The 115,343-nt window shown below is 39.6% G+C and carries 95 protein-coding genes and 1 pseudogene (2 of these 96 cut by a window edge); 32 read left to right on the top strand and 64 right to left on the bottom strand.

Going from position 1 to position 115,343, the window contains the following annotated elements; genetic code table 11:
- The 8 genes from BMY50_RS19235 to BMY50_RS19270 all read left to right on the top strand — a co-directional run.
- On the top strand, positions 1 to 682 hold the end of the coding sequence (locus tag BMY50_RS19235) for a TonB-dependent receptor (protein ID WP_093327707.1). 1,763 nt of this gene lie to the left of the window's left edge; 682 of the gene's 2,445 nt are visible here — the last part of the coding sequence; the start codon falls outside the window, past its left edge; its stop codon occupies positions 680 to 682.
- Between the two features lie 155 nt (positions 683 to 837).
- Entirely contained in the window at positions 838 to 1,995 is a 1,158-nt protein-coding gene (locus BMY50_RS19240) for a PepSY-associated TM helix domain-containing protein (RefSeq protein WP_093327710.1), read from the top strand.
- A 321-nt stretch (positions 1,996 to 2,316) separates the two neighbouring features.
- Positions 2,317 to 2,901, top strand: coding sequence for an RNA polymerase sigma factor (locus BMY50_RS19245; protein ID WP_093327714.1), 585 nt, complete (start codon positions 2,317 to 2,319; stop codon positions 2,899 to 2,901).
- 65 nt (positions 2,902 to 2,966) lie between these two features.
- Positions 2,967 to 4,154 carry a FecR domain-containing protein gene (locus BMY50_RS19250; RefSeq protein ID WP_093327717.1) on the top strand — a complete coding sequence of 396 codons (1,188 nt, stop codon included), beginning with the start codon at positions 2,967 to 2,969 and terminating at the stop codon, positions 4,152 to 4,154.
- A gap of 114 nt (positions 4,155 to 4,268) precedes the next feature.
- Positions 4,269 to 7,706, top strand: a complete 3,438-nt coding sequence (locus tag BMY50_RS19255) for a TonB-dependent receptor (protein ID WP_093327719.1) — start codon at positions 4,269 to 4,271, stop codon at positions 7,704 to 7,706.
- A gap of 10 nt (positions 7,707 to 7,716) precedes the next feature.
- Positions 7,717 to 9,153, top strand: a complete 1,437-nt coding sequence (locus BMY50_RS19260; RefSeq protein WP_093328199.1) for a RagB/SusD family nutrient uptake outer membrane protein — start codon at positions 7,717 to 7,719, stop codon at positions 9,151 to 9,153.
- On the top strand, positions 9,153 to 10,604 hold the full coding sequence (locus BMY50_RS19265; RefSeq protein ID WP_093327722.1) for a BNR-4 repeat-containing protein: 1,452 nt from the start codon (positions 9,153 to 9,155) through the stop codon (positions 10,602 to 10,604). Before BMY50_RS19260 ends, BMY50_RS19265 begins: the two co-directional genes overlap by 1 nt.
- A complete protein-coding gene (locus tag BMY50_RS19270; protein WP_093327725.1) occupies positions 10,601 to 12,220 on the top strand; it encodes an L-lactate permease in 1,620 nt (539 codons plus the stop codon). Before BMY50_RS19265 ends, BMY50_RS19270 begins: the two co-directional genes overlap by 4 nt.
- A 45-nt stretch (positions 12,221 to 12,265) precedes the next feature.
- Here BMY50_RS19270 and BMY50_RS19275 read toward each other — a convergent pair whose 3' ends face one another.
- On the bottom strand, positions 12,266 to 13,090 hold the full coding sequence (locus BMY50_RS19275; RefSeq protein ID WP_093327728.1) for an MOSC domain-containing protein: 825 nt from the start codon (positions 13,088 to 13,090) through the stop codon (positions 12,266 to 12,268).
- A 515-nt stretch (positions 13,091 to 13,605) separates the two neighbouring features.
- Between BMY50_RS19275 and BMY50_RS19280 the strand changes: the two genes are divergently transcribed.
- From BMY50_RS19280 to BMY50_RS19305, 6 genes are all read left to right on the top strand, one after another.
- Positions 13,606 to 16,722, top strand: coding sequence for a SusC/RagA family TonB-linked outer membrane protein (locus BMY50_RS19280; RefSeq protein WP_093327730.1), 3,117 nt, complete (start codon positions 13,606 to 13,608; stop codon positions 16,720 to 16,722).
- Positions 16,723 to 16,727: 5 nt separating this feature from the next.
- Positions 16,728 to 18,404, top strand: a complete 1,677-nt coding sequence (locus BMY50_RS19285; RefSeq protein WP_093327733.1) for a RagB/SusD family nutrient uptake outer membrane protein — start codon at positions 16,728 to 16,730, stop codon at positions 18,402 to 18,404.
- Positions 18,405 to 18,634: 230 nt separating this feature from the next.
- Complete coding sequence (locus BMY50_RS19290; protein ID WP_093327736.1) at positions 18,635 to 19,009, top strand: hypothetical protein; 375 nt, start codon at positions 18,635 to 18,637, stop codon at positions 19,007 to 19,009.
- Positions 18,993 to 19,646: a hypothetical protein gene (locus tag BMY50_RS19295; protein ID WP_093327738.1), complete on the top strand. Its 654-nt coding sequence runs from the start codon at positions 18,993 to 18,995 to the stop codon at positions 19,644 to 19,646. The genes BMY50_RS19290 and BMY50_RS19295 overlap by 17 nt, the downstream gene beginning before the upstream one ends.
- Positions 19,625 to 20,422 carry a sensor histidine kinase gene (locus BMY50_RS19300; RefSeq protein ID WP_093327741.1) on the top strand — a complete coding sequence of 266 codons (798 nt, stop codon included), beginning with the start codon at positions 19,625 to 19,627 and terminating at the stop codon, positions 20,420 to 20,422. Before BMY50_RS19295 ends, BMY50_RS19300 begins: the two co-directional genes overlap by 22 nt.
- Positions 20,423 to 20,426: 4 nt before the next feature.
- Entirely contained in the window at positions 20,427 to 21,101 is a 675-nt protein-coding gene (locus tag BMY50_RS19305) for a response regulator transcription factor (RefSeq protein ID WP_093327744.1), read from the top strand.
- A 242-nt stretch (positions 21,102 to 21,343) separates the two neighbouring features.
- On the opposite strand, the gene BMY50_RS19310 is transcribed toward BMY50_RS19305, so the two are convergent.
- Both BMY50_RS19310 and BMY50_RS19315 read right to left on the bottom strand, forming a co-directional pair.
- Complete coding sequence (locus BMY50_RS19310; protein ID WP_093328203.1) at positions 21,344 to 23,089, bottom strand: RagB/SusD family nutrient uptake outer membrane protein; 1,746 nt, start codon at positions 23,087 to 23,089, stop codon at positions 21,344 to 21,346.
- 86 nt (positions 23,090 to 23,175) lie between these two features.
- The gene (locus BMY50_RS19315; protein WP_093327747.1) at positions 23,176 to 26,460 is read right to left on the bottom strand and encodes a SusC/RagA family TonB-linked outer membrane protein; all 3,285 of its coding nucleotides are present in this window, start codon (positions 26,458 to 26,460) and stop codon (positions 23,176 to 23,178) included.
- Positions 26,461 to 27,303: 843 nt separating this feature from the next.
- Between BMY50_RS19315 and BMY50_RS19320 the strand changes: the two genes are divergently transcribed.
- The 6 genes from BMY50_RS19320 to BMY50_RS19345 all read left to right on the top strand — a co-directional run bounded on the left by BMY50_RS19320 (position 27,304) and on the right by BMY50_RS19345 (position 31,838).
- Entirely contained in the window at positions 27,304 to 27,489 is a 186-nt protein-coding gene (locus BMY50_RS19320) for a hypothetical protein (RefSeq protein WP_093327750.1), read from the top strand.
- Between the two features lie 110 nt (positions 27,490 to 27,599).
- A complete protein-coding gene (locus tag BMY50_RS19325; protein WP_093327753.1) occupies positions 27,600 to 28,784 on the top strand; it encodes an HlyD family secretion protein in 1,185 nt (394 codons plus the stop codon).
- Positions 28,785 to 28,802: 18 nt separating this feature from the next.
- The gene (locus tag BMY50_RS19330; RefSeq protein WP_093327755.1) at positions 28,803 to 30,971 is read left to right on the top strand and encodes a peptidase domain-containing ABC transporter; all 2,169 of its coding nucleotides are present in this window, start codon (positions 28,803 to 28,805) and stop codon (positions 30,969 to 30,971) included.
- A 31-nt stretch (positions 30,972 to 31,002) separates the two neighbouring features.
- A complete protein-coding gene (locus BMY50_RS19335) occupies positions 31,003 to 31,320 on the top strand; it encodes a leucine-rich domain-containing protein (protein WP_093327758.1) in 318 nt (105 codons plus the stop codon).
- 83 nt (positions 31,321 to 31,403) lie between these two features.
- The gene (locus BMY50_RS19340) at positions 31,404 to 31,607 is read left to right on the top strand and encodes a hypothetical protein (protein ID WP_093327761.1); all 204 of its coding nucleotides are present in this window, start codon (positions 31,404 to 31,406) and stop codon (positions 31,605 to 31,607) included.
- A 42-nt stretch (positions 31,608 to 31,649) separates the two neighbouring features.
- Positions 31,650 to 31,838: a hypothetical protein gene (locus BMY50_RS19345; RefSeq protein ID WP_093327764.1), complete on the top strand. Its 189-nt coding sequence runs from the start codon at positions 31,650 to 31,652 to the stop codon at positions 31,836 to 31,838.
- 243 nt (positions 31,839 to 32,081) lie between these two features.
- Here BMY50_RS19345 and BMY50_RS19350 read toward each other — a convergent pair whose 3' ends face one another.
- Complete coding sequence (locus BMY50_RS19350; protein WP_093327767.1) at positions 32,082 to 33,032, bottom strand: Fic family protein; 951 nt, start codon at positions 33,030 to 33,032, stop codon at positions 32,082 to 32,084.
- Between the two features lie 369 nt (positions 33,033 to 33,401).
- Here BMY50_RS19350 and BMY50_RS19355 point away from each other — a divergent pair, with 369 nt between their 5' ends.
- From BMY50_RS19355 to BMY50_RS19365, 3 genes are all read left to right on the top strand, one after another.
- Positions 33,402 to 36,404 carry a SusC/RagA family TonB-linked outer membrane protein gene (locus BMY50_RS19355; RefSeq protein ID WP_093327770.1) on the top strand — a complete coding sequence of 1,001 codons (3,003 nt, stop codon included), beginning with the start codon at positions 33,402 to 33,404 and terminating at the stop codon, positions 36,402 to 36,404.
- Positions 36,405 to 36,422: 18 nt separating this feature from the next.
- The gene (locus tag BMY50_RS19360) at positions 36,423 to 38,105 is read left to right on the top strand and encodes a RagB/SusD family nutrient uptake outer membrane protein (RefSeq protein WP_093327773.1); all 1,683 of its coding nucleotides are present in this window, start codon (positions 36,423 to 36,425) and stop codon (positions 38,103 to 38,105) included.
- A gap of 130 nt (positions 38,106 to 38,235) precedes the next feature.
- Positions 38,236 to 38,529, top strand: a complete 294-nt coding sequence (locus tag BMY50_RS19365) for a hypothetical protein (protein ID WP_093327776.1) — start codon at positions 38,236 to 38,238, stop codon at positions 38,527 to 38,529.
- A 534-nt stretch (positions 38,530 to 39,063) separates the two neighbouring features.
- On the opposite strand, the gene BMY50_RS28185 is transcribed toward BMY50_RS19365, so the two are convergent.
- From BMY50_RS28185 to BMY50_RS19385, 5 genes and pseudogenes are all read right to left on the bottom strand, one after another.
- Positions 39,064 to 39,201 carry a hypothetical protein gene (locus tag BMY50_RS28185; protein ID WP_162276639.1) on the bottom strand — a complete coding sequence of 46 codons (138 nt, stop codon included), beginning with the start codon at positions 39,199 to 39,201 and terminating at the stop codon, positions 39,064 to 39,066.
- 435 nt (positions 39,202 to 39,636) lie between these two features.
- Positions 39,637 to 39,918, bottom strand: coding sequence for a helix-turn-helix domain-containing protein (locus BMY50_RS19370; RefSeq protein ID WP_238383826.1), 282 nt, complete (start codon positions 39,916 to 39,918; stop codon positions 39,637 to 39,639).
- A 4-nt stretch (positions 39,919 to 39,922) separates the two neighbouring features.
- Positions 39,923 to 40,132, bottom strand: a pseudogene (locus tag BMY50_RS19375) (type II toxin-antitoxin system RelE/ParE family toxin); the annotation flags it as partial.
- A 61-nt stretch (positions 40,133 to 40,193) separates the two neighbouring features.
- The gene (locus tag BMY50_RS19380) at positions 40,194 to 41,078 is read right to left on the bottom strand and encodes a DUF4886 domain-containing protein (RefSeq protein WP_093328205.1); all 885 of its coding nucleotides are present in this window, start codon (positions 41,076 to 41,078) and stop codon (positions 40,194 to 40,196) included.
- Between the two features lie 28 nt (positions 41,079 to 41,106).
- The gene (locus BMY50_RS19385) at positions 41,107 to 41,535 is read right to left on the bottom strand and encodes a lipocalin family protein (RefSeq protein WP_139202299.1); all 429 of its coding nucleotides are present in this window, start codon (positions 41,533 to 41,535) and stop codon (positions 41,107 to 41,109) included.
- Positions 41,536 to 41,842: 307 nt separating this feature from the next.
- On the opposite strand from BMY50_RS19385, the gene BMY50_RS19390 reads away from it, so the two are divergent.
- The 3 genes from BMY50_RS19390 (at position 41,843) to BMY50_RS19400 (ending at position 42,949) form a co-directional block, all read left to right on the top strand.
- On the top strand, positions 41,843 to 42,295 hold the full coding sequence (locus BMY50_RS19390; RefSeq protein ID WP_093327785.1) for a nuclear transport factor 2 family protein: 453 nt from the start codon (positions 41,843 to 41,845) through the stop codon (positions 42,293 to 42,295).
- Between the two features lie 175 nt (positions 42,296 to 42,470).
- Positions 42,471 to 42,686 (top strand): DUF2683 family protein, encoded by a 216-nt coding sequence (locus BMY50_RS19395; protein WP_093327787.1) that lies wholly within the window; start codon positions 42,471 to 42,473, stop codon positions 42,684 to 42,686.
- Positions 42,668 to 42,949, top strand: coding sequence for a Txe/YoeB family addiction module toxin (locus BMY50_RS19400; protein ID WP_093327790.1), 282 nt, complete (start codon positions 42,668 to 42,670; stop codon positions 42,947 to 42,949). The genes BMY50_RS19395 and BMY50_RS19400 overlap by 19 nt, the downstream gene beginning before the upstream one ends.
- 66 nt (positions 42,950 to 43,015) lie before the next feature.
- Here BMY50_RS19400 and BMY50_RS19405 read toward each other — a convergent pair whose 3' ends face one another.
- The 6 genes from BMY50_RS19405 to BMY50_RS19430 all read right to left on the bottom strand — a co-directional run bounded on the left by BMY50_RS19405 (position 43,016) and on the right by BMY50_RS19430 (position 51,218).
- The gene (locus BMY50_RS19405; protein ID WP_093327793.1) at positions 43,016 to 43,849 is read right to left on the bottom strand and encodes an endonuclease/exonuclease/phosphatase family protein; all 834 of its coding nucleotides are present in this window, start codon (positions 43,847 to 43,849) and stop codon (positions 43,016 to 43,018) included.
- Positions 43,850 to 43,889: 40 nt separating this feature from the next.
- Complete coding sequence (locus BMY50_RS19410; RefSeq protein WP_093327796.1) at positions 43,890 to 45,407, bottom strand: RagB/SusD family nutrient uptake outer membrane protein; 1,518 nt, start codon at positions 45,405 to 45,407, stop codon at positions 43,890 to 43,892.
- A 17-nt stretch (positions 45,408 to 45,424) separates the two neighbouring features.
- The gene (locus BMY50_RS19415) at positions 45,425 to 48,847 is read right to left on the bottom strand and encodes a SusC/RagA family TonB-linked outer membrane protein (RefSeq protein ID WP_093327799.1); all 3,423 of its coding nucleotides are present in this window, start codon (positions 48,845 to 48,847) and stop codon (positions 45,425 to 45,427) included.
- 115 nt (positions 48,848 to 48,962) lie between these two features.
- Complete coding sequence (locus BMY50_RS19420) at positions 48,963 to 49,940, bottom strand: FecR family protein (RefSeq protein ID WP_093327802.1); 978 nt, start codon at positions 49,938 to 49,940, stop codon at positions 48,963 to 48,965.
- 57 nt (positions 49,941 to 49,997) lie between these two features.
- Positions 49,998 to 50,570, bottom strand: a complete 573-nt coding sequence (locus BMY50_RS19425; RefSeq protein ID WP_093327806.1) for an RNA polymerase sigma factor — start codon at positions 50,568 to 50,570, stop codon at positions 49,998 to 50,000.
- 252 nt (positions 50,571 to 50,822) lie between these two features.
- A complete protein-coding gene (locus BMY50_RS19430; RefSeq protein WP_093327809.1) occupies positions 50,823 to 51,218 on the bottom strand; it encodes a response regulator transcription factor in 396 nt (131 codons plus the stop codon).
- Positions 51,219 to 51,644: 426 nt separating this feature from the next.
- Between BMY50_RS19430 and BMY50_RS19435 the strand changes: the two genes are divergently transcribed.
- Entirely contained in the window at positions 51,645 to 52,097 is a 453-nt protein-coding gene (locus BMY50_RS19435; protein ID WP_093327812.1) for a nuclear transport factor 2 family protein, read from the top strand.
- A gap of 112 nt (positions 52,098 to 52,209) precedes the next feature.
- On the opposite strand, the gene BMY50_RS19440 is transcribed toward BMY50_RS19435, so the two are convergent.
- From BMY50_RS19440 to BMY50_RS19490, 11 genes are all read right to left on the bottom strand, one after another.
- Complete coding sequence (locus BMY50_RS19440) at positions 52,210 to 54,258, bottom strand: IPT/TIG domain-containing protein (RefSeq protein WP_093327815.1); 2,049 nt, start codon at positions 54,256 to 54,258, stop codon at positions 52,210 to 52,212.
- A 9-nt stretch (positions 54,259 to 54,267) separates the two neighbouring features.
- On the bottom strand, positions 54,268 to 56,049 hold the full coding sequence (locus BMY50_RS19445; protein WP_093327819.1) for an IPT/TIG domain-containing protein: 1,782 nt from the start codon (positions 56,047 to 56,049) through the stop codon (positions 54,268 to 54,270).
- A gap of 17 nt (positions 56,050 to 56,066) precedes the next feature.
- Positions 56,067 to 57,446, bottom strand: a complete 1,380-nt coding sequence (locus BMY50_RS19450) for a WD40/YVTN/BNR-like repeat-containing protein (protein ID WP_139202300.1) — start codon at positions 57,444 to 57,446, stop codon at positions 56,067 to 56,069.
- Positions 57,443 to 58,819, bottom strand: coding sequence for a WD40/YVTN/BNR-like repeat-containing protein (locus tag BMY50_RS19455; protein WP_162276640.1), 1,377 nt, complete (start codon positions 58,817 to 58,819; stop codon positions 57,443 to 57,445). The genes BMY50_RS19450 and BMY50_RS19455 overlap by 4 nt, the downstream gene beginning before the upstream one ends.
- Before the next feature lie 418 nt (positions 58,820 to 59,237).
- Complete coding sequence (locus BMY50_RS19460; protein WP_093327828.1) at positions 59,238 to 60,236, bottom strand: hypothetical protein; 999 nt, start codon at positions 60,234 to 60,236, stop codon at positions 59,238 to 59,240.
- Positions 60,226 to 60,516, bottom strand: a complete 291-nt coding sequence (locus tag BMY50_RS19465; protein ID WP_093327830.1) for a hypothetical protein — start codon at positions 60,514 to 60,516, stop codon at positions 60,226 to 60,228. Before BMY50_RS19465 ends, BMY50_RS19460 begins: the two co-directional genes overlap by 11 nt.
- A gap of 570 nt (positions 60,517 to 61,086) precedes the next feature.
- Positions 61,087 to 62,685: a RagB/SusD family nutrient uptake outer membrane protein gene (locus BMY50_RS19470; protein WP_238383828.1), complete on the bottom strand. Its 1,599-nt coding sequence runs from the start codon at positions 62,683 to 62,685 to the stop codon at positions 61,087 to 61,089.
- A gap of 211 nt (positions 62,686 to 62,896) precedes the next feature.
- The gene (locus BMY50_RS19475) at positions 62,897 to 66,160 is read right to left on the bottom strand and encodes a SusC/RagA family TonB-linked outer membrane protein (protein ID WP_093327832.1); all 3,264 of its coding nucleotides are present in this window, start codon (positions 66,158 to 66,160) and stop codon (positions 62,897 to 62,899) included.
- A gap of 130 nt (positions 66,161 to 66,290) precedes the next feature.
- The gene (locus BMY50_RS19480; protein ID WP_093327833.1) at positions 66,291 to 67,475 is read right to left on the bottom strand and encodes a FecR family protein; all 1,185 of its coding nucleotides are present in this window, start codon (positions 67,473 to 67,475) and stop codon (positions 66,291 to 66,293) included.
- 88 nt (positions 67,476 to 67,563) lie between these two features.
- On the bottom strand, positions 67,564 to 68,157 hold the full coding sequence (locus BMY50_RS19485) for an RNA polymerase sigma factor (protein ID WP_093327835.1): 594 nt from the start codon (positions 68,155 to 68,157) through the stop codon (positions 67,564 to 67,566).
- 112 nt (positions 68,158 to 68,269) lie between these two features.
- Complete coding sequence (locus BMY50_RS19490) at positions 68,270 to 68,647, bottom strand: hypothetical protein (protein WP_093327837.1); 378 nt, start codon at positions 68,645 to 68,647, stop codon at positions 68,270 to 68,272.
- A 457-nt stretch (positions 68,648 to 69,104) separates the two neighbouring features.
- Between BMY50_RS19490 and BMY50_RS19495 the strand changes: the two genes are divergently transcribed.
- Both BMY50_RS19495 and BMY50_RS19500 read left to right on the top strand, forming a co-directional pair.
- Positions 69,105 to 69,533 carry a nuclear transport factor 2 family protein gene (locus BMY50_RS19495; protein ID WP_093327839.1) on the top strand — a complete coding sequence of 143 codons (429 nt, stop codon included), beginning with the start codon at positions 69,105 to 69,107 and terminating at the stop codon, positions 69,531 to 69,533.
- A gap of 767 nt (positions 69,534 to 70,300) precedes the next feature.
- Entirely contained in the window at positions 70,301 to 70,765 is a 465-nt protein-coding gene (locus BMY50_RS19500; RefSeq protein ID WP_093327842.1) for a nuclear transport factor 2 family protein, read from the top strand.
- Here BMY50_RS19500 and BMY50_RS19505 read toward each other — a convergent pair.
- Both BMY50_RS19505 and BMY50_RS19510 read right to left on the bottom strand, forming a co-directional pair.
- Positions 70,762 to 71,577, bottom strand: coding sequence for an anti-sigma factor (locus BMY50_RS19505; RefSeq protein WP_093327844.1), 816 nt, complete (start codon positions 71,575 to 71,577; stop codon positions 70,762 to 70,764). The two genes, BMY50_RS19500 and BMY50_RS19505, sit on opposite strands and share 4 nt — an antisense overlap.
- Before the next feature lies 1 nt (position 71,578).
- Positions 71,579 to 72,127, bottom strand: a complete 549-nt coding sequence (locus BMY50_RS19510; RefSeq protein ID WP_093327845.1) for an RNA polymerase sigma factor — start codon at positions 72,125 to 72,127, stop codon at positions 71,579 to 71,581.
- 128 nt (positions 72,128 to 72,255) lie between these two features.
- Between BMY50_RS19510 and BMY50_RS19515 the strand changes: the two genes are divergently transcribed.
- Together BMY50_RS19515 and BMY50_RS19520 are read left to right on the top strand one after the other, a co-directional pair.
- Complete coding sequence (locus tag BMY50_RS19515; RefSeq protein WP_238383829.1) at positions 72,256 to 73,068, top strand: ferritin-like domain-containing protein; 813 nt, start codon at positions 72,256 to 72,258, stop codon at positions 73,066 to 73,068.
- A 10-nt stretch (positions 73,069 to 73,078) separates the two neighbouring features.
- Positions 73,079 to 73,909: a ferritin-like domain-containing protein gene (locus BMY50_RS19520; RefSeq protein WP_093327847.1), complete on the top strand. Its 831-nt coding sequence runs from the start codon at positions 73,079 to 73,081 to the stop codon at positions 73,907 to 73,909.
- Positions 73,910 to 74,015: 106 nt separating this feature from the next.
- On the opposite strand, the gene BMY50_RS19525 is transcribed toward BMY50_RS19520, so the two are convergent.
- From BMY50_RS19525 to BMY50_RS19655, 27 genes are all read right to left on the bottom strand, one after another.
- On the bottom strand, positions 74,016 to 74,201 hold the full coding sequence (locus tag BMY50_RS19525) for a hypothetical protein (RefSeq protein ID WP_093327849.1): 186 nt from the start codon (positions 74,199 to 74,201) through the stop codon (positions 74,016 to 74,018).
- Between the two features lie 93 nt (positions 74,202 to 74,294).
- Complete coding sequence (locus tag BMY50_RS19530) at positions 74,295 to 75,047, bottom strand: tyrosine-protein phosphatase (RefSeq protein WP_093327851.1); 753 nt, start codon at positions 75,045 to 75,047, stop codon at positions 74,295 to 74,297.
- 154 nt (positions 75,048 to 75,201) lie between these two features.
- Positions 75,202 to 77,112, bottom strand: coding sequence for a polysaccharide biosynthesis protein (locus BMY50_RS19535; protein ID WP_093327853.1), 1,911 nt, complete (start codon positions 77,110 to 77,112; stop codon positions 75,202 to 75,204).
- Positions 77,113 to 77,733: 621 nt separating this feature from the next.
- Positions 77,734 to 78,252: a PglD-related sugar-binding protein gene (locus tag BMY50_RS19540; protein ID WP_093327854.1), complete on the bottom strand. Its 519-nt coding sequence runs from the start codon at positions 78,250 to 78,252 to the stop codon at positions 77,734 to 77,736.
- Positions 78,252 to 79,208 carry an MraY family glycosyltransferase gene (locus BMY50_RS19545; RefSeq protein WP_093327856.1) on the bottom strand — a complete coding sequence of 319 codons (957 nt, stop codon included), beginning with the start codon at positions 79,206 to 79,208 and terminating at the stop codon, positions 78,252 to 78,254. The genes BMY50_RS19540 and BMY50_RS19545 overlap by 1 nt, the downstream gene beginning before the upstream one ends.
- Positions 79,205 to 80,119, bottom strand: a complete 915-nt coding sequence (locus BMY50_RS19550; protein ID WP_093327859.1) for an NAD-dependent epimerase/dehydratase family protein — start codon at positions 80,117 to 80,119, stop codon at positions 79,205 to 79,207. Before BMY50_RS19550 ends, BMY50_RS19545 begins: the two co-directional genes overlap by 4 nt.
- On the bottom strand, positions 80,106 to 81,305 hold the full coding sequence (locus tag BMY50_RS19555) for a glycosyltransferase family 4 protein (protein ID WP_093327861.1): 1,200 nt from the start codon (positions 81,303 to 81,305) through the stop codon (positions 80,106 to 80,108). The genes BMY50_RS19550 and BMY50_RS19555 overlap by 14 nt, the downstream gene beginning before the upstream one ends.
- A gap of 47 nt (positions 81,306 to 81,352) precedes the next feature.
- Complete coding sequence (gene wecB / locus BMY50_RS19560) at positions 81,353 to 82,438, bottom strand: non-hydrolyzing UDP-N-acetylglucosamine 2-epimerase (protein WP_093327864.1); 1,086 nt, start codon at positions 82,436 to 82,438, stop codon at positions 81,353 to 81,355.
- 28 nt (positions 82,439 to 82,466) lie between these two features.
- On the bottom strand, positions 82,467 to 83,558 hold the full coding sequence (locus BMY50_RS19565; protein ID WP_093327866.1) for a glycosyltransferase family 4 protein: 1,092 nt from the start codon (positions 83,556 to 83,558) through the stop codon (positions 82,467 to 82,469).
- 39 nt (positions 83,559 to 83,597) lie between these two features.
- On the bottom strand, positions 83,598 to 84,782 hold the full coding sequence (locus BMY50_RS19570; protein ID WP_093327869.1) for a hypothetical protein: 1,185 nt from the start codon (positions 84,780 to 84,782) through the stop codon (positions 83,598 to 83,600).
- A 33-nt stretch (positions 84,783 to 84,815) separates the two neighbouring features.
- Positions 84,816 to 86,039: a glycosyltransferase gene (locus BMY50_RS19575; protein WP_093327871.1), complete on the bottom strand. Its 1,224-nt coding sequence runs from the start codon at positions 86,037 to 86,039 to the stop codon at positions 84,816 to 84,818.
- Positions 86,023 to 87,357, bottom strand: a complete 1,335-nt coding sequence (locus BMY50_RS28340) for a hypothetical protein (RefSeq protein ID WP_093327874.1) — start codon at positions 87,355 to 87,357, stop codon at positions 86,023 to 86,025. Before BMY50_RS28340 ends, BMY50_RS19575 begins: the two co-directional genes overlap by 17 nt.
- Positions 87,358 to 87,379: 22 nt before the next feature.
- A complete protein-coding gene (locus BMY50_RS19585; RefSeq protein WP_093327877.1) occupies positions 87,380 to 88,435 on the bottom strand; it encodes a glycosyltransferase family 2 protein in 1,056 nt (351 codons plus the stop codon).
- A gap of 23 nt (positions 88,436 to 88,458) precedes the next feature.
- Positions 88,459 to 89,130 (bottom strand): xenobiotic acyltransferase family protein, encoded by a 672-nt coding sequence (locus BMY50_RS19590; protein WP_238383830.1) that lies wholly within the window; start codon positions 89,128 to 89,130, stop codon positions 88,459 to 88,461.
- A gap of 30 nt (positions 89,131 to 89,160) precedes the next feature.
- Positions 89,161 to 90,519 (bottom strand): hypothetical protein, encoded by a 1,359-nt coding sequence (locus BMY50_RS19595; RefSeq protein ID WP_093327879.1) that lies wholly within the window; start codon positions 90,517 to 90,519, stop codon positions 89,161 to 89,163.
- Positions 90,516 to 91,913, bottom strand: a complete 1,398-nt coding sequence (locus BMY50_RS19600) for a lipopolysaccharide biosynthesis protein (RefSeq protein ID WP_093327881.1) — start codon at positions 91,911 to 91,913, stop codon at positions 90,516 to 90,518. The genes BMY50_RS19595 and BMY50_RS19600 overlap by 4 nt, the downstream gene beginning before the upstream one ends.
- Complete coding sequence (locus BMY50_RS28495; protein WP_093327884.1) at positions 91,906 to 92,406, bottom strand: acyltransferase; 501 nt, start codon at positions 92,404 to 92,406, stop codon at positions 91,906 to 91,908. The genes BMY50_RS19600 and BMY50_RS28495 overlap by 8 nt, the downstream gene beginning before the upstream one ends.
- Positions 92,387 to 93,094: an acylneuraminate cytidylyltransferase family protein gene (locus tag BMY50_RS19610; RefSeq protein WP_093327886.1), complete on the bottom strand. Its 708-nt coding sequence runs from the start codon at positions 93,092 to 93,094 to the stop codon at positions 92,387 to 92,389. The genes BMY50_RS28495 and BMY50_RS19610 overlap by 20 nt, the downstream gene beginning before the upstream one ends.
- A gap of 5 nt (positions 93,095 to 93,099) precedes the next feature.
- A complete protein-coding gene (locus tag BMY50_RS19615) occupies positions 93,100 to 94,146 on the bottom strand; it encodes a nucleotidyltransferase family protein (protein WP_093327888.1) in 1,047 nt (348 codons plus the stop codon).
- A gap of 1 nt (position 94,147) precedes the next feature.
- Complete coding sequence (gene neuC / locus BMY50_RS19620) at positions 94,148 to 95,245, bottom strand: UDP-N-acetylglucosamine 2-epimerase (RefSeq protein WP_093327890.1); 1,098 nt, start codon at positions 95,243 to 95,245, stop codon at positions 94,148 to 94,150.
- On the bottom strand, positions 95,242 to 96,270 hold the full coding sequence (gene neuB / locus BMY50_RS19625) for an N-acetylneuraminate synthase (protein WP_093327891.1): 1,029 nt from the start codon (positions 96,268 to 96,270) through the stop codon (positions 95,242 to 95,244). Before neuB ends, neuC begins: the two co-directional genes overlap by 4 nt.
- The gene (locus BMY50_RS19630; RefSeq protein ID WP_238383831.1) at positions 96,267 to 96,887 is read right to left on the bottom strand and encodes an acetyltransferase; all 621 of its coding nucleotides are present in this window, start codon (positions 96,885 to 96,887) and stop codon (positions 96,267 to 96,269) included. The genes neuB and BMY50_RS19630 overlap by 4 nt, the downstream gene beginning before the upstream one ends.
- Positions 96,877 to 98,019 (bottom strand): LegC family aminotransferase, encoded by a 1,143-nt coding sequence (locus tag BMY50_RS19635; RefSeq protein WP_093327895.1) that lies wholly within the window; start codon positions 98,017 to 98,019, stop codon positions 96,877 to 96,879. The genes BMY50_RS19630 and BMY50_RS19635 overlap by 11 nt, the downstream gene beginning before the upstream one ends.
- Positions 98,020 to 98,021: 2 nt before the next feature.
- Positions 98,022 to 99,209, bottom strand: coding sequence for a UDP-N-acetylglucosamine 4,6-dehydratase (locus BMY50_RS19640; protein WP_093327897.1), 1,188 nt, complete (start codon positions 99,207 to 99,209; stop codon positions 98,022 to 98,024).
- A gap of 22 nt (positions 99,210 to 99,231) precedes the next feature.
- Positions 99,232 to 100,551 carry a nucleotide sugar dehydrogenase gene (locus BMY50_RS19645; protein WP_093327899.1) on the bottom strand — a complete coding sequence of 440 codons (1,320 nt, stop codon included), beginning with the start codon at positions 100,549 to 100,551 and terminating at the stop codon, positions 99,232 to 99,234.
- A 73-nt stretch (positions 100,552 to 100,624) separates the two neighbouring features.
- Positions 100,625 to 102,994 carry a GumC family protein gene (locus BMY50_RS19650; protein ID WP_093327902.1) on the bottom strand — a complete coding sequence of 790 codons (2,370 nt, stop codon included), beginning with the start codon at positions 102,992 to 102,994 and terminating at the stop codon, positions 100,625 to 100,627.
- 10 nt (positions 102,995 to 103,004) lie between these two features.
- Positions 103,005 to 103,787 (bottom strand): polysaccharide biosynthesis/export family protein, encoded by a 783-nt coding sequence (locus BMY50_RS19655; protein WP_093327904.1) that lies wholly within the window; start codon positions 103,785 to 103,787, stop codon positions 103,005 to 103,007.
- 377 nt (positions 103,788 to 104,164) lie between these two features.
- On the opposite strand from BMY50_RS19655, the gene BMY50_RS19660 reads away from it, so the two are divergent.
- Positions 104,165 to 104,506, top strand: coding sequence for a hypothetical protein (locus BMY50_RS19660; protein WP_093327906.1), 342 nt, complete (start codon positions 104,165 to 104,167; stop codon positions 104,504 to 104,506).
- Between the two features lie 292 nt (positions 104,507 to 104,798).
- Here BMY50_RS19660 and BMY50_RS19665 read toward each other — a convergent pair whose 3' ends face one another.
- The 9 genes from BMY50_RS19665 to BMY50_RS19705 all read right to left on the bottom strand — a co-directional run.
- Positions 104,799 to 105,086 (bottom strand): hypothetical protein, encoded by a 288-nt coding sequence (locus BMY50_RS19665; RefSeq protein WP_093327908.1) that lies wholly within the window; start codon positions 105,084 to 105,086, stop codon positions 104,799 to 104,801.
- Positions 105,087 to 105,318: 232 nt separating this feature from the next.
- Entirely contained in the window at positions 105,319 to 107,010 is a 1,692-nt protein-coding gene (locus BMY50_RS19670; RefSeq protein ID WP_093327912.1) for a capsule assembly Wzi family protein, read from the bottom strand.
- A 370-nt stretch (positions 107,011 to 107,380) separates the two neighbouring features.
- Positions 107,381 to 109,117 carry a capsule assembly Wzi family protein gene (locus tag BMY50_RS19675; RefSeq protein WP_093327914.1) on the bottom strand — a complete coding sequence of 579 codons (1,737 nt, stop codon included), beginning with the start codon at positions 109,115 to 109,117 and terminating at the stop codon, positions 107,381 to 107,383.
- A 123-nt stretch (positions 109,118 to 109,240) separates the two neighbouring features.
- Positions 109,241 to 110,413, bottom strand: coding sequence for a DUF1972 domain-containing protein (locus tag BMY50_RS19680; protein ID WP_093327916.1), 1,173 nt, complete (start codon positions 110,411 to 110,413; stop codon positions 109,241 to 109,243).
- 265 nt (positions 110,414 to 110,678) lie between these two features.
- Positions 110,679 to 111,749 (bottom strand): glycoside hydrolase family 99-like domain-containing protein, encoded by a 1,071-nt coding sequence (locus tag BMY50_RS19685; protein WP_093327918.1) that lies wholly within the window; start codon positions 111,747 to 111,749, stop codon positions 110,679 to 110,681.
- Positions 111,750 to 111,816: 67 nt separating this feature from the next.
- Positions 111,817 to 112,485: an acyltransferase gene (locus BMY50_RS19690; protein ID WP_093327919.1), complete on the bottom strand. Its 669-nt coding sequence runs from the start codon at positions 112,483 to 112,485 to the stop codon at positions 111,817 to 111,819.
- 15 nt (positions 112,486 to 112,500) lie between these two features.
- Positions 112,501 to 113,175 carry an SGNH/GDSL hydrolase family protein gene (locus BMY50_RS19695; protein WP_093327922.1) on the bottom strand — a complete coding sequence of 225 codons (675 nt, stop codon included), beginning with the start codon at positions 113,173 to 113,175 and terminating at the stop codon, positions 112,501 to 112,503.
- A gap of 72 nt (positions 113,176 to 113,247) precedes the next feature.
- Positions 113,248 to 114,384, bottom strand: coding sequence for a hypothetical protein (locus tag BMY50_RS19700; protein ID WP_139202302.1), 1,137 nt, complete (start codon positions 114,382 to 114,384; stop codon positions 113,248 to 113,250).
- Positions 114,385 to 114,414: 30 nt separating this feature from the next.
- Positions 114,415 to 115,343, bottom strand: the 3' portion of a protein-coding gene (locus BMY50_RS19705; RefSeq protein WP_093327927.1) for a glycosyltransferase family 4 protein. It continues 211 nt past the right edge of the window; the window shows 929 of its 1,140 coding nt (coding positions 212–1,140); its start codon lies beyond the right edge, outside the window; its stop codon occupies positions 114,415 to 114,417.

Below are 115,343 nucleotides of genomic sequence, written 5' to 3' on the forward strand. Positions count from 1 at the left end.
TTTTTATGCCACCTATACCGAAGGGTATCAACCACAAAGTGCCGGTACCATTGGTGATCCAGAGACCTACGGTGGACCCTTTGACCCGTTAATAAGTAATATGATTGAAGCCGGTGCAAAAATGGAATTCTTTCATAAAAACCTGGCGATAAATACCGCCTTTTATCGTATTGAACAAAACAACATCCTCGTGAATGCAAACGCCGAGGGCAACCCGGATCTACTTCGACAAATAGGTCAGCAGCAAGCAAAAGGGATAGAGCTAGATATTTACGGTAATGTACATCCCAACTTTAGTGTTACCGCCAACTTCTCTTATAATGTGGCAAAAATCACTAAAAGCGATGATGCGGAAGAGGTAGGTACCATCATGCCCAACGCGCCTAAAAGCCAGGGTAATCTTTGGATGAAGTATGCCTTTACAGGTCAAACACTCGAAGGTTTCGCCCTTGCCTTAGGCGCTAACTATGCGACCCGTCGAAACACAGATACAGATATCCTAAAGCTTCCTGCTTACTGGGTGGCCAATGCTGCTTTATTTTACCGCATTGACAAATTTAAACTTTCCGTAAATATGAACAACCTATTAAACAAGGTTTATTGGGTAGGAGGATTTGATTATGTACGCCTTTTTCCCGGCGCCCCCCGTAATTATATGCTGTCACTTGGTTATACATTTTAGATGGATAAAAACCGCTTTGCGATTCATGAGTTCCTTAAAAAGTAAAAGATGAACGAACTAATTATTTACGGATGAAACCTGCATAAATTGCCATATACAGAAGGCGATGAATAATTTGTGCAAGCTTCATTGCCATTAAAAGAACAATTATTCGAATGAAAAATGCAAAAAAAATAATCAGCTGGCTACATCTATGGTTGGGGTTAGCGGTAGGCCTAATCTTTAGCATCGCCGCGCTTACCGGCGCTATATTAGTGTTCGAAGAAGAGTTAGATCCGGTATTGTATCATTCGTTTTACTATATGGATAAGCCTGTTCCTGATCAGACGCCTCTGCCACTTGATAGATTAGCCCAACAGGCAACCCTATATGCTAAAGAAGACACCCTTCATTCCATGCTGATACCCGCCAATCAAATCAGCCAACGTAATATACTTTTCCAGACGACAGGAACACGGTTAGAACGAACACTTTTAGCCATTAATCCCTATACAGGGCAGCTCGAAAAAAAGATTGCCGGTAATAGGCATCTTTTTACAATGGCTGAAGACCTTCACCGACAATTATTCTTAGGCAAAATAGGAAAAGCAATTACCGGTGTTTGCTGCCTCTCATACCTCACCATCCTCCTTACCGGCTTAATCCTGTGGTGGCCCAAGAACAAAAAGATCCTACAACAGCGATTGAAGATCAAATGGGATGCGAAATTTAAAAGGCTAAACTGGGATTTACATGCCGTGGGAGGCTTTTATACCTTACCTATCTTATTGATCATTGCCTTTACAGGCCTTACCTGGAGTTACAAGTGGTTCAATGATGGTATCTTTTATTTATTTGATGGCAAAGGACCTCAAAAACTGGCAATACCTTATTATGCTGGCGCAAGCTCATCATCGCAGGGAGTATTACAGAAGACCTACATGCAGGCGCAAAAACTACTCCCCTATAACAGTGACATTACGATATCGCTTCCCGAAAAGGCATCTCCCATCATCCAGATCAGTAAGGAGCAAACAAATGCATCCGTACCGAATGTGGTTGATCGACTGTTATTTGATCAATACACCGGTAAACTAATCAAAAAAGAACTTTACGAAAGCCAGTCACAAGGTATGAAAGTACGGCGGCTTATTTTTCCTATCCATACCGGTAGTATATACGGCCTTCCCACTAAGATATTAGCTTTTTTATCCTGTCTTATTGGCGCCAGCCTGCCTATTACCGGTTTTATCATTTGGTTAAAAAGAAAAAAGAAAACAAAGAAGGCCGGCAAAAAAATGGTCGTTTATGCAAAACAACCAATATTACAATAACTTTTGCCTACAGCTGTCATTTCGCGGCCTTTTAGACATCCTCTACGGCAGCATATCCCATTTAAAACTACCTCTCGGTTTTAATTTTATTTAATAGGGTTACCCTTAAATTGGCAGCCTTTTTTGGCAGCGAAAGTTAACTTCACATCATCATTCGCGTTAGTTTTTAATAGTTGCCTACATGCTCACCATTCATCACATAAAAGATATTATAGAAGAAAGAAAACATTAATTATCTCCAATTTATTTAATTTTTATATAGCTTTGTTTATTCAGGATGTAAAATAAACCTTCATTACCAACCAATTAATTATCCTAACGATGGCATCACATGAGCCTATAGATCCCTATTTAATCGCGCAGCTCAAATTGGGCAGTGAGGCAGCATTCAGGAAAATTTATCAGCAATTACATCTTAAGGTTTACCGGTTTATTTTTGCTTTACTAAAAGATTCCTGTCAAAGTGAAGAAATATTACAGGAAACGTTCGTTAGTTTATGGGTAAACAGGCAGCACCTCAAGGGAGAGCTCCCCCTTTATCCTTATCTATACCTAACTGCGCGCCGGCTCACTATTGATGCCTTCCGCAAAGCAAGCAGCGAGCAGCACTTCAAAGAAAGGCTGCAGTTCTTACAGCTAGACAGCACGAACGAAACGGAAGAACAGATTCTGATGTCCGACTTGCAAAACCTCACCAAAGAGGCCATCAATATTTTACCACCACAACAGCGCATCATCTTTCAGTTAAGCAGAATAGAAAATTTATCTTACGATGAAATTGCTCTCCAACTAAATATCTCAAGAAATACCGTTCGTAACCACTTAGTAAGTGCGTTAAAAACATTAAGAGCACATTTTGTCAAACATGATATTATCTTATTTTTTATTTTTTTTCTGCTCCACTAGTTCGCTAAAGCCTTTCATCCGTTTTAATAATATACACCAGTTATAAACAATCTTTTCACGCACCAATGGAGGAGAACCCTATTGATCGTTTACGTCCCCTGCTTCGCGCCTACATGGATAACGCAATCAGCGAAGCTGAATTTGACGAGCTGGTACAACTTATTCAAGAAACAGCGGAAGAAGAAACACTTGCTTTGGCGATTGACGAGATCTGGCATGCCTCCGCGCAAAAAACACCCCTTAGCATTAATAGTGAACGGATTTATGATCAAATCTTGGCTGATCCACGCATTGCGCCCCCTAAATATGCTTCCAAAAGAAAGCTTATTCAATCCTTATGGCCTTTCATTGCCGGTGCCGCCGCATTTGTTTGCCTGGGCATTTTCTTATATGTGCAACAAAAGCCAACCGATCGCCGTGTTACGCACACCGATATCACCAGCAATTTATCAAAATCCATCGTTCCCGGGAGAAAAAAAGCCATATTAACCTTGGGCAATGGGAAACAGATCGCGCTCGATACAACATCTGAAAAAGCTCTTTCACAGCAATTAGGCACGACGATAAAAAAAGAACAAGGGAAACTATCATACATAAACGAAGTTACTTCCATCCAGCATACGAGCGTTGCTCAAAACACCATCAGCACACCTTACGGAAGTGAGTTTGAGCTTACACTGCCGGATGGCACGAACGTATGGCTCAACGCCGGCTCCTCACTTACTTATCCAACTCGCTTCAGCAAACACCAGCGGAGCGTTCAATTACTAGGTGAAGCCTATTTCGATGTTGCCAAGAGCAAAAACCAGCCTTTTATGGTGGACGCTAATGGAACGCATATAAAAGTATTAGGCACCCAATTTAATGTGCGCGCTTATCAAGATGAAGCAAATATAAAGACCACTCTGGTAAGCGGTTCACTCCTGGTAAAATCAAAAAAAATAAAACCCGGCCAACAAGCTATCACATTTTCACAATCCGAAAATATCAATGTACATGATATTGACATAGAAGAGGCCACCGCCTGGCGGAAAGGTTATTTCTTTTTTGCAGATGAAGAATTAACAACCGTAATGAATACGCTTGCAAGATGGTATAACATTGAGGTAAAGTACAGTGGCAATCTGCGCGGTAAAACGTTTGGCGGTACCATTTCCCGTTACGAAGATTTCCATCAATTGCTAAAAGCCATTGAGCTTACCGGATCTGTTCATTTTCAAGTAAAAGAAAGGAGGGTTATGGTATCACCCTGATGAATAGCCTTATTTAAGCAAAAGACCAGGAACGGCTTCAACGTCCCTGGCCAAAACTTAAATAAGACTCGGATTAATAAACGTATATCGCCCATTTAATAAACCGAAAATCAAATGTATAAAAAAAATACTGCACTTTTCCGTCGGTGGAAGAGTAGCATGCTCTTTAAACCTTTACTTCTTATGAAATTAGCGTTAATTGTTTTATTGATAAGCTTATTGGAAGTAAACGCCACTACCTATGCTCAACACATTAACTTAGAGAGAAAAGAAGCACCTTTAACAAGTATCTTTAAAGAGATCCAGAAGCAAAGTGGTTACAACATCTTTTACGATGTTAATATGATAAGAAATGCATTTCGGGTAAGCCTCCACCTACAAAAAGCTACATTAAAAGAAGCGATGGATCAAGCATTAAGGAATCAAGACTTAAGTTATGAGATTGTCGACAAAAATATTATCATCAAGAACATCGCAGGGAATAACATAACACAAGAGAGAACAATTACCGGCAGGGTAACCGATCAACAGCAGCAGCCTTTACCTGGAGTCACTGTGCGCTTGAAAGATGCCCGCACGGCAGGAAGTACCAATGCAACCGGTTATTACGCCATTAAGGTATCCAATCCACAGGCAGTGCTCGTTTTCAGTTTGATTGGTTATGGCACTGTAGAACGTGCCATAAGTGCAGACAATACACTAAATATTATATTGCAAGAACAGGCCGCCGATCTTAATGAAGTCGTGGTCGTGGGTTATGGCACTCAAAAACGCGTTGATCTCACAGGCGCCGTTTCTTCTGTAAATGCAAAGCAAATACAAAATTTACCTAGCCCTAGTTTAGATGGCGCTATCACAGGTAAAATGCCGGGCGTACAAGTTTCGCAAACAACCGGAGCACCGGGGGGCGGCATCGCTGTAAAGATAAGAGGGATGGGTTCTATCGGCGCGGGCAATGAACCACTATATGTGATTGATGGCTTTCCCATCACTGCAAATTATAATCAAGGCGACAATCCCTTGAATTCCTTAAATCCAAACGATATACAATCTATTGAAGTATTAAAAGATGCATCATCCACAGCCATTTATGGATCAAGGGGAAGCAATGGTGTGATTATCGTAAGCACCAAAAGCGGGCAATCAGGAAAAATGAAGATTGATCTGGATGCCTATACCGGGTTCCAGCGCGTCACTAAATATATGGACCTGATGAATGCGCAAGAGTATGCCGAATACATCATCGATTCCCGTAATAATGCCTGGATAGATGCTGGTGGCGATCCCAGCGCACCCAATGAAGAACGAGGCGCTATTTACCAGATTTTGCCGGCACTGCAAAATCCAGCGGCGCTGGGTGAAGGCACCGATTGGCAAAAAGAAGTGCTACGCACAGCTCCCACACACAACTTGCAGCTCACCTTTTCGGGTGGTAACGAACGCGTAAATTACATGACCAGCGCGGGTTATTACAAACAAGATGGGATTATCCTAAATTCCGATTTTGAGCGTTATTCTTTCCGCGTAAACCTAGATGCCAATGCCTCTAAGAAATTCCGAATAGGGCTCAATTTAACACCCGCCTATACCGTTAGCAATCCGGTAACAGCAGAAGGGCATTTTAGCGATGGTGCAATTGTACTGAGCTCATTGATGATGGCTCCCCACCTTCCGGTTTATAACGAGGATGGCAGCTACACCACGGGGCTTACCCTGGGTAATGGATTTAGCAGCTTGGAAAATCCTGTAAAAGTAGCAAACGAACGCGTTAGGCACCGCAATCAGTTTAGACTGCTGGGCACATTATTTGGGGAATATTCCTTTTCCGATCATTTACGTTATAAATTATTGGTAGGTACCGATCTACAAAACTATAAACAGAATACATTCAACCCATCCACTGTTGGCTTTGATGGAAACCCTGCGCCCGTGATTCCCACTGCCGACTATAATTCACAGGAATCCTATAATTGGTTGGTAGAACACACCTTAAATTACACAAAAGACTTTAATCGGCACCACATAGATGCCCTCGCAGGTTTTACGGCGCAAAAGGTTCGTGCCGATATCGCTGCCATTTCCGCTACCAATTTCCCGAATGATCTCGTGCAGACCATCAATGCCGGCATTGTATCGGCTGCCTCCACATCGGCACTCGAATGGTCGTTACTCTCCTACCTGGCACGGGTAAATTATAATTACGACGGCAAATATTTATTTACCGCAACCGTCAGGCGAGATGGATCCTCACGCTTTGGCTCCAATAATCGTTGGGGAGTATTCCCTTCTTTCTCGGGAGGTTGGCGGCTATCGGAAGAAAGTTTTATGGACAACCTCAGCTTTATCCAAGAACTTAAGTTGCGTGCCAGCTATGGTTTCACCGGAAATAATTTTATTAACAACTATGATCATCTGGGGCTATTATCGATGCGAAATTATGTTTTCGGCGGAGAAGGAGGTACCATTGCAAACGGTATTGGGCCAAACACCCTTAGCAATGCCAATCTCAGTTGGGAAAAGAACCGTCAGCTCGATGTAGGCCTGGAATTAGGGCTCTTCGATGGTCGTCTGTTTTTCGTTGCCGATTACTATCGAAAAATCACCTCCGATCTTTTATTGAATGTTCCTGTGCCTTCCCTAACCGGATACACCCTTGCCCGACAAAATATCGGGAAAGTAAAAAATCAAGGCTGGGAATTTGGCCTTACCTCTCAAAACCTCACTAATAACCTGAAATGGACTACCGATCTCAATTTCTCCCTCAATCGAAACACGGTATTAGCACTCGGGCCAAGTGGCGAACCGCTCTTCGGCAATTACGAACAGATCACGAACAGCCATATTACAGAAATAGGGAAGCCCATGGGTAATTTTTACGGCTACCAGCTAATCGGCATCTTCCAGACACAAGAAGAGATCGATAATAATCCAAGTTTTGCCGATTCAAAACCAGGCCAGTTTCGCTTTGCAGATGTAAACGGAGATGGGCGTTTGAGTATAGACGATCGCACCATCTTAGGGAACCCACAGCCCGATTATATTTTCGGTATCACGAATACCTTTTCTTATAAAGGTGTGGAGTTAAGCTTTTTGATACAAGGTGTACAAGGCAATGAAATTATGCATCTTGGGAGGAGGTTCTACGCTAATTTTGCAGGAACTGCCAACGGTCTAAAGGAGATGAACAACCGCTGGCGTTCCGTTGAAGATCCGGGAGATGGTTTTACCCCTCGCGCCAATCGCGATCTCTCTCGCTATAGCAGCAGTAATGCCAGTGCCAATATATCCTCCACCCATATAGAAGATGGTTCTTTCATCCGCTTACGAAACATATCCTTAGCCTATAATCTCCCCGGCCGCCTTATAGAAAAGTTTTCACTTCGAGCAGTACGGGTATATGCTAACGCACAGAATCTATTTACCATTAGCAATTATACCGGGTATAACCCAGAAGTAAGCGTGAGCGGAATCAGTGCACTTACGCCAGGAGTAGATTATGGCGGATACCCTATTTCCAAGGTAATTACAGTTGGTTTTAATGTTGGCTTTTAGAAAAGATATTATGAAGAACATACTATTATACTGTTTATTTATATGCATATTAAACAGCGGATGTAAGAAAGACTTTTTAGGCCGCGCGCCCATTTCCGATACCGATACAGAAAACTTTTATCGCAGCCCAGAAGATATGCTGCAAGCCGTAAATGCGGCCTATTCCTACCTTAGGGAAAATGGTCAGTACGGACAAACACTTTATGCGGTGGGGGAAGTAGCCTCAGACAATACTGAGATATTAGATGCACAGGCTGGTATCGATATCAGTCAGATTGATGATTTCACCACCTTGACCAATAATGGCCTATTGGACGATATGTGGAATCACCATTATAAGGGCATACTATCATGTAATGCGGTGATAGATCGTATCGGAAACGTAGCCATGGACGAAGCGCTCAAAAATCGTTATATTGCCGAAGCGCGCTTCCTCAGAGCACTCATGTATTTCAATATGGTGAGAACATTTGGTGATATCCCATTGGTAACCAAGGAAATTTTAAAGCCCGAGGAAGGGTATGCTTACACCCGAAACCTTAGTACCGAGGTATATGAGCAGATTATAACAGATCTCGAGTTTGCCGCGCAGACCTTACCTATTCGTTATGCTGCCGCTGATCTCGGCAGAGCAACGGCCGGTGCAGCCAGGGGATTATTAGCGAAGGTTTACCTTACTAGGCAAAACTGGGAGCAAGCCGCTACCCAAGCAAAATTGGTGATCGATTTAGGAATTTATATGCTCATGCCTGAATATGCAGACGTATTTGCTATCTCCAATAAAAATGGCCCCGAATCCTTATTTGAAGTACAGTACAAAAAAGGCGGTTACGGACTGGGCAGCCCCTTTAACAACCGTTTCGCCCCCCGTCAATCAGGCCAATTGGTTTCCACCATTGGCGCGGGCACCGGACATAATCATCCAACGGCCGAAATGGCCAGTGTATATGAGGTGGGCGATAAGCGGAAAGAAGCGGCCATGGCAGAAGGTTATCAGAATGGCAATCAATTTGTGGCTGTAAGATATGTGAAGAAATATTTAGACCCCGCATTGTTTGAAGCAGGGGATGCTGATAATAATTGGCCCATACTCCGCTACGCTGATATTTTACTGATGCGCGCAGAAGCCTTAAACGAGCTTGGATACACCCCTAACGGCGAAGCCTTTGAGCTATTAAACCAGATTCGGAAACGTGCCGGTCTATCCGAAAAAGATGCCACTACCCTACCCGATCAAGTTAGCTTTAGAGATGCTCTCGCCCAAGAACGGCGTGTAGAACTGGCCTACGAAAACCATCGTTGGTTCGATCTGGTACGCACAGGCCGTGCGCTGGAAGTGTTGGGTCAAAAAGGTGAAAACATCCAATCCCACCAATTGTTGTTTCCAATACCACAAGTTCAAATAGATATTAACCCCGATCAGATTAAACAAAACCCTGGATACTAATGAAAACTTCCTCCGTTCTTATAACCTTACTGTTACTATTTTCTTACTCCTTTGGGCAACAAGCAATTCATCCCGATAAGCAATATGCAGAAGCAAAACTAATTCAAAAAAAAGCAAATGGGTTCAAAGGCATTTGGTATATGAACCAACCATCCAATGACACCTATGTTTATAAATACAGTGGTGGTCTTGCTACCTATCCCGCTAACCATCGCCCTTTTGCCATCTATGCCGATCAAGTTAAAAAAACCTTTTTTTGCTTCGGCGGTACCGACGAACAAAACAGTACACTGCTGCATAACGTGTCTTATTACGATCATCGAACCGGAAAAATAGCCAATCCAACGATCCTGTTAGATAAAAAAACCACAGATGCCCATGATAACCCAGTAATCTCCATAGATGATGACGGCTATATTTGGGTATTCTCTACTTCTCACGGCGTAGCACGTCCTTCTTATATTTCAAGATCGAGGAAGCCTTATAATATCAAAAAATTTGATATCATCAACGCCACTGAAAAAGTGGGGGGAGCAAGCAAAGCATTTAATAACTTCTCTTATTTTCAGGTGTATTACCTTTCTGGAAAAGGTTTCATTGCGCTCTTTACCAAATACAACAATAAAGGGCAACGAGTTATCGGCTTTAACACCAGTCAAAACGGTATCAGCTGGAATGAATGGCAAGTACTTGCACACATTGAAGAAGGACATTACCAGATCAGTGCTGAGCAAAATGGCAAAATTGGCGTTGCCTTTGATTATCATCCAAAAAGGAAAGGACTAAATTATCGAACGAATTTATATTATCTCGAAACGGTAGATTTTGGAAAAACGTGGAAAACGGCATCAGGCGAACGTGTTCAGCTACCATTAACCGACAAGCATAACCCTGCTCTCATTAATGATTATGCGGCGAGTAAGTTAAACAGTTACCTGCTAGACATCAATTTCGATGAAAGCGGCAAGCCGCTCATTTTAACTATTACCAGCAAAGGTTATCAAGCCGGGCCGCAAAATGCTCCACGAAATTGGGTTTTAACACGTTTTCAGTCGGCACAATGGGTCAATCACATTATCACACAATCAGATAGTAACTATGATATGGGTTCGTTATATGTGAAAGGAGATAGTATCAGTGTTATTGGCCCCACTGTAGATGGTCCCCAGGCCTACAATCCAGGCGGTGAAATTGCCCGCTGGAGCAGTCATGACGGTGGAGAGAACTGGCAAATGACGCAGCTCACGAAAAACAGTACGATGAATCATGGTTATGTTAGACGCCCGCTACATGCCCAACCAGATTTTTATGGCGTATGGGCCGATGGCAATGCCAGAAAACCATCTCCTTCGCATCTTTATTTTATGCATGCCGACGGACAGGTATTTCAGCTACCTATCCAAAACACCAAAAAGTTGATTAAGCCACAAGCACAACCCTTACAGCCATGACGTGGACACCAATTATAAACCCGATGCCTTCCATGATCCTCTCCATTCTGATCGCTCTACTCCCTATTTTAACTATTTTTTGGGCGTTAATCATCAAGAAAATGAAGGGTCACCATGCCAGTATATTAGCGACACTGGTGGCCTTTCTAATTGCATTTGCGGTCTATCAAATGCCTGCTAAACTAGCCGTACTCGCCACACTCTACGGTTTCATTTATGGTCTATTCCCAATATGCTGGATCATTATCAATGCCCTATTCCTTTTTAACCTCACTGTAAAAAGCGGCTCTTTTATAGTCATTAGGCATTTCATCGCGTCCATTACTGCCGATAGGCGACTACAAGTGCTACTCATAGCCTTCTCTTTTGGCGCCTTTTTAGAAGGAACAGCAGGTTATGGCGCACCCGTAGCCATTACCGCAGCCATGCTGGCAGGTTTAGGATTTAAGCCCCTATATGCAGCAGGTATCTGCTTAATCGCCAATACCGCGCCAGTAGCATTTGGTTCGGTAGGCATCCCTATCAGTGTCTTATCGCAAGTATCCGGTCTTTCCGAAACGGCACTATCACAAATGGTGGGCAGAACACTTCCCATCCTATCGTTTGTGTTACCATTTTACCTGATTACACTACTAGCAGGTATCAAAAATACAAAAGCAGTATTCCCGGCCATCTTCGTATCTGGTATTTCCTTTGCCCTATTACAATGGTTTTCCTCAAACTATCTAGGGCCGACACTGCCCGACATTATAGCCGGGGTAGGTTCTATGTTAGCATTAATTCTGTTCTTGAAATACTGGCAGCCCAAGCATATATGGCACTTTGAAGGAGAGCAGACAGCCACCGTAAGTGCCAAAAAACATTACTCAAAACAACAACTGCTCAAGGCTTTCAGTCCTTTTTTATTACTTACCCTCTTCATAATCCTGTGGGGGCTAAGTCCGATAAAAAGTTTATTAGACCAATTAGGAAGTATCGAGATTAGCATGCCCGGTTTACATCAGGTATTAGCAAACGATCAGGGAGTACCGCTATCCAAAATTATTAGATTTAATTATCTTTCCACCCCAGGTACGGCCATATTAATTGCTTCCTTACTTTCCTTACCTATCATAAAATTTTCTTTTAAGGCCGCGCTTTCCACCTATGTAGCTACGCTTTTACAATTGAAATATGCCATATTGACAATCAGTTTCATCATGGGCTTTGCCTATTTGCTAAATGATTCGGGTATTACCCTAACCCTCGCAATGGCAATGGCCAATACAGGTAAACTTTTTCCATTTTTTGCTCCCATTTTAGGATGGCTAGGTGTATTTATTACGGGATCAGATACCTCCTCCAATGCCTTATTTGGAAAATTGCAATATGAAACGGCCAGTAAGATTGGCGTAAACCCCGTTGTTGCGGTTGCAGCGAATGCCTCCGGAGGTGTAGTAGGCAAGATGATTTCTCCGCAATCCATTGCTGTGGCAGCAGCAGGTGGCGGATTAATCGGTCAGGAATCACAACTACTGCGCTTCACCATCAAACATAGTCTTATATTATTATTTATGATCAGTTTACTGGTATTCATGCAGGCCTATGTTTGGGAATGGCTCGTGCCGACCACCTAATTATATCAAATGTGCTTATGTGCAAAGCATAAGCACAAAATTTTACTACCCAACAAGAAACCGCTCTTCCGTATGCATACTTAAAACCTCCAACCTATCTCCCACACGGATTAATCCAGCACCAGTATGAATTAAATTTTGACCAAACATAATCTTCTTATTTTTAGAACGATAAGAAGCCAATGTTTTTAAAGGTTCTTTCGCTTTCTCGGCTGTTTGCTGATCGATCGTGGTTACGACACAACGCGCACAAAGTTTCACGCCATAAAAGTCGATATTCCCTATTCGGATATGATGCATTACGTCCTCTTCAAAGGCATGTCCACCGCTAAATACAATATTAGGCCTGAATCTATTCATTGGTAAGGGTTCATCCAAACGGCCATTCAAATCATCTAAAGAAGCCTGTCCAATTGTCAAAAAAGGATAAGCATCAGAAAAAGAGGTAATCATCCCATCAGGTGCATACTGTTGATCCACCTGACGGTGCGTACGCTCAGGCATATAAACAAGCCTACACTTCATCGCCAGCGCATCACTGAACCAATCATCCAATTCCTTCTTTACCAATACCCCTTTACAGGTATCATTCCAGATGGTAAACAGCTGCTCGTCCTGTCCCTCCTGGTAAAAAGGCACCTTTACAACTTCCATACGGGGGTGTGTCAATGATAATCCCCCCTCTTCAATCGCCACTTTTATTAAAGCCATTTGAGCAACCTCCCGTTGTGTAAGAAATCGGTTATGCGCGTCAACCAGCATCCAGCGCCGATCGTATTTAAATCCACGGTCCGTAACTTCCGCAGAAGAAAGCGATACCCCGCCTAATGATTTTATGGGATAAATATAGAGTTCACTTATGGTAAGCATGTTTGTAAATAGATTTAATAACAAAAATAGAAAAACTCCATTGCTCCGCAAAGTGGAGATTTATTGCAGATATCACTCTTCTCACCGAAGCAATTTCAAAAGTCATTCCTTTATTTACGAAAACGTTATCGTAGATTTTTAAATGATTAAACACTTCTTATTAACATATTTTCTGTAATTAAGCGTTGTTTTAGGTAAATAAAAAACTAGTCAAAAACCAGTATGAGTCCAATTTAAACAGTAAACGCATTAATGATGAAGATTCCGTGGCAAAAAAATAAAAGATTATATCTCTAAAATTGAGGCGCTTTTCAAGAATTTAAATTCTCTTCTTAGCGTTATTAGCCCTCTCATAAGAAACAAAACTCTCCAGAAATGTAGCATCCTACATCTCCGGTGGTGTCCTTATGCACAATTTTGAAATAATGTAAGCTAAGCTTTATTAACCTTAAAACAAATTATGAGCCTAATATGATTACAAAGGCTTCATCTAACCATTTTAAAAAAACAAACAGATGAAATTTAAGAACCTAATGAGCCGACAGAAGTTTAAACGAGACGTTTTACTGCTGTCTTTATTTTCTTATTCTTGCTTTTCTGCCTCTGCTGTAATGGCAGTCGCCCCTCCTGCACATGTAGCAGCGCTGAGCGATAATCTGAACAGACAAGAACGAGAAATTCGAGGAAAAGTATTAGATGAGAACAAACAAGCCCTAAGTGGAGCCACGGTGGCCATCAAAGGAACGACGAAGAAAGTTTCCAGTGGTGCAGATGGTACCTTCATTATCCAGTCGGGTTCTCCGGCCGATGTATTGGTCGTTTCCTTCATAGGGTACCAAGCCTCCGAACATGTATTAAGTGCCGGTCAACCTGCACAGATCATTATCACCCTACAACCTGATGAAGAAAATGCGCTCGAAGAAGTAGTGGTAGTAGGTTACGGTAGTCAACGCAAACAAGATGTAACCGGAGCCGTTTCATCGGTAAGCGCAAAGGCAATTGCCGAAGTACCCGTTGCCCAAGCATCGCAAGCACTACAAGGTAGAGCTGCTGGAGTACTGGTAACCAACACCAACAATAGGCCTGGCGGAGCAGCCACGGTACGTATCCGCGGTAACCGATCTTTTTCAGCCGGTAATGATCCCTTGTACGTAATCGATGGAATTCCGATAACAGGCGGACTAGAAGACTTTCCTCCACAAGACATCGCCTCGATGGAAGTGTTAAAAGATGCCTCTGCAACAGCCATTTATGGTTCCCGGGGGGCAAATGGCGTCATCATTGTCACCACCAAACGGGGCGGTACGACAGGAAAAACGACTGTAAGTTATGACAACTGGTTTGGTTTCTCCAAGGCATATAAGCAGATCGAGATGATGAATGGCCAGCAATTTGCGGAGTTCAAAAGAGAATCACGGAGAGCTACCGGCAATTATGATGATAGCGACCCAAATGCCGATCAAAACACCTCCGGCTTATTTGACCCCGTAGAACTTCGTTCTATTGCAGAAGGGCGTAGCACCAACTATCAGGATCTTATGCTGCAAACAGGCCACAGCATGAACCATTCACTCAGTGTGTTAGGTGGGTCAGAAAAGACGCAATTTAACGTCAGTTTTAACTACATGAATGATCAGGGCATCATACCTGTACAAGATTTCAGCCGTTATGCGATGCGCGTGAACATCGATCATCGAATCAGTGATCGAGTACGTATCGGTACCTCCATGTTAGGGAACTATAGTATTACCAATGGACAAAGCTTAAACCCTTACGATGATACCCTGCTAGAAAACCCACTGGGTATTCCCTATGACGAAAATGGCGAACTTATTTTCTTACCCACTACCGATGGTTTACGCAGCAATCCCCTAGCCGAATTGGTACCGGGGGCCTTGTTAAACAAAAATAAACGCATGCGGCTTTTCACCAGCATTTACGGTGAAGTCAAATTAGCGGAGGGGTTTACCTATCGCTTAAATTTCGGTCCAGACCTTATTCACAGTCGCATTGGCAACTTTCAGGGGAAACAAACCAATGCCCGCTTAGGAGGTACTGCAGCAGCACAGGGTAATGAAGACTTGGTATTTAACTATACCTTAGAAAACATTTTAAAATATAATAAAACCTTTAATGAAAAGCACGCCTTGGAAGTTACCGGTTTATTCGGTTTGCAGCATCGCCAACAAGAAGCTACCGATATCAGTGTAAGAGGAATCCCTGTAGAAGAGATGCAGTATTTCAATTTCGGGGCAGCAGAAGAAATTTTAGGAACAGGAAGCGACTTTCAGCGCTGGGATATTGTATCGTATATGGGTAGAGTGAATTATATATTTGATGATCGTTTCCTTGCTACCCTAACCGCCAGAGTTGACGGATCTTCCCGTTTCGGCAGCAATCATCGTTATGGATTTTTCCCTTCCATCGCAGTAGGGTGGACCATCAGCAACGAGTCGTTCATGCAAGACAATAACATTTTTGACCTGCTAAAATTACGCGCAACCTATGGCTCAACCGGCAATACCGGTATAGATCCTTACGGTACGCAAGGTTTATTACAGCGAACCAGCTATGCGTTTGATGAGAACGCGGGATACGGCTTTCGGCCAAATCAGTTGCGCAACGACAATTTAAAATGGGAAACCACCAGGCAATTCAATGCCGGTATAGATTATGCCATATTAGGTGGAAGAATATCAGGTGCTGCAGAATTTTATATTCAGCAAACCAAAGATCTTTTGATGGAACGCCAGTTGCCTTTTACAAGCGGTTATGGTTCCGTTATGGAAAATGTAGGTTCCACAAAAAACGTAGGCTTTGAGTTTAGTCTTTCCTCTACCAATATTAAACCTGAAAACGAAAAGGGCTTTTCATGGAACACGGACCTAAACTTTGCCACCAACAAAGAAAGTATCACAGAATTGTATGGCGGAGCACAGGATGATGTAGGAAACCGTTGGTTTATAGGTCATCCGCTCCAAGTATATTACGACTTTGAAAAGACAGGTATCTGGCAAAGCAATGAAGTAGATGAAGCCGCTAGTTATGGAAGAGTACCCGGTGAAATCAAAGTAAAAGATCAAAATGGCGACGGCGTCATCAACGATCAGGACCGCGTTATTTTGGGTAACAATAGGCCTACCCTAACCGGTGGCTTAACCAACCGTTTTGGCTATAAAGGTTTTGATCTCTCGGTATTCTTATATTTCAATCTCGGTAACATGATTTACAGCAGCTTTCATGAGGTTCACAACACCTTATTTGGCCGCTACAATAATTTGAATGTTAATTACTGGACCCCCAACAATCCAACAAATGAATATCCGCGGCCCAATCAAAATCAAGAGAAACCTGTTTATAACACCTCTATGGCCTATTTTAGCGGTTCCTTCCTAAAGATACGGAACATTAATCTTGGCTATAATTTCCCGGAGCGTATCGCCGCGAAGATTGGCGCACAATCATTAAGGTTCTATGTAAGCGCGCAGCAACCGCTGATCTTCTCCTCTTACGTCAACAAGCATCAGGGTGTAGATCCCGAAGGCATAGATTTTAACGCAGATAGTGAAAATCTGCCGGTAAACACTCCTCCAAGCCGCACTTGGCTTTTTGGTTTAAACATTAAATTTTAGCAACCATGAGAACAATATTAATCATATGTATTTTGGCCGCAGGACTATCCATTTCCTGTAAGAGCATGCTCGATGAAGAGATTCACTCGCAGGTAAACGATAATTATCTATCTACACCCGAGGGCTTTGAAGATGGTGTAAAGGCCGCATATTCAACCTTAAGAACCTTCCATGCCAACGAGATGGGTATGACGATGACGGTTTTTGGTACAGACACCTATACCATGGGTTCAGATGGCTCTTATAAATTCATTAACGAGTATTCCTCACAATTTGATCCACGTACGGCTTATGTACGCGATCTATGGAATGGTTTATATATAGGCATCAATACCTGCAATGCTGTTATTGATCGGGCAAATGATATCGAAGGCCTAACAGAAGAGCAGCGTAATACACGGGTGAGCGAAGCACGGTTTCTGCGTGCCTATTATTATTTCACGCTCATACAGCAATTCGGTGCCGTACACCTCAGCACTGCCGAAACCAAAGAGCCAACAACGCAGGCCTCGCGTGCTAGCATAACAGACGTTTATCAGGTCATTGAAGATGATCTACGTACTGCCGTGCAAAATTTACCTGCCACCCAAACAGATTATGGAAGAGCAACCAAACCCGCAGCAGAACATTTGCTCGCTAGGGTATTACTTACAAGAGCCACCTCAGAAGCAGCAAAAGATAGTGATTACGCCGATGCCGCGACCTTGGCTGAAGGAGTCATTAACAACTACAGTTTTCGTTTGTTAGATGATTTTGCATCCGTATTTGTACAAGGTGCAGGAGAGCGTAATGATGAAGTGATCTGGGCGGTGCAATATACCAAAAATGCCCTTACCAATGGTGCCGATGCCGATGCCGACGGTACGGGAAATTCTGCGCATCGCTATTTTCTGATGGAATATGATGTACAGCCCGGCATGAACCGAAATCTGGCAGATGGGCAACCTTGGAAGCGTTTCATGCCTACCAATTACACCCTGAACACCCTCTTTGCCGATCGCATAAACGATACCCGTTATAAAAAGAGCTTTAAGGATGTATTTTATTGCAGTAAACCTGGAACCTATACAGTTAACGGTAAAGAAGTCACCTATGCATTGGGCGATACGGCTATATGGCTGCCCGGCTACAAATTAGATCCAGCCGTTAAAGCTTCCAAGAACTTTTTGGTAATAGAACCTGATGCCTATACCAAAAAGTTATATCCTACCCTCGTCAAGTTTTTGGACCCAGAGCGGCCCGACATCAATTATGAATTTGGGTCGAGAGACTTTCTGGCATTTCGATTAGCCGAAACCTGCCTGATTGCAGCAGAAGCCTTTATGTACAGTGGTCAAACAGACAAAGCCGTTACCTATATCAATATGGTACGTGCACGGGCTGCTTACAGTGGATTAGACGAAGCAGCCGATGCCACACATCGCCAGGCCATGCTGGTTACCGCTGCAGATCTGAATATCGACTTTATCCTCGAAGAGCGCGGAAGAGAATTATTGGGAGAGCAACTTCGTTGGTATGATTTAGTGCGCACCCACCAATTGGTGCAACGCGTGCAAGCCTATAATCCCGATGGTGGAAAGAATATCAAAGATTACCATGTGCTACGCCCCATTCCGCAAGATCAAATAGATCGTACAGAAGGAGGCACCAGTAGTTTCCCACAAAATCCGGGATACAATTAACGATTATTTAACGCGTATAAAAATAGGCGGGTTTTTAAGAAAAACCCCGCCTATTTTTATACTTAATATTCAACCTGCAAAGCAAAAGGCAATACGCTTAAGTCTATATAATATCAGAAAAAATACCTATGTTTGATTGAATATTTCACAAATATTCACATATTTATACATAAATAGCACAATGCTATCGCGTGTTTTCAAGCATAAATCATATACAAAAACTGATCATTATGGATACCTTTTATGAAATCCCTTTAAAGGAAGCTATCACTTGGACCAAAAATTGGCGCAAATACAAACAATCGCATGGTAAAAAGAAAAATGAATATATCCGGGCCTTTCGGGTAGATTTAGCAGAGCTTGATGAAATCAGGCGGGAAAAGGGTACAGAACATGTACGTATTTATTTCGGGCTGGAAGAAAAAGATGGGGTTATGATCGAAAAGCTTGTGTTGGTAGGTGTTGATGATGAAGATAATGATATAATCGACATCAAGTCCCTTTCGGCGCAGCCAACATCCAGTGGTACATTCGATTTTTCCAAACCGTGCCCTCCTACCTGCTCGGAAGAAAATGTATTAAACAGTGATGAAACAGTTATTTAGATACATACCCGAAATACTCATTAATTATTCATCATTCGTATTACTATTTCCACTTTATTTTGTCTTAGTAGATTTTAAAAGGTTTCCACTCGTTTTAGAGTCGCTTAGTTATTATCTTATAACAGCGTCCATAACGGAATTGATAGCAACAGGATTATGGTTTTTTAGCATTAATAATTTACCCCTCCTGCATGTTTACACTCCCCTTGAGCTTGCCCTGTTAACCTGGTTTTACAGGCATCTCTTACCTCCTCATTTAAACAAGTGGGCTAAGCGCGTGGTGGTCGGTTTTATAGCCTTGGCATTCATCAATGCATGCTGGTTTCAATCTATCTTTAGTTTCAACACCTATGCCAGAAGTTTAGAAGCGCTCATCGTTATAGGTTATTCGCTTGTTTTCTTCTTTAAGGAAATCAATGATCCAGGAGGAGAAGTTATTTTCCGCAAGCCAGCTTTCTGGATTAATGGGGGCTTCCTTCTGTATTTTTCCGGAAATTTGATCCTCTTTTTAGGCAGCAACTCCATCTTGTCATTTGGCCCTACCTTTAACGAGTTGGTGTGGGCGCTACATGCAGTTTTTTATATATTTCTATATCTATTTATTGGTACAGGCTTATGGATGTTTCATCGAAAATAGATCTTCAACTCCTATTATTGGCGGGTATGCTCGGCATGTTTATGCTATCTGGCGTCATTATAATCTTTATTATTCTGTATCAGAAACGTCTATATCGAAACAAGCTGCAGTTGCATCAGCTGAAAGCGGAGCACCAGCTCGCGTTGCTATATAATAATATTGAAACGACCGAAATAGAGCGCAAGCGTATAGCACGTGATTTACATGATGATATCGGCAATCTCTTTGCTACCCTTCATTTATATCTTAATCAGCTAAAATTATCCGGATCAACTTTTCCCGAAACCGCTACCCCACTGCTTGAAGAAAGCAGTACCTTGATCAGTCAGGGCATGGAGCAGATTAGACGGATCAGTCATGATCTATTACCGCCCGGTTTAACGCTATTCGGTTTAGTGCCGACGTTGAAAGACTTATGCCATAAAATTAACGCAGACGATTTCAGCATCAATTTCGTAGCCGCCCCCATACAGACAGCCCTTCCTGAACAGGTATCTTTATCCATTTATCGCATTGTACAGGAACTCTTGAACAATACAATGAAACATGCGAAAGCCACAAAAGTCTTCATCCATTTAGAAAACGAGCTTGAAAAAAAACTAACATTAACATATGAAGACGATGGTATCGGTTTATCCAATGCAGGCGAAATAAGTAAAGGCCTTGGTCTGAGCAATATGGAGAACCGCGCCAACATGATTGGAGGACACATACACTTTGTATCACAAAAGCACAAGGGATTCACCGCTACATTGGAGGTTCCACTAAATAAATAAGCGAATGAGCGAAAAAAAAATACAGATAGCCGTTGCTGACGATCAGATTTTGTTTCGTAAAGGGCTGATAAAGCTGCTACAAAATTTCTCCCTGTTGGAAGTTACTATAGAAGCAGAAAATGGTAAGCAGCTCCTCGAAAAAATTGGCCAGTCTGCTACGCTTCCAGACGTAGTGCTGCTAGATCTCAGTATGCCCGAAATGAATGGTATAGAAACCACCAAGTACCTGCATACTACCTACCCCGATATTAAGATTCTAATGCTGTCCGTTCACGATGACGACAACTACATCGTACATCTTTTAGCATGTGGTGCCAGCGGCTATCTCGAAAAGAACGCCGATCCAGAAGAAGTGCTCCGTGCCATTACTTCAGTAGTACAAGATGGCATTTATTTTAATAAAAAAACACTCCATGCCATGCAGCATAACCTCAGTCATCCAACAAGAAAAAAAATTATACTTGATGATCCCCATCATGACCTAACCCTTCGCGAAATAGAGGTGCTCGAACTGATCTGCCAGGAGCTAACCGCAGCAGAAATAGCCGATAGGCTTTCCTTGAGTGTCCGCACCATTGATGGGCACCGCAATAACCTCCTACGGAAAGTCGGCGCACGCAACACTGCAGGCTTAGTTAAGTTTGCTATTATGAACGGTATCATAACCATCCAACATTAAATCCTCCGCATTAGCAGGTAAAAATACCTGATTTTGAAAACAGGTATTTTTACGCTTATCGATGATCCTTCCATCTGCTTAATTTGTATTGACAAGTACGGCCTTGATTTTTACACGCATCAAGATCTTGTTTAAAGATCAACCTAAACCTGTGGGTTGATGTTTATCACCCTTGCCTTTTAACTAAACAGGTCGGAAAATTTCCGACCTGTTATTCCTATTTTACCAAGCAAATACTCATTTTAAAGGCCGTCGTTCCAGCCTGGATTCTGTGAAAGATTCGGATTGAGTTGCCTTTCCTGAATGGGAATAGGATACAAATAATCCCTATTCTCATCAAATTTCTTATCAATCTTCTCATTTACCACTACATTTCCGCCATCTTCACCCTTTTCCAATGAAACATCCGTTCCTAATTTTAAGAATTGTATGCTCCCCGTGGGTTTCGTCCCCGTATAAATCTGCACATCCGCATTCCCGTCATTATTAAAATCATAGCTTCCCAATCCAGGGAAGTACATACCCTTAAATTGCTTTGTTAGCAGATGTCCCTCCTTCCAGCGCATCAGATCATCCCAGCGGAAAGACTCCATTACCAGCTCAATACGCCTTTCGCGTCGTACCTCCAAAATAAGCCCCTTGTTCGCACCATTTACCTGCAGGTATTGCGCGGCCAAGTAAGGATCCGGAGCAATGTTCGCTGCAGCCAGGTCTATCCCGGGCATTCCCACCCTTTCCCGCAGTTTATTAATAGATAGGTCCAAATCCGCCTGCGTAACATTCCCTAATTCAGCTTTCGCCTCCGCATAGTTTAGTAGCACTTCACCCAACCTGAAAACCGGCATATCATTTTCAGAGCGGTTATACGAATCATATTTCACATCCCCCACAAATTTGATCACCTGATAGCCCGTCATACTTGCGCCGAACTGCGGCACCTCCTCAGCAGCTCCACCGATCCGTTGATAACCCGGTGTACGGATGGTTTGTGAAAGGCGTGGATCCCGATCTTGCACCTCTTGGTAAAATTGCATAGTCTCATAGCCCACCTTATCCGTAAAGCGCGAACCATCCTTCATGAGGTAACTATTCACCAATTGCTTTTCCAGGCCCGGTCGGCCGTAAGACGAAGTAATCGTATAATAGTTCACATTGTGCCATATCTGCAACGCATCACTAAAGCGGCGGGTTAAAATCACTTCATTTTCATCCGAGTTCACCGCCGCAAAAAGCTCTAAATAAGATTTATCGGGCGTTGTCTGAAATAAAACATAAGGCCCTTCCGCAATCAATGTTCCCGCAGCAGCAGCAGCTTCGGTCAGAAAGCGTTCATAGTCGGGCAAAGCAAACTCCGTATGGTATTTCCTAAAAGTACCTTCGAACAAAGCAATGCGCGATTTAAGCGCCAGGGCCGTCCACTTATTCACCTTTTCGACCGACTTCCCCGTCGGCAGGTTCGCAATAGCATAATCAATATCAGCCATAATAGAATCCATCACTACCGTGCGCGGATCTCTGGGCTGTGTCAAAGCCGCTTCATCACCCTCCTCAATTACCTTCGAATACCAAGGAGCATCGCCAAAGCGTCTCACCTTATTAAAATAAAACCAAGCCCTAAAAAAACGGGCAATGCCCACATAAGGTTTTGCCTTATCCTCCGGCACCGTTCTATTATAATTGGCCATGAAATAATTAATTTTGCGCAACTCACTCCAATCCCAACCACCACCGGAAACCGGTATCGTACGCGTACCCCTTATTTCATCACTCAAACTTTGTTTCACCACATTATCAATATCCTCATTATATACCCCTTCCGCAGAAGGCAGCACATTGTAAAATGAGTTTGTATACAATTCAAGATCCTTTTCCGTCCTGAAAAAAGCATCCGGAGAAATGTCAGACTCGGGCTGTCTATCTAAAAAATCTTTCTGGCAAGCGCTGAGAAAGAGTACGCCCAATAGGAGTCCTATATAGTGTGTTTTCATCTTTTTACTTTTAATAAAACCCTTAATCGATATATATGCACATGCTTTAATGTCCATTTTAAACAAGTATTTCATCTTCTATTCTATTAAAATGTAACATCAAGCCCTAAAGAGAAAGTACGGGTAAACGGATACGCCCGGCCGTTGATATCTCCCGTTAGCTCACCCGAAGCCTGCTCCGGATCAATATAATCCGAACGCAGTTTGGTGGCAGTCCACAGATTTTCACCGCTCACAAAAATTCTTGCACGGGTCAATTTGGCCTTCGCAATCAACTGCGCCGGTAAAGAGTATCCAATCGTTAAGTTTTTAAGGCGGATATACGCCAGGTCTTGTAAATAACGATCATTCTTCACATTCAAGGCCCCCCGATCGTTGAGCGCATCATAGCCCCTCAGCAAAGGAAGGTAGGCATTTGGATTTTCCGGTGTCCAGATATCATCCGTAAAATCTTGGGGAATAAACGAATAATACGGACGCGAGTAGGGTCCCCAGAATTTATCGGCATTATTACCCGGGTACCAATTCTGTTTTCCAATTCCCTGAAAAAACACCGACAGATCAAAGCCCCCCCAATTCGCTCCTAAGTTGATTCCAAAACGATAGCGCGGTAAAGTATTACCGATACGTTCCTGATCACCTGGGTCATCCAGCGTATTCTTGCCATTGTTCACCACACCATCGCCATTTACATCTATAAATTTCACATCGCCCGCCTGCAAGTTTTTCCAATCGCCCGGAGCACCTAAACGTTGTTGATTAACGTAATCCTGGTTCACCACCTGCTGGTAATCTATCGCCTCTTGGTTTGATTGAAATAAACCTGCCACCCGATAGCCCCATATCTCCCCCAGCTCCTGGCCCACATAATAATTACTCAAAAGGTTACTTGGGTTATCAAAACGTGTAATTTCCGCTTTCGTATCCGAAAGCGCCAGTCCGACATTATAGCCAAAAGGCTTTCCACCCAATTGAGTCCTATCTTGCCAGCTTACCGACAGTTCCCAGCCCGTATTGCGCAAATCGCCCGCATTCTGCTTAGGAGTAGCCGCTCCATATACAGCAGGTAGCGTTTTACCCGGTATCAGCATATCCAGCGTATTACGCACATACCAATCGAACGTAGTAGACAAACGATTTTTGAAAGCACTGATATCAACACCAAAATTGGTTGTCTCTGCACGTTCCCAAGTAAGGAATGGCGATATAGGAACCGGAGATGATAAATACTGCATCCGCTTTCCATTCGAAATGATAGACAGATTACCGCGCGAGAGCAAGGGGATATAACCATATACGGCAGCCTCCTGCTGGTTACCCAGCGAGCCATAAGAAGCCCGTAATTTAAATTCATTGATGACCCTGTGTAATGGTTCAAAAAACGATTCCTCGCTCACACGCCATCCACCAGAGATGGACGGAAAGAAGCCGAAACGCTGTCCATTAGGAAACCGGGAAGTCCCATCATAACGGCCATTCAATTCTAGCAAGTACTTTCCCTTGTAATCATAGTTTAAGCGTCCGAAAAATCCCTGCAAAGCCCACGTATTCGCATTACCCGATACATCCATATCGCCCGTTCCCAGGTTAAGATCGTTCAGATCATCAGAGATCAGGTCTTTACGTTGTGCGTAGAGGCGCTTATAGCTTTGCAGTTCCTGGTTGTAGCCCGCCGTTAATTTAAAATTATGCTCACCAAGCGTTTCCTGATAATCGGCAAAAGCATTTAACACATGGTAATCGGTACGGTAGTCGGTCTCCGTTAGCTGATCATTACCTAAGTATTCAATTACACCAGGGTAAACAGACCATGGCGCCTGCGTTCTCCTGCTAAACCAATAAGTTGGATTAAAAGTATAGGCATAATTTCCAGTAATATGTAGTTTATCAGATAAGGTAAACACCGTACTGAAATTATTCACCAGCTCATATTCCTTCTCCCCATTTTTCGACTTTCCGTGCAGCAAATCGGCAAACACACCATCGCCCACCGTATAGTTATTCAGCTCCGTTCGATAGGTTGCTGTTCCATCCGGATTCATCGGCACATACGAAGGCAGGGCATGCACGGTAATAGAAACAAAGTTCGAATTATCCTTATCAGGATCCACATTATTCTGCCAACCAGGGTAGGTGTAGTTCGCATAATTGAACTGCGTGTTATTCGTAATCGTTAACCACTTGGTTACCTCTGCCGATATCTTACCCCTTAAATTATATTTACGGAATTTGTCTTGCTGGAGCCGCATGATCCCATTTTTCTCATACATCCGCCCTGACACCAGAAAATCAACCTTTTCATTTCCACCCGTAAAGCTCAGGGAATGCTCCATCGATGTTTGCGTATCCCTGAACATCTCTTTCCACCAATCGGTATTTCCATAATAAACATATTGCTCACGTCCCTTTCTGTTGTCGATCACTACACTTGGTAAACTTTTATCCGTTTTACGCTTCAACAGTTCCGCATAATCCTCATCCGTATAACCCGTATAACTATTACCGGTAGCCCTTCTAAAGGCCTCATCATTCAGTATTGCTGCATCATAACCATCGGTAATGAAATCCGTTCGCACTGTTAAATCCGACCAGCCGAAATTATTGCCGTAATTCACGTTTATTTTCCCGGCACGGGCTCTTTTGGTGGTCACCAACATCACGCCGAAAGCACCACGGGCACCGTAGATGGCTGCCGCCGAGGCATCTTTCAATACCGATACACTTTCCACATCCCGCGGGTTAATGTTATTCAAATCTCCCGGTACACCATCAATCAAAATCAGTGGTGAAGCATTTTTACTGTTTATAGAAGCATAGCCTCTAATGTTCACCACACCCTCCGCTCCCGGCCTGCCATTATTAAAATTGATATTCAAGTTCGGTATTACCCCCTGTAAACCTTGCGTTACGTTGGCTATTGGTCGGTCATTAAGTGCCTTTGAATCGATCTGGCTAACAGCGCCTGTGAGGTTTACCTTTTTCTGCGTTCCGTACCCTACCACCACTACTTCATCTAGATCAGATCCTGAAGGTTCCATACTGACGGATTGGTTTTGCTGCTCCCCTGCTTTCAGCGTAATATCAGCCACTTCCCTCTTTGCAAAACCTACATAAGAAAAAGTCAGTTTATAAGACCCTTGAGGCAAGTTTGTTAAAGCATATTTTCCGGTGGCGTCAGTCGCCACTGTTCGGCTGAGTTTAGCCTGTACATTAGTAGCAATAACCGAAACACCAGGTAGCGGTTGCCCTGTGTTATCCTTTACAATACCTTGAATGCTTGCAGCGCCTGTTTGTGCGCTTGATTGATAAAAAATAAGCATAAAAACAAGACATAACTTGATCGTTACAATAGAAGTGATTGTTCTTTTCATAATTCATAAATTTGGGTTCAAAGATGGTTTAAACTGAGGAATTGTAGATTAGACAACTATTAACTTTTTATTATCAAAACCTATAAAATCACATCAATTCAGACAACAAAATAACTTGTTTTTAACAAAAAAATTAAAATGTTGCAAAATTATCATTTTTGATAAAAGGTGTTTTTAGACAAAAAAGAGTCTAAATGGCTTCTTTTTCTGTTACGCAATCGGTTGCATAAAAGGGTTTTTAAATACGAAAAAAAACATGCATGATCGTGCATGTTTGTAACATTAATTTAATATGATAAGTGTTTTGTTTTTGGTTTATATTCTAATTTTATACCTCCTACTTTTTCTTGACAAAAAGTAGGCAAAAGTCAAGGCTTCATGGACTTCGCTAAAAACCAGCTTCCTCCTATGTTCTGTGGAGCCGTTCCGTTACACTCCACTTCACACAGAACTATCCCACCTCTTCCAAGCTGATTTTTTTAACGCTCATTCCATGAGGCCGGTCCTGCAAACGTGCCATAGCTCACCATTTCATTATCCCCAATATTGCCTTCACTCATAACGCACAACTGGCAACTCACAACTAATAAAGGCAACTCAACGAAAGGCCGGTCGTGCATGCGTGCCATAGCTCATCATTGCACTACCCTCACAACTCGCAACTCACAACTCACAACTAATACAGAGCAACTCATAACTGATAATCAGCAATTCATACCTAAAATAACCCGGAATTAAAAAATACCAGAATTCAGGTATTGTCTAGCGAAATGAGATTAACTAATTTAGCTATTCACAAACGTGAAGCTTTTTTATAAACTGTTAATTTTAAATCTTTAAACTATGAAAGCACAAGCAGAGAACAACCAGATTTCAATCAACTCGGAGTCAAAAAGCTTAACAGAACAACTCACTCCATTAGATACCGACGTTTTATACACAACGTATGGTGGCTCCATTTTACCTTCGGCGCCCGAAATTTATGATTCCATTGTAGATTTCGTTAGGCGAGGCATAAAGGCATTGTAGTAAATAAGCAATTTCTTTTTTTATTAAACGTATTGTCTAACAATTTCAGGGCAATGATCATTAAGCCTGCCTAAAGGGTATCTTTTGGGCGGGCAATAATATTTCTTACCATGAGCAAAAAGTTGATTTTTCCTGTAGATATAGTTGAGTACACTACAGAGCAGCATTTCTTTGAGCATAATAACAGCAGTAAAATTATTTACCTGACGGTGCTCTTAGCCATTGTAGCTGCATTTACATCCCTTTTTTTTCTTCGGGCAAGTGTCAGCGTCAATGGGGGAGGTATTCTTACTTCTGTCAATGAAAGGAACACTATAAAGGCGCCTGCATCAGGAAGGATAGATCAGGTTTATATCAAACTCAACCAAGAAGTAAAAGCAGGGGACACCTTATTTAGTATACAAACCAACATTTTAGAAGAGCAATCGGATTATTTAGTCAAACGAAAAGCAGAGTTGCACCAACGTATTGTCGACCTCCAGAAACTTACGCAATTAGGTGCTACCATCCACACTACAAAAAATATATCCCTGTTATCGCCCGTATATAGACAGCAATTCAATCTTTATCGGCAGCAGCATCTCGAAGCACATTTACAATTAGAAAACGCGCGCACCATTTATCAACGTAATAAAATTCTGCACGACAGAAAAGTTTTATCCGACGCCGAATTTGATAAATTCAATTTTGACTACAAAACAGCGCTTAGTAAGCAAAAACTCTTAGACGAACAGCAGGTCAGCCAATGGCATACCGATCTCAACGATCTCCAAACTGAATTAATGGACCTATCCTCTCAAAACGAAAAATTTAAACAAGAGCGAGATCTATATACCGTAAGAGCTCCCATTGATGGTTCTGTGCAACAGCTAAATGGTATCTCGTCCGGCAGTTTTGTTTCTTTGGGAGAATCAGTAGCCGAACTATCCCCTAGCTCAGGGCTCATTGCTACCGTAAATGTTGCTCCAAAAGACATCGGTTTATTGCAGCTAAATATGCCGGTAAACATTCAGGTCGACGCTTTTAACTATAACGAATGGGGGATGGCCAAAGCCAGCGTCATTGACATTTCAAAAGACGTTTATATCGACCAAGATCGTACGCCTACGTTTCAGGTTAAATGTAAACTCAAAAAACATTCGCTGTATTTAATGAACGGTTATGAAGGTCGCTTAAAGAAAGGTATGAGTTTTCAAGCCAGGTTTCAGGTTACCAAACGCACACTTTTCCAATTGCTTTACGACAAAGTTGACGATTGGCTGAACCCCGCGAAAAGAAGCTCTTCCGCTGTATAAAACTAAAATGTCTCTACCATGAAAAAAATAAAAGTTAAGCAGCATGACATTACCGATTGCGGCGCAGCCTGTCTCGTTTCAGTCGCCGCTTTCCATAAGCTCAAGCTTCCCATTGCAAGAATTCGGCAGCTCGCAAATACCGATAAAAAAGGCACCAATGTGATGGGCATGATCCAAGCCGCCAACAAAATTGGCTTCACCGCAAAAGGCGTCAAAGGCCCCTTCGATAGTCTCTTTAAAATACCGCTACCCGCTATCGCTCATATGGTGCTTAAAAATGGCCTGCATCATTATGTAGTGATTTACAAAGCAACTGAAAAGTACATAGAAATTATGGATCCGGGCGATGGCCAGCTTCATCGGCTAACACATAAAGATTTTCAAGAACAATGGAGTGGCATACTCCTTCTGTTGGCTCCCGGAGAAGAGTTTACAGCCCGTACCGAAACGGTTTCTATTACCAGTAGATTCCTGTTCTTGTTAAAACCGCATCGTTCCACGCTACTTCAGGTACTTTTCGGTTCAGTTGTGTACACCATATTAGGCTTGTCGACAGCCATCTTTGTACAAAAAGTTGTAGATCAAGTGTTGCCCAATGAAAACCTTAATCTCCTTAATCTGATGGGCGTCATTATGGTTGTACTCCTCCTGCTCCAGTTTTTTATCAATCATTCCAAAACGATTTTCACGTTAAAAAGCGGCCAGCAGATTGATGCACGCTTAATATTGGGTTACTATAAACACCTACTCCGTCTTCCGCAACAATTCTTTGATACCATGCGTGTAGGAGAAATCATCTCCCGTATAAACGACGCCGTTAAAATCAGAACCTTCATTAACGATGTATTGGTAAATTTTGCGGTGAATATATTCATCGTTATCTTCTCCTTTCTCTTGATGTTCACCTATTACTGGAAGCTGGCCTTAATTATGATTGTACTGATTCCGATTTACTGTATTATCTATTACATTTCAGACCGGCTGAATAAGAAAACGCAAAGGGCTTTGATGGAACATACAGCAGACCTGGAAACCCAGCTCGTGGAATCGGTCAACGCAGCAGGCACCATCAAACGTTTCGGATTGGAAGATTTTGCGAATATCAAAACCGAGAACAGGTTTATTAAGCTTTTGCAAACCGTTTATCGTTCTTCCGTGAATGCCCTCTGGATCACCAATACAAGCAGTTTTTTCTCCGGGTTATTTACGGTTATTCTTTTATGGGCCGGCGCAAACTTTGTTATCACCGGGCATATAACACCGGGAGAACTCCTCTCGTTCTACGCCATAATAGGCTACTTCACTTCCCCTGTAAGTAATCTTATTGGCATGAACCGCAGCATACAAGATGCTGTGATAGCGGCCGACCGGCTTTTTGAAATCATGGATTTAGAACGCGAAGAGCAGGAAAACAAAGCCATTTTATATCCAGAAGACATCGGCGATATTACATTTAAAGACGTCAGCTTTCGTTATGGATCACGGGCACCCGTATTTGAGCATCTCCATTTGCATATTAAAAAAGGCCATGTTACCGCCATTGTAGGCGAAAGCGGTTCCGGAAAAACAACCATACTATCGCTACTTCAACGCATATATCCCATACAAGAAGGCGGTATATTTATTGGGCAGCTAGACATTAAATATATAACCACCGAAAGCCTCCGGCAAGCAATCGCCGTTGTTCCGCAACACATCGATCTTTTTGCAGGAAATGTAATAGAGAACATCGCAGTAGGTGATCTCTCGCCAAACATCAATCGCATGATAGAGATCTGTAACACTCTTGGCATCATGCCATTTATAGAGAAGCTACCCGGCGGTTTTGACACCTATTTAGGAGAAAATGGCACGGCTTTATCTGGCGGACAACGGCAGCGCTTAGCCATCGCAAGAGCCCTATACAGAAATCCCGAAATCCTGATCCTTGATGAAGCCACCTCCTCCTTAGATTCCTCCTCCGAGCAGTATATACAAGAAGCCGTTGCACAGCTCCGCAATCAGGGGAAAACTATCATTTTAATTGCCCACCGGTTAAGTACTGTGATAAATGCCGACAAGATTATCGTCATGCAGAACGGTCAGGTAACAGAGCAGGGCTCCCACCAGGCACTCATGGAAAAAAGGGCTGCCTATTACAAGATGTGGCAACCACAAACACCTTTCTTACAAGATAACGTAGTATAATAATAATCCGATACAAATTAAAAAAGATCCTATGAAGTTATTTATGTATATCGATCGGGTAAACCGGTTACACGAGTTAATCAAAAGGAAAAGTACAGGAAAGCCCGAGACCTTAGCCAAGAAATTAAATTTATCCGTTTCCAGAGTGTATCAGATTATTGAGGAGCTAAAACTTATGCAAGTTCCCATTGCCTATTCCCGTACCATACAAAGCTATTATTATACCAATGATTATGAAGTACTCATAGATGTACAGCTACGTCCGCTCGAAGAAAAAGAGCACTATCATACCAGTGGAGGAGGTTTTCAAAAAATTCATACATTATTGCTCCCTACAATTTTATTATAGTGAAAGGTTTTACCTTGGGTTTGTTAAATCACAGTCAAACCCCGGGCTATAATCGGGATGGTTAAACTTTAAAAAAATACATTATGAAAACAATGGAAATGGAAAATTTTGGCGTTCAGGAGCTGAGCTTAACAGAAATGGAAGAAAACACAGGCGGTTTATTTCCTTTAGTAATCGGAGGTATCGTTATCACTGCTAAAGCAGCAGGTTGGATCGGAGCAGGAGTAGCCGCTGCCGGTATCTTCGGAGCAGGTGCTTATGTAGGCTACAGATCAGCTGCAGAATAATAATTATTTTGTTTAATCGTTAATAAAATATTAGATTTAATTATGGAAGCACTATCATTGGATTTAAACAAGATTGGCTTAACAGAACTTTCCATCGAGGAACGAGAAGAAGTTCAAGGAGGACTAATATTGGCCCCATTCCTTGCTATAGGAGCTGCTGCTGCCGCTGGCGTAGCTATATACGAAGCCGGTAAAGCCACTGGTGAGTTCATTTATTATGTAACACATTAATAATATTGAATTATGGAAAAGTATGCATATTTATTAGAAAACAAGTTCATTAAAATCGCCTTAGTGGGTCTCTCAATCTATTTTATTTTTAGGTTAGGAAAGAGCTTTGGAGAGTTCTTGTACTACGTAACCCACTAGTTTAATATGCGAATATAATTTTCCAACCTTTTTAAAGGCAGCGAGTACATTTCGCTGCCTTTGTTATTTTCTTCAATCTGTCTCCCGTTATTTTCCATCTAAACTTTAAACTACATATGTTGTTTTATTCTGGCTACCGATACTTTTAAAGAAATTTAAAGAAACACCTTTTTTCAAGTCTCTACTAGCAGTAGCTGAAGACAGTTCCTTAAAAACATTCATATAGTCTTTTCTAGTAAATTCGTTAATACCCAAACTTAAAAAATACGACAGCCTATCAATGTCTTTCAATATCCTACCTGTATAATTTAGCATATCAGCTAACGATTTATCAATCACGCCTAACATATATTCAATAAAATGAGTTGATTTACCGCTCTTGTCACTTAAAGCCAAAGATTTATAGTATTCATCTTGTGTTTTACTGATCAACGTTTCAAAAGACAGGTATTCGAAAACTGGAAATTCATTCATCAATATAACCGTTTGCCACAGTCTGCCCATCCTTCCATTTCCATCCAAAAAAGGATGTATAAACTCCATTTCATAATGAAAGACACAACTTTTTATTAAAGTTAATTCATCTGAATCTTTAAGATATTGAAATAGATCGTTCATTAAATATGGAACATTCTCATAAGGAGGGGCTATATGTTCCACATTTACTCCTTTTACAATTCCTACACCCTTTTTCCTATATTGGCCCGCACTGTTAATTAAACCCGTCATTAATTCACGGTGTGCCCTTTGAAAGCTTACATTCGAAGCGTATTTAAATTCCCTCAGGTTTTCATAAACTTTAATTGCGTTTAAAACTTCTAAGATATCTTTTTTTGGCCCTATAACTCTTTTATGTTCAATCAGTTCCGTAATCTGCTCTTCCGTTAATGTGTTCCCTTCTATTTGCAAAGAAGAATGAATTGTTTTAATTCTATTTTGCTTCCGTAATTGAGGCGATTGCCTACTTAAATAATTCGCATTCACTTCCCCCAATTTCTCAGACACAGAACTGATCAGTTTTAGTATTTTTGGAGTAATATCGTATGGAGGTTTCATTGATAGCATCATTTGATACTATCAAAAGTAGTAGTATATAGCTGCACTTCAAAAAAATTTCGAAATCAATTTCGCTAAAATTCAATTAGAAACCGAGCATCCTTCGGCGAAAAAAAATAATTCAGTAATATTGCGGAACAATTGCTAAATCGAATTAGATACACAAAAAGACCAATTTCAGCAAAAATAACGATTAAATTAAACTAGCTAATCAATGTTTTGAAAAGACATGAAATACCGACGAGCTACCTCATTTATGACCAGTTTCATCACCGACTTTGAACACTTACTATTAAAGTAAAAAAGGATAACGATCTCATGCCTAACAGTTAAATATCATTATAAACACAAACAACAAATCTTAAATTTATGACAAAACACAGCAAATGGATTGCTTTATGCAGCATTCCTATTCTAGGTTACGTTATGGCCACACAAGACCTCTACGCCGCCGCACGACCTACTCCCTCAGTAGATCATGAAACACCTTTTCAGCAACGCACTGTTCGAGGGAAAATCAGCAATGTAGACGGAACTCTTCCGCTCATTGGTGCCAGCATCAAGATCAAAGACATGCCAGGCGGAACATCTACCAACCAAGAGGGTCTGTTTGAGCTGGCCTTGCCGCAGCCGCAAGTAACCCTCATTATCTCATCCATTGGGTACATTACAAAGGAAGTTGCCGTTACTGATCAGCAAAACCTAAACGTCCAGCTACAAGAAGATGCCAACAACTTAGAGGAGGTGGTGGTAGTAGGTTATGGCTCATTGGATAAACGCGAGCTTACCAGTGCCGTATCCAGTATCAAGCAGCGCGATTTAGTGGCAGGTACGGTATCTCCCCTATTGGCCATCCAGGGGAAAGTCCCAGGTCTTAACATTTCTTCCAATAATGGATCCGATCCAAACGCTAATGTTTCCATACAGCTACGGGGAGTAAACTCAGTAAAAGCCTCACAGGGCCCTCTAGTAGTTATTGACGGTGTTCCCGGAGGAGACATTAATTCTGTCGCGAAGGAAGATATTGAATCCATCAACGTACTTCGTGACGCATCTGCAGCAGCAATCTATGGTACACGGGCCTCAGGAGGTGTCATTCTCGTTACCACAAAACGACCGCAGATAGGCAAGGCAGCAGTTAATTTCACTTCCGAGTACTTTATCGAAAGTGTCCGCAAACGCCCCGATCTCCTTTCGGCGGAAGAGTACCTGGCCCATGGCCTAGGGCAGGACAATGGCGCCCGCACCGACTGGTACGACGTCGTTACCAACAAGAATCCGTTCAGCCATCGGCAGGTAGTAAATGTAAGCGGCGGCTCCGAAAATGCGAACGTTTACACCACCTTCTTCAAACGAGATGCCAAGGGGATTTCCATTGGCTCCCAACGCGGCGAGATTGGTGGAAGGGTGAACAGCAACTTCAAATTCTTCGATGGCCGCGCGGAGCTAAGTACCAATTTTAGTTATAATCAAGTGGATGCCGACTTCCCAGGAAATGGGGCACCTGGCGATTTCCGTGATGAGAACAACAGCTTATATAACATTGCAATCGGCCTAGATCCAACCATTTCACCTTACGATGCTTCCGATCCCTCCGGCTATAATGTCTTAACCGGTGGTTATAATACCTGGAACCCTTTGGCAGAGGTGATGCTGCGCAAAAAGCAAAATCAGTACCGCTACCTGCTAGCAAATGCAACATTGAAAGTAAACCTCACGCAGGATCTCTACACCACAGCCATGGTGGGTATTAAGAACAATAGCGAGCATCCCACTTTCTTCCGCTCTGCCCAGCACCGCGTTTCGCGCGAGCAAAATGTGGATGGGTATGCAAAACAAGAATATAAGCGTTGGCAAGACCGCATTGTGGAATGGACGCTGAATTATAGCAAACGATTTGATGAACATCAAATCTCCGCAGTGGCCGGCTATAGCTACCAAGATTTCAATGGACAGGGATTCTGGGCGGAGAACTCCAATTTCCCGGTCGATGGATTGGAAGAAAACGACATGGGCTCCGGTACCTGGCTGGCCGACGGTCGCGCAGGACTGGGCTCATGGAAAGATCCATGGGTTAAACTCGCCGCTTTCTTCGGGCGTGTCAATTACTCATTCAAAGATCGTTATATCATCACAGCAAATCTGCGCCATGAAGGCTCTTCAAAATTCGCTCCCGGCAACCGTTGGGGCACCTTCCCCGGTGTATCGGCCGGTTGGCGTCTTAGTCAGGAACCCTTTATGCGTAAGCTCACATTCATTGACGACATCAAAATCCGTGCTGGTTATGGTGAAACCGGAAACGAAGGCTTCGGCGCCGAAGTATCGACCCGCGTGTACTCTGCCGACACCTGGTGGCCATTCGCCGGTAACTGGAATCGTACCTTTGGTGTTAAACACAACCAGAACCCAGGTATCCGTTGGGAAGTCAAAAAAGAATATAATGTCGGCATGGACTTTACCATCCTGAACAATAAGTTAAGCGGTCGATTTGATTACTACAAGCGCGTCATAGACGATTTGATTTACGAAATCAGTGTTTCCCAACCACCCGCCATCCATGATAAAACCACGATAAATGTAGGCAGCATGGAAAACCAAGGTTTCGAGTTTGAACTAAACTACAACGTCGTGAACAAGAACGATTGGACCTACACCACATCCATCGTTGCCTCCCATAATAAAAGTAACTTACGCACCCTCTCGGGCAGCCAGACCTTTATGGATAGCAAAAACTTTCCGTCACCGGGATCCCCTGGTACGGCGGTACGGCTTTATCCCGGCGAAGCAATCGGCCAATTTTATATTTGGCAATTTGCAGGTTTTACCGATGACGGCCAATGGTTACTATATAATAAAAACAATGAAGTGATCCCAGCAAGCGATAAGAAAATCGAAGATAAACGCTTCATCGGAAACGGTATCCCGAAATTGCAATTATCATGGAACCATTCCATATCCTATAAAAACTGGGATGCCAGCGTCTACCTACGTAGCTGGTTGGGTTATGATGTATTTAACATGATGAAGATGTACAATGGCATTGCGAACGTGACAGGTAGAAATGTATTAAAAAGTGCCTATGATGAACTTGCCAACGTAAAAGGCGAAAAGCAGTTGAGTGATTACTGGCTTGAAAACGGAAATTTCCTCAAGGTAGATGCCATCAGTTTAGGCTATACCTTCAATAAAAATTGGATCGACCCTTTTAAAAACATCCGCGTATATGCAACAGGAAGAGACCTTTTCGTTTTCACCAAATATAGCGGCCTCGATCCCGAAGTCAATATCAATGGCTTAGAACCGGGATTTGAAAACCTCGATGTGTATCCACGCACCCGCACTTTCATGTTCGGTTTACAAGCAAGTTTTTAACCATTAACGAAGACAATCATGAATAAGCTTTTCACATATACCCTACTACCGCTGCTGTTACTCTTAAGCAGTTGCACCAAGCTCGATCAGGAGTTTTACAGCCAAGTTACACCCGAAACCTTTTTCAAGAGTGAAAAAGATATCCTTGCAGCACTCAACCGACCCTTCACCCATGCCCGCTGGTATCTGGGCGAAGACCGCTGGCAATTACAGGAACAAACTGCAGACAACTTTGCCATTACCACCAAAGGCCCTCACTGGTATAATGGCGGTACTAATGAGCGTTTTCATTACCACACCTGGACACCCGACGAAGGATGGATCTGGGGAACCTGGCGTGGCACGCTCATGGGTATAGCATTGGCCTTAGATGCCCGTAGCGATCTAGAGAAATTAGACTATACCAAATTCGCCTTGACGCCCGAAGATCAAGCGGCACACGTCAATCAGCTTAATACCCTGATTGCCTATTTTTATTTGCGTGGACTCGATTATTTCGGCGGAATGCCCATTTTCAATAATCTGGAAGGTGAAAACTTACCACGCAATACAGATCAGGAAGTATTCAACCACATCGAGCAGCTGTTAAAAACTGCCATGACAGCATTGCCTAAGAAAGAAGGCGGACAGAAAGAACAGGGAGAGCTGAAGCAAGCTGCTGCGGCCACCATGCTGGCGCAACTCTATTTCAACGCCGAGGCCTATATAGGTAAACCCATGTATGCTGAGTGCCAGCAGTTGGCCCAGGCTATTATCGATGGCCAGTATGGACCTTATCAGCTCGATCCTACCTGGTACGGCCCCCATGGTTTCAAAAACGATGGATCGCCCGAAATTATCTGGTCGATACCTTCTGAGTTCAATAAGTTGCAGTACGACTGGTTTTACAGCAATTTTTATCATTATAACAGTCGCGAATACTTCGATCAGGATATGGGGGCAGATAACGGTACCCATTTAAGTCCTTCCCGTCGTCCAGATTCCAGTTTATACAAAAATGAATGGAAGCTCGGTTCACCTTTCGAAAAATTCGATGCGGTTGACCTTCGCAAAAAGCCCTATCATTACTTAGGAAGCGGCAATTACGAAGGTATGTTCCTGGTTGGGCGACAAACAAAACCTGACGGCGGTACCATCCTAGGTACGCAGGAATATAAAGATAGGGCGCTTGCTCTACTTGACCAAGTGGGTCGTTTCAGCGAAGTTGGCGCCGGCAAAAAATACAGTGCCATTTCCCAGCTCCCGTCCAAAATGTCGGAAGGCGAAGAGAACACAGGCATCCGTTTGGTAAAGGTTCCTATCCCTACCTTAGCCGAAAACACCTTACGTTGGGGGGCGGATAATCCTGCCATCCGGCTGACGGAAGTATATTACATGTTGGCCGAATGCAAATGGCGCAGTGGCGACCTCGCTGGTGCAGCCGAACTTATTAATACGGTTAGAAAACGTAATTTTGAAAACGGAGTAGACCCTAATCCGGTGCGTGCCGACAACCTCGACAAATACCGCTTTTTAGATGAGTGGAGTATTGAGTTTCTGGGTGAAGGCCGCAGGCGCACAGACCTGATTCGGTGGAACATGTTCACTACCGAAACTTGGTGGGATCATAAAGCTTCTCAATCAGACCACCTGAAGCGATTCCCTGTGCCTACACAGGCCATTTCAGGAAACAATAATTTAACCCAAAATCCCGGTTACTAATATAGAAATCCATAAAGCCCTTGAAGATGCGTTGCCGCTGCATCTTCAAGGGCTTTTTTCTTGTTCAAGCAAACCAAACAACTTGTTTATATGGTTTCAAAAAGGGATAGTTTTTTAAAAAAGTAAAAAAATGTTAAATCTACCGGACAGGCCGAAGCTTGGTACAGGTTTTGTAACTATATCGTTATCAACACCAACTGCTATGTGTTTAACGTTAGAATCATTAGGTGCCCTTTTGGAAGCTGATGTACAGGCAGACTGTACAGGAACCTTTAGGTATATTACACTAAAGGATGATTATATTATTTCAGAAAATCTCGTAACGAAAGAACTCGAAGTTAACGATCTACATATTTATGAATGGGAGTCATTGTCCATGAAGCATTTAAAAGGTATGTTTCATGGGGAGCCGCTGAAAATATAGATGAAAATTAATTTTCCTCCGTACCTGAAGGCACGGAGAAAATGACTAACATTACGATTCTTCTTTACCTTCTTTTGCTGCGAAAGAGAGTTACAAACCGAGAAGCTAGCTTCGAGCTCATGAATGCCATTAAAACAAACACTCAATGAATAAAGATCAAGGCGTCACGGTTTTCGCTAAAAATGGCTTTCCCTACTTGTTCCGTGAGGCCATTTTTTCCTACGCGCTAGAGCCCCGTGATTTCATCACTCGCAACTCATAACTGGCAACTCACAACTTATTAAATGAGGCCTCTCATAACCAATAACGGGTAACGAATAACTAATAGCGGGTAACTGACAACTCATAACTTAGACAGGGCTTAGGCCGTACTGAGGTAGGGTGATTGCAGGGTCGCTATAGGGTCATTGCAGGAAGATTGTATAGTGGTTCTATAGTGAAGCTAGCAAGAAGCTATAGTCATCCTAGCAAGATGCTATACCGGGGCTAGGCTCATTAAAGGCTGCAAGCCCAGTGAGCGTTGCAGCCTTTTTATTAGCGGTCGCGCAGTGTATTGCGGATGGCTTCTATTACTTCATTTTCGAGGTATATGTCTTTGCCGTCTAATTTATAGGCTTTCAGTACCTTTTTCTTTTTGAGATGATATAGCTTCGTATCTCCTATTTTGAGCATATTTATCGGCATTATCGAGTACCCGTGGAGATGTACAATGCATACAGTTCCGTGGAGCCTGAGATAGGGATTTTTGGAAAGAAGAGTATACTAAGCAATATCAAGAAAATCAAATCCTTAAAGAAGAATTTGAAAAGTTGAAAAAGGCTAAGGGCAAAGAATAAACTAAAAATGAAAGCTCAGTTGTTGCCAAGGTTTCATTTTTATTCTACTTCAAATAACATAAACCTTTCAGATCATTCGTATAATACAGGTCGTATTTTGAAAACAGCTTCTGGTATCTTTTTATGAAACGAATTTGAATGTGTACAAGGCATAGTGAAGTTTAAGAACCAGATGAACTTCCTATACCAAAAATGAAGAATAATAAACAAAAAGACAATGGACAACGATTACGTGTAAAGCAATAAAAAAGAAGTGTCCAATCAATCAGGATTAAAACTTTATTGAGAGCTCCAAGTGACCACCTAAACCGGTTTCAACAATTTTTTGAAGTGTTGAAAAACGGACCTCCTTAATATTGTTTTCAATTTTTGAAATATACGATTTGGATGTGCCAACTTTATTTGCCAGTTCTTCCTGTGTCAATCCTTTTTCAATCCGGGCTTCATGTATTAAAGCACCGATTTTAAAGTTCTCATAGCCAGAATCAAGTACCTCACGTTTTTCGGAACCACGTTTACCATAGTGCTTATCCTTGAATTGGTCGAGTGTCATGATGTCACTTTTTACTGATTTCATACTCTTCTTTTATCTTAAGTGCCTTTTTAATTTCCTGTTTAGGTGTCTTCTGCGTTTTCTTTTGAAATCCGTTTGCCAAAACCACCAAATTACCCTGGTCAAAAAAACAGAAAATGCGAAAAATGTCATTCCCTTGTTGAACTCTGATCTCAAAAAGTCCATCTGTATTCTCCATGTGTCTGAGATACGTTTCATAATACTTTTGTGCGTTATCATGAACACGGGAGACAGAATAGCAGTCCTAAAACCTTTTATCTGGCAATTTCAGACGCCACTGCCTTCATCTTAAGCGTGGTAATCTTAAATGGACTTTTTACCGCAGCATGTGCAGCTTGTCTAGCAACTTCAGCTTCTTCGGGAGTGACTTTTTCCGGATGATAGCGATCGGTAGGTGCCTCTTCTCCAAATAGTGATTCAAACCAAGTACAAGCAGCAATAAACCGTCCAATATGCAGATTCAGATGATAGCCGTCCCTGGTGAGATTATCACCCAGAAAAGTAGTACGGGCATCTTGAATAGCCGTTCCTGACGGTACAAGAACGTCAAAATGGAATTCTTTTTTTGCTTGAGCAGAAGCTTTCATGATAGCCTGATACATCCGTTGCTGGTCTTTTCCATAGTTAGCAAATCCAGCATGCGTAGAATTAGGCGCATAAGCCCACGTTTGATGCCATATATACCGAACATTAGGGGCATCTACACTGTCTAAGAAATGCTTTATGCCCGTAAGCGGTTCAACATATGTATCAAACATACCGGATAAACGACTTGCTTGTTGAATGGAAATATAATCCCATCGCTCACTTTGCAGCGCTGTAAGAATACTTACCTTATTGCTGGTAGATTTAAGGCCATCTGCTGCAATTTTCCGATAGCGATAAGCATTTTTATTTCCCTGTATATTTTTCCAATGGAGCGATAATGGGGCACCGCCGATATATAAGTTTCCGATAACGATCTTTTTTCCTGCAGCATCGGCCAATTCATGGAGGTACTGTTCTACAGCATCTTCAGAAAAACTGTTACCAATGGCCAATACCCGTATCGTATCTCCTGCAGCTGGCTGACCGTATACCAGGGACAGCGGAGCGAATACGATAAATAAGATATTTAATACGAATTTTATCTTAAACATATCGGCAAAGGTAAAGAATTTATCAGCGCTATTTCCTAAAAAGTAGGGCAACCTGTTCTCCACCCGCCATGATGGTCATTTGTAAGGTCTCATTGCTGTCGTTCAGTACAATGTTCGCTTGCTGCCGCTCGTCGCCGTCTATCAAATAATAGGTGCCGTTTTCATTTAGCCAGGCAGATTGAAGCGTTTCTGTCTGACAGTTGCCCGCACTTTCGTCCGGTACGGAGAGCGTCAGGTTCATGTTGTTTTCATCGATCGTCAAACGTGAATCACGAAAGCATGCACGGTCGGTTACATCAACGGCTTCCGTGCCATCGTATATCGCCCGTAGGTTCCAGGCGCCGATAGCGGGATCGCTTACTTTTAATTGTTCGTCATCCTCTTTTGAACAGGAAAGGTTGGTTGTAATCAATACCACTGCAAAAAGCATTTTCAGAAAGGTTGGGGCTGTTTTCATCTGCAAAATTTTACTATTAATAATTGTAAGTTCTTTTAACGAGCCGGCCTCACCGACACCCATCTCGTTAACAGCAACTAAATTAAGGAGATTAGACAATCCTGTAAATCGCAGAAAACCTTTGTTTTAACTCATGGATTTCAGGGATACCGCATCTGTATCTCAGTTCACCGAAAAATTCCAGCCCTTTACCGGGTTCTTCTTTCCGTTCGCCTATTTCTCATAGGCCAGCGATGCTTAATACCCTAATTTGAATCAACAAACAAAACGTAAACATATTTTAACAAGGGCATAAAAGAAATTAATTATGAACACTTTAAAAACGAACATCATGAAAACCTTAATGACAACTTTCTTCGCAGCATTTATCTTTGTATCGGCAAGCGCCTTTACAAAAGCTGAAAACAAATCATCCCGTTTAGCCACCGCAGATAACAGTATAAATCTGTACATCGAAACCATCACAAATGGAAATGTGGAAAACATGGATACGCTTTTCGGTAGCCAGTTCATTCTGAACACCAACGCTAATGGCAAAGTTATTAGCCACAGTAAAACACAAATCATTGGTTTTTTAAAAGGACAAAAAAATGTAAAACAAAACTGTAGTGCTACCTATATTGTAATGGAACAAAGTGAGGATTATTCAATCGCTAAAGTAGAAATGAAATACCGTGATTTCACCAAAGTAGATTATGTAACATTCAGTAAGGAAGGTACTGATTGGAAAGTTAACCAGGTAGTTACTACTTACAAGTAAAAACAACATCTTCTGCAGGAAGTCAATCATATAAATTAAATCCCTAAAATTACTTTAAGTACTTTAGGGATTTATCGGTTATTCTAAATACTACAACAATAGGGTCATTCATCAAACAAGCGTTTCCTATCCGTATTGAATTGCTATTGTGAAATCCATTCACTAAATTTGTATTATGGAAGCTGTAGTAATTCATCCAAAAAACAAAGAGCAATTAGCTGCGCTGAAAGCCTTTGCCAAGGCATTGAAGATGGATTTCGAAACCAAAGTAACCGAAACCCAATACGATCCTGAATTTGTAAAACAAGTTTTGGCCGCTGATAAATCAGCAAAAAAAGGCAATGTCACGAGGATTAAAGATGCCAAAAACATATGGGCAGATATTCTATAGACGTTGAGAAAAAAGCAAGAAAACAACTGGCTGAAATCCATAAGTCCGGTAATAAATCCGATATCAGGAAAGTAGAAGTCATTTTCGAAGAATTAACAGAACACCCAGAGACAGGAACAGGTAACCCCGAACAATTGAAACATGAACTATCAGGGTTCTGGTCAAGGCGTATCAATTCAAAAGATAGGCTCGTTTATAAAATCAACGACTTGCAAATAGTCGTCACCGTGGTTTCTGCTAAGGGGCATTACAGCGATAGATAAAGGTCATTGCGTCAAAAGAAGTTTTATAAAGCGGTATCCGGTCATCAGGATACCGCTTATTTTTTATTAATGTGCCTTTAACTCTAAGTATACCGGTCGGTGATCTGAGCGCGCAGCGGTAAAGTCATCCTTAATAAAATCTGCTTTGATGAGGTCCGATTTCAGATCTTTACTAATATAGATGTAGTCTATCCGTGATGAATAATTCTGTGGCGAGGTAGCATGGGCAGCATCTATGAATCCCGCATCCAACATCTTTTGTTGTACGGTATAGTCGATGGCCCTACCATTAACCAGGTTTTCATGAAATGAATATTTCTTAGCCGCTTCCTGATAACGCTGTATTAATTTACCATCGGCGTAAAGATTACTATCTAAAGGTGACAGCGAATTAAAGTCACCCATCAACATCCAAGGGCCATCCATGTATTTCCTGGCTTTCACTGTTTGAAGTATTACATCAATCTCCTCCCTTCGCTTCCAAAATTTGTGGGGGGATAAATGAAGTACGATTATATTGTATCCATTTGTTTTCGCTACAATAAAACCATGGTGCATATTATCCAACACTTTTTCAACCGCTACTATGGGAAACTTGGAGGTCAGTGCAACAGGGTAACCATCTTCTTTCAGTAATACAGCGTAAGGATGACCGTAGCTACGAGCAAGCTCTTCCAATTTCTTTTGGGTAAAGCGGTTGCATTCCTGAAGTGCCACAATTGAAGGATTCTGGCTTTTGATCCAGTTTGAAAACACAACTTTACCGGCTGTACTATCTTTTCGCATACCTTCAAAAATGTTGTAGCTAATAACCTTCATAGACTGTTGCGCATACCCTATAGTTAGACTCAGTAGCAAGATGACCCCAACAAAAGATACGGCACGAGCGAATCTTTTCATTATACATTGATTATTCATATGAATTATTTTAGAAATACCATTACTGTCCGGTATATGCCGGATTTGTTAACACCCCCTGTGACCGTAACACTTCTCTATCTGGAATGGGGTAGTACGCGTGATACGGGCGCAAATTAGTGGCAATTACCTCATATTCATTAGCCGTAGTTGATTTTACCGCATCATAAAATATCCCCCATCTCACCAAGTCCCATTTCCGTCCATACTCACCCATCAACTCACGTGCGCGCTCGTCTTTTATTTCTTGGAAGAATGAGTCCTTGCCCGGATAATTTGTCAGCTTATACATTTCAGAGGCCCTTCCTTTCACTTCATTTAAACACGACATCGCCAAATTAGCATCGCCCAATTCATTGGCACATTCTGCCATCATCAACAGTGCATCGGCATATCTAAAGACCTTCTGATTGTTACCATCGGCTATATTGTCCATCCCGGGGCACCAGAATTTAGGGCCCATCCAAGGCTTACCGGTCCCATTATTAGAAAGCGGCCGCTCAAAAGGCTGACCATTGTAATTATAGGCGAGGATAATATTACGGCGAGGATCATTTAGGTCATACAATGACACATAATAGGCAGAAGGGGTTATTGAGTTAAAAGGATTTGCTTTAGAACCCAATTCAGGTATAGATACGCCATCATAAATAGCCGTTCCCGACTTTTTCGTAGGTGTGAAAAAGCAGGCCACTGTTGATGTTTTCTTTAACCCGGTGGCCGACCATGTAAATTGTACTTCAAAAATAGATTCGGCTGTGTTTTTATTTCTAAAGTAGGTATCTTCCAGCGGATATTGTGCTAAGGCCCCATATATCTTCTGGACTTCTTTCAGTGCGTTCAATGCTACCTCATATTCCTTGTTCCACATAGCCATTTTGGCTAACAACATATAAGCCATAGGAGCAGATATTCTATTATCCGGCACGTCCGCAGTTTTCTTATTCGGTAAGTGAGGGGCATATTGCTGTAACTGTTCAATCAGTACACTTCTCGTTTCAGTAGCATCCATTCTACCGAGTTTCATAACCTTATCCAATACCTCCAGGTTAGATACATCATCTTCATAAAACGGCACATCACCAAATGTACTGGTGAGAATATAAAAATACAGTCCACGTAATACAATAGCCTCTCCAATTAAAGCGGGTTTGCGGTCTTCAGCAATACCGGCACCTTCTATGCCTTTAATCGCCGCGTTGCAATACATAACACCTTTGTAGCATTGCTCCCACACCGCCTGTCCCATCCCTGGATTAGCAGGCGAGATCTCGAATTTCGCATCCAACTGAGAAGAATTTAAAAATGCCAGATCTGTACAGGCCTCATTGGCAACCATCAAGTTAGCGGAAAATATAGCCGTTAGCGGGTTATAACATCCATTTAGCGCCGCTATACATTGGCTTTCATTGTTAAAAAACTGGTCGGGAGATACAAAGCTCTCCGCTTCTTCATTTAGTGTTTTTTTGCACGACAATAGCATACTTGTAACTGTCAGGAAGCAGACAAGCAAGAAGCGGCTTTTAATTATAATGTTCATTTCTTTTGCTTAACTAGTTAAAACTTCAATTCTGCACTGAACACAATGGTTCTACTATTCGGATAAGCTCCATTATCCATCCGACGAATTGTTGAGCCACCACTTTGCGTTGAGATTTCCGGATCGTATCCGTTATAATCCTTCCATAGGTATAAGTTATTCCCACTGGCAGTCAACGTCAAGGTATTGAGTGCCCTTATAATTTTCTGAAGATTAAAGGTGTAGCTAACAGACGCATTTTTCAAGCGTAAAAAAGTGGCACTATGCACAAATCGGTCATTCGGAATGTCATCTTTTGAATCTGCCCTCGGGTAGTCTGAAGTAGGATTTCTTACCGGATGCCAAGCATTTGTCATGTATTCAAATTGATTGGATAGGTAAGTGCCCGTGCCCATAAATAGTTCAACAGGGTTATAGATCTTACCACCCAGGGAATAGTTTAAATAAAAGCTTACATTAAACCCTTTTATGTTAAAGCTATTCTGAATTCCGCCGTATAAAACAGGATCGGCATTACCCAAGTATACAAGATCGTTATTATCCAAAATTCCATCTTGATTTTGATCAATGTAGCGCTGTCGACCAGGACTGTAATAACTTACGGCAGAGGAGGCGTAACGCTTATCGCTTTTATTCTGTTCAATTTCGTCCGTAGATTTCCATACCCCACCATATTGCATCCCCCATAATGCATTGAGTGGCTGTCCTTTTACGTAGCCATACATCATATACTGCGCTCCATATGGATTATCATATGCCGACACCCTATCGAGCCCACCAATATCATCCACTAACTGCTTATTATGCGCCAACGTAAAAGAAGAAGACCAGCTAAATGATTTTCGTTCGATATTTCTTGAATTAACAGTCAGTTCCACACCACGATTGGACGTTTTTCCGATGTTGCTTAGGCGACTGGTATATCCCGTATGGGAAGGTAGTTGCACGGTTAACAAAAGGTCGGATGTTTTTGACTGATAGGCTTCTATTGTAAAATCTAAACGATTATTTAAAACCGTTACATCCAATCCTGCATTATAGGTAGCTGTCTTTTCCCAGGTTAGCCCTTCATTGGCGATTCTTGAAGGTAAATAGGCAACCGGCGTGGCACCATTAAAAATATAACCGTTCGATATGGAGTTCATCATTGCCAAAGATTGGTATCGGGCAATCGCATCATTCCCTGAAACACCCGCGCTTAATCGTAATGCCAATTGATTGATTGCCTTAAATCCTTTCAAAAACTTTTCTTCTTTAAGATTCCACTTGAATGCTGCTGACGGAAAAAAGCCCCACTTATGATTGTCAGCAAAGTTGGAGCCCCCATCGGCCCGGCCGGAAATAGTTAGGTAGTAGCGACTTTTATAATTGTAATTAATTCTGGCAAGATTAGCTAAGCGTGTTTGGTCTTCCAAATTCGAGGCAATATTAACAGTCTCCTTTGAAGGTACGGCTGCCAGGTCGTTCGTGTTAACCTCATCGATAAAATAGCCGTCGGCATTAACAGACATATCTACATATCGGAATGTTTGATAAGTAAACCCATACAGCACATCTACATGATGATCGTTCCATGTCTTGGTATAATTGATGGTGTTTTCATTTAGAATATTTTGTGTTCTATATGCTCTTTTATAGGCATATGCTCCAGTATTTTTGCTGGCACGCGTCGGTAGCGTTGAAGGATAAAAATTATCATCAAATCGATTATAGTCATAGAAGGAGACCGAACTTCTAATTTTGATATTATTAATAGGTTTTACCTCTACGTAAAACATGGATGACAGTCCCTTTTTTAGCTGATCTCTGCGCTGCAGCTTGGAGTTTGCCAGTGGCGAATCGAACAGGGTACCGCTGTACCACTGACTATTCCAATCGTTGAAACTTCCATCTTCTTTATAAGCAGGTATGGTTGGTGCCAAAAAGATGGTAGATTTATACCATAATGTACTCGTGCCAATGTCGGCCTTATTGATTGCATGATCTATATAGGAATAATTAAACCGTATACCCGATTTTACATATTTATTAAATGTTTTATCCAAGTTTAATCTCGCTTGATAGCGGCGCAACCCACTATTTATGATGATGCCCTGATTATCATTTACATTGAATGAAAAATAGTATTGCGTAGATTTATCTCCCCCTGCAGCGGATAATGTATGATTTTGATAAGGTGCACTTCGGGTGATTTCTTTGGTCCAATTTGTTCCTTCTCCCAAGGCTGACGGATCGGGAAAAGGATACTCTTCGATGGGTTTAGACTGATTGGCCGTGCTGGCAAAATAAAATCGATCATTTTGTAGCTGAGCAAACTCTGTTGCATTCATGAGATCTAGAAAACGTGGGAGTTTTGAGGTTCCAATATCTGAGCGAAAGGTAAAATTGGTTTTTCCGTCAGTTCGCCCACCCTTCGTGGTAACCAGTATCACCCCATTGCTTCCCCTTGAGCCATAAATAGCGGTGGAAGAAGCATCTTTTAGCACCTGAATAGATGCTACATCACTTGGATTTAATTCATTTAAATCGCTGATGGCATCCATCACCCCATCAACGACGTATAGCGGTTCGTTTGTTGCAGAAATAGATCGTGTACCGCGAATCCGTATGGACGTTCCAGCACCCGGTTCGCCGCTCGTAGACATAATTTCAGCTCCTGCAATACGTCCTTGCAGCATTTGATCCACCCGTGTTACCGGAATATTGCGCAAGTCTTCCGTGTTCACCACCGACACTGCGCCTGTTAGATCTCTTTTCCTAACAGCACCATACCCAATTACCACCACCTCGTCCAAATCATTTGCCTTAGCGGTTAGGTATACGGTCAGTTCTTTATTATCGTTAACTGCTATATTTTTTCCGAGATAACCCAAATATTGAAATTGTAATGTGTCTCCTGGTTTGGCAGCTATGGAAAAAAGTCCCTGACTATTCGATAGTACACTCATTTGTGACCGTGTATTTTTAACGGTTACAGACGTGAGAAAGATACCGGTATTACTCAACACCTTACCTGTAATACGGACATCTTGTTTTACGCTGATTCCGGTAAATGCAGGTTCTGTTCTAGCAACTTTCAACTGAATATTAAAATCACCAATTTGTGAAATTTCACCCTTATATCCCTTTAATAATTTTTTTAAAATCTCTGCCACAGGCGTATCTTTTGCCTGTACGTTTACACGTTGCTCATCATCCAACGCATCCGCATTGTAACCAATCAGAAAATCAGTTTTCTGTTCAATAATGGAAAAAGCTTGTTTAAGTGTAATATTTTGAGCGTGGAAGTCAATCGTCTTATTGTATATAGTTGTTTGTCCTTCACTGGCCAATGATATTGTTGTAAATAAAAACGTTATTGCAATTGCCAAACGCATAACATGAAGTAATTTGGATAAAAAAATAAAGAGCCAAGCCGGTCTTCGGAATAAATTTTGCATTTTTGATTGTTAATGATTAAGTAGATCGTTAATTACATGAGGCATTAGTATTGCCTTGTTTAAGCGGATAATGTTGGTAGCATTATCCGCTACTTATTAATCTTTTCTTCTTTTTTTACATAGGCACCTTACATTGATTAAGCTTTAGTATATATTGTTGTCCTTTTTGTTGTATGAGCGAAGCCGCACTCAAATCAGCTAGTATTTTAGCAGCAGTATTTGACGGAATATTGTTAAAATCAACCGTATATCTACAAGCGTGCTGGGCTGTTCCTTCTAGTACAATTGAAATATTATAAAAGCGATTTAGTACCGACACAATTTCAGATACGGTCTTTTTCTCAAAATGAAGCTTATTATTTATCCATCCTTTAACATGTTGTGCATTAACCTTTTGCATTGTATATTTCTTATCTCTTTTATCAAATACAATCATTTGATTTGGTTGTAGAATGTAAGCGTTATTCCGCTTCGCAGCATCCATAGCATCAACTTTCACCCTTCCTGATGCAACGGTAATACACATCTTATTATCTTGTGGATAAGCGCTTACATTGAAAGACGTTCCGAGCACTTGGGTCTTGCTACTGCTACTGTAAACAAAAAAGGGTAATTGATCATTCTTTTCTACCTCAAAAAAAGCTTCTCCCTCCAACCATATGGATCTGGTAGTCTTACCAAAGTCGCTCGGGATATGCGCTACCGATGCAGCATTGAGTATCATCACGCTCCCATCTTTCAATGTGATGGTTTTCCGCTTTCCATTCGCGGTTTTTATCTCCACCATATCAATTTTGGGAATGTCGCTGTATGTTTTTCTACCTACCGCCAGCCAAATAGAAATAACCAAAATACAAAGCGCTGCAACACCTATTAAAGATTTTGCCCACATATGTTTCCGTGAAAAAACACGTAATTCTCTCTTTTCAGATTCCTTTTTAACAAAAGTCCGGCGCTTGATCTTCTCAAATACTTCCTGCTCATTGAAGTCAGGAAAATCAGCCTTTGTTTCAAGCTTTTGTGCTTCCTCGTTAAAATATTGTTCAACCAGCCGTGCTAACTCCTCTGTTGATATTTTTCTTTTTCTTGCCATGTATCTAGGTGATAGATGCAAAAAAAAGGTTTACCCCCTAAGCGTGTATTGCAATTTTTAAAATGGAAATAAAAAAATGGTTAATAGTAAAAAATGTTGAAGAAAAATCCTCATTGCTCTGAGGGCGATGGTCATTTGGTTTTCTACGGTCTTAATGGAAATTTGGAGGCGTTCTGCTATCTCTCGGTTTGATAATTGTTCTATTCTACTTAAGCTAAAAATTTCTTTACACCTTTTAGGAAGCAGGTCTATCTCTTTCTGGAAAGATTGTTGTAATTCTTTAGTATGCACATAATCTTCTATAGTTTCCGATGCTTTTAATTCTAAAAGTAGTTCCTCGTTCAAAAGATATTTCTTTCGCCTTACTGCCATTAGTACTTGGTTTTTCATGCTTATATATAAGTAAGGTTTGAGCGATGAAATATGAAGCACGTCACGCTTTATCCATAAATTAATAAAAAGTTCTTGTATTAAATCTTCACATAACTCCTTATCATTTAGCAGCTGATATGCCGAACGGTAAAGCGCTTTTGCGTAGCGCTCATATATACATTGAAAAGCATATTCATCGCCATTAAACAATCCATTGGCCAACTCCTGATCAGTATATATTCGGCTCTGTTTTATCATAAAAGGTTAAACCATCTTTATTGATTTATCCCCGAATGCTAATAGTCTATTTTCAAGTGTACAACAAAACTCCATACTATGTAAAACCTCAATTATCACAAAGTTCTTTTTTGAATGTGCATGGCAAAACTAATATTCACGTATTAAATTTGTATTACCTCCATATTAGGAAACGAGATTCTATAGCGTGTGTTCGGCGCAGGAGATAGTCGTCATTGTTTGTGGGACAATTTATAGTTGCTGAGTCGCCTATTAGGTTATCATATACGCCTCCATAATATAATCCAACAAGCTATACACACTAGACTTTGCCACAACATCCTCTGCGCCATTTTCCTTCATTAAAGATATATCATGAAAATCATCGCTCGATGTATAGCCTATCACCTTAATCATTGCGTTGTATTTCTTGATGCAGGCAGTCGTCTCTATACCTCCCATATTAGGCATTTTTAAGTCAATAATACATACATCCGGTAATGTGGTACATAACTTTAACTTGCCAACAAAATCCTGCCCATCTGTTGCATCAAATAAAAGCTTAAACCTACTATCTTTCCGAATTAAGGAATTCAATATAAAACGTTGGAATTTGTCGTCGTCGGCAATTGCGATATAGATTAAATGATTGTTTTGGTTGGCTCTCATGATTATAATTGGCTTAGTAATCGTTGTCAACACTACGGCTACGTTTCACACTGTTATACTAATTTAAAAAGAATTAACACCAATATTTCATAAAGTTTCCCACATATTAACATCTCATAAACTCAAAGACTCGTTTCAAAATCGATGAAAGAGATAAAATAAAGTATTGTGTGCTGCCTACACAACCCCATGCCATTTCGTTCTTCGATACGTCCGTGCTTGCTGGCAATGTTCGGTTCCTCTCTTTCTCCCAACCTTCGGGAATCTTCGAAGGTCTAATATCTTTCACCGAAAAATTCCAGCCCTTTACCGAGTTCTTATTTCCGTTCGCCTAATTCCCATGGGCTGGCGATGCTTTATACCCTACTTTTGAATCAACAAACAAAACGTAAACATATTTTAACAAGGGTATAAAAGAAATTAATTATGAACACTTTAAAAACGAACATCATGAAAACCTTAATGACAACTTTCTTCGCAGCATTTATCTTTGTATCGGTAAGCGCTTTTACAAAAGCTGAAAACAAATCATCCCGTTTAGCCACCGCAGATAACAGTATAAATCTGTACATCGAAACCATCACGAATGGAAATGTGGAAAACATGGATGCGCTATTCGGTAGCCAGTTCATTCAGAATACCAACGCTAATGGCAAAGTTATTAGCCACAGTAAAGCACAAATCATTGGTTTTTTAAAAGGACAGAAAAATGTAAAACAAAACTGCAGTGCTACTTATACTGTAATGGAACAAAGTGATGATTATTCGATCGCTAAAGTGGAAATGAAATACCGTGATTTCACCAAAGTAGATTATGTAACATTAAGCAAGGAAGGTGCTGATTGGAAAGTTAACCAAGTCGTAACCACCTACAAGTAAAAACAACATCTTCCAGCAGGGAAGTTCATCATATAAATCAAACCCCAAGAGGTTGCTTTTAAGCAACCTCTTGGGGTTTGCAATCATTTCTATCTTACCTTTCGTCAATAGCCTATTTCAGGTCAGCCAACGACGCCTCAAAAACACCAACGATACCACCATTCCAGACAATCACGTATACCTTATCTCCAACAACAAACGCATTACTACTATCACCGCTAAAAACACCTTCATCTGGTCCTATTAATTCTTTCAATTGATACCAACGACTTCCTTCATAGCGGTAAATAGAACGACTGTTAAAATCATAGTTCAAAGAAGAGCTTGGGATGATGTGAATTTGACCGTTATGTACAAACCCCGCAGCGCCCGATAAGAATCCTGGCCCATCTGCTGGTGTTGCCGACCAGCTATTGCTTGCTATATTATACGCCAAAAGGTTTCCCGAATTAGTCATGGTGGCGCCAGCCCCCACAATCGCTATCTTGCCATTGCTAATGGAGAATGCATTATTCCATGAATAGCCACCATACAGATCTTTGGGCATTCCGGCCATCTCCTCCCATTTCTTTGTGACGATACTATATCGATACATCGGAAAAGTTGGCTCCTCGGGATGTTCCCAATCATCACTAAAGAGTAAATAAAGATGCTTTTCGGCCGCAAATGCGGTGGTCGTGTATCGTTGTTCAAACGACGGTGGCGCAGGCAAATCAGTCCAAGTATCTGACTTATAATCGTACTGTCTCAATTGCGACGCGCTCGGGACACTTCGAAAATAATACAATTTGTCATCCAGTGCGACCATTCGCCCCGAGGTAGCTGTATTCGTACCCTTCGTCCAGGTATAATTTGATCTATTCCATTTATAGAAATACATCTTCTTATCGTTGTAAGTATCTCCATACGTGTAAGCAAAAACATTTCCTTCTATACTATGGACATTGTAAGGATCGTTATTCGCCGGAAATTTCCTAGACACCATCACCCATGTGTCGTTCAATTTAAAATCTGCTTTATAAGTCACTTCAGCATCCAGCAATTTTATCTTCACTTTTGCTGCCCTGCGGGGAAATGGCCCCATAGGCACCTTCACCCGAATGCTGGAAGTATCTCCTTCCAACAGCTCTGCTTCTACGCCCTCAAAGAGGATTTGGTTTTTAGCTAGTTTTGGATGAAAGTTTTTGCCTTTAATTGTTAGCTCCTGCCAGGCTTTCCCCGATGTTGGCACAATGTCAAGTGTTGGAAGCTGCAAATTGAATAGTTCACTACCTGTTGAACTTTGCAGCTGGGCTTTTACAGTAATATTTGTTTTTACCTTCTCTATATCTTCAGGAACCCTCACCTTGATCTGCTTACGCCCTACACTTACAAACGACGCTTTTACTTCACCGAATTTAACAGACATTCGATTGGAATCGAGATCAAAATGATCGCCTTCAATGGTAATGATATCATTAAATGACCGATTTGAGGTAAAACTTGTTATCTCTGGTTTGTATAGTGAAAATTCTGTACTAACAATTTTGCTTGTTGTATCATATCGCGCGGTTATCACCGGAGATACCTCCGTTAAATCCTGCGGTATGTAAGCTGTCAAAACACTATCATTCAACACTTTGGTCACAACACCCTGCGAACCAAAGCTGATATTAATATATCTATTTGCAAAATATTTACCATAAACATATATACTATCTAATAGATGCGCGTGATTCGTAGATATCGAATCAATTTTAATTTGCTTCGAACCGCTGGATAAAAATGATTTTACATTGTATATTTTTAGTTGTGTACTATCATTAATAGTAAAAAAACTATAATAATATTTTCTATTCTTCTCCAGTTGCGTATTTAAATCTTTGCGTATCATTCCTTTGGCGAGTTGTTTACTTTCCTCCATATAGTAGAACTGTCCATTATGGGTAGAAATCACGCTGTCTAAAGCCAGTACAAAACCATATTTCCCCACATTCTGAGGGATTTTATTTACGTTGGCTACAAGCTGCACACCACCATCTTCAAACACATTTGCCTCTATAGCTTCTATCGGCAAAACTTCCTCGCCGACATCGACTCTTACATCATCTTCCTTCTTACATTGTATAAGCAGAGTAAAAGAAGTCAGTATTAGTGTTAAAAAAAATATATATTTTCTCATATTGTTTATTTAAGGCTCAAATACCCATATTTCCTTTGAAGCGGTGCCATAGTAGTTCACGCTATAATTTTTATCGCCACCGATGATGTAAGCCTTACCTTCCATTTCAAAGGCGGCGAATCGTGAGTGCGCTTCCGATACGATATGTTCTTTTAAGTTCCAGGAGTCTGTATCAGGTGAATATTCCCATACATCCTTTACAGGAGAACTATTATCATTCCCGCCATATACATAACCTTTACCATTAATGACAAAGCCGACCGCTCCCCGGCGAAGGGTTCCAGGAAAGTCGCTCATTTTTTTCCATTGATTCGTTTTAGGGTCATATCTATTTACATTTGGGTTTAGATAGTCTTTATAACCGGTAGCATTATAGTACATTCCGTTAAGGACAAATCCTACGCCGTCTGTATTCATGTCATTTACATTACCAATATCAACCCAATCACCTTCTATTAACTTCAACAGCTTAATTACTTGATTCTGATCAATTATCAAACTGATTACGCAATAAGCAGTGTTGTCAATTACAAATGCATCTATAACATTTTGCGTGTTGTTTGGTAAAAAATTTCCTTTAATTTCTCCCGTTAAGGGGTCAAATGAAAGCCAGTAGGGATACGAAACACTTGTTGGAGCACATAGTTTATTATTTAAAACAAACGATGCGCTGCTTAAAGGAGAAGAATTGGCACTAGACGCTATTTTCTTCGTCCACTGCTCACTTGAGGGATTAAATTCCCAAATCTCATGATGATAATAATAGTTGTTATCGCCATCAAGATACGAAAGGCCTACGTATCCTTTGCTATTCAGGGCCTCCGCAAAAAATCCAAGTGACGCCGGACCGGGAAAATCTGAAAGTTTACGGTAATGCACCAGCTGAAAGACATCAAATTCTGAAGTTGTCGGATCAGCAATTGTTTGTATAGTTAGCTTAGCTCCAACACTTAACGTTGCTTGCGGAGCTTTAAATTGAATCTGTTTATTGGTTGCCGCAGTAATTTCGACTGATTGATTATTAAATGTTAATTTATTATTAGCGACAATTGGACTGAAATTCTTACCATATACCGTAACCGTTTCACCCATTCTAAAATATTTCTGTGATACTGAGTCAATGGAAGGCTGGTTCAGGAAAAACCACTCATACAACCTTTCAGAACCATTAACAGAGAGCTTAATCACAGGATTTGGAACATTCACATCTGCCGGAATAACAAAGTGGATCTCGTCTTTATTGGCAAAAATCACTTCAGCTTTTGCGTTATTCATATGTACAGCCAACTGACCTGCAGCTGATGTCAAATTCTTTCCTCGCACCGTTATCGTATCACCCCATGTACCTTGGTTTCGGTTAAACAATAAGTTGTCAACACCTTTACTCCCCTTACCCACGAAGGAAATGACGTCTCCATAATACGTTTCAGTCGTTAGCTCAACAAATGCGCACAAGTTATAGGTTACGTCTTTGTCAATCCCTGTTTCTGCTTTCAACGTAATGATGCCGTCCAGATCAGGCTTTTCCGTTTCAACCAAAAATCGATCGGAAGTACTCTTTGGATCCTTTTCCAGTGACCATATAAAACCAACTTTTTTTATCTGCGTCCGATCTAGACCCACCAATTGAGCCGAAAATAGGGCGCCTAATGAATCCACATTACGTACCGTTATGTTCTTCACATATTGCTGCGGCGTACTCTGACTCTCCTTTTTACAGGAAAAAAAGCTATTTATAAATAAAAAAGAGATTAAAAACCAAGTACTTGATTTTACTGAAGCCTTTAACATATTGCTAGATTAAGATTTTATTTAACTTTATAATAAACGCCGCGATCTGTCATCAACAGAAAGTCACCATCTTCCTTTATATGGTAATTATATATGCGATCTTTGAATGTAAGATCTACTTTACTCCATCCTACGCTGTTATAAATACCATCATTATTTGACCCATTAACTAAAAAGTAAACTTGATTGTTAAAAAACTGGATATGGTTGATATGCTGCGAAGAAGAGTTCGGTGTGTAATAACTCTTGGTTATACCTTCATAATTGTCGGGAGAAATAATGGCCAAGGTTGCATCACCTGAACCGATATACAGCTTTCCGTCTGGCCCCACCTTAAAATCTTCGATCGTAGATCTTCTGTACTGATAATCTATAAATATGCGTTCCCATGAATCTCCATTGTTTTTAGAAACGTAAAACATATCCCACTTATCGAAAAGATAAAGATTGTTGTTTGCGTGGCGACTTATAAATCTGTAAGGTGTTGCGTACTCATTCTCAACCAATAATTTCTTCCAGAAAGAGCCTTTATCAGCTGTACGAAATAGGCCATTATAATCGTAGCTAACGAACATAAAATCAGGTTCTACCAGAAAAGCCGAAGGGTAGCTGAGTCCGAGCAGTCCATTATTTAAACTCGACCAGTTAGAAAGGTTGTCCGAGTAGTAAATGCCCGCATCTCTAGTTAGCACATAAAGACGATTATTTTCTCCAAAACGTGCGCTAACGATCTCGCTATTAAATGGAAAAGCTTGAAGTGGCATCCAATTAATCCCCCCATCTTCAGACACGTAAAGGCCGCCGTTCCGCATATTAGGGCTTACAAGGTACAGTTTCCCGTTATGTGAAAAAATCCCTGAAGAATAAAAATCATTTATTTCGCAACCGCAGGCTTTTCCCCAGCCTTGTGGTTTACTTCCTTTCGCAGACACGATAACAGAATCATCAGCAGGTTTATTGGGTAGGTAATCCGGGTTATTGAAAATAGTGTCCGAATAAAGCAGCACTACAAGTTGTTGCTCCTCTTTATTGCAGCCTAATTCCCATTTAAGTTTAACGTACCCATCATTATCCGGTCTTGAAATATCCACATAATCGAATGGATTAGAAGACACCGCATTCACCTTACCATTTCCTTCTAGAAACCGATATTTTAACCAGTAATATCGATTCATGCCTTCCCTTCCAGCAACCTTCATTACGATAGAATCTTTCAGCTGTTCCCCAAATATTCCTGATTGCCCATCCCCACTGATCAGTTCAATAGCACTTACCCTATCGTCATCTGGCCAAGTTAATTCGGGTTGCTTATCTTCTTTCTTACATGCTGTCATTACCAATAGGCAAAGCGTCAGCATCATTGTAAATGATTTCAATTTTTGAACGGTAATTTTCACGGATTTAAATTTAGATCGTACCTTAAAATCTGGTAATTGTTTAATGCAAATACAGTATGTTCATCTTTAATAACAGCTTTACTTAAATTACTTGCACCATAGTTGGCAATCATCTCTGTTTTCCAGCTTGATCCTCCATCTACGGTACTAGCTATCTCACCATATGCGCCCACTACTACACCGCGCTTACTATCAAAAAAACGAATTGCTAAAATATCAGTGCCGATACCGATATACATTCTTTGCCAAGTTTGGCCACCATCCGTCGTTTTAATCAATGCACCGCCCTGGCCACCAATTAGAGCCTCGTTTTGATTAATTAAGTAAATTGTGTATAAATTATTATTTAAGTTGATAGGAAGCTCCGTCCATTTTTCTCCGCCATCGTCGGTTCTCAGAATTTTTCCAACATCGCCACATGCATAACAGTGATTTTTGTCCAGACAAACTACGCTTCTCAAATTATTTATAAAGGTGAAGCCGTTATATTTCTGCCAACTCTTTCCTTTAGTAATCGATTTTAGTATTGCACCATTGTTCCCGACAGCAAAAATGGTATTCGCATCTGTCATATAAAAATCACGGACACTTCGATGTCCTCCAATGGGTGGTTGCCAATCTTCGAATTCAAAATTTTGGCCACCATCGCTGGTGAAATAGGCATAATCATTTGTTACTTCAACCAGTCCGATTTTGTTATCAAAAAAACATATATTGTAGGTATCACTTCTTGCTGAACCCGAAAAGCTTCCATTATCCTGTACCCAGGTATTACCCCCATCCGCTGTTTTGAACAAACCTCTCCAATCACTTGAGGCTATCCCGTGCAAGCTATCTAAAAATACCATGTCTTGGAAATAACTGTTATTATTAGCATATAATTGAAGCCATTTTTCTTTAACAGTTGCCGAAACCTTAATTGAATCTAATGCTTTGCAGCCACCAATATAGAAGATATCGTCGGCACAGTTGAAATATGTATAAAAAACAGCTTCTGGCTTCGTATTTTCCTCCAATTTCCACAAATACTTGAAATAGATACTGGTATCGTCTGCATTTTTTGCAGCCAAGCGAATCGCATAGTTAGGCCTGTCAGGTTGATTTCCAATCCGAACGCTATACTTTTCAAGATCTTCGGGGTTTTTGGGAGTAACTTTGATAATCACTGTATCAGGTAGATCGTATTGAAAATAACCTACCTGATCGGCACCCTTGATGATCTCCATTTTGACCGAAAAATCACCAGGAGGGTTTATCTCGGTATCTGGTTGGTCTACAGGTTTTTCATCCTTTTTACATGAGATAATAAAAATAAATGCCAGCAGCATGGATATACCGAAGTAATAGCGAATAACCAGATTATAATATTGCATATAAGATTTAAATAATATCCAATCTGGACCAAGAAAAATAAACATCAAGAGGTTCGGGCATAATTCACAGCCAAGCTATTTTAATCAAGAAATCGATTTTCGTATAGGTTGAAGTAAATGTTTGTCTTATAGGCTTATGTTAATTAAATTCTTGTTTAGATTGATTTCCCACAAAAGTAAATAAAAAACAATAACCTTCAAAAATAAATTTTTATAGAACAGGGTGAAAATTATTCCATTACCACATAGAAATGAAATACCGTGATTTTACCAAAGTGGACTATGTAACGTTAAGCAAGGAAGGTGCTGATTGGCAGTCTATCATATACATAAAGCATCAAGGCAGTCCCTATTGACCGCCCTGATGCTTTTTATAACATTTATTGAATTACTTGTTGTTCTTCTTACTTAAAACAGTTTAGCGTAGAAAACCATAATGGGGACTACGATGGCCTCCTCCTGTTTGCGTTCTAAATGGAAGCACGTTTGTTGTCTCTTTATTATAGCCAGCATACATTACCACGTTTCCATCATTCTGAACAAGAATCTGTGCCCACTTCGCTAAATTCCCGTTAGGAGAATTCGGATCAACATATGAGCCAGATACCCAAAGCTTTTGGTCCCTATCAGGAAGCTTTCTTACAATAGCTAATTCGCCTGTTTCGTAGAACCAAAGCTCGCCAGGATATCGCATATTTCCAACCCATGCGTGATTGGCAGCCCAAATGGCTCCTCGGTCTGCTCTTCTATACAGAACTAAATTTCCATCATTCTGAAATTCAAGCATATATTCCAGATTTTGCGAATATATTGCTTGCCCTTGAACTATCACTGGTTTAACGTTTGATGTTCTAATCGCCTTTTGAACGTAATAATCTGTAGTAGTTGACAGGTTATATATAACATCTAACTTAATATTTTCCCACACTTGCGGTATAGCACGCTCAGCAGGTGGTGTTGGATATTGCCATTTTTGTGTTGGAAAAGGCCGAAAATAGTTATAGACTTGTCTATTATCGAGAGGCCCTGACGATGATTCGTAAACGAATTCAACCTGTCCATCCCACATATCTTTTGGTACTTTAAAGGTAATCGCTCCGTCAACATAAGTATTCTTAAAGGCACTTGTCGGAATGTGGTACTGATCTGTAGCTGATTTAGTTGACCCATCCCTAAATCTCAGTCGGACATAATAATAGACGGCCTCTCGTGCATTGCCATGATCCCAAGACGAGAATGTAAACCTAAGTGTATATGTTTTTTCCGTGTTATGAACAGGTATCTCGGTAGACAACACTCCGTCTATTAAAGGTACTCCATCTATAGCCGCATGTATCAAAAGGGGATATGCAGAACAGACGCTGCATAACAGCAGAAAAAACGATAAAAGTGCCGATGTTAGAAAATTAATTTTCATTCTCATCTCCTTTCTCAAACTCTGCCTTATAGACGTTCGCTTCGCCATATCTCTTTATTAATTCTTCAACTGGCATTTTATAATTATCCCCAATCAGAACAAAGTTCTTTGTGTCGTCATATCTGATTTGGCTAACATCAACATTATGCACAACTGATAAAAACTTAAATGCCTTTACTTCGATTTCGGGAGCAATTTTTGACTCGTACTCTGGAGTTTGTTTCTGACACGCAATAAAAACATTCACGCAGCAGAGAGCAATCAGTAAAATTTTTTTCATATTAAAATTTATTTTGTTTAATGAGCAGTAAATATATAAATAAAATTTATTTTTACATTATTAACCATTTCTAATATTTACAAAAAAAATTAAACATACTATTAATTTAACACTGCATTATGAAATCATTTTTTTCTATCTCAGAAAAAAAATGAACAGCAAAAGATGGGCATAATACACAGCCAAGCTATTTTAATCAAGAAATCGATTTTCGTATAGGTTGAAGTAAATGTTTGTCTTATAGGCTTATGTTAATTAAATTCTTGTTTAGATTGATTTCCCACAAAAGTAAATAAAAAACCATAACCTTCAAAAATAAATTTTTATAGAACAGGATGAAAATTATTCCCTCACCAAAGCAGATTATGTAACATTCAGCAGAGATGGTGTTGGAGGTCCATCATATATACATAAAAGCATCAAGGCGATCGATCAGGACCACCTTGATGCTTTTAATATCAAATCTTAACTTTATCAGATTTCTCCATTGCGCTTTGCTCCAGTCGAAATGACGGCCACAAGCTTTCTAGACATCTCTATTAGTTATTTCTCTCATCAATCCAACACTCACTAATACCCCGGGTTTTGTTTAAGATGCGGTTCAACACGCAATACCGTTTGATGAAAGGGCCACAAATAGTTATTAGGCGCAAAGGAGCGATCTTCAATTTTGAGTGACACTTTATTTCCATTCACCATACGGGTATGTCCCAAAGCAGGCTGATTCATCACCTGTTCTGCAAGACGCCATCTTAGAATATCTTCATAACGCAATCCTTCTCCCGCAAACTCAATACGCCGCTCATTACGTAATAAGGTGATCCACTGATCTTGAGTATAAGCACTATAAGCTGGTAGCGTCACATCGGCGATCGACATGTCCAGCCCTGCCCGGGCACGCACCTGATTAATACAACTCTTCGCTAATTCATCCACTTCACCTAGCATCATTTTAGCTTCGGCGTAGGTAAGTAAGACCTCGGCATAACGTAGAAGACCATACGTTAACGTGCCCTCCCGAAAAGCATCATCTTCCGGCACGAGTTTCCTAAACCAGTAGCCCGACTTACTGGCACGTTGGTTTTCATAATACATGGGGTTTCCGGATGTATAAATATCAATTTTTTCACCGTAAAAGGTATCTCCCGGCCCCATAATGCTTGCTGCATACCGAGGATCCCGATTGAGGGAAGGATTTAATTCATACTCCTCTTTTGTATGTAAAGGGCATTGATCAATAGGCCTTCCCTGTAAGGTCCAATAAGTGTCTACCAGCGATTTCAAGGGAACAGCGTACGATTGGCCATCTCCTGTACGAAAATGTGGCCCTAGATCACGGAACGATAAAGTAGTACCATTCCCTACACTTTCACGATCCATATGAATAATAAATTCTTTGTTTATCTGATCACCTTTATATTGAAACAAATCGCCATAGTTTCCATATAATTGGTATTTACCACTATCCATAATTTCCTTTGCTAACTGCGCCGCTAGCTCATAACGTCCAGTGAATAGCGCGTAACGCATAACAAGTGCCTTAAATGAATATTTATTGAACATGTATTTATTTGTTGTATACTGATCCGCAGGTAAACGTTCAGCAATGTCTGCTGCCATCGAAAAAAGATTCTCCAGCACCTGCGCTTGTGGAGTAGGTGCTACATTTGCTTCTTCAATAGTTGAGGGCACCAACACAAAGGGAATATCGCCCCAGCGCATCGTCACTTCAAAGTATAGCCATACACGAAGCCCTTCCAAAATTGCTTTATACCGTTCCCGCACGGCTTCATCTTCTACGTAAGGCACCTGAATATTGGCAAGGTAGGTATTAATCCGCCCAATATGCTTCATATATAAGGTCCAATAGTATTCAAAAGCTCTTGTATTGCTGTTAAAGGTACCATTCGCAATCCGTTGGTGATGATCACCTTCAGAACGACTATACGCATTATCTGTACGTGCATCTTTCATATAGAATAAAAGGCGCCTATCAGTCCTATTGGTGAATACATCTAAGTAGGCACTGTAAACAACACGCCTAAGATCATCTTCATCTACGAAAAACTCCTGAAAAGTCGTAGCCGTAGGATCTGTTTTATCTAAAAACTTTTCACAGCCCATCAATGTTTGGGCAAGCATGATCAGTATTATTATTTTCGCTTTCATCAGTTTATTTTTTGTTTATTCATTATTGCATGCTTCTAAAGGCATTCATGCTGCCTTCGGCGGTTTAGTTGTCAGATGGAGCCTTTGATGATTAAACCCCGAAGGGCTCATGAACACAAAAGCACCATTTAAAATCCGTGAATAAATAATCTTTACCCTGTATTTAACAATTATTTTAATCATGCCGGGTTCATTATCATGTATTTTTGATTTATAAGATGGATGCCCGAAGGCCGAAACTATAAATTGCCATTCTAGGATAACTGCCATTACCGCCATTGCGCTCAGGTTCTAAGCCTTCCCACTTAGTGAAGGTAAAGGCATCCTGGGCATTGAGATAGATGCGCAGATTTTGAATGCTCTTGGATATATGTGGGAAAGTATAGCCTATCTGGATCATTTTAATACGAAAAAATGCAGCATTGCTCAGCCAAACATCGCTCAGCACGGCATTCGAACTGGCACCCGTCCATACCCTTGGATAACGGCTATTAGGGGTTTCCGGAGTCCATCGGTTATCCATATATTCCTGTCGTGGCGTACCCAAACTATTGTTAGTACCGTCCATTAACACCGGATAGCCTTCCAAACCATTTAGCCAGCCGGTACGCTTACCTACACCCTGCCCCATCATGGTAAAGTCCCAGCGTTTATATTTTAGGTCAATATTAACCGCATAATTCAAGTGTGGAAAGGGGTCACCTAAATCAACCCGATCCATTTCATTGATGACCCCATCGCCATTTTGATCGATGTAACGGATATCACCCAGCAAGGTATTAGGCAGCTTTGCAGTCGTATTATTCACCTCTTCTTGTGTTTGAAAATAGCCATTGCTCTGGTAACCGTAGTAGTTATCGAGCGCAATACCGGGGTACCAGACTTTGTTCTCATTGTCTTTAAAGATCAAGGTGTCATTGGCGCCATAGCCTGCCTTCAACACCTTATTCCGGTTATCGAACAACATCCCTCCAAGCGTATAACTGAAATCACCTTTTTTATCCGACCATTGCGCACTTATTTCCCATCCCTTATTTTCAACTGATCCGATATTAACGGCCGATTCAAGGTTATTAGACCCCGTTAACGGCGGTACGGGGAAACGATCGTAAATAAGATCATAAGAATGTTTTCTATAGATCTCCGCTGTTAAGTTAAGCCTGTTATTGAGCGCTGTAAGATCTAGCCCAACGTTCCATTGTTTTTGCTTTTCCCAGGAGAATTCCGGATTTGGCACCCGCATCGTCCAGCCCCAATCGTTCACATTTTCCTGCCACAAGTAGGGATCAACATTTTCATTACCAATCAGTCCATAAGAAGCCCGTAGTTTTAGGTTAGTGATCGTATTAGAAGAACGGATTTTCTCAAAAAACCGCTCGTTCTGTATATTCCAGGCGATGGCGGCTGAAGGAAAAGTTCCCCAGCGATGGCCCGGCGCAAACTTGCTGCTTCCATCAGCACGCGCCGTAACCTCCAACAAATAACGGTTATCAAAGGAGTAGTTTGCTTTTCCGAAAAACGAGGCCTTGCTTACCTCCCGATAATCAGTATAGTTATAATTCATAATCTCCGATCCCGCTATGAAATACAATTTATCCTTCTTCCCTCTGAAGTCTTGCTCATAATTTACGTTGGCCCGCGCGGTGAGCTGACTTACACTTACCCCTTGTTTCGATCCGACATTGTTTGCCCAGGTGGCAGCCGGTTTACCGTTCGCATCGTAAAACATAAAAGTCGAGCGTTTCACCTTGCTGGCCGACTTATCGATCGTATAAGAAACATTTCCTTCCAGGAATAAATTACTTTTAATAAAATATTTGGGACGCAGGTTAATCGTACTCACATCATACATATTATTCCGCCTCCATCCATGCTCAATGGCGGCCAAAGGATTCAGGTTATTATGCAAAATATAATGTTCAGGAAGAGCTGATTCATAGAAAACTGACTGCGTAGGATTCATTTTCCAGGCATCTTGGTACAACCAGTGATCATTGGGATCACCGTTGATATCCTCAAGCTGTAAGCGATTGACCTGCAAGCGGTGTGCATAGAAATCCGCCAGCAACACAAATTTATCGGCTACATTAATATTCGTATTGAACCGAGCACTGAATTTCTCGGACCCTTCAAATCGGTTCAGTCCGCCTTCATTAAGATAACCCAACATCAAATTGAAGGTACCCACACCACCCCCGCCCGAGATACTGGAAGTAAAATTCTTTGCCTGTGCCCGCTTTTGCATCACCTCGTCTATCCAATCGACCTCTGTGTATTTCCCCTCATCTGCCAGTGCAATCTGTTCCTGGCTAAAAGACTCTGATTGTCCTTGCATGCGGTGTGCCTCATTATTGAGCTGCATATAATCTGCAGATCCAACTAAATGAGGTAAATCAATGGGTTCACTAAACGAAGTCCACGAATGTAGGTCCACCTTGAACTGGCCTGTTGAACCACGCTTTGTTACAATAACAATTACCCCATTAGCTCCCCTTGATCCGTATAAAGAAGCAGAGGCAGCATCTTTTAATACGTTGATACTTTTAATCTGATTGGGATCGAGATCGGTAAGACTTTGTTCCATACCATCCACAATAACTAATGGCTCCGCCCCTTGTAAGGTACTGATCCCTCGTATGGAGATGGCACCGGGAACAGATCCAGGCATATTACTTCCCTGCATCATCGTTACACCTGGGAGCGTGCCGCTAAAAGCTTCCTGCAGTTTAAAAATCGGTCGGTTGGTGGCGCGATCCATATTAAGTTCCACCACCGAAGACGCCACGTGTCTTCTTTCAATGGTATTATAGCCCGTTACCACCACCTCTTCCATTTGGCGACTCTCCTCTTTTAAAACGACATCCATCTTCGAACGACCCTTGATATTTACTTCAAGGGTAGCATAGCCCATTAAGCTGAATATAAGGATGGCGTCTCCGCCTACCTCCATTCGGTACTGCCCATCAACATCCGTCTGCACACCCAGGTTCGTTCCTTTTACTAAAACACTCACCCCCGGAAGCGGCTCCCCCTTCGCATCGCGTACCGTACCGATTACATTCTGCACATTCCTTTTGATCGAACGTTTTTTTACAATAGTTTCAAGCGCTTTGGGTTCTTCTTTTGAGATGATAATGTTTTTCTCGATGATGTTATACGAGAGGCCTTGTGCAAACAAAATTTTCTGTAAGGCTTCTTCCAAGGATTTATCCTTTAGGTTTACAGTAACGGGCTTTGCTGCATCTAAAACAGCAGCATCTATCAAGATGTTAAACCCGCTCTGCTTTCTGATATCTTTAATGATATCGTTTAATGTTGCTTTGTTCCTGTTCAGGCTGACCGTTTGCCCGTATAAGGCTGCACTGACGTTTAAGGAGAGGAGCAACAGCATGAGAGTCACCTTCATGATCAGCAAAAATCTAAACAGTTTGCGCGTATTTTCAAGGCAAAAAATTGCCGTATATTTTTTATACATTTGATTTTAGGTTTATTAATGTAGGTCCAAACTTAATTGATAAACTATTGGCTAAAAGGCCATGTCAGTCAGGGGTACTCCACTACTCCTGACTCTTTTGCCTTCGCTCGTTACCACGATGTAAGTAGCGTCAATCCATAACGATCACCCTCCTTCCTTCAATAACGAAATGTGCCGTTTTGAGCATCTCTAACGCTTTAATCATTTGCTGTATATCATCCATTCGCGAGATTGTTCCATCAAATTTTCTCCCGCTCAAATCACCCTTATAAACGATTTCCACATCATACCACCTGCTCATCTTTTTCATGACACTTTCGAGCGGTTCATGATTAAAGAAAAAATAACCCTCTTTCCAAGCCAGCACCTCTTCTATATCAATTTTATGCACTTCAATTTCTTCTCCTTGATCTCGAACCCTTGCTTGCTCTCCCGGTTTAAGCAGACTTTTATTATCACCCTTTGCTACTTGCACACTACCTTCCAGCAAGGTGGTGTGCACTTGCTGATCATCTGGGTAGGCACTCACATTAAAGTGTGTTCCTAAAACCTTTACCAGCACGTTTTTCGCTTCCACAAAAAAGGGCTGTTCCCTTTTTTTCGCCACCTCGAAATACACTTCCCCCGTAATGGATACCTTACGCACTCCTTCCGTAAATTTCACTGGAAAACGGATAGAAGAGGCGGCATTGAGCCACACCTTGCTTCCATCAGGTAACACTGCTTGGTATTCGCCCCCGGCCGGTGTGGTAATCGTGTTTTGTAAAGGGATCGTGTTTTTTGCATCCACTGCCGTTGCCTCATACATTAATGTTCCCTTATCTATTTGTAAGCGCGCGTCTCCTTGCATCACCAAGGCTTTGCTGGAAGAAGAATCCAATTCAATTGTTTTGCCATCCGCTAAGGTTAACACCGCCTTTTTGCTTCCTGGAACAATTTTGCTTGCAAGGTTAGCTTTAGAAGATGATTGACCTGGCCATTTAAACTCAACTTTGAATATTACAAGCATCAGTATTATGCTTGCAGCAATACTCGCGCTCGCCCATAAGGTCTTCCGCAATTTCTTCTTTGAAAAAAAAGATCGCCTCCCCCGATTAAATCGTTCATCACGCATAATTGCTTGATAGATCTCTCCACTGGGTACCTCTTGATCCTTCGCAAATTCCAGTTCTTCGCTCAGTTGGTTGATCACATCCGCTAAGGTTTTGTCTTCGTAATGTTGATGAATATAATCTACCAATTCCTGATAATCTGCTGGCTGAATCTGATTTTCAAGATAAGCAGTAACCAATAACAATAAGCGATCTTTCGTCATGCGTTTTTCTATCCTTATAAAAAGCTATAATAGCTTTATAAGAGAGTTAACGTATCAAATGAAAAGAAGGGTAGGGAAATGGTAAAAATTATTTCACAAAGGAACAATAAAAGATAAAGGCAACATATAATACATCGTATCTTGCGAGTTGAGACTTGATGGATTTCAGTGCACAAACCAGGTGGTATTTAACCGTATTTTTAGAAATGTGTAGCTCTTTAGCAATCTCCTCATAAGAAAGGCCTTCCATTCTACTCAATTTAAAAACCATTTGCTGCTGTTTAGGTAGGCTTTTCAAGATGTCCGCTGTAATCTGTTGCAGATCCTTCCACAACACCGTGTCCTCGGTTTCGTTGCTTAGGGTTTCCTGCACAGTCATCAACTCCCGCTGCATACGAGAGGCGCTTGTTATACGCCGAAAGGCATCGATGGTTAAACGCCTTGCCTTGTTAAATAGATAGGGATATAGCGGTAGTGTTTCTGATAAATCTTGCCGATGAATCCATAAACTCAGAAAGGCCTCCTGCGTAACCTCTTTACTAAGCTCATCGTTTTTTAGGAAAGCATAGGCAAAGCGATAAACCGCCTGATGATATTGTTGGTAAATCGACTGAAAAGCTTGTTCGCTTCCATTGCGGAGTTGTGCAATTAACAAAGGGTTTACACTCAGAGGGGGCGGCATATTTGGCTATCAGTTAGTATGTAGCTAGCAAATATAATATTTCTGAGTAAAGCGCAAAAAAAAAGCTACCCCAATCAGGAGGTAGCTTTTTTTGAATATCATACAGATGCTATTATCTTGCTATGCGTTGTACAATGCCGGACGATTGCATAGAAAGTGCTTGCGTGTAATCTTCCAGTAAGTTAATATATTTGTCTTTCCAATAATTAACTTTTTCCATCTCTTCAACAACATTTACTTCAGCAGAAAACTTTTTCTGACTAAATGCTTTCTGAAACTCTTCCGATGAAAATAGTTCAGGAAATTCTACTGAAAAGTCATGCTTAAGTGCACAACCTATTTTAAAGATAATGTCTGTTTTAAATTTAGGTTGGTTGAACCAGTTATAAATAGATCGTCTATTTACACTCATCAATCTTGAAAGTTCACTGATACTGTAACCGTTTCTTCTAATGGTCCTTTCAATGATTTCACCATAATGCTTATCCATACTCTTCATTTTTTTTACTAGGTAGTTTGTGATGACAAAGTAACAACCTTTAAAAGGATTTAGCTAGAGGATATTTCACATATCGACACAGGAAAATTCCTGTATTTTACATTTATCATAGGAAATATAGATATATTTTGTATTATTTTTTGCGCCTTTTAGGACGGATGTACGTTTTATCACAATCTAAGCATACAAAGCCTTGTGTTCGCATGAAGCAATGAGAAATAAAAAAACCGCGTAAAAATTTATTCGAGTCCATCAACCTATTCAAGCCAGATCTTTATCCACCTAACTCACCGAAAAATTCCTGCCATTTACCGAGTTCTTCTTTCTGTTGGCCTAATTCTCATAGGCCAGCGATGCCTTATACGCTAATTTTGAATCAACAAACAAGCTTAACGCATTTAACAACAACATAAAAGAAAACAAATTATAAATTTTAAAAAACAATATTATGAAAACGTTCATCACACCTTTCTTCACAGCCATCTTAATTATATCAGCAAGTGCTTTTGCCAAGGCAGAAACTGATCCATCCCTGTTAGCAACCGCAGATAACAGTGTACATGTCTATATTGAAACCATCACCAAAGGAAATGTAACACACGTCAACGAGCTTTTCAGCAAACAATTTCGTCATAACACGAATGCCAATGGTAAGGTTATCACCCACAGTAAAGAGCAGGTTATAGGCTTTATTAAAGGACACCAAAACGTAAAACAAAACTGTAGCACTTCGTATACCGTGCTAGAGCAGAGCGGCGATTATTCTGTTGCTAAAGTGGAAATGAAATACCGTGATTTTACTAAAATAGATTATGTAACGCTAAGCAGAGAAGGCGCTGATTGGAAAGTGAATCAGGTGGTTACTACCTACGAATAAAATCACATCTTCCAGTAGGAAGTCTATTATATAAATAAGTGTCTGAGCGGTTGCTATTCGAATAGCAACCGCTCTTTTTATAGTATTTTCAACATTTTCTCTCTATATCTCCTTAATTCATGTACCTTTTTTTCATCAATTGTTTACTTTTTAAGGTATTCAAGCTTCTCGCCAATAGGCTCGAGGTTCCCGTAAAAAGGTACCCAAAACCTCCTGGCTTAACCTGCGAAGCAAGCTTCATTGCCCTTAAAACTAACACAACAATGAAAAACCTTCTTTCTAAGGAACTACCACTACTTAGATTATGCTATCCGAAGGTTTTGAGGCCAGTTTTTAGCTAACGAGCGGCTATTTCCAGGACAATTTCTTCCTAACGCCCAAATTATTAGATAAGGACTAAGATGTTTTTTCACACATCAAAACTACAAAATTCATCATTTCGTCTCTACTCTTTATCTATTGGTCTATTCGTTAAAAATAATAGTTTCTAGCACCATAGCTTTACCAGTATAAGCTATCAAACAGTGTGTTATCGAAAAAATAACGATTTTAAGCTGAGATGTTTCCACTTCATTACATTACCAATGTCGTATACCTTTTTTCCGCAAAAAGGTACCCAAAAACTCCTGGCTGCAAATCTTCTTTCAACGTTAGCCCTTTGCTTAGCTTGTGCTGACCGAAGATTTGAAGGCCAGTTTTTAGCTGACGAACAGCTGTTCCTTCGACAATTTATCCGATAGTTACTTAGTTAACCCTTAAACAACAATATGATGAAGATTATGATCAAAATCACGCTTGCAGTTATGATAGTTATAGCTGTTAGCACAAGCTCTACCAACGCAAGCATGAAAGATTCAATTAAACAGACCGCTACTGACGTTCTGGGAAGATACATCGAGACGGTGGTATACGGTATCGTTGAAAATATAGGAGAGCTATTCAGTGACCAATTTCGTCAGCGTACCACTGCAAATGGCAAGGTGATTACGCATACCAAAAGCCAGCTGATCAATTTTATAAAAAAACATCAGCATATAGAACAGGACTGTATTACCAGCTCTGCCGTTCTCGAACAAAACGACGGATGCTCCATCGCTAAAGTGGAAATGAAATACCTTGAATTTACCCGGATAGACTATTTGATGCTAAGTCCGGAAGGTAAGAAATGGAAAGTCAATCAAATAGTGACGACCTTCAGGGACAATAAAACCGATGTTTCCGAGCAGCCTTAAATTTTAACAGCAACCACCATTTGGTCGAGTGTTGGTTGCTCTACTCCTCCTTCTTTCTCTATCGTTATCGCAAACATTTCAGCCCGTTCGGCAGTATTCATCTTCTGCAAGACACTCAGATCATCTTTGGTATAAACACCCGCACTAACGGGCTTTCCATCTACAATTGCCCACAACTGGTATTGCTTACCAAGCGGTAGAGCAGGGAGATTTTGTGGCAATAGAAACACTTCTTTTGTTGCCTTATCCCAATAAAGTGTAGCAGCGCTCTTCTCATGTCCCGGAACTCCTGCCAGATTATATTTAATAACAGAAGCCTTTGTCGTTACCAACAATTCCTCTTCCTTATTTTTAAGCTGCTCCCTAAAGTTCACGTTCTCCACTAAGAGGTTTCGTTCCTGTAGAGCAAGATCAGCTAATTTTGACTTCAGCTCCTTAACGGTATTTATATGATAAATGGTACCAATAACTAAGAGCAAAGCACATGCAGCAGCCATCAGTGCATACCAATTGGTAGACCTCTCATTCGGGCGATTGTTGTCTATTGGCATCTCTTGTGATGTATCCATTGCCTCGTCTACTAAACCTTCCTGCACCAAGGTATTTAAGATAGTCGACTTTAATGCTACAGGTGGATGCTCCTGATCTTCTAAAGCCAATTTGCCCAATGTTGCCTGTGTTTCATCTAAAGCTTGCTGAACTTCCGGATATTTCGAACATACCTCTTCCAGCACGCGAATTTCTTCATCCGTTGCCATTCCGAGCACGTATGCTTCAATAACTCCTGACGATATGTATTCTTTAATATCCAATTTAATTCAATATTTGCTTTAGCTGCATCAATGCGGCTCGCGCTCTTGTTTTAACAGTTCCTAAGGGAATATTAAGCTTTTTTGAAATTTCATCCTGTGTATATCCCTGAAAATAGGATAGCTCTATAATAATACGATGATCATTAGCCAAACGTTCTATTATTTTCTGCAATCCTAAATGATCGGTTTTTATATAGGTAACGAAATTTTCATCCACCGTATTACCTACCTGTTCTTCCAAGCTATTCGTTACTTCGTCTTTTTTAGATTGACTGGATCGCTTATAATCGATCGCTGTATTTCGGGCGATGTTTATCATCCATGTAAACAATCGACCTTTAGTCGTATCATACTGAAAAATGTTACGCCAAATTTTAACAAATGATTCCTGCAGCACATCATTAGCTTCTTCCCCATCACCTAATATTCGCTTAATAATACCAAATAAAGCACCTGCATAATTATCATAAAGATAAATATACGCACGTTGGTCCTTACTTTTCAGCAATAGAACCAATTCTTCATCGGTATAACTGGGTAAGGGTACCAATTAATGTATGCTGTTTAACCTTGTTTTAGAAACCATATATCTTTTGTCTGGAGTAATATACGAGTATTTTTTCGTTTTGGTTTTGTATTGCTGCTTTTTTTATCACGCTCATTATTTCAGCGCTATTCATGAACACAAAGAAACAAAAAAACAGCAACGGTAAATCCAAGCCTTCCTTATTATCGTATATCTTCTTAAAAGGAAATATTTTAAATCAGTTACCTATGAATGATCAATATTTAAAAGAAAAAGAAGATCTGTACAGTACAGAAAATTCAACAACTACCGCCTTAAAAAGACGTTCTTTTCTGAAATATGCTGGTGCAAGCATGGCTGTTACCGCATTAGCCGTTGCAGGCTGCAGTAAAGACGATAATGATTTCCCGGGGATGGATGAAGGCGTATATTTGGGAAAAGGAGACATTGCTATATTAAATTATGCTTACGCACTGGAGCAATTGGAAGCAGCCTTTTATACCAAAGTTGCAGAAACACCTTACAGCGGTATTTCAGAGTTAGAAAAAGCCTTGTTAACCGACATTCGCGACCATGAGATTGCCCACCGCGAATTTTTCAAGGCAGCTTTACAAACAAGCGCCATTCCAAATTTAGAAGTCGATTTCTCTTCCATAAATTTTGGCAGCAGAGATAGTGTTCTTGCCACGGCGAAGGCATTTGAAGACTTAGGAGTTTCGGCCTACAATGGTGCAGGTCAATTAATAGAAAAGGGAGAATATCTATTATTAGCCGGTAAGATTGTTTCTGTAGAAGCAAGGCATGCCGCTTTAGTACGCGATCTAATTCAGAACGGAAGTTTTGCTGGAAGCGATGTCATCGATATGAACGGATTGGAAAAATCGCTGAGCCCATCGAAGGTGCTTACCGCTGCAGCTCCATTTATTAAAACAAAAATTAACGCCAGGGATTTACCTACTTACTAATTTGAAAGCTATGAATCTTTTTGAAATAATTAAAAACATTGAACAGGTGGATGCCGAGATCCATGAAAGATTAAATCCACGTCGCGCCGCCATAAAAGCACTCAGCTCTTTCGGCGCAAAGGTAACACTTGCAGCCATACCACTCGCCATGGGTGGCTTATTTAAAAAGGCATACGGACAAACCATCCCGCAAAAAATAATAGACGTGCTGAACTTTGCTTTAACGCTTGAGTACTTAGAAGCCGAATTTTACACGAAAGGACTAGCAGCTGGCGGATTGATTCCCAACGCTACGGCTCAAGGTGCCATCACCGTAATCAAAGAACATGAAGACCAGCATGTTGCCTTTCTTAAAACAGCATTGGGATCAGCCGCTGTAGGTAAACCAACATTTGATTTTACCGCAGGAGGAGCCTTTTCGGATGTATTTACTAATTACGATACCTTTTTGGCCGTAGCCAATGCCTTTGAAGATACCGGTGTAAGAGCCTACAAAGGGCAAGCAGGTGAATTAATGGAAAATGATGACATACTCCGTTACGCGTTAAATATCCACTCTGTTGAAGCCAGACACGCGTCGCATATTCGGCAGATGCGCAGGGCAAGAGGTGGTGCTGCCGCCAATCTAAAACCTTGGATTACCGGCGCGAATGACACAGGTGTAGGCGCGGTAGATCATGTTTATGCCGGAGAAGACAATAAAGTACAAGCAGGTGCCGATATTACCTCGCTCAATGGCATAGGCGGAAAGCTCAGTGTTAATGCCGCTACAGAAGCATTTGATGAGGCACTGTCTAAAGAAGCTGTACTGCAGATTGCCGGACTTTTTATTGTGAATTAACCTATAACCTGTTGAATGATAGAAAGGGATATGTGTGTTGTAAAAAAGAGGTGCTTCACGGCACCTCTTTTGACATACCAGATTTTATCTCTTAAAATGTCTTTCTCTAAACATCTTTTGGTTGGAAGCCTCGTTCTACATCATCCTTAAATCGCTTGATCTTCTCTTTCCATTCCGGTGCTTTTTCTTTTATATCATCCACCATTGATCTTCCGTTCACATCTTTTTTAGTTGCATATTTGTACGCTCCATATGCTGCTGCTCCTAGCAGCAGTGTTCTTAATAATCCCATAGTCTTAAGTATTTATTTGGAGTTAACAAACTAAGGTAGAAAATGTTTAGCCTCTCTCCATTTTAAGAAACAAGCTCCAACTGTTCTGTCTGTTCAGATACTAATTTTGCGCGTTAAGCTACTATTTTTAAATGAAGCCTTCTCCAACAAGCCTATTACTTTCTTATCGATAGCAAAATTATTAAGTGCTTTTAAGTGGCGTTCATGATGAATATCCGTTCCAATGAAATCTACCAAACCAGCCTCGAGCAACTGAATCGCCGTATGTTTTTCATTTTTGCCGTAATAGCCAGTCAAAGACAGGGCATTAATCTGTAGTAAAGCCCCTCTATCCTTCATTCTTTCCGCTTTTCCCGGCCTATTAAAAACGAAGTGATAACGTTCTGGATGTGCCACTATCGGTTTGTAACCATGCGTTTGCATATCAAACAATACCGTACTCAAATTAGGCGGTTCTGCCATAAACATGGTCTCCACCAACACATAATCATCTGCCAATTTAAGTAAAGGGCCCTTCTCCATCAACCCTTCAAATTCACCATCCATCATATATTCTGCCGCATATTTAATCTCTACGTCGAGCCCCTCTTTATCCAGGGCTTCTTGCAGGCTTTTGGCCGCTGTAGCAATCGTTTCCGGTGTATTCGGATGAATATCACTGATAATATGCGGTGTAGCAATAAATCTTTTATAGCCCAAAGCCATTAACCCTTTAATTAAAACAATCGAAGCCTCTACATCTTTCGCACCATCATCAATACCCGGCAGTATATGCGAATGCATGTCGGTATGTAATATTTCAGCAATAGGAAAATTTATCGGAGCGGATTTAAAAATAGAAAGCATTGTGTTTAGCGATTAAAAATGAATAAAAGTAAAGTTTACTGCATATATTATAATTATGATTAAAAATTATCTGAATGGAAGCAAAGGTTATTCCAAAAAATTATTGAAGGGAATAACCTTGTTCATAAAAATCGGTTGAGAGGAGGAAAAATTTCTAAATCAACTCATTTTCCTCATCGAGTTCTTCGAATGGCGAATTTTTACTTAAAAATTCAGGGACAATAGTCTTCATTTGTTTAACTAATGCCATATTATCAGAACCTTTACTCAATTCCAGGAGTTTATCAATCTCCAAGGTAGCGTCTACGTAATTGTGGTTAATTACGCGTGCTATGCTGATTTTTTCATGGTGTGTAGGCAACGTAAGCTCTTCTGAATTCAGCAACTCTTCATAAAGCTTTTCTCCTGGTCGTAGTCCAGTATATACAATATCAATATCGGTTCCTGGTTCATAACCAGCAAGCTTAATCATTTTACGCGCAAGGTTCACAATCTTAACCGGTTTACCCATATCAAACACAAAGATCTCCCCCCCTTGCCCCATGGTTCCAGCCTCCAGAACCAGTTGCACGGCTTCCGGAATCGTCATAAAATAACGCGTAATCTCTGGGTGCGTAACCGTTATCGGTCCGCCTTTTTCTATCTGCGCCCTAAATCTCGGGATGACAGAGCCATTTGACCCTAATACATTTCCAAAGCGCGTGGTTATAAAACGTGTATTTTTATTGAAATGCGCGTTGTTTAAACTCTGTGTATAAATCTCAGCAATGCGCTTAGAGGTTCCCATCACATTCGTTGGATTCACTGCTTTATCGGTAGAAACCATGACGAATTTCTCCACGCCATATTGAACAGACAGGTCCGCCATGATACGGGTACCTTTCACATTGGTACTCACCGCTTCATAAGGGTTGTTTTCCATTAAAGGCACATGCTTATACGCAGCTGCGTGATACACCACCTGCGGACGTAGCTGCCTAAACAATTTCTCCATACGCTGTACATTGCGTACATCAGCAATCACAATTTCACAGTTGATGTCGGGGAAGTTTTCCTCCACTTCCAACTGCATATCATGCAAGGGTGATTCCGCTTGATCACAAAGAATCAACAAGCGAGGATGATACGTCATGACCTGGCGAACGATTTCGGAACCAATAGATCCCGCCGCACCTGTCACCAATACTACTCGATCAAATAAATCTGCCTTTACCTTTGCATTATCTATTTCGATAGGCTTCCGCTGCAGGAGATCTTCAATTTTAAGATTTTTGATCTGCGATTCACCAATCGTTCCCGACAGCCATTTATCAGGCGTAGGAGCCGTAACTACTTGAATCCCGATACGTAGACAACGCTCTATCACTACCTGTTTATCCCGTTCCCCTAGTTTATCATTTAATAACAGGAGCTGGTCGACATGCTTTGTTTCTTTTAAGAGCCCAAGATCCTTAATATGGTATACCTTCTTCTGCTCCACTAAGCTATTTAACCTAGAACGATCTGTATCAATAAAGCCTATCACAATAAATTTAGAGGTCACACTGCTCTCCAAAGCCCGTTTCACCAGCACGGCCTTATCATCTGCTCCATAGATCAACACCCGTACTCGATCTCTTTTTGAAAGACGATCGTGAAAATATTGAAAAGTACCTTTAGCTGCAATACGCAGAAAAATCAGCAAAGAAGAACCAATAAAGAAATTAATTAGGAGCACCTCTCTCACACGAAGGGAATGTATGCCAAAGTAAGGCTCCACAACGGCGATAATTAACAAGGTATAAATAATACTCGATGTTAAAATAGCTGTGAATATGCGCAACATATCACGCATATTGGAGTAGCGGATTAAGCCTACGTGCACTTTCAAAACCAAGAAAACGGGAATACAAACCGCCACGTATAAATTTGTATAAATTAAAAAGTGACCGCGTAAGATATCCGGGAACTGAAATTCTTCAGAAATAAAATAAGCCAACACAAAAGACCAACTGGCTAATACTAGGTCGATTAAAAAGATAATCCACCGGGGGAGCACCTTATTATCTAGTAAAATTTTCCTCATCAGATTCGTTGTTTATTTTGTTCATTTTTTATGAAGTCAGAAAAAAAAATCACTTAACGTGATTACCATTTATATGCCAAAAAACCATTTTACAAGCTTCTTAACAAACGTTTAATATCTAGTTAACAACACGAGCCAACCAATTGTTTTTCAGGTTATTTTGTTCAAAAATAAACAAAAACCAACCAAATCTAGTTGCCTAGTAGATTAATTATTTTAACCTTAAAATAAGCATCAATTTTAGAATAAATTACACACTTTATCAATCGCTGGAAATAGGTATATTTCTAAAAGATTTCCCCTTACATCTCACTATTTATTCTCAGTTTTTTACAGTTTATATAACTTCTATAAAAAGAAGTGTGATGCTAAGAACAAAATTTGTGCCGTAAATAACAAATTGTACCAAGCCATATACGGAAGGGTAAAAGAGAACCTGATTTTATAAATAAAGATTTTTTCCTTTGGAGAAGCTCCTTGCTGATTTTTTATTACTATTAAAAAAAAGACAAACTGTACTATAACAGGTACACCTAAAATAAAAATCTCAAAATTAAGTATTTTTAGCTAACTTTTTATGTATACAAAACTATACAAAACATACTCATTAATTCAAAAAAATCACGCTTTTAGCACGGATGCTGGTTCAATTTCAGCAAATGATGCTATGCTGACTCTCCGCATTATAACGGCATTCGAATGAATAAGTACTCCATCTTCAACGGTGGCCCCAGCACCTATATATACACCTGGATAGGTTGTTACGTAATCTTTAACGATGGCATCATGATCGATCGTTACATTTGCATTTATGATAACATGTTTACCTATTTTAGCTCCTGGTTGAATAACAGCACCAGCCAGTACGACAGACCCCTCCCCAATTTCAACATTTTCAGCCACCGTAGCCGATGGATGAATGAGACTCATGAAGGAATGTGCATAACAATGCTCCGCTACTCTTTTACGTATTGACGGAGCACCTATGGCAATTAGTAGTGGAATCGTTGATAAATAAGTAGGCACATAAGGATGTTGCTCGTCAAAAAACCCAACTACAGAATAACCCAGTCGTTTTGCACAATCTTGTAAAACGACGCTATGCCCTCCTTTTCCATATAATAGAAGAGACTTCTCCATTATAAATTGTATTTTTTAAGAAGATTGTGTTTAATCAATAAATAAGCAGCACTAAGAAGCAATAAACAAGCTATTGAAAATGTAACCTGTGTAATCAGCGTATATTTTGTCATATAAATAACGGCCACTCCAATTAATGTTTGAATTGCACCATAAGCAAATGAAACACCCAATTTGTTGATTTTCGCTTCATTGGCTAAATATTGATATAGATGCGAACGATGTGCTTCAAAAATATTCTCTTTCTTATATAGTCGTCTTAAGATTGTCCATACCGTGTCTACACCATACGTAGCTAAAAACAACAAATAAATCAGGTTACCTGATGATAAAATTAGTAGTGACAAGAAAAAAATCAATATAAAAGCCATGCTAACACTTCCCACATCACCGGCGAAGCACTTGGCTTTTTGTCTGAAATTAAAAAAGGCAAACACGAGATTACCAATCGCCACACAATATAATAATTGTTCATCCACATAAGGGGTTTCTCTATTTGTTAGCCACAATAAAAACAAAACAGCGAAGCTATATGCTGTTGTGATGCCATTAATACCATCCATGAAGTTATAGGCATTTATCACCCCAATTATGACGATGACGGCTATTGGCAGCATAAACCAAGTTAAACTAAAAAGTTCAATTTGATATAATAACAATAGTACTGAGACGAGATGGATTGTTATTCGCAATTTATTAGAAAGCGTAAATATATCATCTAGAAAGCTAATTAAAGCCATAAGTGTAAGTCCAAAGAAAAAATAAGGATACTGAAATTCAGACCAGAAAAAGTAAATAAATGTTGCTATATAAAATATAATCCCCCCTCCTCTAATAGTAATAGATGTATGAGAACTACGATGATTAGGTTTATCAATAATATTGAAATGATCAGCTATGCGAAAGTAGCTAATTTCTAAGATCAACAAAACTCCAGTAATAAGAAAGTAGATCATATTATTTCAGCAATTTTATCTAATACCCTGGATGGGGTCCAACCAAGTTCCTTTACAGCCTTCGAATCATCAAATGTTAATGGCGAAGTAATTTTTTTCAGTTTTATCGAATTTAAGGGAAACCTTTCTCCAAGTAAATCACCGAGGAAACCAAGACATCTAGCAAGCCACATTGAGATTTTTTTAGGTTTTCTTTTTCCAATAGATGTACTAATACGAGTTTCCAGCTCACTAAAACACGGGTGGTAACCATCTGTTAAATTATAAACACCTCCCAATTCAATCAGTTTAGGTATTATTTCTGTTATATCCTCCGCCCAAACTATACTTTTATTCGCGTCTGCTTTTCCTATGCTTAGATACTTTCCAGAACGTATACCAGTAATCATCGCGCCTAAATTGCCAGGAGGATTAGGACCGGCTACTAGTGGTAATCTCAAAATGCTCAGTTTAACTCCTCTAGCTCCACACCATTCAGTTAACCACTTTTCGGCCATAATTTTACTTTGAGCATAAGGGGTTACCCCGTTTAAAGGGTGTTTTTCCGAAATCAGATTTCCGAAATCTCGCCCATAAACCGATACCGTACTAATAAAAATAAAAGCTTTTGGAAGTTGTTTGATCTGTTCGAGTGCTGCACAAATATTTTTTGTCCCTTCAAAATTAACATCATAAAATTCCCTTACTTCTTTCGAAGATTTAGGTACTGAATGAGCTTTCCCAGCAGCATGGATAACAACGTCTATTTTTAAGTCACTAGGAAAAACAAAGCTGCTCGTAATATCAGCGCTAACTTCTTGCTTATCTCTACCAAGACCATAAATTTCGTTGCCTTGTTTATTCAATTTTTCTTTTAAAATTGCACCTAAGAATCCGCTCGCGCCAGTTAGAAGTAAATTATTTCGATCCATGCACCTCCTCCAGAACATTTAACATCTTATTTGCCAAATAATCTTTATCGAAGAACTCTTTTGCCGTCGATAATGCTCGATGTCCCATCTCATTAATGATTTCTGGATTATCAGCCATCCAAATCAATTTGTTTGCTAGCTCCTCAGGATCATTCGGGTTAAGTGTGTAGCCAACCTCATGTTTCAATAAAAAATCCTTCATCCATCCCTGAGTATTTTGTATCACTGGAACCCCAGCCGCCAAGGACTCGAAGAATTTATTCGGAGAAGAGGTGTCTAGCACTGGTGTACCTTTCAACGGTACAAGAGAAGCAACAGCGTTTTGTACATAACCAACTAGTTCGCTTTTTGGCATTAAACCTAGGCGAATAAAATTTGAAATACCTTCTTCTTTCGCCTTTTGCTCCAGCTCTTCTCTTTGTTGTCCTTCACCGATTAACAAAATTACAATGTCATCTCGACCAATTTGCTTTAAATATCGTGCAGCTTCAAACAACCAATAAGAATTATTGACCATTCCTATGTTCCCTGTATAAACTGCATACTTTTTTGCTTTTACATATGAAGCATCAAAACTCACCGGATTGGAAAACAAGGAGATATTCGCCGCATTTGTAACATCAGTAACCTTCGTGAGATTAAACCTTCTTTTTATGTTTTGGGTCATCCCCGGAGATAAAGTAACAATGTGAGATGAAGCTAAATAACATTTTTTCTCAAACCAATAAGCGAAGCTCTTTATTGTTCGATTTTTTATAATCCCCAACTCTATAGCACCTTCGGGCCATAAATCCCGTGTCTCGAAAACTAGTTTTCGTTTTCGGATATACCGTGCTATCAATCCTGGTAACCCAACTGTGATTGGTCCTGACGAAGCAATCACTACATCGGCTTTCAATGTCAAGGCATAGTAACACGACAGCACACTGTAGGCTATGAAAGACCATATCCTCTTTAAAAAGGATTGTTTGTTGTCGATCCGAACATTTAGTACCTTCACATGAACTCCTTCAAAATATTGATCTTCGATTAACCTTTTTGCTTTAATATCTGATTTACTATATACGCTTGATACAACAGTAACTTCATGCCCTGCCTTTACCCATTCTTTAGCGAATTCGTAAACTCTGGTACCCCAAGCACCTTTAGGAGTTGAAAAGTATTGATAGAAATAAACAATTTTCATTAAAAATAAAGTGATGTATGTAAGCGTAAACTTTATAAGCTGTTTAATTATAACTTTAAAATAGCATCTATGATTCTTTCCGCTGTTTTACCATCCCAAAGCTCAGGGATGCTACCTTTTTTCCAGTTACCTTCAAGAAGCTTTTCGAATGCAGGAGGAATAGCCGCCGGATTCGTACCTAATAATTCATTGGTACCAATATTACATGTTTCAGGTCGTTCTGTATTATCCCTTAAAGTCATACAGGGTATGCCCATAACCGTTGTTTCTTCTGTGATACCGCCTGAATCCGTCACAACAGCCTTAGCATGTTGAACAAGATAGTTAAATTCCAGGTATCCTAACGGATCGATCAGATGTAGATTTGGAGCCTTAATACCTGCATTTTCGAGCATCTTCGCAGTACGCGGATGAACAGGAAACACTAGAGGCATTCCATTAGAAGATTCGACAATGGTGTTTATAAGATTGTTAAGAGAGTCCTCTTGATCTACGTTAGCAGGACGATGCAACGTCATTACAATATATTCTTTTACTCTCAATCCCAAAGTATTCCACACATCGGGCTGCCTAAACCTAGGCATTTGTTTAAGCAAGGTGTCAATCATGGTATTTCCAACAAAGAATATCCGTTCTTCTTCTACGCCAGAAGTTTTTAAGTTTCTATTGGCTATTTCAGAAGTTGTAAAAAAATAGTTCGTTATGCTATCGGTTACCAATCTATTTATTTCCTCAGGCATTGTCCAATCACCCGATCTAATGCCTGCTTCAACGTGAGCCACCCTTGTACGTAGTTTTTGCGCAACAATTGCACAAGCCATTGTTGAGGTTACATCTCCAACCACCAAAACCAAATCAGTTGGATTTTCCATGAGCTCTTTTTCGAAACGAACCATGATAGCAGCCGTCTGCTCAGCCTGACTACCTCCACCTGCTTCTAAATTGGCATGCGGCTCAGGAATTCCCAATTGTTCAAAAAAATCGCCACTCATTTTTTTATCATAGTGCTGTCCAGTATGTATTAAGCGATAATCAACTTCTACTCCTTGTTCTTTTCTAATTTTTATAACATCTATGATAGGAGCTATTTTCATAAAATTGGGACGAGCCCCAGCAATTATTGTTATTTCCATATTGTATCTAAATAGAAGGGGTCAAATTCTAAAAGTTAACATTTTTTTCATATACATCTATAATACTGTCCCAAGAAAATTTTCCTGCTTGTTTAACAGCTTTTATACTCTTTGAATTGTAGTCATTTATAATATTGTCAATTAAAAGCGTCAACATTTCGGGATTATTCGGCTCACAAGAATACCCTACCTCACCGTCGCTAAAGTATCCGTCAATGCCTTCGTTTTTAGTATAAATCACTGGTAATCCTTGCGACATTGCTTCTAAATAACTAATACCAAATGTCTCCTTAAATGACAACAATACAAAGATGTCACAGGATCTATAAATTTTGAGTAACTTAGCCTTATCAGACACTTCACCATAGTAAACTGTCTTATTTTTATTTCTTAACCGCGAATTGAATCCTTTAAAATCAACATTATTAATATTTGATCCAACAACATGAAGTTCATAAACCCGATCATCGTGGTTTTCTAAAAAATTCATTAAAATATTTAAATTCTTATTGTCATCAATTTTTCCAACAAAAAGCAATTTAACTACCTGATTCATTTCATGTGATTTATTTTCACCTAGCAGGTTCTGAATCCAAAAATCATCAAGCCCATTTGGTAAAATGAGTCTTTGTTTTCCAACAGTGAATGGATAGAGAGTTTCAATTCTAAATTTATAAGACGGGGATAAGAAAATCACTAGTGATGCTCGCCGTAGCACCATTGCTCCCAACACCTTAAAAATTTTATTTGGAATAAAAAAATTAACATCGCTATTACGAATTGTAATAACCAAAGGCTTTTTGTTTAAAATAGAAATAAAAAAACCAACTAGCCCATCACTAATTAAAGTATGCGCATGGATGTAATCGAACTGAGAGGAACTAAAAAGCTTCCTAACTTTTAATACACTTTTCCAAATTTTGCTAAAGAAAAACTTCTTATCCCATTTGTTATAAATATTAAAGTATTCAATTTCCTCATCATTGAAATTTTTTTTCGCCCCCTTATAAACCGGAATATAGTACAAGTGCTCGTCTCTAAGGCTGGAAACTTTTTTTCGAAAATGATAATGGATACGATTGGTAAAATAATAGCTATTAATATGGAGACCTCTTCCCATCTAGTTCGTTACAGTTAAATCTAAAATTATTAAGTCAATTTAATTTTGCTCTACTTTATTATTGGAAACAGAAAATTTACCCTGTGCATTTCTTTGCTGAATAAAATGATTCTGATCGAATCTAGACACATTAGCCTTAGAAGACACATTATTTTTTAAACTTGAAATTGTTTTCCTAGTTACTTTTTTATTTATACAAATGATTTGATTATCATAAATTTTGGCCTCTTTTGAAGGAATGCCTCGGATAACAACGGCTAGGGCACCGTCATTTAGCCTAATTGTGTTATTATGGATTAGCAGGTCAGAGCCTGCCAAATCTGTACCATCATTTCTATCCTTACCTCCGTGCATGTCGATTGCCCATGTTCCATTATTATTTTCCATAAATTTATTATAGCACACCTCGTACCCCGTATTTTTCCGGCCTGTTCCCGCAACTGAGTGCCTATTAAAATCAAATAGGTTAGCTTTTATTAAAGCAGTTGAACCATCTAAGACCACTCCGTATCCGAGCCCAAAACGTTGATTATGATGAATATAATTATGATGTATATTTGATCTAACCCCCTTACCGCGCAAATGAATAGCTCCGTAGGTCCATCCATATAATTCACAATTGTCTATCTCAAGGTTTTGATGCCAACTTGTTACTCCATCAGACACAGGCACTCCATACATATTTTTACGATAGTAATTAAGTCTATTTTTCTTTAAATCCTCGGCGGATTTACCCGCTAATGCATTACCCTTAGCGTATATTTCGGTATCGGGCCCTTCGATCCGAATACCAGTTATTCTTATGTCGTTCCCTCCTGTTCCAATCAAGGGCCTAGTTCCGTTAGTTTTAGTAAAAAGAAGAGCTCCCTTGCTATTTCCCTTTCCTCTACCACTAGCTAAAGTAACCCCACCCGGAATTATTAATTTTTTCACATTACTTAGGTCAATTACCGCATCATCTTTAATATATACCACTTCTCCCCTTTTAGACCTTTTTAAGGCATCAATTAATTCGGTTTTATTTTTCACATTATAGGTGCGTTTATTTACAATGTTTTTATACACAGGAGTACCATTGTTAAGTCCTCCAACATACTCACCATCAACAACGTCGTCACTTATTTGTACATTTTTTGAACGATTTAAATTTACAGACTCGCCTTCCACATTAATTGTAACCACGTTAAAGAAGAAAGTGGTCCATATCAGAATTAAATATCTCATATCAAAAAAATTTACATTATGGCAATAATATTCTTATAAAGATTTCAATTTTTCCACCAAATTATCATAATTGGTTTTTGCTACAAACTGACTCTTCCATGTGATAAATGCTTGATTTCTTCTTTCCAAATAAGACCGGTCCTCGATCTCAAGTATCTTGTTTAGTAACTCCTCTGAATTAATTGTAACGGGGACAATAAAACCATTTGTTTCATTAACACTTTCTGCCGTTCCGCCAACATTAGTTGCAATAACAGGTATTCCAAATGACAACGCTTCCATTATACTTACAGGCACACCCTCGTGCAGGCTTACATTGATAAACCAAGTAACCTCATTCGTTTCATAAAAATTATATATTTGTTCCTGGGTAGACCAGCCGTGCAAATATATTTGTACATTCTCCCTCAATGTTTCTTTGACTTTCTTCTTTAGAGCCTCAAAAAGCATTCCATCACCAAAATGATGCCATTCAATTTTTTTACTACCTTGATACTTTAAAAGGGCCTCTGCAATTAAGTCAACACGCTTTATAGGATCGACTCTACTACAGGATACTATTCTTATTAAAGAACTATCATAGTTGTATATTTGAGGTCCTTTATTGTTATCCACACCTAAATAATTTAGAAAAATTTTTCTCTCATTTATATTATAATGTGACTTCAGCGTTTCAGCAATGTCTCTAGATATGGGCAAAAGTAGGTCTGAGCTATCATATATCTGCTGTCTTAAAGGAAGATAATTATTATTTACTTCTAAATAAAAGTCTGACCTATGCATTCTTATAACCTTGACTTTCTGCTTACATAAACTCGTTACAAATAAAGGCGCTTCCGCCCAATACGAGTATAACATACACTTTTTATCTATTTTCTTTAGCCTTTCTTTCAGCGTAGCATAAGACGTTCTAAAACTAAGTAACGAATTGAACCATTTTTTTATATTGAAAACAGAAAGGTATACCTTTTGTTCAAATAAGTCTTTTATATAATAAGAAACTGGACTAAAGTTAAAAATACCACTAAACACCCTAATTGCCTTGTTTTTTGAAACAAAGGTTGGATATACATCAACATTGATCGGTACTTTGCGTTTACTTTCGTTACTTGTTGGGTTGTACAACGGGTAAATAATAACCCTTTCAAAAGCTACGGACAAATATGGCAATTCATTTTCAAAAAATGTTTCTTTGTTCCCGTATGGAAAAGAAGCTGTAAAACAAATCAATACATTATCCTTAATCATTTTTGGCATGTGCTAATTGGTTAGTACTTTGGTTCTTAAAACTTTTATCTGTAAGTGTAAATGCAAAGAGAATCAAAAAGAAAGTTTTTACAATGCCCGAAGCAGCTATAACAAAAGGCTCTTTAAATTCTCCAATAATAATTACTAGTCCAAGACACACTATACCCGTCCAATAATGCTTACCTAAAGAAGTACCTAATAATTGTTTCAGAAACACAAAAACTTGGCTATAAAAAACGATAACCATGATAATTCCGCCTGCAAAAATAAGTCTCACAAACCCTACATCCGAACCGACTACACGGCTCTTTCCTCCTCTTCCAACTCTACTAGCGTCCCATATCCCTTCCCCAAAAATTAAGTCAACATCATGTTCAGGAAAAAAAAACATATTACTTAAAATGTTCGTTGATGTTGTTTCCAGTTTACCACTTTTATTATAGGTTTCAATCGCCTCAAACGCTCTATTAACTACTCTTTCCTTAAAAAGTGCAAGCTTTTGTTGAGGTATGAAAATCTCATAGTTTGTGGCGATTACTACGACGCAGGACATTATTAATATAGAGTAGAAAAAGGTTTTGAAAAAGGATTTATTATTTATTGCAAATTGGAAAAGATAGCTCAAAATAAAAAGAATACAGAAGATCATCCCCGTCCTTGCAATAAAGATTGTGGATAGTGTAATAATTATTATAGCTAACAAACAAATAATGGTACTAAGTTTGCCCCTTTCTTTCTTTTTAAAGACACAAAAATATATTACGGAGATCCATACTCCTAAACTTTGCAAATAAGATAATGCTGCGTTGACGGATGTACTGAATCCTCTTGTGCGGGTCGCGGACAAAGCTCTTTCGTCCTCAACAACCATAATTTTGTTCGTAAATTCTCTAAAACCGTCGCTTACAAATGAGAGAAAAATCAATATTGATTGTAGTAGAAATATCTTAACTAGCAACATACAAATCTGATTTAATGTATATTTTCGATCTAAATAAAACCACACTAAAAAAGAGCCTACTACGCATTCAAAATAAAACAGGAATCTCTGATATAAGAAAACCCACGAATAGTGCCCAGAAAACACTGTGACAGCATAGTAATGAGTGCTAATAAGAATCCAAATTACAAAAGTATATTTGACAAATTTATTGGCGAGTAATTGTTCCAAGATCCTTCTTTTATTAAGAATAACTAATAGAAAGATAATCACCAATTTTGACCCTGCAAAACCAGTGAATTTAAACGTCACACCATAAATAAACAAGAAGACTAGTGTGAAGTCTAAAGAATATTCCAACCAACCAATATTTCTCTTTGTTATCATCTATCTCATACTTGGAAATCAATCAGATAATCTGTTTATACAAAAAAGCTAATATGCCTGGCGTTTTTATTTTAAGAGAAAAGGAGCTTTTTAGACTACATCGAAAGAAAAAAATAAAAATCTTATATTTTCTTGTAACTATTTTCTCCACCACCCTTAAATTATATATCTGTGCTAACGAACGTCTCATAGATTCTATTAAATTAGACTCCTCCTTCGTCAATAAAAGGCGATAGGTTACTATCTCTCCCCATAATAAGAATCCTTGCAGTTTCTTTAAATATTTTTTCTTTCCTTGCTCTATAAGTTTACCAGAAAAAAGCTCTATATACTTTATTGTAGATTTAACCTGCTTGTCAATAAATTCATCCTTATTCCACACACCACGATCTTCGTCCATACGATGCAAAACATCATATTTAGTTTTTATTTTCAAATACTTAAAGGACAAATTCTCATTTAACAGCGCTCGTGTATGCAATTCCGGATCTTGCAATCTCTGAAAGCTTTCATCAAACCCATTTAGGCTCTCTAATGCTTCTCTTCTCCATAAAGGTCCAGAAGTATGCCACAACAGATTAAATTTTAAAAAACTACCTAAACAAAACTTATGTTTATTACTTGCCAAGAAAAAATTTATTATTTCAATAAAATCGGGCTTTGCTTTTGCATAAATATTTTCAATGTTTGTCTTAAAATATGCCACATTAAATATATAATATGAAAAATTTGGGTATTGTTTCACACATTCAATTCTCTGAGATAAGCATTGTCTTACTAACAAATCATCAGCATCTAAGAACAAAACAAAATCTCCCTTAGCTAATTGAATACCTATATTCCGGCATACAGAAGCACCTTTATTCTGCTTATAGTCACTCCTTTTTATTAAATATATATTGTCACTTTTTGATTCCAATATAATTTTTTGTACTAGCTCATAGGAACCGTCATTGGATCCGTCATCAATTATTAACAACTCCCAATTTTGGTATAATTGACTTTGCACTGAACTGATGGTACTTTCGATATACTTGGCTTTATTGTACAGCGGGCAGACTACCGTAATCTTATTCATCAATTGAAATTATTTGGCTCTAATTATTTACCTTCTCTTACTAACAGGTCTAATTCCTCATGTCGGCTTATTATTTCTTTAACAGGCCAATTCCACCAAGCCAGTCTTAATAGTTCTTGAATAACATTTTCCTTAAATCGATATTTAATTAATTTTGCCGGACTCCCCCCGACAATGGCATATGCAGGTATATCCTTTGTCACCACGCTATTGGCGCCAACTACTGCTCCCGTACCTATGGTAACGCCACTTAAAATCACGGCATTTGACCCTATCCAAACGTCGTGTCCTATATTAACATCTCCTTTAGAGATTGTATCTTCAATATTATTTTCCAGAATATTTTTATTCAAGTAATACGTGGTAAATCTGTTTACATTATGGTTGTATTCTTGAATGATAACATTCCTTGCTATCGAACAATAATTCCCAATAGTAATTTTATTAATGTTAGTTTCTAAAACAATATTAGGCCCCCATATTGACGTATTTTCACCAATTTCAATCTTTCCGTTCATATGAGCTTTGTAAATTTTACAACCGGCGCCTACAATTATTTCACCACTAATTATTGATCCCTTTAAAGTGATACCTTTACCCAGTTTAATGTTCCGGCCAATTATCACATTAGAATCTAGTAAACTCCTTTTTAGAAAGTGATTGATCCTATTTTTCAATCTAGATATTAATCCCATGAATCTTCTAATTAAATCCTTTTATATATGTTAAGCAATTGATTTGATTATCCCGACAAGTTCAGCTCCCGTTTTGTCGCATGCGTCAATTGCATCTCCTGTTTCGAGGTAATGACTAAACGTTTCAATCCCAATGGGATCAACAATCAGACTCTTAACTCCTAATAATCCAGCTTCTATAATAGAACCCGAATACTTTGAAATATGAAGGAAACAATTCCTTAATATAACTGGCAATGGATAATCTGTCGCTTTTTCTATTTCAAAATTAGAAATATTTAGACCTTCCAACTGTTTTCTAATGCCCTCTTTTCCTTCCATCATCCTTGGATGCAAACGTATCCACCATTGATATTCTGTCGAAGAGAGTTGAATAGCGTCAATTATATTATTTTGCAATTCCCGCTCTTGTAAAGTTACAAGAATAATACGTGTTTCTCTGGGAAAGTAATAAGTGCCATCTTTAGAATATTTATTTACAGCATAATCGATCCATGGGTTGCCTCCATTTATTACAGAGATAAAATTTGATTTTAAAGCCCACTTTTCTATCAAATTAGTAGATGCTTGATCCCAACACCAGAACTTTTGTGGAACATTCCCAAAAAAACCTTTTTTTGGAAGCGTAGAAAAATTATACATCGGATGTAATGGTCCTTGCCCTCCGTGCTGCATATCTATATTGCTAATACCCATAGCATTAGCCGCATAATGCATCCCAAACATAGCATTATCATAGTAACACAGACCAGTTACATTAGCAGGTTTATGCTTTTTAAGAATCATCTTAAAAATACGGGAATAGATTAACACAGAATTGTATTTGGAGTAAATAATATTTTTATAATTATCTGGGAGTTTAATAACATTTGCTTGGACATCTTCTAAAAATGAATCGTAACTAGGAATATGCATTTTATCTTTCCCATGAAACGACTTTATTAAGTAAAAAAAATCATAAAAATCTTGTACAAAAAGAATCTCATTTGAGTTGGAATAGTTTTTTGTAAAGTCTCTAGCACCATATTCAATTTCAAGATGATCTCTGTTTTTGCTTGTATTAATAAGCGGTAAAAAAAACCTATTGATAAACACACCGTCATGTTCTATTCGGTGAGAAGCGGAACCACAATACACATTATTTATAGTGATAGGCTGCTTAAGAACAAATGCAAAAACGGAGCGGAAAGATTTCAAAATATCAAAAGCCTTTTTTATAATGTTACGTCTCTTTCGCTGTATATCGGGTTTGGTTTGGCTTTTATACCACCTAAAAAATATGTCCATTTTAATAATTGGCCAAAGATCTATGTCTCCTATTTTCCATTCATTTACTGGGTATTTTATTTCCATCGTTGAAATAAAATCTATAACATCCTTTCTTTTCATGATAGCCTTATTTTCCTTATAACAAATAATATTACCAACAACATGCTGAAAGAAATGAGAACCTTTGATATTAGTGCCAACTCAACAAGAAAATATGCGGCAAATGTCAAAATTATTGTTAAGCTAAGCCAAAGCAATGGATAATAATTAAGAACTTTCGTTTCTTTATATTCCTTGAGAAAATAACCAGCGTATCCCATATACAATAATGCGATAAATGTTGTAAATGCTGCCATTTTATAGCCAAAAAAACCTATTAAAATAAAATTTAAAATTACATTCACTATACCCGCGATAAATGTTACTTTCAAAAGAACTTTAGTTTTTTCGTTATACATTAATCGGTAATTTGCACCGAAATACATCGGTCTATAGTTGTATGCCATAACAATAACGATCCCCAACGGGTAAACCCTAGATAATTCCTTATTCTTAATTAAAAAATAAAAGATCTCCTTCAACCAAATAGAAAGTAAAAAGGTAAGGGCTAAAAAAAACGCTTGTAAAACAAAGATTAAACTTCTCGCACTTTTTTCATTTTTATTTTTGTAAGCCTGGTTTAACATTGGACCTAATGCCTGCCCAGCGGCAATACCTAGTTTTTGAATTAAATTAGCCACGGTATATGCTGCGTTATATTTACCGATATCTCCTGTATTCACATCTAGAACTTTCATTACTGCACGATCAGAGGTGTCAAGTAAATATGCAGAATAATAATGAGGAACTGTTGGAAGCGAAATTTTTAAGGAATTTTTTATATATCGCAATTTAAAATTAAAAATTGGCGAAAAACCAAGTTTTCGATTAAGAGGCCACCAATACGAAAGTTGATTAAGCATAGTTGATATACAAATAGACCAAAACCACCCCATATAGCCCATTTTGAATCCTGCAATAAATAGAACATTCAAACCAACACTAATAAAACCAAAGATAGCTGATCTTATAGCAACTTGAAATGGTTTTTGACGCAATTGATAGTACATTGTTCCAATTATTGATGTAGGTCCAAAAAATACAATTGGCAGTACATTTAATATTATTATCCCTAAACTGTCCTTAGACGCTTCTGGAGGAATAAAAAAATAGAGGAGAAGTCCTAGTAATACAGAAAAAGGAAAATTCCATAAAATTAAAAAGCCATATATCTGACGCCATGCCCATTTATATTGCCCAGGTGATTTGAAGAAGCTATTTGATAAAATCACATTCAAACCTAAATTTGCTAAAACTGCTATACTTCCTGCAATTGCAGTTATAACTCCATAAACACCAAAATCAATTTCTGAAAGATGTTTCGTTATTATAGGTAACGCAAAAATTCCGGCGATCTTAGATACTTGAGGCGCTAAACCATAAATTGCAGTATGTGAAAATAACTTTTTAAACATTAATTTTTTTCATTCTAATTAACTTTGCAGGCACTCCTCCGTAAATGGACCAAGGCTCTATATCTTTAGTCACCACAGAATTTGCACCCACTACGGCATTTTCTCCAATTCTAACACCCGGATTGATAAATACATTTGCCCCAATCCACACATAATCTTCAATAACTATGTTTCCTCTCTTGTCAGGAGCATTTTTTTTATCTTTAAAATCCCAATTAGGATCTTTTGAACATGTGTACATTCTAACGTTATGGCTGATACTACACCCCTTCCCAATAGTCACTTTTTGTCTCTTGAAAACTTGAATTGTTGAGAGACTTCCAATATACGATCCTTCATCAATAATTAATTCCCCATCACCATAAAACAGTATATTATCACCATTAAATCTAAATGAGTCATGGATGTTGTATTTTCTTCTTAATTCATCTTGGCGTTGTAATTCACTCCAATGCTTTAATTGGTTAAAAATTTTAATCAGGATCCTCTTCATCACTATAATTTATTGTATTCCTATTTAGTAAAAATTCCACATATTCAAAATCGTCTAGTGTATCTATATCTATAGAATTTCTTCTGTCCATAATATAAGCATATGATTTGGCTGTATAATATTTTTCGGTTTCGATTAATGTCCTTTTGAATATATAAATAGCTCCATTTGGAAAAAAACTTGGACGCTCTAATTGTCGGTTGTTGATAGACTCTTCAAAAATATTTTCAAATTTTCCGTCAGGAGTAATGTATTTATGCCACTTTATTGGATGGTGTTCTTGACAATAACTAACAACAGAATCGGCATTCTTTTCATAGAAGATGGAGATAGCTTTGTCTATGTCTAAATTTGTTCTAAGCGGACTAGTAGGCTGTAGTATTACAACACTATCGACAACATCGTCTTTATTTATTTGTAGCCAATTCATTGCGTGTTTATATACATCTACAGAACGGGCTGAATCTGTAGAAAGTTCGGACGGACGCAAGAACGGACACTCTGCACCATACTTAATGGCGATCTTTGCAATCTCGTCACTATCTGTACTAATAATTACGCGTGTAATGTCTTTAGCTTTTAAAGCCGCCTCAATAGTGTAGGCGAGTAAAGGTTTTCCTGCCAATAATTTAATATTTTTGCCAGGCAGTCCTTTTGATCCGCCCCTCGCTGGAATAATCGCTAACATTATTATTAAAACTTAATCTGTTTAATATCCTTTTGTGCCTTCTCAAAGTCTTCATGTTTCCCCACATCTAACCAATATCCTACCAAGGGATATGAAACAACTTTATATTTTTCTTTAATAATTAGTTCCATTAAATCGGTAGTGTTGAAAAATGAATTTGAAGGTATATGTTTGAGAATTTCTTTTTTCATCAAGTAAATTCCACCATTGGAATAATACGTATATGTAGGTTTTTCTTTAAAGTTATGGATTACACCATCGTTTGTTTCCAATACGGCATAGGGAATATCTACGTGATACGGTATCGTCACAACGGAAAAATCCGCGCCTTGCTTTAAGAAATCTAGAAAAAAATGCTCATAGTCTAGATTCGTTAATACATCGGAGTTCGTGATTAATACGTAGTCATGTAAAAAATTATTGATCTTCGAAACGGCACCAATTGTTCCCAATGGCACATCCTCCCACACATATTGTATGTTCACATTACGATCTCCCCCATCTCCGAAATGATTTTCAATCTGCTCTCCTAAATATTTAACGGAAACCCAAAAATCATCGATGCCATATAATGCCAAACGGTCTAAATTGTGCTCCATAATAGGTTTATCACCTACTTTTAATAAGGGCTTGGGTGTGTTGTCTGTTAAAGGTTTTAATCGTTGCCCCCTCCCCCCTGCCATAATAACCGCATCAACAGGTAGATAGGATTTCGTTTCCCTAAAATTAATTACATTAACAATTTTGTTGTCATTATCTAAAATAGGCAGTATTCTAAAACTACCTTCTCTATAAGCAATGACACGTTCAATATCGGCCTCCCCCTTCCGTAAAAATTTGGGGTTGGGTTGAATAATTTCATCAACAGGCTGATCTATGGACAAACCTTTAATTAAGCCCCTCCTTACGTCTCCATCCGTTAATGATCCAACAAGTTGATCTTGCTCATTCACCACAAACATGATGGCATCTCTTGCAAGCAAATCAAGCTGTATTAATGCCGATTTTATACTCGCCCCCGATAAAATTAAATGATCCCGGTAATTTCTCATATCAAATAGTTTTCAAGACACTAAGAACGGTCTCTGCCGTATTTTCTTTATAGTAGATATTAGAACCTGTATAATCTCCTTTGGATAACATTAAATTGGCGGTATCTTCCATAGCAACTGAATTAAACGAACAGTTAAATGTATTTTCACTTTGTGCACGCCCCTTTTGGCGATCACCTACATTGATGACATATTTATTAAAAGAGGCTGCCTCAATAATTCCACTTGATGTATTTCCTAAGAGAAACCTACAGTAAGACATGGCCGAAAAATAATTTATTTTGCCAAAGTTTTCAATCAGTTTCACTTTTTCAGGATATTCTAATTGCAGTTGAACCAATACATCCCTAAAAACGGTTCCCATCGTATCTGCGTTGGGCATTGTAATAACCAGGTCGATCTTTTTTGCTATATTTCTTAATGCTGAAAACATTTGAACAGCATAGACTTTATTCATTCCTGTAGAAACTGTTTCGGGATGAAAGGTGATCAGCACAAAATCACTGGGAATATTAAATGTTGCTCTGAATTCATCTTCGGGTACCAGTTCCATTTCCTGATATCCATCTAAACTTAGGGAACCTACCGTATAAATTCCAACATCGTCTCCCTTAATTGCTTTTACTCTTTCTGAAAATGGTTGGGCTGCCGTAAAATGCAAAGAAGAAGCCAAGCTTATTTGATGTCGGTAAATATTATCCACTGCACCCAGTGTTGTTTCGCCTCCATGAAAATGTGCGAATTTAATATTATAGGGGATACCTGCTTGCACTGCTGCAGACATTTCAAAACGATCTCCCAAACACAATACGAGGTCATAATGATTCGCCCTCCAAAAATCAGCAAATTTCAGATTTGTTAACCCATAGGCTGTAGCGATAGAGGCCTCATCATCATTCGTCAATAAAGAACTAATTGTATGAACATTACGGAAGCCATTTGCCAAAATATTATCAAGCGTATAGCCATGGAACTTAGAAAGATGGGTACCAAAAGCAATGATTTCCAACTCAAAGAAAGGATCCTCCTTTAGTTGATTTAGTAGGGGTAAATAAATGCCAAAATCTGCTCTAGAACTGCTAAGTACGCCAATTTTCATGATAAGTCTGACCAGTTTAGTTTATCAAATGCTTCCTTATCATGTGCAATTGCTCTACCTATTACCCGTTCCCATTCCATGGCAGAAATTCCATCTCCAGGGCGCAATGCTATGATATTATCTTCCGTCAGTATATCTCCTTGTTGCAAGGTTTTACTGAGGTGTATACTTTTTCTCGCAATCTCTTTATTTTTTACTTCACTCTTACTTGGCTCTTTTCTTCCGTTGCCAGCTATCGCTAATTCTATATTTCGAATTGCTTGTACCATTGCTTTTAGCTCCTGGGGTTCTAAAGAAGCTTTATGGTCCGGACCTGGAAGATTTCGGTCGAGGGTAAAATGTTTCTCGATAACTGTTGCTCCCAGTGCAGTAGCAGCAATAGGAACTTCTATACCCAATGTATGATCAGAATAACCGATAGCAACGCCAAATGCGCGACCAATGGTTTTCATTGCTTTTAAGTTTACATCCTCCATCGGCGTAGGGTATTCGGTATTACAATGTAAAACCGTAATACCTTTCCGTTTTATACCGAAGGTACGCAGAACATGAATAGCATCTTCGATCTCTCCCAAAGTTGCCATACCGGTCGAGAGGATCACAGGCTTCCCTAGCTGCGCAATTGCTCTCAGATAAGGATAATTAGTAATTTCCCCGCTGGGTACCTTGAAGCGATCTAAACCAAGTTGGTTTAAATATTTTATGCCTTCTACGTCGAATGCCGTTGAAAAGAACGCTACACCTTTTTGATCGGCGTATTTTATTAGTTCATGATGATCACTATCACTTAACTCTAATTTCTTAAGCATATTAAATTGCGAATCATCCGTATCGCCTATATTTTTTGCTTGGTAATCAGCCTTTTTAGCCTTCGGACTAACAATCGTTTCTGCTTTAAATGTTTGGAATTTTACATAATCTACGCCCGCTTCAACTGCGGCATCAATTAACTGGAAAGCCTTCTGTATATCCCCATTGTGATTAACGCCTGCTTCAGCGATAATTAGTACTTTATTTTTACTCATATTGCTTTTCCTGGATTACCTACAATTGTTTGATTGTCTGGAATGTCTTTTATAATAACGGAACCGGCGCCTATTGTTACATTATTTCCAATTTTGATGCCCTGTTTAACTACCGCGTTTGCTCCAACAAAAGAAAAATCTCCAATTGAAACATTCCCGGCAATTACTGCTCCAGGAGCTACATGCACCGCATTACCTAAATTGCACTCATGTTCAATTATACATCCTGTATTTAGTATACAATAATCACCTAGTTTTGCCTTCGTGTTAATAACAACGTTTTTTGCAATAAAATTACCTAGTCCAATATCTATATGCCGACTTAAATTGGCAGAAAGGCTGATAACATTCACTACAAGTTTATTATACTGTCTGGCACGTAGAGCGACTGCGTTTCTTATATGGTTATCTCCAATACCAAGTATATAGACTAATGGTTTAGACCATCCTTCAAAATTGTCATCTCCTTCAAAGCCTAAATAATCTAACTCAAATAAATTATTTTCAACCGGTTTTTTCTCCGCATAAAACTTTAGCGGCATGCCTGCTTCAATAGCAGTTTCGCCGACTACTAAGCCATGACCCGAATAACCGATTAATACTATATCAGATAACACTACTTGGTATATTTACAATGCGTTCCTCTAAATAAATTGCGTTCTTCTGATCATCCCGCTGGCAATTAACATACATAGGTAAACGAAACATTAATTGCCATATGGGTCGTGTCATTACTTTTTGTGAATTTGTCAATTCCAAAAAAGCATCTCGTTCCATTTTGTCTCCCATTTCCAAAGACATTAACCAATAATTTGCCTCGGTATGCTCGAGTTCCGTTCTAAATTTTATTCCCTCCTTGCCAAAAAAACCAGCATATTCTATAGCTTGTTTCCTTTTAGCTGTTAAGAATCCTTCAAGCTGTTCTAATTGCGCACAAGCTAACGCAGCATTCACATTGGGCATCCTGAAATTATATCCCAGCTCATCATGGAAAAATTCATAAGGGTGTGTTTTTTTCGCGGTAGTGGTTAGGTATTTCCCCTTCTCCCCTATAGCTAAATCATTCGTTACAATGGCCCCCCCCCCACCACAGGTCACCGTTTTATTCCCGTTAAAAGAGAATATCCCTAATTGGCCGAAACTTCCTGTGGGCTTGCCCTTGTAAGTACTACCTAAAGATTCAGCGGCATCTTCCACCATCGGAATGTTCCACTTCTGGCAAACTGCGATTAATTCATCAAGGTGTACGGGAAAACCAAAGGTATGCATTGGTAAGCAAGCGGCGATCCGTTTACCGGTAGATTTATTGTAACATCCATCTTCTCTTACCTCGCCAAATGAATCTAAAAAATCTTCCATTGCTTTCGGCGAAAGCCCCATAGTATCGAGGTCTACATCCAAAAAAATTGGATGGGCTCCATTATAAGCTATTGCGTTGGCTGTTGCAATAAATGTCAGCGCCTGCGTGATCACTTCTTCTCCTTGCTTCACTCCCGCCAATCTTAAGGCTACCTGTAGCGCTGCTGTTCCATTCACCACGGCTACGGCCTTATTTGTCTGGGTGATAGACTGCATCATTTGCTCAAACCGATCTACATATGCCCCAACGGAAGAGACAAAAGTAGAATCAATTGTATCTATTAAATATTCTTTCTCTTTGCCTCTGAAACGAGGCTCATGTAGTGGTATAAAATCTGCAGATTTATAAAAATCGCGAATAAATTCGATAGTATGTTGAAAATTGGCCATGCCTACATCTTTGCATCTAAGTATTTACCTGTTTCTTTATGCCCGAAGTTCGGGATCATCTTATGAAACAAATCTACCATTTCATCTTTGGTCCATGACTTCGATTTCTTCAGTTCTTGGATGGTTGAACTAAACAAAAGAAGTTTATCTTCTTCCACATTTAGTTCATTCTTTATAACGCCTAAATTATCAAAACGGGTCATGTCAAGCACTTCCTTCTCCGTAAAAAACTCTTCAAAGTCCTTTTCTCCAGTGGTATCACTTTCTGTAAACAAGCAGGGCCATTTATTCTCTTGGGGCAATGTTTTCACTAGCTCACGAGCCTCGTCTTCAGATTGACAGATATAGGGCTCATAGCCCAACTCGTTCAAATATTTAACGGCAATATCGGCGAACGTGATCAAATGAAGATTTTCGCTTAATTTTGGGAAAAAGATATCTCTATTTTCTCCAAAAATGCAGGACATTAAACAAAGTTCTCCCGACTCTTTAGGAATAACAAAATAACGTTTGATGTCATTCGGTGCCACGATTGGTTGACGTTTTTGTATCCGTTGATTAAAACCGTGAAGTAAGGAACCGTCCGAGAAAGCTACATTGGCAAACCTAGCAGTTGAAATAGCAATCTCTTTACTCCTACGCATTAAATACATCTCCATAATACGTTTAGAGGCACCCATCATGTTTACGGGATTGGCGGCCTTATCGGTCGATACGCAAAAATATTTTTTAGCCCCTTTATCTATTGATTGTTGAATGGTTTTATCGGTGTTAAACACATTCACTTCAATCATCCGCATTAAGGTGAAGGGATCTTTCTCGCTTCGCACATGCTTTAAAGCAGAAAGATTTAAGACATAATCATATTTTCCGTCTGCTTCGATAAAAGCATCATATTCTAACGATCCGATATCTAAGGCAAAGGTCTGAAAATCTCCATCTATGTATCCGAAAGAACTCCGAATATCCCGAACTAGCTCCACCATATTATTTTCACTGATATCTACTACATGGAGTTTTTTAGGATTTCTTTTAAAGATTTCTTTTGTAACAGCTTGTCCGATTGATCCAGCTCCACCAATAACCAAGAAACTAGACGTTGATACAATCGACTTTAAGTCCTCTTCGTACTGTTGAATATCATTTATAAATAACTCTTGTGTCCTACCAATTAGATCTAAAACGTTCATGTATTTATAGCTTTTTTAGGGTTTACAACCGACCATCAACTAGTGCTCTATCTAAACAAGCTTTCGTGTCAAAAATCACCCCATTGTTCCTTTTGATCTTATTGAAATCGTAGCTTAAGAATTCATTATGAGAAACGGCAACAATAATCGCATCATATACAACACCATCGTCTAATTTACCCAAAATATTCACTCCATATTCATGTTTTACTTCAGCGGCATCTGCCCATGGATCGAATATATCCACCTCTAAACCGAATTGTATTAGTTCATGATAAATATCAACCACTCTTGTATTCCGTACATCAGGGCAGTTTTCTTTAAAAGTAATCCCCATAATTAAGGCCCTCGACCCTTTAATTTTATGATCCTTTTCGATCATGAGTTTTACTACCTTGTTAGCTACGAATGGCCCCATATTATCGTTTACTCGACGACCGGATAAAATAACTTGTGGATGATAACCTAATGATTGTGCCTTATGTGCTAAATAATAGGGGTCCACTCCGATACAGTGCCCCCCCACTAAACCAGGTTTATACTTTAGGAAATTCCATTTAGTTCCAGCAGCTTCGATCACATCATGTGTATCGATCCCGATACGATCGAAAATCAGTGAAAGTTCGTTGACAAACGAAATATTCACATCCCTTTGAGCATTTTCGATTGCTTTAGAGGCTTCAGCCACCTTAATATTAGCGGCCTTGTGTGTCCCTGCTTCAATAATGGAGCGGTATAAATCGTCCACACGCGAGGCTATTTCAGGTGTCGATCCAGAGGTTACCTTTTTGATTTTAGTCAGCGTATTTATTTTATCACCAGGATTAATTCTTTCAGGCGAATAACCCGCATAAAAATCTTTGTTGAATTTTAATCCGGAAATTTTTTCTAAAACAGGTACACAATCCTCCTCTGTACAACCTGGATATACTGTTGATTCATAAATTACAATATCACCCTTTTTCAATATCGATCCCAGCATTTCCGACGCCTTGATCAAAGGTCTTAAATCTGGCGCTTTAAATTGATCGATTGGAGTCGGAACGGTAACGATAAAAGTATTATAATTTTTTAACTCCTCTTTATTTGAAGAAAAACCTAAACCGATTTCACTTTTCTTATCTCTCTTTAAAGAAATAACACCTTTTAGATCGTCTAAATTCGCCTCTTGTGTACGGTCTTTACCTTCACTTAATTCTTGAACACGATCATGATTAATGTCAAATCCTAAGACATCATACTTCTTCCCGAATTCAATTGCTAATGGAAGACCGACATAACCTAAGCCTATGATGGCGATTTTTGCGTTCTGTACAGTTCCGTTTCCGGCTTGTTTGCTCATAAGTATGTATATTATTTGAATTGATTCTAATTTTAATCTTTTTTTGAAAAAGCATATTGATTTCAGAAATGTTTTACCCTCTTTTTAAATATTTTTTAAAACGAGCAAACCAATTCCTTTGTTCATCTAATTCAGCGCCATAACCATAACCGTAGCCATAGCCATAGCCGTAACCGTAGGAGTTTTCTTCCTTAGCATCATTTAACACGATATTAAGGTTAGGAATTTTTTTGTGTTCGTAGACATCCTTTACAATATGCAACTGCTGTTTAAAAGTATAATTATATCGTACCATGTAAATCCCAATGTCAGCTTGTTTTGCTAGTGTAAAAGCATCTGCCACCTGTCCTACTGGGGACGTATCTACAATCACATAATCAAACTTTTCTTTTAGTGCCTTAAATAGTTCGTTGATTCTAGAACTTAGTAGCAGCTCAGCAGGATTTGGAGGTATAGGCCCCGCAGCTACGACAGACAAATTATCCACTAATTTTGTATCAGTTATTAAATCATTTACTTGCAATGAATTATCAACTAGATAGTTTGTAATTCCTTTTTTGGGAACTGGAATACCAAGGTCCTTAATTAATTTAGGCTTTCTAATATCAAACTCTAATATAACTACCTTTTTATCAGTTAAAGCTATACTGGCTCCCATATTAATACTAAAAAAGGTTTTCCCTTCCTTTGTCATACTAGAAGTTACCAAAATAACTTTATTCTCTTTCCCTATACTTGCAAACTGAAGATTCGTTCGAATTAATCTAAATAACTCAGCAATGGGTGTTCTGCTAGATCTATGTACTACCAGAGTATGACTTTCGTCTTCACTATGGATTAATTCCCCTAAAATCGGCACAGGAACTATGCCTTCGACGTCACTAATTAATGTGACCTTATCATTCAATATATCCCTGACATAAAGAAGTCCAACGGGAAATAATATTCCTAAAAAGACAGCAAACAAAATTATGAGCATTTTCCTTGGCTTTACTGGGCGGTCTCCAGACATAGCTGCGTCTATAATTCTTGTGTTCGATACAGATGAGGCTAAAGAAATTGCTGATTCTTCCCGTTTCTGCAATAAATAGCTATAAAGTGCCTCTTTAATGCCTTGTTCTCTCTGAATTTCCAATAAATTTCTTTCGATGGACGGGACATTTTGAATACGTGATTTGAATTGTCCCGAATTATTTTTCAAGTTGTTTACCGTTATTTCTAAGCTATTCGCTATATTTCGAAGATTCTCAAGAATATTTGTTCTTAAATTATTCAATTGTTCTTCTAAACCTCTCACCAATGGATTATTTTGTTGTGTAGTACGCAAAAGGCGCTGTCGTTCTAATTGCAATTCGTTAAATTTACTTATCAAGCCATTAAGTGTCTGATCTTGAATACCTAGAGTGCTAGGAACTAGTTCGTTTTTAGTTTCATCTTTACTTAAATATTGCTCTATAGATTTCAAAATACTAAGTTGAGTTTGAAACTCTGCTTGCTTCCTGCTATAGTCACCCGCTTCTTGTAAATACTGTTGAGCTTCAGCACTTACATTGGTTATTTCGTGCTCCCTTTTATATTTTTCTACATTCTTTTCAACATCAGAAAGCTCTCGAACTAAAAAGGAAAGACGCTCGTCGATGAATTTAACTGTGTTATCTGCTAACTGATTTTTATCCTCAATTGCTTCTCTATTATAGACTTCAACTAATTTATTTAGTATATCAACACCCTTAGCGGGCACAGGATCAATTAGGCTTAATGACAAGACACTTCCTTCGGCGTTCACCATAGATATCTCAACTGCTCCACTATAATATGCTGCAAGTTTCCGTAGATTATTAAATTTCACTCTTATTGATTGATCTGATGCCAGAGTTCCTATATTGGTGATTGTAAATGTTCCAAATGATTCATGTATTTCGGATCCGAAGGAATAATCTTTCTTACCTTCGTCACTCTCCAAAGTAAATTTCCCCCCATTTTTTACATGTATCAAAATCCCATCTTCAAACTCAAATGCTTTTGGTTTTAAATCCCGAATTATAAATTTTAAAGGCAGGCCTGTTCCATAGAGTTCAGTTTTTTTAACAGTTCCTTCGTCGAAACAACTCACCTGGAGATTAAGCTCAGTTAACACTCTCTGCATAAGAGTTTTACCCCTTAAAACCTCCATTTCGTTGTTAATGTTTTGATTAGATTTGAAGACATCCAAATCGGCAAAAACATTAGCGGCACCCATATTTGGTGCTTTTTTATCATCTTTGATCAATAGAGTTGTGCTGATGTTATATTCAGGAGTATTATATCTTAAATATAAGAATGTTAAAAGCAAAAAAATAAGGCAAGATATAGCAAACCAATGCCAATGTCGAAGATAGTTGAGTAACAATACTTTCAGATTAATTTCGTTCTCCGAAGATACAGTTTGATGGTGATCGTTCATTTATAAAAATTTATAATGCTCTGGTTATAAACAATGAAATTGCAGTAACTGAAGTAGCTATCGCGGCCACAATACGCAATGTTCTATCACCGCTTGGATCGCGATATTTTGTCGGTTCCACGTATAAAATATCATTCTGCTTCAAATAAAAATAAGGAGAATTCATAATGTCCTTTTTTCCCATGTCTAATTTAACAGTCGTTCTTAAACCATTTTCCTCTCTAATAAGCAATAAATCGTTCCTTTTTCCGTACATTGTCATATCCCCAGCCATCCCGAGAGCTTCTAGGATATTTACTTTTTCATTGGGTATTGTGAATGTCGATGGATTACTTACTTCACCTATAACAGTTACCTTAAAATTCAAAAAACGCACGTTAATGATGGGATCTTTAACATAATTATTAATTTGTTTAATCATTTCGATTCGTGCTTCATCCCTGGTAAGGCCAGCTAGTTTTATTTGGCCAATTACTGGAAAACTTATAAATCCGCTTCTGTCAACTAAATAGCCCTCACTGTTTAATTGCCCCCCGCTTGGATTAGTATTTCGAGCGCCATCAAATGTCTGCAATGTACCACTATTAAACAAAGTATTTGACTCTGGATTTAATGTATTTACCGTAATGCGAAGTATGTCTCCTGTTTGAATTTTTGGTTCCGGAATTTCTGGGAGACGTTCCTGAACAGCAATAGAATCAGGAAGATCCTTAAAATAAACCAAATTCCTTTTTTGTGAGCAAGATGAAAACAAAAGAAGAAAAATAAAAAGAATTCCCAGTAAAGATCTCATATAACTAATTAAGGTGATAAATTAGGAGCTAAAGGCTGCTAATAGGCAGCAATATTTGCTCAGTTTAAAAGCGCAAATATGCGAATTAATTTTAGATAGTTGTTTTTTATATATTAAGATATGACTAAGCAATCGTTTAATATAAAACATTGGTTGATTATTTTGTCCCTCGTTAATTGTTTGCCGTATGAACAAGAATTGTTCCAAAACCGTGAAAGTTCTACAAAAATGTCTCAAAGTTCACCATTTCATTAAATAGTCATGTTTTTTTCTATTGCATACTATCTCTTTATCATTTACAAAACATCTACAAAATATTATTTGCAATGTATGCTTTTTTAGACGATCAAGATATATAAATATCAATATGCAAAAAAATGAGAAAAGTGAGAAAGTTACAATACCTAGAAATAGGGATTTATTTTCCACTTGGAACGCACCCAAGTGGCAAGGTGCTTTGGCTGGCTTGCGACCTTGCCATACGTGGCCGACAGGCCTGGTCGCAAAAACAGCCACTCCTACACGCAAAGCAGCCCTTCGTTTATTTTTTTGCTTTTATAGGTCTAGGCTTCGCCAAAATAAATACGCGGGACCTGACGACTGCCGATGACTTCCTCTGCAAACCTAGGCCGTTTGCATTCTTCGGAACGGTGCTTTCTTCCTACAATAAAACACCGTTTTCTCCAGTAACGCTTTCAACTCCTGCTGTTCTCTTGTGAATAGATTTAAATATCACTTTACCTATGATGCAAACATCAAGGCTTAATAATCTTCACTAGAAAACAGCTTCCTTTTTTATTCTGTGCAGCCGCGCCTATCTCAGTCACCCCTTCGCTTCCTCACAGAATTATACCCAATACAATAAGCTGGTTTTCTTAACGCTCTCCGCCAGTAGTCGGACAAGCTCTTATTAGGCCGGTATTCCCCACACATAGGCCTTGACTTTCCAAGTGCCGTAGCTTCTTTGCCTTCTATTCGATAAGTTACTTCTCCCAATCGGCATTGCTAACATTAAAATCTATACATTGCGCCCAGCTGTAGGTGCCAGTTGGTTTTATTAAAGGTTTCATAGCGCCAGAAGTTTTCTAGCTCTGGTTTTTCTTCATATTGGTACTGATAATTATTAGCATGGATGTATTGTATTTTCCCGGTAAAAATAAAATTCTTATAATCATAGACTCCATTGGCGGCCATTCCAAAATCTACCCCATTTATTTTCCACTTGGAACGCACCCAAGTGGCAAGGTGCTCTGGCTGGCTTGCGACCTTGCCATACGTGGCCGACAGGTCTGGTCGCAAAAACAGCCACTCCTACACGCAAAGCAGCCCTTCGTTTATTTTTTTGCTTTTATAGGATCTAGGCTTCGCCAAAATACATACGCGGGACCTGACGACTGCCGATGACTTCCTCTGCAAACCTAGGCCCTTTGCATTCTTCGGAACGGTGCTTTCTTCCTACAATAAAACACCGTTTTCTCCAGTAACGCTTTCAACTCCTGCTGTTCTCTTGTGAATAGCTTGCAATAAGCTATTAAAAACGATACATTGCGCCCAGCTGTAGATGCCAATTCGTTTTATTAAAGGTTTCGTAACGCCAGAAGTTTTCTAGCTCTGGTTTTTCTTCGTATTGGTACTGATAATTATTAGCATGGATATATTGTATTTTCCCGGTAAAAAGAAAATTCTTATAATCATAGACTCCATTGGCAGCCATACCAAAATCGACCCAGTTAGCACGCATGTCTTTTGGCGTGCTGTAAAAGAAATCGTTATTGTGCACCATTCGCTCAAACTGAACACCTACTTGTTTCATCCCCCTTAATATACTCACATTTAAGGCTTGTACATCATTCCCTAATCCCATTCCTGCTCCCATGATCTGCCCTAAATTGGTATAACCATCACGCACCTGGTAGTGGCGATACCATGTACCAGCCGGCCGTATATCTGCAGAACGCCCTGGAGACATTTGGGTCATCTCGAAGTTAATTTGCAAGAGATCTTTGTGATAATTTTGCAAATCAATTAATTTTCGTAGTCCAAAGGTATAAGCCCTCGAATGGCTCGACATGACTGTTAAATCGCGGCCGTTCCATGGATGGTCATTTCTTCCGTATTCGCCATAAATTTCAAACTGGGCTTCTGGGATCACCCAACGCAAAAAGAAAGAAACTAATTGATCTTGTCCTTTGGCATCGGCTGTACTCCCACTATCGATTCCACCACTAAAGCTAGCTTTTGAACCCGATTGGAAAAAGGGTATATAGTCTCCCAATTTATTCCCCATATCCTCGCTATAGACGGTAAAAGCACGCGTCAATCCCAAAGTTAAGCCCGGTACCCATTTAGGTTGATAGCTCAAAACAATACCTGAAAAATAACGCCAATCATCTGGCTTTGGATTATAATATTGGCTAAACTGATCAGGGGTAAGCGGTTTAGGCGAAAAACCAGAAGTTTTTAATCTGCCTCCCACCATTTGTCCTTCAAAGGAACCAATCGGTGTACGGATGGGCCTCGTAGTGTTAATAGTAGCATGCAGAAAACCTGGGGCACTGTTACTCATCAATAAGGAGTTACGCATCCCTGGCCCCCACCATAAATTCTCGGTAGAAATACCAATAGATATAGGATGAAAATTCAAACGCACACTGCTCTGTCCGGGAAGAAATTTAGTATAGCTTCCTGTACCAAAGCGCTCAGGCGCGTCAATCTGATTACCGATACGATTCCACCAAAGTCGCCAATCTGACTCATACCTCCCTTCATACCCCTGATAATCCCGATTCTGTGCAAAGACAAACTCCGGCCTAAGCTGAATACTCAGCCATTTATATTCTGCATACACCCCAGCACTCAGCATAGTTTGATAACCTACTGCGGGAATCATACCCCCATCATTCCAACCATAGGGGAAAGCACTTGCCAGTTGGTTTTGCCAAACAGCAGGCATGACTTGCATAAAACCTTTGCCATTGGGGAACTGATAAATACTGTTATCGGTATAGGAGCTATCTGGATTAAAAATATTACGCTGCTTTAGTACTTGATTAGTAAGGGGCCTCACAGAAAAGGATACCGTAGAATCAAGCTTGCCAAGAAGCTGTTGCCGCCTATAGTAATCTTCTAGTACTGGTGTACCCACGGGAAGAACCTGAGATCTTAGGGAAATACTAGACCCGAGTAAAAGAATGATAAGAGATAGTCTTATGTATTGTCTCATTTTTGTACTTAATTTTTTTATTTACTTTTCTTTTTTCCGCTAAAGAAAAGTAACAAAAGAAAACTCTCAGCTTAAAATCTTCTTTGAAAGTTCCTGCCTTTACTTAGCTTCTGCTACCCGAATATTTTGAGGCTGAAATCATTGTTTATGATTGTTATCCCTTTCAGACCTTTTATGCCTCTAGCTATCATTTTTTCGCTTCCTCACAGCATATCCCCAGCAACAGTTTATTTTTTTAACGCTCATCCGCCAGTAGTCGGACAAGTTCTTATGAGGCCGGCCCTATCCCACGTCACTAAAGCCCCGTTACCTTTCTACCTCCGTACTTATGTCTTATGTCTTGATACTTATATCTTGCTACTTTAACCCACTAAAACCGATACATCACACCTAACTGTGCTTGAAAATTAAATTTATCTACATGCCCAAATTTCCAAAAGTCGCTGTTTACGGGATTTGGCTTCTCTACTATTTCATACTGATAGTTGAATGCATGAATGAAATGCATACGGGCACTGAACAAAAAGTGTTTATAATCCCACTGCCCAATTAATGCGGCTGATAAATCCACCCAATTGCGCCGATAGTCTTGTTGATCGGCTACCGCCTCGTAAAGAAAGTCGGCATCATGTTCCTGTCTTTCTAATTGTATGCCTAGTTGTTTCATCCCCCTTAACCAAGAAACATTTAGACTTTGCAAGCTACCTCCTGGCCCTATACCCGCTCCTAATACCTGACCTAAATAGGTATAACCATCTCGCACAATGCTATGGCCATACCAGCTTGGACTACTGCGAATTGCAGATGTACGGGTACTACCTACATCTGTAAGCTCTATATTAACATTTAGTAGATCTTCTCCTTTTAAAGGAACTAATTTACGGAAACCTAATACATAACCTCTGGAATGCTCTAATTCCAACATACGGTCTCTGCTGTTAAAAGGTGGGTCATTCCGCCCATATTCTACGTAAAACTCTGCTTTACCTTTCGGCATCACCCAACGGGCAAAAAATGACGCGTATCGATCGCGTTTACGCAGCGTCTCTCGGTCAATGGCATTGGGTTCGCCGGGGTTTGCTGGTGGCCGCCCTTCAACAGTGGAAGAGGATTTCGACCCGGGGCCTAAAAAGGGCAAATAGTCGTTTAGCTTAGAGCCCATATCATCGCTGTATACCACGAAGCTCTGCGAAAAACCTAAAGATAAGCCTGGTACCCATTTGGGCTGATAGGAGAAGATAGCGCCCGACAGATAACGCCAATCATCTGGCTTGGGCACATAAAATTCATCGTAATGATCTGGATTACCTAATGGCGTTGGTGTATACCCCGAAGCCTTGAGTTTGCCGGCAATTAACTGCCCTTCAAAATATCCGATGTTTGTTTTAACGGGTTTGGTGGTGTTTAATGTCAAATGTGGAAAGCCTGGCGCAGTATTACTCATCAACAAGGAGTTGCGCATTCCCGGCCCCCACCAGATATTCTCGGTAGACAGACCGAAGGATACGGGATCAAAGGTGATACGAACACTGCTTTGCCCTGCCAGTAACTTGGTATAGGTGCCATCTCCAAAACGCTCGGGCATGTCTATATTATTATGGAAAGAATACCAAAGATCCCATGCGGGACGGGTAGTGCCGCCGTAACCTGCATATGCTTTATTTTGTGCAATTACCAATTCCGGACGGAGCTGAATGCTGAAAAATTTATAACGTGCATATACGCCTGCACTGAAAAGGGTTTGGTAGCCTACATTGGGAATCATCGCGCCATCATTCCACCCGGAGGGATAGGCGCTGGTATATTGATTTTCCCAAATTACAGGTAACAACTGTACACGGCTTTCACCCGGTACATCCCACATGATACTTTTATCTACGAAAGAAGAGCTATCGGGATCGTACACATCTTGCACTTGTAAAGCCTGTACCGTAAGTGGGCGTATATTAAAAGATATGGTAGAATCTAGTTTACCCAACAATTGCAAACGTCTATAATAATCTTCTAGTACGGGGGTTCCTACTGGAAGCGTTTGCGCATGCAGGCTGGTATAAACGCTACTGAAAGATAAAAGAATAAGGCCAAATAACTTGGTAAAAATCTTCATTTAATTGGTATTAGCAAATGATGTTACACAACACAACAAAAATTGTGCAAATTTTTACACAAAGAAAATAATTAAATATGTATAAAAGCAGATTAGGTGTAGATTTTTACCATTTGGTACATTTTATGATGAACGGGTGATTTTTCTTGTAATGGCTATTACTTCTTGCTCGTTATTGTTTGAAGCCTTAAAGTCGGTTTTCTCTAAACCTAAAATCTCTTCAAAATGATTTAGGTATTGGTGTACAATCATCTCCCAAGAATATTTGTGTTTAATTTTTCCTTCATTTGCCAAAAGATAATCTTGATGATCTTTTTTATCTTTCGCAGCTAACAACTTGGCAACGCCTTGATAGTTCTTAAAATAGAAGGCATCTTCGCCCAGGATAGATTTATTAAAGATATTATCATGCGCACAAATCAACGAATTGGAGGCCATTGCTTCTAATAAAGAGGGATTGGTACCTCCTACGGTATGGCCATGAAAATATAAATTAGCGAAATAGCGTAGGTTGTTTAATACGGCCATATCGAAGATACCGCCAATAAAACGTATATGGTTATATGCTTTAAACTTGTGTTCTAAGTATTTACCGAAAGGTGTATCGGTTTTTCCCACCACCAAAAAGGGTTGTTCTCGGCCAGATGCTACCACACCGTCTAATATCATTTCGATATTATTTTCTGGTTCCATCCGGGCAACTAACATATTGTATTGAAAAGGAAGCACCCGGTAAGTGGCCAGGAAATTCATGTCGGCTTCTCTAAATAAATCTGCCCCGTATGGGATAAAAAGAGAGGGTTTTGAGTATTTATGTCTTAAATAAGATTGTATACCCACCGAATCGGCAATAAGATGATGGCTGTATTTAACGGCTAGTGTTTCTGCATATTTTAAGAAGCGTTGTACGTGCTTGTTATACTTCGTACGCTTCCATTCCAGGCCATCCATGTTGGTGGTTACAACGGATGTTTTCATAGGCATTAACCAGCCCCACACGGAGCTACTGGTATAACCTAGCTGCAATATGATATCATACTTACGTTTTCTAGCATCCAAAATGCAATTTAGATCATAGATAAACTGACCGGCAGTTCCTATTCTATATTCTAAATCCCTGCAATGGATAATTTTCACACCGTGCCATTCTTTCCCTTGATAAGGGTGATTATGGGAGTTATAAACGGTAATTTGGTGCCCCTTCTCTACCAGCCCCTTTGAAAGATAGGCTGCAAATTGCTCAAAGCCTCCATAATAGTTTGGCACGCCCCGTGTACCTAGGATTGCTATATTCATATTACATTTTTCTCAAAACACAAAAACGGGCGTGTCATAAAGTATAAAATTCACAATTTTTCATTAAATCCAAATTTACATTTTCAGTAGCGGCATCAACATCGTATCGAACATCTATGTTTATCGCTACTTTAGGCCTACTTACTATAGAACGGCGAATACCCTTAAAATGTTACAAATGTAATAATTATTTGTTTTATTTAATTGATTGAACATATAAAATCAAATTGTTATTTTGAGATAATTAACGTAAAAAATAGATACTTTATCTTTTCTTAATCGCCTTTTTTACGCCGTCCAACGGTCTAAAGCCATTTTTACCTGGTGTTAACCAAGCGCCTTCCCCGATTTCATTCCAAGCATATAGCAAGGCAACACCATCAACGGATGATCTTGGATTTTTTTTGAGCCACCTTATACAGCCCTCTACAGATCGTTTTACAGACTCCACAGAGAAATCTTTATAAAAGGGGGCGGTAGCATAGCTGTTGGCACTGTTTGCCCAAGGTCGGGGGTCCCATCCCAGTGTCGATACCGGGATATATTTTACCGATGTGTTTTTAGGAAAGCTGTTCCAAAACTGCTCTTCTTTTTGTTGAAGCGCGCTAATCGGAATTTCCCTTGTTCCTGCATTCAATGCCAGTGTATGATAGTTATAACCCGTTACGATATCGAAACCGGTTTCTGCCGCTAAGGCCGCATTGGTTGGCAATGCACATAACGCAATGGAAACACCGGGAAGGCCGGCCTTTTTTGCTGCAGCGCGTAACTCATCCATCGCTTGTTTTAGTCGCTCTTTGGTTTCGAAATGTTTGATTAATGAGGCATATTCGTAAAATATGAGCAGCGGTTTACCTGCAACGCGAAGATAGGAAGGGTCTTTAAAATAGGAAATCCAAATAGGGATTAGATCTGGCCAATCTTTAGGACCAATTTCCGAGTATTGATGATTGGTAACGGTTAAGCAAAAATCCAATTTCTTTTTCTGCGATGAACGTAAATAATAGTTGAACGCATTATTTAACGGTTCTTTTTGATATTTATCTTTACCATGGTAAAACCAGCAAAAGCTAAAAAATGATAAACCTGCATTGGCCGCTTCATTGATTTGCTCATCAATAGATTTTTGTGAGCTGTTGAGCCAACCCCATACCGGTTCGCGATCAGCAAACTCCGTTTTCAACGCGTTTGTAATATGATTGCTATAGGTACCTGTCCAACCATCAAAATAATAGGCACCAATTTGCACTTTCTTTTGTGCCGAGCAAGAAATGCTGAAGCTAATACTAAAGAATGCTAATACAAAGAAGCTTCGTTTTAATAGACTGAAATCCATACGCTGTAAATTTTTAATATGTAATAGGAAGAACTCAATGGGGTATCATTCCCAATAACCATATACATTATTCTCGCATCTTAATTACTTTAGCCGGCACGCCTCCTACAATCGAATACGGAGGAACATCTTTGGTTACTACACTACCCGCCGAAATTACACTTCCTTTCCCAACGGTTACACCCGCCAATATAACGCTATTGGAAGCGATCCAGCAATCGTCTTCGATCTTCACAAATTCCCGTGTGACGCCCTGCTCTTTCATGGGTATATTAATATCTGCAAAATTATGATTTTCTGAATAGATACTTACCCGTGGAGAAATCATGACATTATTGCCAATTTCAATATAACCGGAGCACCCGATATAGGCATAAGAGCCAATATTGGAATTATCGCCCACCTTCAATCCTTCGCCAATTTCTCCTCCTCCATAAAAATTAGTGGGCCGAATCAAGGCGTACCGACCTATTGAAACGCGATCGCCCAACACAATGCCTCTTTTCGATAAACAATTAATCTCACAATAGTCTTCTGCGATAAATTCCTTGCCTACACTTAAATAATGGGGCTGCCTAATGACGGTGTTTTTGCCTACTAAGAGTAAAAGACCTTTCGATTGTTTAAAGAATAGTCGTTTAACGATCCCTCTAATCAATAAGGGTATTAACCAAAGAAACGTTGAAATAAGCGATCTTTTATCCCAATGCTCGAATCTTTTTTTTGTATCGTTCATTCAAATGATGCTAATTTAATACCGAGCAACTGCTTTCCATATCTCATCGGCAATCAGCCGCATGCCCTTATCCGAAGGATGCATTCCTACTGATTGATTTGTGAACAAGGCCGCAGCTGTTGCTCCCTTTTTTGAGGACAGCCCGGAAAGGTTAACGACCTTCCAGCGTGCTGTGGCCCCAGTTTTTTTGATAATGTCTGAAACTGCTCTATTTTCCCAGAAAGTAGTGGTAATACAGACTCTGACAGCTTTACCCTGGCTAACATAGCTTACCAATGATTTTAGTCCCTTTTCTAAGGATTGTGTTGAAAGCATACCCGTTGGTACATTCTCTCCAAGCCTAACAATAATCAAGTCGGGTGCAAATCCATCTATTACTTTGCTTAATGATGCTTTGTCGAAATCCCAGTATTTCTGTTCAAAGGTACTGGCAATATTGGCATATTTTACCTGTACATTTTTATTTTTGGTTTTAAATTTGGCCTCCAACAAGTGTACAAAATCATTTTCTTCCTTGCTTGCAGCCATTCCCCAATTGCCCTTCCATCCAATATCTGGAGCTGGGCCATGAGCAGTAATGCTGTTCCCTAAGATTAAGACTTTTTCAACTGCTTTTACTTGACAAGCGGAAATCGTTATCGCGAATAGGGTAACTAAGAGTAGAAATCTTCTTCTTATAATTTCGAACATAATTGAATCATAAATTTAATTACTTAACAGAAATTTATTCCCTGATTATACAGGCAAAGATAATATAAATTGCTAACTTATTAATAATGATTGTGCTGGAGCCTTCGAGCTAGTTAAGCTGCTTTTGGACATATAAAGCAAATATGCCAGCATAATATAAAAAGAATTGGACACAAACTCTTGTGTAAAATAGGTTGAAAACAGCATGTAAAAAACAAGTGTGATGGCGATGTAAAATTGTCCTTTCTTGAGATCATAAAACACCATACTCAACACCAGAACGATGTATAAAAATAAACCAATGAAACCGTATCCATGTAAAATGAAAGCATAACCGTTTTCGATATCCAAGCGATGCGTCCAGGTAGTCTGGTTGGCAATTTCTGTGCTGACAAACACCGAGCCTTTACCAAACAAATAAACAGGGATAGAGCCGCTTTCCCAAAACGACATCGTAAAGCCTTCTAAGAGCTCATTTCGAGCATCTAATGTAGAGAAGTTAAAGAAGAAGAAAACGAGTTCTTGAAAAAAGACGATGATAAATGCCAAGGTGGCAATGGAAAAAATAGAAATGGCTACCCGATCTTTAAAGCATGCGATTAGGAGATAAAACAAAAATGTCGACCTATTTAACGTAGCAACCATCGCTAAGAAGGTGATAAAATAAAAGAATCGATGCATTCCACTCTTCAGCTCTCCCCGCTCCTTTCTATTAAAGTAAATCATCATCCATAAAATACAATAGGTACCAAATGTTTGTTGGGTAGGCGTGAAACCTAAAGCGGCTTTGACGAACGGCATTCCCTTGGAGGCCATGGAGGTTACAAATGTATTGGGAATAAAATAGGAACTGACATAGACGATAAGACCGAGTATGCTATGCAAAATCAATGCATTGTACAGCCCCTCCTCTAGCTTTCTTTTCTTTTTGATAGTGGCTACAAAAAAAATGCCTACAATGGGAAAATAAAGCATGGGATCAAAAATTTCATTGAAAACACTACCCAGGATACTGATGCTCAATATGGCACCACATATCAGTAAATATCTCCACTGTATAAAGGGTTTGTAGAAGCCCGCTAAGCTGATATAGGTTACGAATACGATTAAAACTAATTTATCGATAGGTAACGGAAATAGGGTGTTTGCTGTTAACAAAAACAAAAACACTGTTATCAGAATTTCGCTAGTCCTGCTTCTTTTATTCATAATAGGATTAGAATGACCACCAGGTGTACACTACACCACATGATCACCAAAAAAGGAATTAATTTTTCTTTGATAGTGTATTTTTAAGAAATGTTCCTCAAACCGCTTCAAACCATTTTGTCCCATTTGTTGCCTTAAATTTTGATCATTGATTAATGCTGTCAAATTATTAGCAAAGGAAGTGACATTTCCCGATGAAATCAAATAACCGGTTACTTTATCTACGATCGCTTCTGCTGCACCGCCATTATTGGTTGCTATTACTGGTTTTGCAACACGCATGGCCTCTAAAACGGTTGTTGGAAAAGGATCTTTCATAATGGAAGGAACGACTAAGATATCACTCTCCTGCTGCCAACTGGTTACATCGGGGATAAACGCTACGTATGATATATGTGGCTGGTATATATGCGTAGCGATATCCTGCTGCAATTTTTCTACAAAATGGTCACCTCCAGGTGCTGCTCCTCCAATGATATAGAAATGACATTTCGCCGCTGTCTGCTGATCCAGCAAATTGATTGCATCTAAGAAAAACCATATACCCTTTTCGGGCTTTATTCTACCGATCAGTGTAATTTTAATTTTTGCGTCATGCTGGACGGCTAAATTTGGTGAAACAGATGGGATTCCATTTCTTATAACAGTAACCTTCTCATTGACCGTTTTTTCTGGAACAAATACGGCCAAGTTATCTTTAACGGCATTTGACACAGCAATTACCCGATCTGCCCACCGTAAACTGAGTTTATTAATGAGTATGGCGGCAATTTTCGGGCTTTCAATAATTTCATGTACATGGGTTACGCTCTTTAACTTTAAGCTCCTACACATTCTCAGGCATAGAAAACAGGCTAAAGTATTAATATAAGCTAGTTCGATATGATGTTGCTTAATTATATTTTTTAGGCTTCTATACGAGGATAGATAGTTTCTTAAAGATGTGAAAATACCCGTCA

The organism is Olivibacter domesticus (genome assembly GCF_900109575.1).
GTDB lineage: Bacteria > Bacteroidota > Bacteroidia > Sphingobacteriales > Sphingobacteriaceae > Olivibacter > Olivibacter domesticus.

Coding starts and splice junctions, on each gene's coding strand:
- BMY50_RS19475 (WP_093327832.1), bottom strand. CDS start 66,160: ATGTATAAAAAATATACGGCAATTTTTTGCCTTGAAAATACGCGCAAA.
- BMY50_RS19700 (WP_139202302.1), bottom strand. CDS start 114,384: ATGAATAAAAGAAGCAGGACTAGCGAAATTCTGATAACAGTGTTTTTG.
- BMY50_RS19345 (WP_093327764.1), top strand. CDS start 31,650: ATGGAAGCACTATCATTGGATTTAAACAAGATTGGCTTAACAGAACTT.
- BMY50_RS19385 (WP_139202299.1), bottom strand. CDS start 41,535: ATGAAAACAGCCCCAACCTTTCTGAAAATGCTTTTTGCAGTGGTATTG.
- BMY50_RS19455 (WP_162276640.1), bottom strand. CDS start 58,819: ATGCAATATTATAATCTGGTTATTCGCTATTACTTCGGTATATCCATG.
- BMY50_RS19325 (WP_093327753.1), top strand. CDS start 27,600: ATGAGCAAAAAGTTGATTTTTCCTGTAGATATAGTTGAGTACACTACA.
- BMY50_RS19245 (WP_093327714.1), top strand. CDS start 2,317: ATGGCATCACATGAGCCTATAGATCCCTATTTAATCGCGCAGCTCAAA.
- BMY50_RS19415 (WP_093327799.1), bottom strand. CDS start 48,847: ATGCAAAATTTATTCCGAAGACCGGCTTGGCTCTTTATTTTTTTATCC.
- BMY50_RS19260 (WP_093328199.1), top strand. CDS start 7,717: ATGAAGAACATACTATTATACTGTTTATTTATATGCATATTAAACAGC.
- BMY50_RS19640 (WP_093327897.1), bottom strand. CDS start 99,209: ATGAACGTTTTAGATCTAATTGGTAGGACACAAGAGTTATTTATAAAT.
- BMY50_RS19420 (WP_093327802.1), bottom strand. CDS start 49,940: ATGGCAAGAAAAAGAAAAATATCAACAGAGGAGTTAGCACGGCTGGTT.
- BMY50_RS19490 (WP_093327837.1), bottom strand. CDS start 68,647: ATGGATAAGCATTATGGTGAAATCATTGAAAGGACCATTAGAAGAAAC.
- BMY50_RS19485 (WP_093327835.1), bottom strand. CDS start 68,157: ATGCCGCCCCCTCTGAGTGTAAACCCTTTGTTAATTGCACAACTCCGC.
- BMY50_RS19645 (WP_093327899.1), bottom strand. CDS start 100,551: ATGAGCAAACAAGCCGGAAACGGAACTGTACAGAACGCAAAAATCGCC.
- BMY50_RS19650 (WP_093327902.1), bottom strand. CDS start 102,994: ATGAACGATCACCATCAAACTGTATCTTCGGAGAACGAAATTAATCTG.
- BMY50_RS19610 (WP_093327886.1), bottom strand. CDS start 93,094: ATGTTAGCGATTATTCCAGCGAGGGGCGGATCAAAAGGACTGCCTGGC.
- BMY50_RS19395 (WP_093327787.1), top strand. CDS start 42,471: ATGGAAGCTGTAGTAATTCATCCAAAAAACAAAGAGCAATTAGCTGCG.
- BMY50_RS19585 (WP_093327877.1), bottom strand. CDS start 88,435: ATGAATAAGATTACGGTAGTCTGCCCGCTGTACAATAAAGCCAAGTAT.
- BMY50_RS19370 (WP_238383826.1), bottom strand. CDS start 39,918: ATGACACTCGACCAATTCAAGGATAAGCACTATGGTAAACGTGGTTCC.
- BMY50_RS19670 (WP_093327912.1), bottom strand. CDS start 107,010: ATGAGACAATACATAAGACTATCTCTTATCATTCTTTTACTCGGGTCT.
- BMY50_RS19530 (WP_093327851.1), bottom strand. CDS start 75,047: ATGCTTTCTATTTTTAAATCCGCTCCGATAAATTTTCCTATTGCTGAA.
- BMY50_RS19365 (WP_093327776.1), top strand. CDS start 38,236: ATGTTAAATCTACCGGACAGGCCGAAGCTTGGTACAGGTTTTGTAACT.
- BMY50_RS19290 (WP_093327736.1), top strand. CDS start 18,635: ATGGATACCTTTTATGAAATCCCTTTAAAGGAAGCTATCACTTGGACC.
- BMY50_RS19495 (WP_093327839.1), top strand. CDS start 69,105: ATGAAAACGTTCATCACACCTTTCTTCACAGCCATCTTAATTATATCA.
- BMY50_RS19535 (WP_093327853.1), bottom strand. CDS start 77,112: ATGAGGAAAATTTTACTAGATAATAAGGTGCTCCCCCGGTGGATTATC.
- BMY50_RS19590 (WP_238383830.1), bottom strand. CDS start 89,130: ATGGGATTAATATCTAGATTGAAAAATAGGATCAATCACTTTCTAAAA.
- BMY50_RS19660 (WP_093327906.1), top strand. CDS start 104,165: ATGAGAAAAGTGAGAAAGTTACAATACCTAGAAATAGGGATTTATTTT.
- BMY50_RS19355 (WP_093327770.1), top strand. CDS start 33,402: ATGACAAAACACAGCAAATGGATTGCTTTATGCAGCATTCCTATTCTA.
- BMY50_RS19360 (WP_093327773.1), top strand. CDS start 36,423: ATGAATAAGCTTTTCACATATACCCTACTACCGCTGCTGTTACTCTTA.
- BMY50_RS19595 (WP_093327879.1), bottom strand. CDS start 90,519: ATGAAAAGAAAGGATGTTATAGATTTTATTTCAACGATGGAAATAAAA.
- BMY50_RS19480 (WP_093327833.1), bottom strand. CDS start 67,475: ATGACGAAAGATCGCTTATTGTTATTGGTTACTGCTTATCTTGAAAAT.
- BMY50_RS19635 (WP_093327895.1), bottom strand. CDS start 98,019: ATGGCCAATTTTCAACATACTATCGAATTTATTCGCGATTTTTATAAA.
- BMY50_RS19440 (WP_093327815.1), bottom strand. CDS start 54,258: ATGAGAAAATATATATTTTTTTTAACACTAATACTGACTTCTTTTACT.
- BMY50_RS19255 (WP_093327719.1), top strand. CDS start 4,269: ATGTATAAAAAAAATACTGCACTTTTCCGTCGGTGGAAGAGTAGCATG.
- neuC (WP_093327890.1), bottom strand. CDS start 95,245: ATGAAAATTGGCGTACTTAGCAGTTCTAGAGCAGATTTTGGCATTTAT.
- BMY50_RS19280 (WP_093327730.1), top strand. CDS start 13,606: ATGAAATTTAAGAACCTAATGAGCCGACAGAAGTTTAAACGAGACGTT.
- BMY50_RS19305 (WP_093327744.1), top strand. CDS start 20,427: ATGAGCGAAAAAAAAATACAGATAGCCGTTGCTGACGATCAGATTTTG.
- BMY50_RS19400 (WP_093327790.1), top strand. CDS start 42,668: ATGGGCAGATATTCTATAGACGTTGAGAAAAAAGCAAGAAAACAACTG.
- BMY50_RS19520 (WP_093327847.1), top strand. CDS start 73,079: ATGAATCTTTTTGAAATAATTAAAAACATTGAACAGGTGGATGCCGAG.
- BMY50_RS28185 (WP_162276639.1), bottom strand. CDS start 39,201: ATGCTCAAAATAGGAGATACGAAGCTATATCATCTCAAAAAGAAAAAG.
- BMY50_RS19285 (WP_093327733.1), top strand. CDS start 16,728: ATGAGAACAATATTAATCATATGTATTTTGGCCGCAGGACTATCCATT.
- BMY50_RS19570 (WP_093327869.1), bottom strand. CDS start 84,782: ATGAGATATTTAATTCTGATATGGACCACTTTCTTCTTTAACGTGGTT.
- wecB (WP_093327864.1), bottom strand. CDS start 82,438: ATGGAAATAACAATAATTGCTGGGGCTCGTCCCAATTTTATGAAAATA.
- BMY50_RS19295 (WP_093327738.1), top strand. CDS start 18,993: ATGAAACAGTTATTTAGATACATACCCGAAATACTCATTAATTATTCA.
- BMY50_RS19405 (WP_093327793.1), bottom strand. CDS start 43,849: ATGAAAAGATTCGCTCGTGCCGTATCTTTTGTTGGGGTCATCTTGCTA.
- BMY50_RS19655 (WP_093327904.1), bottom strand. CDS start 103,787: ATGAGATCTTTACTGGGAATTCTTTTTATTTTTCTTCTTTTGTTTTCA.
- BMY50_RS19600 (WP_093327881.1), bottom strand. CDS start 91,913: ATGTTTAAAAAGTTATTTTCACATACTGCAATTTATGGTTTAGCGCCT.
- BMY50_RS19680 (WP_093327916.1), bottom strand. CDS start 110,413: ATGAATATAGCAATCCTAGGTACACGGGGCGTGCCAAACTATTATGGA.
- BMY50_RS19265 (WP_093327722.1), top strand. CDS start 9,153: ATGAAAACTTCCTCCGTTCTTATAACCTTACTGTTACTATTTTCTTAC.
- BMY50_RS28495 (WP_093327884.1), bottom strand. CDS start 92,406: ATGAAGAGGATCCTGATTAAAATTTTTAACCAATTAAAGCATTGGAGT.
- BMY50_RS19675 (WP_093327914.1), bottom strand. CDS start 109,117: ATGAAGATTTTTACCAAGTTATTTGGCCTTATTCTTTTATCTTTCAGT.
- BMY50_RS19695 (WP_093327922.1), bottom strand. CDS start 113,175: ATGTTCGAAATTATAAGAAGAAGATTTCTACTCTTAGTTACCCTATTC.
- BMY50_RS19315 (WP_093327747.1), bottom strand. CDS start 26,460: ATGAAAAGAACAATCACTTCTATTGTAACGATCAAGTTATGTCTTGTT.
- BMY50_RS19445 (WP_093327819.1), bottom strand. CDS start 56,049: ATGTTAAAGGCTTCAGTAAAATCAAGTACTTGGTTTTTAATCTCTTTT.
- BMY50_RS19685 (WP_093327918.1), bottom strand. CDS start 111,749: ATGGATTTCAGTCTATTAAAACGAAGCTTCTTTGTATTAGCATTCTTT.
- BMY50_RS19615 (WP_093327888.1), bottom strand. CDS start 94,146: ATGAGAAATTACCGGGATCATTTAATTTTATCGGGGGCGAGTATAAAA.
- BMY50_RS19460 (WP_093327828.1), bottom strand. CDS start 60,236: ATGAAAATTAATTTTCTAACATCGGCACTTTTATCGTTTTTTCTGCTG.
- BMY50_RS19240 (WP_093327710.1), top strand. CDS start 838: ATGAAAAATGCAAAAAAAATAATCAGCTGGCTACATCTATGGTTGGGG.
- BMY50_RS19515 (WP_238383829.1), top strand. CDS start 72,256: ATGAACACAAAGAAACAAAAAAACAGCAACGGTAAATCCAAGCCTTCC.
- BMY50_RS19340 (WP_093327761.1), top strand. CDS start 31,404: ATGAAAACAATGGAAATGGAAAATTTTGGCGTTCAGGAGCTGAGCTTA.
- BMY50_RS19275 (WP_093327728.1), bottom strand. CDS start 13,090: ATGCTTACCATAAGTGAACTCTATATTTATCCCATAAAATCATTAGGC.
- BMY50_RS19545 (WP_093327856.1), bottom strand. CDS start 79,208: ATGATCTACTTTCTTATTACTGGAGTTTTGTTGATCTTAGAAATTAGC.
- BMY50_RS19470 (WP_238383828.1), bottom strand. CDS start 62,685: ATGAAAGCGAAAATAATAATACTGATCATGCTTGCCCAAACATTGATG.
- BMY50_RS19425 (WP_093327806.1), bottom strand. CDS start 50,570: ATGATAAAACAGAGCCGAATATATACTGATCAGGAGTTGGCCAATGGA.
- BMY50_RS19335 (WP_093327758.1), top strand. CDS start 31,003: ATGAAGTTATTTATGTATATCGATCGGGTAAACCGGTTACACGAGTTA.
- BMY50_RS19690 (WP_093327919.1), bottom strand. CDS start 112,485: ATGAACGATACAAAAAAAAGATTCGAGCATTGGGATAAAAGATCGCTT.
- BMY50_RS19430 (WP_093327809.1), bottom strand. CDS start 51,218: ATGAGAGCCAACCAAAACAATCATTTAATCTATATCGCAATTGCCGAC.
- BMY50_RS19350 (WP_093327767.1), bottom strand. CDS start 33,032: ATGAAACCTCCATACGATATTACTCCAAAAATACTAAAACTGATCAGT.
- BMY50_RS19410 (WP_093327796.1), bottom strand. CDS start 45,407: ATGAACATTATAATTAAAAGCCGCTTCTTGCTTGTCTGCTTCCTGACA.
- BMY50_RS19435 (WP_093327812.1), top strand. CDS start 51,645: ATGAACACTTTAAAAACGAACATCATGAAAACCTTAATGACAACTTTC.
- BMY50_RS19380 (WP_093328205.1), bottom strand. CDS start 41,078: ATGTTTAAGATAAAATTCGTATTAAATATCTTATTTATCGTATTCGCT.
- BMY50_RS19465 (WP_093327830.1), bottom strand. CDS start 60,516: ATGAAAAAAATTTTACTGATTGCTCTCTGCTGCGTGAATGTTTTTATT.
- BMY50_RS28340 (WP_093327874.1), bottom strand. CDS start 87,357: ATGATAACAAAGAGAAATATTGGTTGGTTGGAATATTCTTTAGACTTC.
- BMY50_RS19575 (WP_093327871.1), bottom strand. CDS start 86,039: ATGCCAAAAATGATTAAGGATAATGTATTGATTTGTTTTACAGCTTCT.
- BMY50_RS19330 (WP_093327755.1), top strand. CDS start 28,803: ATGAAAAAAATAAAAGTTAAGCAGCATGACATTACCGATTGCGGCGCA.
- BMY50_RS19250 (WP_093327717.1), top strand. CDS start 2,967: ATGGAGGAGAACCCTATTGATCGTTTACGTCCCCTGCTTCGCGCCTAC.
- BMY50_RS19500 (WP_093327842.1), top strand. CDS start 70,301: ATGATGAAGATTATGATCAAAATCACGCTTGCAGTTATGATAGTTATA.
- BMY50_RS19555 (WP_093327861.1), bottom strand. CDS start 81,305: ATGAAAATTGTTTATTTCTATCAATACTTTTCAACTCCTAAAGGTGCT.
- BMY50_RS19390 (WP_093327785.1), top strand. CDS start 41,843: ATGAACACTTTAAAAACGAACATCATGAAAACCTTAATGACAACTTTC.
- BMY50_RS19300 (WP_093327741.1), top strand. CDS start 19,625: ATGGATGTTTCATCGAAAATAGATCTTCAACTCCTATTATTGGCGGGT.
- BMY50_RS19525 (WP_093327849.1), bottom strand. CDS start 74,201: ATGGGATTATTAAGAACACTGCTGCTAGGAGCAGCAGCATATGGAGCG.
- BMY50_RS19550 (WP_093327859.1), bottom strand. CDS start 80,119: ATGGATCGAAATAATTTACTTCTAACTGGCGCGAGCGGATTCTTAGGT.
- BMY50_RS19565 (WP_093327866.1), bottom strand. CDS start 83,558: ATGGGAAGAGGTCTCCATATTAATAGCTATTATTTTACCAATCGTATC.
- BMY50_RS19310 (WP_093328203.1), bottom strand. CDS start 23,089: ATGAAAACACACTATATAGGACTCCTATTGGGCGTACTCTTTCTCAGC.
- neuB (WP_093327891.1), bottom strand. CDS start 96,270: ATGAGTAAAAATAAAGTACTAATTATCGCTGAAGCAGGCGTTAATCAC.
- BMY50_RS19540 (WP_093327854.1), bottom strand. CDS start 78,252: ATGGAGAAGTCTCTTCTATTATATGGAAAAGGAGGGCATAGCGTCGTT.
- BMY50_RS19320 (WP_093327750.1), top strand. CDS start 27,304: ATGAAAGCACAAGCAGAGAACAACCAGATTTCAATCAACTCGGAGTCA.
- BMY50_RS19270 (WP_093327725.1), top strand. CDS start 10,601: ATGACGTGGACACCAATTATAAACCCGATGCCTTCCATGATCCTCTCC.